Below are 114,298 nucleotides of genomic sequence, written 5' to 3' on the forward strand. Positions count from 1 at the left end.
GCCCCCATGCGCCTCACCCCCACCCTGCTGCTCACCGCCCTGCTGCCCCTGTTCGCCGGCTGCCAGCTCATGGCTGACGCCCCCAGCGATCCGAACATCGGCACCACGCGCATGCAGGGCGAGCTGCGTGCCGCCGGTGGCCAGCTGCTGTTCAAACCGTGCAGCGAAAACCGTACCTTCGTGATCAACGACATCGGCGCCACCGGCATCCTGCAGGAAGCCGCCAACCTCGCCAAGGACGCCAACGACAAGCTTTTCGCCGACGTCCGTGGCCGCCTCACCGGCAGCAAGCAGGCCAACAACGACGGCCAGCTGGAAGTACGTCGCCTGTACCGCCTGGAACCCTCGACCCGCGCCTGCGAAGACCCCAACTTCAGGCAGCTGACCCTGCGCGCCAATGGCCACGAGCCGGAGTGGGACATCAAGGCCAGCGGCAAAGGCATGGTACTCAACCGCGTCGGCCAGGCCCCCCTGCCCCTGCCCTTCCTGGAAGAAGAAGTGCCCGGCGGCGGCCTGACCCTGACCAGCGAAGCCAACGGCCAGCACGTGGAGCTGTGGGTCGCACCTCAGCGCTGCGTAGACACCGCCACCGGTGCCATCCACCACCTGCGCGCCGAATTGCGCATCGACGGCAAGACCCTGCAGGGCTGCGGTTACTACGGCGGTGCACGCGACAACTGATCGCCGGGCGCTTTTATCCTGCCAGTCGAGGCGGCGAACAGCTTATACTTGGCGGTTTGTGTAAAGCCGCCGGCCGCCCATGGCCGGGATACTGGACCCTGCCATGCTACGAATCACCGAACTGAAGCTGCCCCTGGACCATCCCGACGAAGCCCTGCGTGAAGCTATCGTCCAGCGCCTGGGCATCCGCGACGAGCAACTGCTCAGCTTCAACCTGTTCAAGCGCAGCTACGATGCGCGCAAGAAGAACAGCGAACTGCTGTTCATCTACACCATCGACCTGGAAGCCAGCAACGAAGCCGAACTGCTCAGCAAGTTCGCCGACGATCGCAACATCGGCCCGGCGCCAGACGTAACCTACAAGTTCGTCGGCCAGGCCCCGGCCGACCTGCAGGAGCGCCCGATCGTGGTCGGCTTCGGCCCGTGCGGCATTTTCGCTGGCCTGTTGCTGGCGCAGATGGGCTTCAAGCCGATCATTCTCGAACGTGGCAAGGAAGTACGTCAGCGCACCAAGGACACCTGGGCCCTGTGGCGCAAGAGCGTGCTCAACCCCGAGTCCAACGTGCAGTTCGGCGAAGGCGGCGCCGGCACCTTCTCCGACGGCAAGCTGTACAGCCAGATCAAGGACCCGCAGCATCACGGCCGCAAAGTGCTGGAAGAGTTCGTCAAGGCCGGAGCGCCGGACGAGATCCTGTACATCAACAAGCCGCACATCGGTACCTTCCGCCTCACCGGCATGGTCGAGCAGATGCGTCAGGACATGATCGCCCTGGGTGCCGAAGTGCGCTTCCAGCAGAAGGTCACCGACCTGCTGATCGAAGATGGCCAGCTGACCGGCGTGGTGCTGGAAAGCGGCGAACAGCTGCATTCGCGCCATGTGGTACTGGCCCTGGGCCACAGTGCCCGCGACACCTTCCGCATGCTGCACGCCAAGGGCGTGTACATGGAAGCCAAGCCGTTTTCGGTGGGCTTCCGTATCGAACACCCGCAAACACTGATCGACAAGGCGCGTCTGGGCAAGTACGCCGGCCACCCGAAACTCGGTGCCGCCGACTACAAGCTGGTGTACCACGCCAAAAACGGCCGATCGGTGTACAGCTTCTGCATGTGCCCGGGCGGCACCGTGGTAGCCGCCACCAGCGAACCGGGCCGGGTGGTTACCAATGGCATGAGCCAGTACTCGCGTAACGAGCGCAACGCCAACTCCGGCATCGTCGTCGGCATCGACCCCGAGCGCGATTACCCGGGCGGCCCGCTGGCCGGCATCGAGTTGCAGGAACGCCTGGAAGCCCACGCCTACGTGATGGGTGGCAGCAACTACCAGGCTCCGGCGCAGCTGGTGGGTGACTTCGTTGCCGGCCGGCCATCGACTGCGCTGGGCAGTGTCGAGCCGTCCTACAAGCCGGGCGTGACCCTGGGCGACCTGGCGCCGAGCCTGCCGGACTTCGCCATCGAGGCTATCCGCGAAGCGCTGCCGGCGTTCGACCGGCAGATCAAAGGCTACAACCTGCATGATGCGGTGCTGACCGGGATCGAGACGCGCACCTCGTCGCCGCTGCGCATTACCCGCGGTGAGGACTTCCAGAGCCTGAACCTGAAGGGGCTGTTCCCGGCGGGTGAAGGGGCCGGCTATGCGGGCGGGATCCTGTCGGCCGGTGTCGACGGGATTCGCATTGCCGAGGCAGTGGCGCGGGATATGCTCGGCCTCTGACTCGTTATCGCCTGCCAGGGCCCTTTCGCGGGCTCGCCCGCTCCCACAGGTGCCGCGCCAGATCTGAATGTGGCGCGGTACCTGTGGGAGCGGGCAAGCCCGCGAAGAGGCCCTGGCAAGCATCAGAAAAATCCGGCCCAAACCTCAGACTTCCCTTCCCCCTTCCTTCCCCATTTCCATCTAGGCTTCCCTCAGCCCAGCCAGCAACACCATATAACAAAAACGAATATGGTTTTTGTTTGAAAGCATATCGTCACAGGCTAGGGTGTACCCCCGTTCCATCGTTAACTGCTCATGGAGAGCCCATAGCCCGTGCGTAGCCTGTTAACCCGTTTCATCCAGCTCGAAGCCGCCAGCGGCCTGCTACTGATTGCTGCGGCCATCCTGGCCCTGGTCATCAACAATTCACCGCTGTCCTACCTGTACAGCGGCCTGCTCGACGTGCCCGTCGCCGTACAGGTCGGCGCTCTGCACATTGCCAAGCCGTTGCTGCTGTGGATCAACGACGGGCTGATGGCCCTGTTCTTCCTGCTCATCGGCCTTGAGGTCAAGCGCGAGGTGGTCGACGGCCACCTGTCCAAGCCCTCGCAGGTCATCCTGCCTGCCACCGCTGCCGTGGGCGGCATGGTAATACCTGCACTGATCTACTGGTTCATCAACCGTGACAACCCCGCGGCCGTGGCCGGCTGGGCGATCCCCACCGCCACCGATATCGCCTTTGCCCTCGGTGTGCTGGCCCTGCTGGGCAAGCGCGTGCCGGTGTCACTGAAACTGTTCCTGATGACCCTGGCGATCATTGACGACCTGGGTGCGATCATCGTCATTGCGCTCTTCTACTCGGGCACCCTGTCGAGCATGTCACTGCTGCTTGCCGCCATTTGCCTGATAGTGCTGGTGGCCATGAACCGGCTCGGCGTGGTCAAACTTGGCCCATACATGGTCGTTGGCCTGATCCTGTGGGTTTGCGTGCTCAAGAGCGGCGTGCATGCCACCCTGGCTGGTGTGGCCCTGGCCCTGTGTATCCCGCTGCGCACGCGCCATCCCGAACGCTCACCGTCGCTCGCCCTGGAACACGCCCTGCATCCCTGGGTCGCCTACGCCATCCTGCCGCTGTTCGCGTTCGCCAATGCCGGTGTATCGCTGGCAGGCATGACCGTGGAAAGCTTCACCCACCCGGTGCCGCTGGGTATCGCCGCCGGGCTGTTGCTGGGCAAGACCGTGGGTGTGTTCGGCCTGACCTGGGTCGCGGTCAAGCTGCGCCTGGCCGCACTGCCTGTCGGCGCCAGTTGGGGGCAATTGCTGGGTGTGGCGATACTCTGCGGTATCGGCTTCACCATGAGCCTGTTCGTTGGCTCGCTCGCGTTTGTGCCTGGCAGCAGTGAATACGCGGGGATGGACCGCATGGGAATCCTCACCGGTTCGTTCTTCGCCGCCGTTATCGGCTATGCGATAACCGCCATGGCCAGCCGCAAGCCCAGTATCGGCTGACTTGGCCACTGCATGAAAAAACCCCGACTGGCGAGCACCATGTCGGGGTTTTTTCTTGTTGCGCTACGGTCAGTGCGTGACGCGGCTGGTACCGTCGACGGTCATGATGCGCACACGGTCGCCAACGCGGAAGATCTCGTTCTGCTGCACAGCCTGCACATAGGCACGCATGCTGCCATCGTCCTCACGCACGGTGATTTCGACACCCTGGGTACGCGTCAGGCCTTCTTCGGCGGCAGACCCGGCCAAGCCACCGGCAACGGCACCGATCACGGCGGCGACGATGCTGCCACGACCACCGCCCACGGCGCTGCCGGCCACGCCACCGACGATGGCACCAGCACCACCGCCGATCGGGGTCTTGGTACCCTCGATCTTGACCGGACGCAGGGATTCGATAGTGCCCATACGCACGGTTTGCACACGGCGGGCCTCATCACGGGAGTAGCTGTCACCGGTCAGGCTCGAGGCACAGCCACCCAGCAACAGCGACATGGTGGTAAAGGTTGCCACCAGCAAAGCGGATTTACGCATGGGTAAGGTCTCCATAAGTCAGGTGCTCATTAGACGCTGCAGGTTGACGGCTGTCACGGTACAAACGTAATAAAATTGTTTTCATTCAGCCGAGGTACAGCCGGCGAGGCTGTATCGAGGCCTTTCAAGTGAGACCAAGGATAGCCATGGATTACTTCATCGTCGTGGTCACAACGGTTGCGGGGCTGTATTTCCACTGGTGGCTGTATGTGCGCATGCGCCGCTGGATGGACCGTGACCTGGCGTTGTCACTGGCTGGTTCGGACCCCGGAAAACGCGCGTACATGGTGCAAAGGCTGGAGCAAGCACGGCTGGAGAAGGTGGGGCGCAAGCAGTTGGCGGGGTGGTTGGAGCGGGAGGCTGCGGGATATCCGGGGTAGCGTTGTGTCATGAAAGGGCCGCAAAGCGGCCCCTACAATCTCAGGGCGCCAGCCGCTCCCGCAGCCATTGCCCATCCACCAGTCGGTAGTTCAGTCGGTCATGCAGGCGGCTGGCCCGTCCCTGCCAGAACTCGATGCGTTCAGGCAGCAACCGATACCCACCCCAATGCTCAGGGCAATGCGGCTGGGTGTCGGAGAAGCGCGCCTCGGTGGCCTTGACCAGCCCCTCCAGCTCCTCACGGCCAGCAATTACCCGGCTCTGTGGCGAAGCCCAGGCCCCTAGGCGACTGCCCAGCGGGCGCACCTGGTAGTAGGCGTCCGACTCTTCGGCCGTGACCTTTTCCACCCGCCCTTCGATGCGTACCTGGCGCTCCAGCGCTGGCCAGAAGAAGGTCATGGCGGCGAAGGGGTTAACCAGCAGTTGCTGGCCCTTGGCACTGTCATAGTTGGTGAAGAAGGTGAATCCACGCTCATCGAGCCCTTTCAGCAGCAAAACGCGGCAGTGAGGGCGGCCTTCACCATCGACAGTGGCCAAGGTCATGGCGTTGGCTTCCACCGGTACCTGCTCGGTTTTCACCGCATCGGCGAACCACTGGTGAAACAGGGCGAACGGCTCCCCCGGGGCCTGGGCTTCAGCCAGACCATCACGGGTGTAGTCGCGGCGCATATCGGCCAGGGATTGGGTCATTGCTGCGTTCCTTGACGATCAGTTGGTCTTCGCAGGGCTATTGGCAGCTACTTTCTTGTCAGCGGTAGCTTTCTTGGCGACGGGCTTGACCGGCGCGGCTTTTTTCTTGGCCGTGGTCTTGGCTGGCGCCTTGGCCTTGGCTTTGGTAGCAGGCTTCTTCGCCGCAGCCTTGGTGGCCGGCTTGCTGTCGGCAGCCTTGACGGCAGGCGCCTTGACGTCCTGTACCGCCACCATCGGGGCCCGCGCCGGGGCGGCTTGCTGGTACTTGGCCAGCAGGGCGACCATGGTGTTCTGCGGGGTCAACAGCATTTCCACACGGCGGTTCAGGGCACGGCCCTCGGCGCTGTCGTTGGCAGCGCGCGGCATTTCCGAACCCATGCCCTTGAGGTTCAGGCGGTCACGCTGCAGGCCGCTGAGGCGGAAGATCGCCGACACCGAAGCGGCGCGCTCCAGGCTGAGCTTCTGGTTGGCCGCAGCGACACCGCTGCTGTCGGCATGGCCAAGCACCAGTACTGCGGTCTTGGCATCGCCCTCGACAGTCTTGGCCACCCGGGTGATCGGGCCCAAGGTCATCGGCAGCAGCATGTTCGGACGATCAGGGTTGTACGAGCTGTCCACCGGGATGGTTACAGCCAGCACGTTGTCACGGCGCTCCAGCTCCAGCTTGCTGCCCTTGATAGCCTCACGCAGCTTGGGCTCGTACTCGTCCAGCCAGGCCTGGGTAGCCTTCTGGTCGATCTTCGGTACAACCGGCCCTTTGGCCTGCTTCTCTTCACCGCCGAACGGCCACCACCAACGGCTGGCATTCTCGGACTTGGCGTCGGCCTTGGCCACGTTTTCAGTGACGGCTTGCTTCACTTCCTGCTCGGCAACCTTGTCCGAACCGAAGGGCCACCAGCTCGAGGCGCTGTCCTTCGAGCCGTCCTGGGGGTGACTGGCGCAGCCGGTAACGGCGGTCAGGCACAGGGCGAGTGCTAAGGTTTTGTGTGAAGACATCAGCGATACACCATGAAATAGAAAGAAATTTTCGCTACGCCCTTAAGGCGTTGGCAATGAGGATAGTCAAAGGGCTGGGGCAACACCCGCATTACCCGATCAAAGGCAGCTGGCAAGGACACGTACCAGTTTCTGGGCGCGCGGGTCCATGAGCACATACGGGCCAAGGGTATTGACCACGAAACCGAAGGCGACATCGTATTCCGGGTCAGCGAAACCGACCGAACCACCAGCGCCTGGGTGGCCGAAAGCGCGGGCCCCGAGGCCAAAGGTGGCGTTGGCCACGTCGGGCTGGTCAAGCATGCAGCCCAGGCCAAAACGGGTCTGGGTGAGCAGGGTGCGATCCTGGCCGAGGCTGTGCTCACGGGTCAGTTCGTCGAGCAGCTCGGATTCGAGCAGGCTACCGTCCAGTAACCCGGCATAGAAGCCAGCCAGGCTGCGCGCATTGCCATGCCCATTGGCCGCTGGCTGCTGCATGCGCCGCCATTCCGGCTTGTTGGTGCTGGTCAGGATCGCCGGCGGGTTGGTGAAGGCACGGGTGGACAGGGCCTCAGGCTCGCGCAGGGTCACCTGCAGCAGGCGCTGGGCCGCAGCGTCGCCGGCGTTGCCCTTGCCACGGGCGATATGCGCCACGCGATGGAACTCGTCGTCCGCCAGGCCAATATGAAAATCCAGCCCCAACGGCGTCGCGGTACGGGCAACGATCGAGTCGCCGGGGCCCCGGCCATCGGCACGGCGGATCAGCTCGCCGATAAGCCAGCCGTAGGTGATGGCGGCATAGCCGTGCTCGGTCCCCGGTGTCCACCAGGGCGTTTCGGCAGCCAGCGCATCGACCATGGCCTGCCAGTCATACAGCGCCTCGGCCGGCAGCAGTTCACGGATGGCTGGCAAACCGGCACGGTGGCTGAGCAACTGGCGCAGAGTGATCGCCTGTTTGCCGGCCTGGGCAAACTCGGGCCAGTAATTGGCCACCGGGGCATCCAGAGACAGCTTGCCCTCGCCAACCAGTTGCAGGGCAGTGACAGCGGTGAAGGTCTTGGTGCAGGAGAACAGGTTGGCGATGGTGTCGCTGTGCCAGGCCTGCTGGCCGTCCTTGTCGGCGCTGCCGGCCCACAGGTCGACCACGGTCTCGCCACCGACCTGGATGCACAGCGCGGCGCCACGCTCCTGGGGATCATCGAACAGCGCGGTGAAGGCTTCGCGCACTGCTTCGAACTTCAGCTCATAGTGACCCTGGATCTGCACCCGCTGTTCTCCGTACGACCATTTCCGAAAATGGTGTGCATTGTTTCAGTAGTTTGGCGTTTTGCAAACTGGCTTGGGCTGGGTGGTCGCGACGAATGGTAGCCAAGCTGGACTTACTGTCTTGCTCAAAATCCCAAACCATGTGCCGCTCCCACAAGATATGTGCACTAGTCAGGGAATAAGCTTTTCCAGTTGGGCACGCAGCTGGCTCATTGCCTGCAAGTTGCTCTTGCGCACGGCATCGACAAACCCCGGGTATGGCATATCGGTGATCGCTACCAGCCCAAGGTGGCCGTTCTCACCATCGAGCAGGCGCCCGCTGGCCGGCTGGTCAAGGTACTGGAACCAGTGCGCACCAACGATCATCGGCTGCGCCAGCGCCGCCTTGAGGAAGTTGCCGTAGGCCGGGCCACGGTCTTCTTCCCGTGCCACTTCCAGCGGCCCCGGCCAGAACGGCCCGCGATCGCGGGAGCCAAACTGGAATTCGGACACCAGCACCGGCTTGTCCAGCTCGGCCAGGCGGGCGAAGTCGTAGCCGTCCTGCGGCTTGAGGGTATAGAAGTTGAAGCTGAGCACATCACAGAATTCGGCGCAGGCCTTGACCGCCTCCGGCGTGCTCACGGCATAGCGGCCGCCCAGCAACAAGTGATTGGGCGCATGCCACTTCAACGAGTCGGCAATGGTCCTGAAGTAGGTTTCGGCGAATACCTGCTGGAAGTGCTGGTAGTCACGCTCGATTTCCGGGTGCTCCGGGTCGGGCAACGGTGCCTCGAAGCCCGGGTCCTCCATCAGTTCCCAGGCGGTCAGCTCGATACCCCAGGCCCTGGACAGCCCTTCCTGGTTACGGTACTTGTCGCGCAACTGCTTGAGGAAGGCGCGCTTGGCCGGCACATCGGTGGTCAGGCGCAAGGTCCCATAGGCCAGACCGTAACGCGCCTTGGGGTCGCTACCAGGAGCGGCCCAGGCCAGTTCGTTGTCGGCGAAATAGCCGATCAGCCAGGGGTCGTCACGGTGATCGCGGGCAGCAATGGCCACGGCGCGCTCGGTAGCCATGGCGAAACGCGGGTCGAACGGGTCGGGCATGCGGCCCCACCAGTCCATGCCGGTGCTGATGCTGGCGTAATCGCCCACGATCGATAGCGGCAAGGTGTACGGCATGCGCCTGGCCTGGCCCAGGGCCGGCTCGCTCCAGTTGCCCAGCGTATTGAAACCCCAGGCCTGCAGGCGGTCGAGCGCATGCGCCTGCCAACGGGCGGCATCCAGCACCAACGGCGGGCAGTTGGCCGGTTGCCCCTCAACTGCCGGCGGGCAGGGTTTGCCATAGATACGCTGCAGGTTGGCGGCATAAAAGTCGAACCAGCGCCCCTGTTTGAAATTGCGCCCTTGCGACGACGCGTTGCCGTCGTCGTTATTGCCGTCGCCATAAAATGCCGCCAGTGCATCGCCCTCGCCCGGCAAGGCTTTGAACATCCCTTCCCGCCCGGCAACGTAGGTTCGCCCGCCGTCCGCGGCCACGGCATTTACCCCCAGGGAATAGAACGGGTGCCCCTCGGGCGTTACCAGATACCAGCGGCCATCACGTTTTTCCGTGCGGAAGAAACCTTTGGCCGCGAACGCCGGCCCGGCCAGCAGGCCACCGTACGTGTCCAGTTGCTGCTTGCCACGCTCCGCCAGCCAGCCTTTGAGCTGTTGCTGCTCCCGTACATCGGCCGCCTTGAGCTGCTCGTCACTGGCAACCTTCTCGGGCCAATGGCCGCGGGTGGACTGGCCATAGGCATCGATCAGCGCGTGGTAGGCCGCCTTGTAGGCCTGGTCGTCATCCTGGATGCCCACCCGCTCGATCAGCAGGTTCTGCGCCACCTTGGGGTTGGGAATGCTCAGGCTGAGGGAGGCCACCTGCCTGAGGTCGACTGCGCCGGTACTGCTGGTCAGCAGCAGGCGCTGGCCAGCATGGTTCCAGGGCATCGGCGGGCCAGCGCGCATGCCCTGGCTCAGCGGCGAGCTGGCCATCAGCGGTACCATCACGGTCTGTGCAGGACCGGCCGGCAAGTCAATGCGGCTGGTCAACATGCGGCCATCACTGCCCTGCACCACGACATCCACGGTCAGCGCCCAATCCATCGCGCTCTGCAGGCGCAGGGTCAGGAATTGCCCGCCGGACCAGTCCCACACGCCGTTTTGCGGGGTCAGCCGCAGGGTCGGCCGCTGGGCCGGGTTGAACACCACGCGCCGCAACACTTCGCCTTCGGCCGTCTGCTCCGCGTTGTACTGCGGCATGCCGGCATCCTCGGTCGCCACATTGACCACCGAGGCCGGGCGCACGAAACTGAACAGCGTCTGCTGCCCAGCCAGCAAGGGCGAACTGAACAACAGGGCGAAAACGGCGGGCAGGGTGCGGCGGACCATAAGGCTGGGGCTCTCCTTCAGGGCCCTCATGGCCCACGACTGAGTAATGGACAACGCGCCGGAGCAAGTGCTCCGGCGGTCAGGAAATCTCCCGCCGGAATGGCGGCAGCGCATTGAGAATAGCCTTGCCGTAGCGCTGGGTGACCAGGCGCCGGTCAAGCAAGGTGATGACACCGCGATCCTGTTCGGTTCGCAACAGGCGGCCGCATGCCTGGATCAGCCGCAGCGAGGCGTCGGGCACGGCAATTTCCATGAACGGGTTGCCGCCGCGAGCCTCGATCCACTCGGCCAACGCGGCTTCGACCGGGTCGTCGGGCACGGCAAAGGGAATCTTGGCTATCACCACATGCTCGCAGTAGGCACCCGGCAGGTCGACACCCTCGGCAAAGCTGGCCAGGCCGAACAGCACGCTGTGCTGGCCATCGTCGACGCGCGCCTTGTGCTTGTTCAGGGTTTCCTGCTTGGACAGGTTGCCCTGGATCAGCACCAACTTGCGCCAGTCACGGTCCAGGCCATCGAACACGTCCTGCATCTGCTTGCGCGAGGAGAACAGCACCAGCGCGCCGCGAGCATCTTCGACGATGTTCGGCAGTTCGCGAATGATCGCAGCGGTATGCGCCGCCGCATCGCGCGGGTCTGCCTTGAGGTCGGGGACTCGCAGCAGGCCGGCATCGCCATGCACGAACGGGCTGGGCACCACGCAGGTGACCGCGTCACGCGGCAACCCCGAGCGCATGCGGAAGCGGTCGAACTTGCCCAGCGCAGTCAGCGTCGCCGAGGTCACCAACGCGCCATGGGCCACGCTCCACAGGCTGCGGCGAAGCATTTCGGCGGCCAGGATGGGGCTGGCATTGACTTCGATGTCGAACAGCGCACCGCTCTCAGCCAGGGTAAGCCAGCGGGCCATGGGAGGGCTGTCTTCCGGGTCTTCGGCGGTAAAGGCCGTCCACAGTTCCCAGTTGCCCTGGGCACGGGTTACAAGACTGCCGAACAGCGGGTACCACTCCTCGGCCTGGTGGCTGGCAATGCCGATGTTGACCTCGCCATCCATGCCTTCCTTGAGCAGGTCGGCCAGACGGGTGAACAGGTCGTTAAGGCGGGCAAAGCCCTTTTTCAGCTCGATGCCCACCTCGCGAATCTGCTCCGGCACCACGCCGCCTTCGAAGCGGTAGCGGGGGCGCTCACGGCCTTCGTTGTCCTCGCTGGGGCGGAAATCGGCAACCTGCTCGCACAAGGTGAACATGAACTGCTGCTGGGTGCGCACTTCCCGCGCAAGCTCCGGCACCTGCTCGATGTACTTGCCCAGGTCACCGGGCAACGGGTGCTGGGCCAGCAGCTTGGTCAGGTTCTTGGCGGTCTGCTCCAGCCAGTCGGCGGTGGAGCGCAGGCGCGAATAATGGGCGAAATGACCAATGGCCTTGTCTGGCAGGTGGTGGCCTTCGTCGAACACGTACATGGTATCGCGCGGGTCGGGCAATACCGCGCCGCCGCCAAGGGCCAGGTCGGCCAGCACCATGTCGTGGTTGGTGACGATCACGTCGACCTTGCCCATGCCCTCGCGGGCCTTGTAGAACACGCACTGCTGGAAGTTCGGGCAGTGACGGCCTGTGCACTGGCTGTGGTCGGTGGTCAGGCGCGCCCAGTCCTGGTCTTCCAGGGCTTCGGGCCAGCTGTCGCGGTCACCGTCCCAGCGGTTGCCGGCAAGCTTCTCGATCATGCTGTTGAACAGCTTCTGGCTGCGCTCGTCGACTTCGATGCGGAAACCTTCTTCCTCGAACAGCTGGGCGGTAGCCGATTGGGCGTGCCCCTCCTGCAGCAGGATGTCGAGCTTGGACAGGCACAGGTAGCGGCCGCGGCCTTTGGCCAGGGCGAAGCTGAAGTTCAGCCCGCTGCTGCGCATCAGGTCCGGCAGGTCCTTGAAGACGATCTGCTCCTGCAGCGCCACGGTGGCGGTGGCGATCACCAGGCGCTTGCCGGCAGCCTTGGCGGCCGGAATGGCAGCCAGGCTGTAGGCTACCGTCTTGCCAGTACCGGTGCCCGCCTCCACTGCCACCACGGCAGGCTCGCCGGCACGGCGGCCTTCTTCGTCACAGGCAATGTCGCCGAGCACCTTGGCCACTTCGGCGATCATCAGGCGCTGGCCATAGCGTGGCTTGAGGCTCTTGGCTTCGAGAAAACGCGTATAGGCGCCCTGGATGGTGGCTTTGAGTTCGTTGCTGATCATGGTCTGCAGGCGCCCGGAGGGCTGGATATATTTTCAGTGTTTCGCATGGGGCGGCTATCATACCCCGCTATTGCCCTTTATGCCGCATGGAGATCCGGATGCTTGCCTTTGCCCTGCCCTACACACTGCATGTCCTGGCCGCCCTGGTGTGGGTCGGCGGCATGTTCTTCGCCTGGCTGGTGCTACGCCCGGCAACGGTTGCAGCCCTTGAAGGGCCTGCCCGGCTGCGCCTGTGGGTGGAAGTTTTCCGACGTTTCTTCGGCTGGGTCTGGCTGGCGGTGGCGATTTTGGCGATAAGTGGTATCGGCATGTTGCACATGCGTTTCAGCGGCTTCGAGACTGCACCGAAGTATGTGCACGTGATGATCGGTGGGGGCATCGCCATGTTTGCCCTGTTCATGCGCATCCAGGCGTTGCTGCTGCCGGAACTGAAGGCGGCGGTGCAGGCCGAGGACTGGCCGGCGGGTGCGGCAGTGCTGGGGCGGATTCGGCGGATGGTCGGGATCAACCTGCTGCTGGGCCTGGCCGTGGTAGCCGTGGCCAGTTCGCGCCTGGTGATCTGATGCTGCCTGCACCGGCCCTATCGCCGGCAAGCCGGCTCCCACAGGAATAGCGCATGGCTTGGTGTCAGTGCGGTCGAGGTGGGAGCCGGCTTGCCGGCGATAGGGCCAGTACAGGTTTTCACAGGCGCTGCAGGATCAGTTCGCCCGCTGCCCCCGCCAACCCGGGCTGGCCCGGCTGCCCCGGGCGGCCGTTAGCCCCGGCATCGGTGCGGTACACCAGGCAACCCTTGCTCGCCCCGCCTTTACCGGCCTTGCCTGCAGCCCCGGCCTTGCCCGGTGCGCCACCGTCCAGACGCACCACGATGCGTTCCTGCGGGAAGCCCTGCGGCACGCTCAGGCGGATACGCCCACCCGGCGCACCATCGTGCCCGTTGCCGCCGTCATCGCCATTGGCACCGCGGCTGGCCTGGCCCCAAGTGCAACCACCGGCCTGGCCGTTGGCGCCATCGAGCCCCACATAACCCGGTGCACCGGCACCACCACGGGCATCGATCGCCAGCCGCTCGGCATCCACTTCAGCCAGTTTCAAGTCCAGGCTGCGGCCCGATCGGGCTCCGCGTTGGTAACTGCCCGCGGCCCCCGGCGCACTGAATTCGCTGCCCTGCGCCAGCCGTGCGCTGCGCGCCTCGATCAGCAACGGGCTATCGGACGGTGCAATGGCGATACGCGCATCGCGCCCCAGCTCCAGCTGGTCGACCTTCAGTTCGGCGAGCGTGGCAGGCAGCAGCAGGGTTGCGGCATCGGCGACACGCAGGTGCGCAAGGTGCACGCTGGCCGACTTGTCGGGCAGGCGCAGCATGGAGTTGGCAGCGACCTCCAGGCTTTCGGCCTGGGCCAGGGGCGCGGCCAACATGGCCAGCAACATCAGATTACGCATTTCGCGGCGCCTCCTGCGCTCGAGGAATGGACATGACATGGAAGATACCCGTCAACAGGATCTGCAAGCGATCGAACCAGCGGTGGCTGCGCCCGCGCAGGCTGCCATTGAAGAACAGCACTTCAAGCAGGTGCAGCCCCAGCAAGGCGATGCCGGCGGCGTTGATCAGAAGGTTGAAGGGCAAGGGTTGTGGCATCAACTGATTGAACAACACCACACCCCAGAAAGCGACTGTCAGGACCTTGCCCAAGCCCAGGATGAACTTCATTTCCCGCCCCTATCAGGTTGTTGTTATGTCGAGACGGCCCGTTCGAGCGGGTCGCGCGGCAACATTAACTGCAATGCCAAGGCAGGCGCCAGCACCGCTCAGTTGAGGCGCAGCTCCACCCGTCGGTTACGGGCGCGGCCCTCCTCGCTTTCGTTATCGGCGAGCGGCTCACTCTCGCCACGTCCCTGGCTGGTGACCTTGCCCGGCGCCAGCCCGTGGGCGATCAGGTACCTCGCCACGCTACCGGCGCGGCGTTCGGAAAGTGCCTGGTTATAGCTGTCGGAACCCACATTGTCGGTGTGCCCGATCACACTGACCTTGGCCACCGTCGCCGAATCGAGTTTCGCCACCAGGCCTTGCAGGCGCTGTTGGGCCGCCGGGGTCAGCTCGGCGGAATCGAAGGCGAACATCACCGCGCCGTTGTCATCCAGGATGATCACCTCTGGCGAGGGTTCAGGTTCAGTGGCTGGCGGCGATGCGGGGTACACCTTCAACGGGCAACCCATGTGGTCGACCGCAGTGTTGGCGGGAGTATCGGGACAACGGTCGCGGCGGTCGAAAATGCCGTCGCCATCTTCGTCACCATCCTGGACGTAACAGATCAGGCCCCCGGCAATGGCACCCAGGGCACCGCCGCCAGCCGCCCAGCTTGAACTTTCGATGGCGCCCAGGCCACCCCCGACCAGGCCACCGAGCAGGCTGCAGATAGGCCAGGTCCTTTGGTTGAGAGGGGCGCGGCCATCGCTATGGGTGGCGCAGCCCGCGAGCAGGCTGGTAGCCACCAACAGCGGCAACGCCGCCTTCGACGTCACACTCATGCTGAATGCTCCTTTGTCATTGGCCACCAACGGCTGATTGCTTTGCAGGCACGCCCGTGCCACTGCTCAAGGCACGGGCGCACGCCGCTCTACCGCTGGATCTTGATCTCGGTACGGCGGTTCATGGCACGCCCGTCGGCCGTGGCGTTGTCCGCTACCGGTTGGGTTTCACCGGCCCCGACCACCGACACGAAGCTGCTACGCGGCACACCGCTCTCGACCAGGTAATCGGTTACCGAGTGGGCACGTCGCTCGGACAGTTTCTGGTTGTAGCTGTCGGAGCCGACACTGTCGGTATGGCCGGTGACGCTCAGGCGAGCGGACGGCGCTTCCTGTTTCAAACGCGTGGCAATGGTATTGAGGCGCTCTTTGTCGCTGGCGGTCAGGCGCGCAGAGTCGAACTCGAAGTGCACATCGCGGATGACGATGACTTCTTCCTTCTGCACCACCACTTCCTCGACTACCGCAGCCGGCTCCGGCGGGCAGCCGTTGGCATCGACCTGCACACCACGCGGGGTGCCAGGGCACTTGTCACGGCTGTCCGGCACGCCGTCACCATCCTCGTCGCCATCGCCATGAGACCAGCAATAGCCCGCCGCCAGGCCACCGCCCAGCAACGCGCCCCAGCCAGCCCAGCTGGAACTCTCGATGGCGCCCAAGGCAGCGCCGCCTACACCCCCGACGGCGGCACATTTCGGCCAGTCGGTCTTTTGCAAACCTGCACAACCAGTCAACACACTGGTGAGCAGGACCAGGGGTATCGCTGTGCGTACTATGCTCATTTCATTGCTTCTCCTAGGGGGAATCGGCATAAGGCCGATCTCTGGGAGTAAAGACGCAGCATTTGATCCCTGCCACCAATAAGCCACGACACGGTTACCTGCCTCTTTGCCCGCACGCTGCGGCCCGCTAGTCTTGGACGACTTCAACGAGGATTGCCAATGACCGACGGTTTTTCCCCGCGCACCCCGCAGCAGGCCCTGGCGGCCCTGCTGGAGCGCTTTACCCCGCAACGTCTGCTGCTGGTGGGCACGCGCTTCCCGGCGCTGGATGCTTTTGCCCAGGCGCACCCACAGGTAACCATCGCTACTGCCGCCCCGGGCCCGCTACCGGCCGAACTGGCAGCCCAGCGCTTTGACCTGGCAGTACTGGTGGACTGCCTGGAGCACCTGCCCAAACGCACCGGCCTGGAATTGCTCGGTGGCATTCGCAACCTCAATGCCAGCCGGGTTGCGGTGCTGGCCGACCTGGCTGCCTGTGGCTGGCAAGACACCGATTTCTTTGCCCTGGCGCTGTCGGCGAGCGAGAAATTTTGCCGGGACCAGCAGGTATTGAGCCTGTTCACCTATGATCTACATGACTACAAACAGGTACCGGACTGGCTCAACGCCAAGTTCTGGGCCAACCCCGAAAACTTTGGCAAGTACTGGTGGTGATGATGAGTGTCTCGGTCTGCCCTTGCGGCAGTGGCAACCTGCTCGACGCCTGCTGTGGGCATTACCATGCCGGCACCCCGGCACCGGACGCCCAGGCCCTGATGCGCTCGCGCTACAGTGCCTACGTGCTGGGCCTGGTCGACTACCTGGTGGCCACCACCCTGCCGGCGCAGCAAGCCAGCCTGGACCGCGCCGCCATGGCCGCCTGGAGCGCCCAGAGCACCTGGCTGGGCCTGGAGGTGGAAAGCGCAGAGGTGCTGGGCGGCCAGCCGGAGCATGGTTTTGTCACCTTCACCGCACGCTGGCACGACCAGGAAGGTGACCATCAGCACCGCGAGCGCTCGGCATTTGTCCAGCATGCCGGGCGCTGGTACTTCATCGATCCCACGGTCGGGCTCAAGGCCGGGCGCAACGACCCCTGCCCCTGCGCCAGCGGCCAGAAGTTCAAGAAATGCTGCGCCAGTTACGTCGGTAACTGAACATGATCGCCCGCACCCGCCCACTGCTGTTCGCCATCCAGATGACATGGCTGGCACTGCTGGCGGGCTGCGCCAGCTGGGGCGGTGACGAGTGGCGCGAACCAGAGGTGCACCTGGTCAAGGTGGAGACGGTCAAAGCCAGGTTGCTGGAACAGGAGTTCGAACTGCACCTGCGGGTCGACAACCCCAACGACAGCCGCCTGTTCATCCGCAATCTGTCGTATGCCATACGCCTCAATGACCTGTTGCTGGTGCAGGATGAAACCAGCCTGTGGCGCAGTGTCGGCGGGCATTCCCGGCGGACCTTCAAGATAACCGCACGGACCAACCTGTGGCAGCACCTGAAGCCACTGGCCAAGCTGCTGAAAAGCGGGCAACCGCTGCACTACAGCCTTCAGGGCGAGCTGGCGACAGGGTTGCTCATCCATCGGGACCTGCACTTGTCGCGCAGTGGTGAGATAATCCCCGGCGATTACAACCCGGAGTAACCCTGCAATGTCCCAACAACCCCACGTTCATGGCCCTGACTGCAACCACGACCATGACCACCACCACGATTATGGCCATGTACACGGCCCGCACTGCAACCACGGCCACCAAGAGCCGGTACGCAACGCCCTGAAAGACGTCGGCCGTAACGACCCGTGCCCGTGCGGTAGCCAGAAAAAGTTCAAGAAGTGCCACGGCGCCTGACCTGAACAGCACGTGCGCGCCCCTGCCGTGGGCCGCGCAGCGGCTAGCCGGGGCCTAGCTGGCCCTGGCAGGTCCTGCCAACTTGCGCTGCAGCACCCCGGCGGTGGCCAGGAGCAGCACGATGCACAGGGCCATGCAAATGGCATTGGTGCCGTCCCAGCCGGCCGCACCCAGCAACAACGACGGGCTGAATGCGCCAACGGTCGCAAACACCGCAATGGCCAGGTCGTTTTTGCCCTGCATCTGCATCGCTGCCGGGCTGTTCTGCAGCGTTTGCGCCAACAGCGCCCCTCCACCCACGTAGGTCAGGTTCCAGCCCAGACCGAGGGCGATCAGCGACAAGGTCATCATCGCGTAGCTGTGCGACCACATGTTCATGGCCGTACAACCAATCAACAGGCCCAGGCCGAGGCAGATGGTGGCCCTGATCCCCAGCTTGTGGATGATGGCGCCGGTGAAGAACGACGGGGCAAACATGGCAATTACATGCCATTGAATCGCCAGACGAACGTCGGAAAAGTCCTCATGCATGTGTTTCATATGCATCGACGCCTGGATCATCAGCAAATTCATGATCCCGTAGCCCAGCGCGGCCACTGCCATGGCCAAGGCGACCACCGGGCTCAGCAGCTCGGTGGCTGCACCCGCCGGTTTCGCTGCACGGTCGTTTCTGGTGATAGCGCTGTCGCCGGGCAGACAGGCTGCTATCAGCAAGGACATCACCGCCAGGCCGACAAAAGCGGCGTAACACAGCGAAAATAGCGGATACCCGCCAACGTCGCGCAGCCACTCGGTGAGCGCCGGCCCGACCACGGCAGCGATCACCCCGCCTGCCACGACCAGAGAAAGCGCTTTGGGCTTCAGGTTCTGGGCCAGATTGTCGGTGGCCGCGAAGCGGTTGAAGTTGGCAAACGCTATATATATGCCCAATGCCGAATGGCTGATGACCAGGGTCGGGAAGTGCTGGTATTGCACCGCCAGGTAACCACTGACGCCAGACACCGCCAAAGGGATCGAGCCCAACATGAAGGCGCGCTTGCGGCCAATGCGGCTCATCAGCCTGGAAACCGGATAGGTGGCCAGCATCAGGCAGAGAAACTGGAAACCATAGGGCACGGTAGACCACGTGGCGGCAGGCGCCAGCGCCGCCCCGACAATGGCCGCCATGGTCACGGACATGACAGCAGTCGTCAGGTTGATCGATTGCGCGGTGAAATACAGGTACGTGCGCCGCGGAAGTGTGCTCGACATAGCGTGTGCTCAGGGTAAGTGGACGGGGCAATTTTCGGCATGGGAAAGCGTCGACAGGTGCATGGTGGCATCTGTCGAACCCGCAGATGCGAACAGTCGACGCACTTTCCGGTTAACTGTTAGGCTGTTTTTTCTAACAGCTGCTGGACCTGCCATGCGCCCGCACAGCCTTCATGACCAGTTGAAACAACGCCTCGAAGCCGGCGAATGGCTGCCCGGCCAGCGCATGCCGTCCATACGCAAGCTCACGGCGGCAGTCGGCTGCAGTTACCACGATGTCGTCTCCAGCTACGCCCGGCTGGTCAGCGAAGGGGTGTTGACCGCACTGCCTGGCCGCGGTTACTTCGTCGCCAGCCACCCACGGCAAACCAGTGCGGTGGTCGCGCCTGCAGGCATGTCCGGCGACCCACTGTTCAAACTGCTGCAAGGGGGCAGGCACTACACCAAACTGGGCAGCGGCTGGCTGCCACCCGCCTGGCGTGACACCGAGCTGCTGGCCAGGGCGATTCGGCGCACGGCACGGCTGGAGCAGAGTTCGCTGGCGGAATATGGTGACATCCAGGGCTACCTGCCAATGCGCAAACAGTTGTGCGTGCACCTGAAACGCCTGACCCGTGTCGATGCCCAGCCAGCCCAGTTGCTGACTACGCTGGGCGCCACGCAAGCACTGGATCTGGTGGCGCGGCTGTTGATCAAGCCAGGCGATCACGTGTTCGTCGACGAGCCCGGCAATGGCAACCTGATCAAGCTGATACAACTGGCCGGTGGCCACGTGGTCGGGGTGCGGCGAACCCAGGACGGACCGAGTGTGGAAGACATGAAGGACCACCTGGCCAGGCACAAGGTCAAGGCATTCTTCTGCAACAGTACCTTCCACAACCCGACTGGCGGCAACATCAACCCGCACAATGCCTTCAGCGTCCTGCGCCTGGCGGTGGAGCACGACTTCTTCGTGGTCGAGGACGATGTCTACGGCGACTTAAGCCCGGGTGTTCGCCAGACCTTTGCCGAACTGGACAACCTTGAGCGGGTCATCTATATCGGCAGCTTCTCGAAATGCCTGTCCGCCTCATTGCGCGTGGGCTACATCGCCTGCTCGGCACAGCTTATAGAGCCGCTGACACGCCTGAAACTGCTGACCTGCGTCGCAGTGCCGGCGTTTTGCGAACGCTTCGTCAACACCATCTTGTCCGACGGCACCTATGCCCGACACATGCAAGACCTGCAGCAGCGCCTGATCCGCCAGCAGGCGCAGACCCAACAGTTGTTGCGGGCGCGTGGCTGGCAGTTCGATATAACACCGCAAGGCGGCATGTTCGTGTGGGTCTATCACCCCGAACTGGCCGACCTGCAGCCCTTCATGCATCGCCTGGAACAACGCAAGGTGCTATTGATGCCAGGCTCGGCCTTCGCTGTCAGCCGTGACTACCAACGCCATGCGCGCATCAATTGCACGCACTTTTCCGATGCCGTGGCCGAGCATTTCAAGGTTTGAGTGCCTGTCTGGAATTTTGAGGCGGCGCTCGATTGCACAGGCGCCACACAACCCACGGCAAGCACAAAAAATAAACCGCCCAGGGACCTTGCACGGCGCCTGCGCGCTCACTACCTTAGCGCCTTTCCATACCCGCCACGCCTTGCAGGAGCCCTTGTCATGGCCGCCCCCGCCTTTCCTCCATTCCGCCCGCGGTTCGCAACCGCTGCCACGCTGCTCGGCATGCTCGGGCTGGCCGGCTGCCAGACGGGCGGCTATCAGGACAGCGTGCCACCGACCAGCGGCGTGCAGCCGCTCAAGGGCCTCGCGCAGAACGTTTCGGTTCGGCGCAACGCGATGGGCGCACCACTGATCGAAAGCAGCAGCTTCCATGACGCCCTGTTCAGCCTGGGCTATGTGCACGCCGGCGACCGCATCGAGCAAATGGTCGCCATGCGCCTGCTGGCCCAGGGCCGCCTGGCAGAACTGGCCGGCAGCGACGCGCTGGACATCGACCGCCTGATGCGCGCGGCCAACCTCAAGCAGAGCGCCGCCCAGCAATACGCCGACGCCTCGCCACGGCTCAAGCGCTTCTTCGAAGTGTATGCACGCGGGGTCAACGCCTACCTCTTCCGCTACCGCGACAAGCTGCCAGCCAGCCTGGCCGGCAGTGGCTACCGTCCCGAATACTGGAAGCCCGAAGACTCGGCGCTGATCTTCAGCCTGTATGCCTTCAGCCAGTCGGTGAACCTGCAGGAAGAACTGACTGCCCTGACCCTGGCGCAGAAAGCCGGCAGCGACAAGCTGGCCTGGCTGCTGCCCGGAGCCCCGGACGAGCCGTTGGCCGAAGCCGAAGTGGACAAGCTCAAGGGCTTGAACCTGGCCAGCCAGTTGCCGGGGCTACCGGCGCTGGCAGCTGCCAGCCAGAAGCTGGCCGACCTCGACCTGCTGGGCAGCCCGGGCTCGGCCAACCTGGCCCTGGCGCCGCAGCGCAGCCGCAGCGGCAAGAGCCTGCTGGCCAGCGACAGCCGGGCCGCCTGGGCCCTGAGCCCGGTGCAGATCCACACCGGCAAGTACCAGGTCGCCGGCCTGTCGTTGCCCGGCCTGCCAATCGTACTGGCCGGCTATAACGGCAAGCTGGCCTGGAGCAGCAGCGCGGTCATGGCCGACAACCAGGACCTGTACCTGGAGCAACTGCGCCAGCAGGGCAGCCAGCTGAGCTACTTGGCCGACGGCAAATGGCTGCCCGCCCGTGCCCGTAGCGAAACCTTCTTCGTCCGCGGCCAGCGCCCGCTGCGCGAGGTGATGTACGACACCCGCCATGGCACCCTGCTGGCCCAGCCAGGCAATGCCAGCCTGGGCCTGGCGCTGAACCTGCCGCAGTTCAAGGGCGACCGCAGCCTGGATGCGCTGTTCGACCTGACCCGTGCCAAGAGCGTGGAGCGTGCCTTCGACAGCACCCGTGAAGTGACCGCTGCCGCCCTCAACTTCGTCTTCGCCGAGCCCGAACACATCGGCTGGCAAGTCAGTGGCCGCTACCCCAACCGCCGCGAAGGCCAGGGCCTGCTGCCCTCGCCGGGCTGGGACGGGCGCTACGACTGGGACGGCTATGCCGACCCGATGCTGCACCCTTACGACCAGGACCCGCCCGCCGGCTGGATCGGCCACGCCAACCAGCGCAGCCTGCCGCGCGGTTATGGCATGCAGCTGTCCAGCACCTGGTACTACCCCGAGCGCGCCGAACGCCTGGCCCAGCTGGCCGGCAATGGCCGCCACGACAGCCGCAGCCTGATGGCCCTGCAGAACGACCAGACCACCCTGCTGGCCGACAAGCTCAAGCAGATGTTCGACGCCCCGGGCATGGCCCAGCCGCTCAAGCAGGCGATCGATGCCCTGCCCGCCACACAGCGCGACAAGGCCCGCGACGCACTGGCCCGGCTCAAGGCCTTCGATGGCCGCCTGAGCCCGGTGTCGAGCGATGCCGCGCTGTACGAACTGTTCCTCCAGGAAGTGGCCCGGCAAACCTTCCTCGATGACCTGGGCCCGGAATCCGGCGCGGCCTGGCAGGCTTTCGTGAGCAATGCACGGTTGTCGTTCTCGGCGCAGGCCGACCACCTGCTGGGCCGCGACGACAGCCCGTTCTGGGATGACCGCAGCACCCCGCAGAAAGAAGACAAGCCGGCCATTCTGGCCCGCAGTCTGGCTGGGGCGGTGGATGCTGGCACCGCGCAACTGGGTGCCGACCGCCGCGCCTGGCAGTGGGGCAAGCTGCACCAGTACCGCTGGCCGGCACCGGCCTACCATGGCCTGGGCGATGCCCTCAACCGCTCGCCGCTGGCTGCCGGTGGTGACTTCACCACCCTGGCCCTGACGCCATACGCCTGGGGCAGCGACTTCGACACCCGCCTGCCGGCCTCGGCACGGATGATCGTCGACTTCAGCCAGGCCGAACCGTTGCAGGTGCTGACCAGCAGCGGCCAGTCCGGCAACCCGGCCAGCACGCATTACAGCGACGGGATGGATGCCTGGTTCAAAGGGCGCTTCATGAGCCTGCCACTGCAGCAGCAGAACTTCGGGCGGGCGTATGGCAACCAGCGTTTGACGTTGGTGCCTGGGCGATAGGAGATGTATCGGGGAGGCTGAGAGGTGCTTGATCGGACCTTTTCAGCGCCTGTGAGATCGAGCGCCGCGCGGGCGGCGCTCGATCTCACAGGCGCTGCCAGTTGCCAGCCCGGCACCTGCCAGCTCCAACCCGTCCGAACTTCTCTCCTCCGCCACGGCTCCTAACTGGTAACCCAATCAGTGCACAAAGCTCCATGGACCTCGTCATCGCCCGCCCCGAAGGCCTGTACTGCCCGCCCGGTGATTTCTACATCGACCCTTGGCGGCCAGTGGAGCGTGCCGTCATCACCCATGGTCACGGCGACCATGCCCGCATCGGCAACCGCCATTACCTCACCGCCGCCCCAGGAGCCGGCATCCTGCGCAGCCGCCTGGGTCAGGACATCGCCCTGCAAACCCTGCCGTATGGCGAACGCCTGCTGCACCATGGCGTAACCCTGAGCCTGCACCCGGCCGGGCATGTACTGGGCTCGGCGCAAGTGCGCCTGGAGTACCAGGGCGAGGTCTGGGTCGCCTCCGGCGATTACAAAGTGGAGCCCGACGGTACCTGCACGCCGTTCGAACCGGTGCGCTGCCACACCTTCATCAGCGAATCGACCTTCGGCCTGCCCATCTACCGTTGGCCCAGCCAGGGCGAGATCTTTACCGGCATCAATGCCTGGTGGCGCGCCAATTGCGAACAGGGCAAAGCCAGCGTGCTGTTCTGCTATGCCTTCGGCAAGGCCCAGCGAATCCTCCACGGGGTGGACGCCAACATTGGTCCTGTACTCGTGCATGGCGCTGTCGAACCACTCAACCGGGTGTACCGGGACGCTGGCATCTACCTTCCGCAAACCCGCTATGTCGGCGATATCCCACGCAACGACCCGCTGCTGCGCCAGGCGCTGGTGCTGGCACCGCCTTCGGCGGGTGGCAGCAGCTGGATGCGCCGTTTCGGCGACTACAGCGATGCCTTTGCCAGTGGCTGGATGCTGTTGCGCGGCACCCGCCGCCGGCGTGGGGTGGACCGCGGTTTCGTGCTTTCGGACCATGCCGATTGGCCGGGGTTGCTCTGGGCAATCGGCCAGACTGGCGCAGAGCGCGTGATGGTCACCCATGGCTCGGTCAATGTGCTGGTGCGCTACCTCATCGAACAAGGCCTCGATGCCCGCGCCTTCGTGACCGAGTACGGCGACGAAGATGACGTTGTAGCAGCGGAGCCAGACGCATGAAAGCATTCGCCGAGCTGTACCTGAGGCTGGATGCGACCACTTCCAGCACTGCAAAGCTCAAGGCGCTGCGCGACTACTTCAGCACCGCCCCGGCTGTGGATGCTGCCTGGGCGGTGTACTTCCTGGCCGGTGGCCGCCCTCGCCAACTGGTGCCTACCCGTGTGCTGCGGGAGCTGGCCGGTAGCCTGGCGGGGCTGCCTGACTGGCTGTTCGAGGAATGCTACCAGGCCGTTGGCGACCTGGCCGAAACCATTTCCCTGCTGGTACCGGAAAGCCACACCCCTGGCGACGAAGGCCTCGCCCGCTGGGTTGAAGCCCATCTACTGCCATTGCGGAGCCTGCCGGCCGAAGAGATCCAGCAACGCCTGCCGCCCCTTTGGGCACAGCTGGACCGCCCCAGCCTGATGCTCTGCCTGAAACTCATCACTGGCAGCTTTCGCGTGGGCGTATCGAAGCTGCTGGTCACTCGCGCCCTCGCGCAACTGGCCGGGCTGGATGCCAAACGCGTGGCCCAGCGCCTGGTTGGCTACACCGACATCAGCCACCGCCCGACGGCAGCCAGCTATCAGCGGCTGATAGCCCCGGAAACAGACGATGAACATAGCCAGCGTGGCGGCCAGCCCTACCCGTTTTTTCTGGCCCACCCCCTACAGGTGCCAACCGAGCAGCTAGATGCACTGCTCGGGCCGCCGAGCGAATGGCAAATCGAGTGGAAGTGGGACGGCATTCGCGCCCAGGTGGTCAAGCGCGAAGGCCAGCTGTGGGTCTGGTCGCGCGGTGAGGAACTGGTCACCGAGCGCTTTCCCGAACTGCACAGCCTGGCGCAGCTACTTCCCGACGGGGTCGTGCTCGATGGCGAGATCCTGGTGTGGAAACCGGGCAGTTCGGCGGATGAACTGGCGGTCCAGCCCTTTGCCCTGTTGCAGCAACGCCTGGGTCGCAAAACCCTGGGCAAGAAGCTGCTGAGCGATGCGCCAGTGGTCCTGCAAGCCTACGACCTGCTGGAATGGCAAGGCGAGGACTGGCGCAGCCGGCCGCAGCACGCGCGCCGTCGGCAGCTGGAACGTGTGCTTGAAGAACACCCATTGGCCCCGGTGCTGCTCTCGCCCCTGCTCGCAGGCCCGGACTGGTCCGACCTTGCCCGCCAGCGCGAACAGTCACGCGCCCTGGGGGTGGAAGGCTTGATGCTGAAGCAGCGCGAGGCCTTGTATGGCGTAGGCCGGACCAAAGACATGGGCACCTGGTGGAAGTGGAAGATCGACCCGTTCAGCGTCGATGCCGTACTGATCTATGCCCAGCGCGGCCACGGCCGCCGGGCCAGCCTGTACAGTGACTACACCTTTGCCGTATGGGACGCGCCAGCCGGTACCCCGGGGCGGGCACTGGTCCCCTTTGCCAAGGCCTATTCAGGGCTCAGTGACGAAGAGATGCGCAAGGTCGACGCCATCATCCGCAAGACCACGGTTGAAACCTTCGGGCCGGTACGCAGCGTGACGCCGACGCTGGTGTTCGAGCTTGGCTTCGAGGGCATCGCCCTGTCCAGGAGGCACAAGAGCGGGATTGCCGTGCGCTTTCCGCGGATGCTGCGCTGGCGGCTGGACAAGCCGGTGGAAGAAGCGGATGACCTGGCGACATTGCAGGCGCTGCTGGCCTGAAACCATTTCGATACCGCGTTGGCTTTTTCGCGGGCTCGCCCGCTCCCACAGGTTCGTCACAGGCCCCAAGGATTGTGAGGTTCCTTGTGGGAGCGGGCGCGCCCGCGAAGAAGCCGACGGGGTAATCGGAGCACAATGAAGGAGGCGCAAGCCCGAAAACTGTGCTTCCATCTTTGTGCCGACTGTGTCGCAGACCGTTTTCGCCACGCACCCAGGACCATCATGCACCACTCGACCCACGACCTGCTCTCCCCCGTTCCGGGCATCACCCGCCAGCTGCACAGCTTCCACTTCGGACCCCGCGGTGGCGGCAAAGTCTATATCCAGGCTTCGCTACATGCCGACGAACTGCCTGGGATGCTGGTGGCCTGGCACCTCAAGCGCCGCCTGGGTGAACTGGAACAGCAAGGCCGCCTGCAGCGCGAGGTCATCCTGGTGCCGGTGGCCAACCCCGTCGGCCTGGAACAGGTACTGCTGGACGCGCCGCTGGGGCGTTTCGAACTGCAAAGCGGCGAGAACTTCAACCGCAACTTCGTCGATCTTTCCGACAGTATCGGCGACCAGATCGAAGAACACCTGACCGAAGACCCGGCACACAACCTCGCGCTGATCCGCGAATACCTGCGTCGGGGGCTGGATGCCCACCCTGCGCGCACACCGCTGCAGGCCCAACGCCTGATCCTGCAGCGCCTGGCCTGCGATGCCGACATGGTGCTGGACCTGCACTGCGACTTCGAGGCGGTCGAGCACCTGTACACCACACCAGACGCCTGGCCGCAGATCGAACCGCTGGCCCGCTACCTGGGTGCCCAGGCCAGCCTGCTGGCCACCGATTCGGGCGGGCAGTCGTTCGATGAATGTTTCAGCCTGGTCTGGTGGCAGTTGCAGCAACGCTTCGGCAAACGGTTCCCGATTCCGCTGGGCTGCTGCTCGGTCACCGTCGAGCTGCGTGGCCAGGCAGATGTCAGCCACGACCTGGCCAGCAAGGACTGCCAGGCGATTCTCGACTTCCTGACCCATGCGGGGGTCATCGAAGGGGCCGCGACCACCTTGCCCGCCTTGCGCTGCCCCGCCACGCCGCTGGCCGCTGTCGAACCGGTGATAACACCACTGGGCGGGCTGCTGGTGTACCACGCCCGGCCAGGCCAGCACCTGGAGGCGGGCCAGTTGATCGCCGAAGTCATCGATCCGCTCAGCGACCGGGTGACGGCCATTCACAACAGCCAGCCAGGCCTGCTGTATGCACGCAACGTACGGCGCATGGCTACCGCAGGCATGGTCATCGCCCACGTTGCAGGCGAGCAGGTGTGCCGCAGCGGCTACCTGCTGGCCAACTGATCCGGTAAAACCATTGCAACTGGCGGGTTGTCTGTAGAAACACAGCCACCGAAGGACCCTATGCCCCATGCCCGCCGCCACCGACCTCGCCAAGGCCTGGTTCGCCAAGCGTGGCTGGAAGCCTTTCGCTTTCCAGCGCCGTGTCTGGGCCGCCGTGAAACGCGGCGAATCCGGCTTGCTGCATGCCAGTACCGGTGCCGGCAAGACCTACGCGGTGTGGCTCGCCGCGCTGCAGGCTTTCAAGGCCCAAGCCCAGGGTCGGCAGGCTGCACCTTTGCAGGTGGTGTGGGTCACCCCCATGCGTGCCTTGGCCGCCGACACTGCCCGCGCGCTGCAGATGCCGCTGGACGACCTGGGCCTGCCGTGGAGCGTGGGCGTTCGCAGCGGCGACACCGGCAGTGCCGAACGCGCCCGGCAAGCACGACGCCTGCCCAGCGTACTGGTCACTACCCCTGAAAGCCTGACGCTGCTGTTGACCCGTGCACAAGCCCGCGAAGACTTCGCCACGCTGCGCCTGGTAGTGGTGGACGAATGGCACGAACTGCTGGGCAACAAGCGCGGGGTACAACTGCAACTCGCCCTGGCCCGCCTGCGCCACTGGCACCCGGGCCTGCCGACCTGGGGCCTGTCCGCCACCCTCGGCAATCTTCAACATGCGCTGGACGTATTGCTGCCGCAAGGCGGCTTGCTGGTACAAGGCCGACAGGACAAGCCGCTGCTGGTCGATACCTTGCTGCCAACCGCCATCGAGCGCTTCCCCTGGGCCGGGCACATGGGCTTGAAGATGCTCGACCAGGTCAGCCGGGAGATCGATGCCAGCACCAGTTGCCTGGTATTCACCAACACTCGGGCGCAGGCTGAACTGTGGTATCAGGCCCTGCTCGAAGCACGCCCCGACTGGGCCGGGCTGATCGCCTTGCACCATGCCTCACTGGCCCGCGATACCCGCGACTGGGTCGAGCGCAGCCTCAAGCAAGGCAGCCTCAAGGCAGTGGTCTGCACCTCCAGCCTGGACCTGGGGGTGGACTTCCTGCCCGTGGAGCGCGTACTGCAAATCGGCTCCGCCAAGGGCATTGCCCGCCTCGTGCAACGGGCCGGGCGCTCCGGTCACGCGCCGGGACGGCGTTCCCGGGTGACCCTGGTGCCCACACACAGCCTGGAACTGGTGGAAGCCGCAGCCGCCAGGCAGGCCTTGGCAGCCGGGCGCATCGAGGCCCGTCATTCGCCGCGCTTGTGCATGGATGTGCTGGTGCAACACCTGGTCAGCATGGCCTTGGGCAGTGGCTTTTACCCTGAGCAGTTGCTGGCCGAAGTGCGCAGCACCTGGGCCTTTCGCGAATTGCGCGACAGCCAGTGGCAGTGGGCACTGGGCTTCGTCTGCCATGGCGGCAGCTCACTTAGCGCCTATCCGGATTACCAGCGCGTCGAGCGCCAGGCCGATGGCACTTACCGGGTTGCCAGCGAACGTCTGGCACGTCGCCACCGCATGAGTATCGGGACCATCGTCAGCGACGCCAGCCTGCAGCTCAAGTACTGGAGCAAGGGTGGTGGGGGCAAGGCGCTGGGCAGCATCGAAGAGGCGTTCATTGCCCGCTTGCGCCCCGGCGATACCCTGGTGTTCGCCGGGCGAGTGCTGGAACTGGTGCGCGTGGAAAACATGACCGCGTACGTACGCCGCAGCACCGCGCGCAAGGCCGCGGTTGCACGCTGGAATGGTGGCCGCATGCCGCTCTCCAGCGAACTGGCCGACGCACTGGTCGAACAGCTCGGCGCAGCATCCCAAGGGCAATTTCAAAGCCCGGAGATGCGTGCCGTACGCCCCCTGCTGACCTTGCAGGCGCAGTGGTCAGCGCTACCCACACCCGGCACGCTGCTGGCCGAAACCTTCAAGTCGCGTCAGGGTTGGCACCTGTTCCTGTATCCGTTCGCCGGGCGCATGGCGAACCTTGGCCTGGCCAACCTGATTGCCTGGCGAGTAAGCCGCGTACAGCCGCTCTCGGTTTCGATTGCCGTCAATGACTACGGGTTCGAACTGCTCAGCCCGGGCAATGTGGACTGGGCGACGCACCTGCCGCAAGCGCTGGGCACCGAGCATCTGCTGGACGATGTACTGGCCAGCCTCAATGCAGGAGAAATGGCATTGCGCCGTTTTCGCGAAATCGCGCAGATTGCCGGGCTGGTATTTGGCGGGTATCCGGCAGCGCAGAAAAGCCTGAGGCAGATCCAGGCCTCCAGCGGGCTGTTCTATGAGGTATTTCGCAAGCACGATACCGGCAACTTGCTGTTGGCCCAGGCGCGGGACGAAGTGCTGAATGAGGAACTGGAGATCGAGCGGCTGCACCGGCAGTTGCTGAAAATGCGCCAGTTACAGCTACAGCTGCGACAGCTTGAGCGGCCCGGGCCGTTGGCATTTGCCTTGCTGGTGGAAGGCATGCGCGAAACGTTGAGCACCGAGAAACTGGCGGACCGCATTGCCAGGATGGTCACGGAGCTGAACAGTGCGGCGGACGCAACGCAATGACCAACCTGCTATCCATCGAACACCATGGCCAGGTGCTCTGGCTGCTTTCGGACAAGGCCATCTACTGGCCAGCCCGCCGTGCCCTGCTGGTGGCCGACGTGCACATCGGCAAGGCCGCAAGCTATCGCGCCCTGCATCAACCGGTACCACGCGGGACCACCGAAGCGACACTCGCCCGCCTGGATGCCTTGCTGGCCAGGCATGATTGCGAGCAACTGATCATTCTTGGCGATTTCCTGCATGCGCGCGCAGCGCACGCACCGGCAACCCTGGCCAGGCTGCAGGCATGGCGGGCGCGTCACAGAGCACTGAACATCGTGCTGATCCGCGGTAATCACGACCGGAACGCCGGCGATCCACCCGTGTCGCTCGATATTGAAGTCATGAACGAACCTTGGCTGCTAGAGCCCTTCGCGCTCCAGCACGAACCCGAACCGCACCCCAGCCACCCAGTCCTGGCGGGCCATGTACACCCGGTCTTCGTGCTGCGCGGGAAAGCGCGGCAACGCCTGCGACTGCCCTGCTTCCTGATCGATGGCCAGGTCAGCCTGCTGCCGGCATTCGGTGAGTTTACCGGGGGTTGGGAAGTCGCGCCCACGGGCACCAGCCGGGTGTACCTGGCCGGGGCAGACCGCGTCTGGCCCGTGTAGCGACGCTCAGGCGACAGGCGCAGGAGGCGGCTCGTCAGGCAGGGTTGGCTCGCCTGGTTCCATGGGGGGCGTTTCGCCCGGTTCCGGCGGTTGCGGGGTGTCCGGGTCAGGCTGGTGGGGCACGCCCCCCGCCTGCATCGGCAGCGGGTGCGCCAGCAATGACCATGGTAGCAACCCGACGTGGTTAGGCTGCAGAACTGCCAGCTTGGCACTGATTGTGGGGTGGAGTTTCATTGGCTGCTCCTGGCAAGGCCGCCACGCATCATGCGTACCGGCGTTATCCAGTTGGAGTGCCAAAGGCGCGGGGAATTCCCCGCGCCTGTCGGCTCAGGTACGCGGCAGGGTGACGCCGCGCTGGCCCTGATACTTGCCGCCACGGTCCTTGTACGACACTTCGCATTCTTCGTCGGACTGCAGGAACAGCATCTGGGCCACGCCTTCGTTGGCGTAGATCTTTGCTGGCAGCGTGGTGGTGTTGGAGAACTCCAGCGTCACGTGGCCTTCCCACTCGGGCTCGAGCGGGGTGACGTTGACGATGATACCGCAACGGGCATAGGTGCTCTTGCCCAGGCAGATGGTCAGCACGTCACGCGGAATGCGGAAGTACTCTACGGTGCGCGCCAAGGCGAAGGAGTTCGGCGGGATGATGCACACGTCGCTCTTGATGTCGACAAAACTGCCGGCATCGAAGTTCTTCGGGTCGACGGTGGCCGAGTTGATGTTGGTGAACACCTTGAATTCGTCGGCGCAGCGCACGTCGTAACCGTAGCTGGAAACGCCGAAGGAGATCACCCGGCTGTCCTGTTCGCCGCGCACCTGGCGCTCGACGAACGGTTCGATCATGCCGTGTTCCTGCGCCATGCGGCGAATCCACTTGTCCGATTTGATGCTCATGGCGGGTTGTCCTGAAGAGTTGCGAGGTGAAAATTCGAGACGCGCATCTTACCGGTCCCGGCGCCCAGGTTAAAGTTCCATGCCTCATCCCGCGCCGGGCGGGGGCTGCAGCCGCCGTCGATCCGAATTTGCATAAAGCGGCTTCTGACCATTGGCAGGTTGCGGAAAGTGGGGTAAGGTGGCGCCACTGTGCTGCACGTGACACCGAGAATATCTAGTTTGATGCACGATCCTGATCGGCCCATCGCTGAATTTTCTGCTCTCTTTGCGCTCAGTCCCGGCCAGGGTTTTTCCTGACCGTTATCAAATTGTCCAAGGAGACAGAAAAATGTCCAACCGTCAATCCGGTGTTGTTAAGTGGTTCAACGATGAGAAAGGCTACGGCTTCATCACCCCTCAGTCGGGCGACGACCTGTTCGTGCACTTCAAAGCCATCCAAGCTGACGGCTTCAAAACCCTGAAAGAAGGCCAGGCTGTTACTTTCGTCGCTACCCGCGGCCAGAAAGGCATGCAGGCTGAAGAAGTTCAGATCGCCTAAGTCGATCGAAGCTTCCTAGCTTTCAAAAAAACCCGCCTTCCGGCGGGTTTTTTTATGCCTGACAGAAAGACCGAGTCGCCTGCTTCGCGGGCTTGCCCGCTCCCACAGGGACTGCACAGCGTTTGAAGCTTGTGTTGTACCTGTGGGAGCGGGCAAGCCCGCGAAGAGAGCGACGCGGTCTGACAGATCAGTCTTCGCTGATGGTAATGCTCGGCATCGCCGGCGCCGCCGCTTCCTGCAGCACGATGCGCGCGCCCACCTGACGGGCCAGCTCCTGATAGACCATGGCGATCTGGCTTTCCGGTTCGGCGATGGCGGTCGGCTTGCCATTGTCGGCCTGCTCGCGAATCAGCATCGACAGCGGCAGCGACGCCAGCAGGTCGACGCCATACTGGCTCGCCAGCTTCTCGCCACCGCCTTCGCCGAACAGGTGCTCGGCATGGCCGCAGTTCGAGCAGATGTGCACGGCCATGTTTTCCACCACGCCCAGCACCGGGATGTTGACCTTGCGGAACATCTCCACACCCTTCCTGGCGTCGAGCAGAGCCAGGTCCTGCGGGGTGGTGACGATCACCGAACCGGCCACCGGCACCTTCTGCGCCAGGGTCAGCTGGATGTCACCGGTGCCCGGCGGCATGTCGATCACCAGGTAATCCAGGTCGTCCCAGGCGGTCTGGGTCACCAGTTGCAACAGCGCGCCGGAAACCATCGGACCACGCCAGACCATCGGTGTGTTGTCGTCGGTGAGGAACGCCATGGACATGACTTCCACGCCATGGGCCTTGATCGGCACGAACCACTTCTGCTCGCGAATCTGCGGGCGCGTCCCCTCGGCGATACCGAACATCACGCCTTGGCTGGGGCCATAGATATCGGCATCGAGAATACCCACCCGCGCTCCCTCGCGGGCCAGCGCCAGGGCCAGGTTGGCCGCGGTGGTCGACTTGCCCACACCGCCCTTGCCCGAGGCCACGGCGATGATGTTCTTGACGTTGGCCATGGCCGGCACCTGAGCCTGAGCCTTGTGCGCGGCCACCACGCAGTCGATGGTCACCTGGGCACTGCTGACGCCCTCGAGGTTGCCGATGGCAGTCTGCAGCACCTGGGCCCAGCCGTTCCTGAACAACCCTGCGGCATAACCCAACTGCAACTGCACGTTGACCTGCCCACCCTGGATATCGATGGCGCGCACGCAGCCGGCGCTGACCGGATCCTGGTTCAGGTAGGGGTCGGTGTACTGGCGAAGCACGCCTTCGACGGCGGCACGGGTGACGACACTCATGGAGACTCCCATTGGCAAACTGGATGTAAAACAGACGCCTATCCTAACCCGTCAATCGTCAGCAGATGCGCATGCGGGATGAAATATCTTCGCCAGCCCTTTATAGTTACCGATCAACCTCATTTTTACCCCGTCGCCAGATAAGTAGCCGAGCCACCATGTCCGAGCCACGCCAGATTCTCGTCACCAGCGCCTTGCCCTATGCCAATGGTTCGATCCACCTTGGCCATATGCTCGAGTACATCCAGACAGACATGTGGGTCCGCTTCCAGAAGCTGCGCGGTAACCAGTGCATCTACGTCTGCGCCGACGACGCCCACGGCTCGGCCATCATGCTGCGCGCCGAGAAGGAAGGCATCACCCCGGAACAGCTGATCGCCAATGTCCAGGCCGAGCACAGCAGCGACTTCGCCGACTTCCTGGTGGATTTCGACAACTTCCACTCCACCCACAGCGAAGAAAACCGCGAGCTGTCGGGCCTGATCTACGCGCGCCTGCGTGATGCCGGGCACATCGCCACCCGTTCGGTCACCCAGTACTTCGACCCGGAAAAGGGCATGTTCCTTGCCGACCGCTTCATCAAGGGCACCTGCCCCAAGTGCGCGGCCGAAGACCAGTACGGCGACAACTGCGAAAAATGCGGCGCCACCTACGCGCCCACCGAGCTGAAGAACCCCAAGTCGGCCATCTCCGGTGCCACCCCGGTGCTGCGTGATTCCCAGCACTTCTTCTTCAAGCTGCCGGACTTCCAGGCCATGCTGCAGCAGTGGACCCGTAGCGGTACCCTGCAGGACGCAGTCGCCAACAAGCTGGCCGAATGGCTGGATTCGGGCCTGCAGGAATGGGACATCTCCCGCGACGCGCCGTACTTCGGCTTCGAGATTCCGGGCGAGCCAGGCAAGTACTTCTACGTGTGGCTGGATGCGCCGATCGGCTACATGGCCAGCTTCAAGAACCTCTGCGCACGCCGCCCGGAGCTGGACTTCGACGCGTTCTGGAGCGAAGGCTCCAAGGCCGAGCTGTACCACTTCATCGGCAAGGACATCGTCAACTTCCACGCCCTGTTCTGGCCGGCCATGCTCGAAGGCGCCGGCTTCCGCAAGCCGAGCGCGGTCAACGTGCACGGCTACCTGACCGTGAACGGTGCCAAGATGTCCAAGTCGCGCGGCACCTTCATCAAGGCCCGCACCTACCTGGACCACCTGCAACCGGAGTACCTGCGTTACTACTACGCGGCCAAGCTGGGCCGTGGCGTCGATGACCTGGACCTGAACCTGGAAGACTTCGTGCAGAAGGTGAACTCCGACCTGGTCGGCAAGGTGGTCAACATCGCCAGCCGCTGCGCCGGTTTCATCCACAAGGGCAACGAAGGCGTGATGGTAGCCGGCGATGCCGCACCGGAGCTGACCGAAGCCTTCCTGGCGGCCGCCCCGTCGATCGCCGACGCCTATGAAGGCCGCGACTTCGGCCGTGCCATGCGCGAAATCATGGCCCTGGCCGACCGCGCCAACGCCTGGATCGCCGACAAGGCCCCGTGGTCGCTGGCCAAGCAGGAAGGCAAGCAGGATGAAGTGCAGGCCATCTGCGCCCAGGGCATCAACCTGTTCCGCCAGCTGGTGATCTTCCTCAAGCCGGTGCTGCCGGTGCTGGCTGCCGACGCCGAGGCGTTCCTCAACGTGGCACCGCTGACCTGGAACGACCACCTGTCGCGCCTGGAAAACCACCAGCTGAACCCGTTCAAGGCGCTGATGAGCCGCATCGAACCGGCCAAGGTCGAAGCCATGGTCGCCGCCAGCAAGGAAGACCTGCTGGCAGCCGAAGCCAAGGCCCCTGCCGGCAACGGCGAGCTGGCCAAAGACCCGCTGTCGGCGGAAATCGAGTTCGACACCTTCGCTGCCGTCGACCTGCGCGTAGCGCTGATCGTCAAGGCCGAAGCCGTACCGGGTGCCGACAAGCTGCTGCAACTGACCCTGGACATCGGTGACGAGCGCCGCAACGTGTTCTCCGGCATCAAGTCGGCCTACCCCGACCCGTCCCTACTGGAAGGCCGCCTGACCATGATGGTCGCCAACCTCAAGCCACGGAAGATGCGCTTTGGCGTGTCCGAAGGCATGGTCATGGCGGCCGGCCCTGGCGGTGAAGAGATCTACCTGCTGAGCCCGGACAGCGGTGCCAAGCCAGGCCAGCGCATCAAGTAACACAACCTGCCGGACCTTGTGGGAGCGGGCGTGCCCGCTCCCACAATGACTGCAGCACCTTGATGCCAAACCCGGACAATCGCCCCGATTCCCGGCTATCGTCATCTCATGAACGATTACCTTCTGGTCCTGATCAGCGCCGCGCTGGTCAATCACTTGTGCCTGCAACAACAGCCACTCTCGAGGCTGCAACTACACGTGCACGGCCTGGCCTGCGCACTGTGCATTGCCTTGGGCATGATCGGCGCACAGGTGCTGATACGCGGAATACTTGCCCCGCTACAGCTCCAAGACCTTGCCCTGTTCCTGTTGCTGCCCTGGCTGGCACTGCTCAGCCGGGGCGTGCCCTGGCTGCTGGCCAAGTGGCGCCCGGCCTGGCCCCTGGTGGGGCTGCCGACACTACTATTGAGCAACGCGACAGTACTGGGGCTGGCCCTGCAACAGGCAAGCGACGACAGCACATGGCTCGCTACGCTGCTGCAAGCCCTGCTGGCCGGCGGTGGTTTCTGCCTGGCGCTGATCCTGCTCGCCGACCTGCGCCAACGCAGCGCCCATGCCGAGGTCCCCGAGGCACTGCGCGGCCTGCCTGTCGAACTGCTCGGCGTCGGGGTCATGGCCCTGGCATTTTCCGGCTTCAACGGGCTGTTCGCCCAATGACCGCCAAACCCGACCCGCGGCTACGCGCCAGCATGGGCCTGGTGTTGCTGGCCTGCGTGCCTGGCTTGCTGGCGCTGTTCTGGCTGCATGGCTGGAGCCTGCTACTGAACCTGTTGCTGTGCGCCTGTGCCGCGCTGTTGTGCGAGGCATTGCTACTCACCTTGCGAGCACAACCGCCGACCACGGCGCTGAACGACGGCAGTGCACTGGTGACAGCCGTGCTGCTGGCTGCCGCCCTGCCCACCCTGACGCCGTGGTGGTTGCCGGTGATCGCTACCAGCGTTGCCATCGGCATCGGCAAACAGGCCTTTGGCGGGGTCGGGCGCAACCTGTTCAACCCGGCCATGGTCGGCTACGCCTTCGTGCTGCTGAGCTTCCCGTTGCAGATGAACCATTGGCCAGGGCCGGCACCTGGCCTGCTCGACAGCCTTCAGCAGGTATTCGCCGATAGCGGGCAGATCGATGCCTGGGCCCGGCCGACACTGCTCGACGGCCTGCGTCACAACCGCAGCCTGACCCTCGATGAACTGTTCGCCAGCCACCCGGGTTTCGGCAGCATCGGTGGGCAAGGCAGCGAATGGGTCAACCTGGCATTCCTGCTGGGCGGCCTGTTCCTGTTGCAGCGCAAGGTCATCAGCTGGCATGCGCCGGTTGGTTTGCTGGCAGGGCTGTTCCTGTTCAGCCTGCTGGGCTGGAATGGCTCGGGTTCGGACTCCAACGGTTCCCCTCTGCTACACCTGTTCTCCGGCTCGACCATGATGGCGGCGTTCTTCATTGCCACCGAACCGGTGTCCGGCCCCCGGCAGGCGTGGGCGAAGCTGGGGTTCGGCCTGGGAACGGGCCTGCTGATCTACCTGATCCGCACCTGGGGCAGCTACCCGGACGGTTCGGCGTTCGCCATCCTGCTGATGAACCTCATGGCGCCGAGCCTTGAGCGCCTGGCCTTGCGGCGCCAACAGGTCGCCCGATGAAGCGCCTGGTACGTGATGTGGGCCTGCTGCTGCTGACCGGAGCACTGGCGCTTTCGGCTACCCTGGCCTGGCGGCACTGGACCAGCACGGCCATTGCCGACGCCGAGAAACAACTGAATGGCCGCCAGCGGCTGGCGGTGCTGCCAAAAGGCAGTTACGACAACCAGCCACTGGACAGCCCGCTGCCCGTGCCCGCCGCACAGCGGCCAAACAGCCTTATCCTGGCAGCTTACCGGGCGACGCTGGCGGGCAAGCCGGCCGCCATCATCCTGGTCACCCAGACCCAGGGCTATGCCGGGCCGATCGTGCTGAGCGTGGCCATCGCCACGGACGGCCGGCTGATCGGCAGCCAGCTGGTCGAGCAACAGGAAAGCCCCGGACTGGGCGCACGCCTGGGTGATGCTCAGTTGAACTGGCTGGGGCAATTTGCCAACCGCCAGCTGGGCGATCATTGGGCGCTGAAGCGCGACCAGGGCGACTTTGACCAGTTGGCCGGCGCGACCGTAACCTCACGGGCCGTGATCGGCGCCTTGCAGGAGGCGCTGAGCTACTTCGATGAGCAGCGCAGCGTGCTGCTGGGGGGCGCCACGCATGAATAGGTTCTACCTGCTAGGCGCAAGCCTTGTGCCCCTGCTGGGTGCCACCCGGACACTGGCCGAAGGCGCCACCATCGGTGTGTGCGCTGTGCTGATGAGCAGCCTTCACCAACTGTTGCTGGCCCCCCTGCGCCAGCGGCTCGCCACAGGCACCTGCCTGCTGGCCAGCCTGCTGCTGCTGGCGGCCCTGGCCAGTTGCCTGCAACTGGCCCTGCGTGCCTGGCTGCTGCCACTGGCTCTCGCCCTCGGCCACTATCCCGCACTGCTGTGCCTGCAATGCCTGGCCACCGACCACCTGCTGCCCGTTCAAGGGCGCTGGCGCCTGCTCGCCAGATACCTTTGCACACTGTTTGCCACCTGCCTGCTGCTCGGTGCCAGCCGCCAATGGCTGGCCGACGGTGCCGGCCTGCACCTGGCCAGCCAGGCCCCCGGCGCCTTGCTACTGCTCGGACTGCTGCTGGCCTTGTACAATTGCCTGCGTCCGGGCCCCGCCCAACCACGTCGTCAAGGAAAGCGCTGATTTCATGAATGCCGCCAAACGCCTGGAGATCTTTCGCAGGCTGCACGAAGACAATCCCGACCCGAAGACCGAACTGGCCTATACCACTCCGTTCGAACTGCTGGTCGCCGTGACATTGTCCGCGCAGTCCACCGATGTCGGCGTCAACAAGGCCACCGCCCGCCTGTTCCCGGTCGCCAATACCCCCGAGGCCATCTATGCCTTGGGCGTCGAAGGCCTGAGCGAATACATAAAGACCATTGGCTTGTATAACAGCAAGGCCAAGAATGTCATCGAGGCCTGTCGACTGCTGATCGAGCGCCATGGCAGCCAGGTACCGCAAACCCGCGAAGCCTTGGAAGCGCTGCCCGGCGTGGGCCGCAAGACCGCCAACGTGGTGCTCAACACGGCGTTCCGCCAACCGACGATGGCAGTGGATACCCATATCTACCGGGTCAGCAATCGCACCGGCATCGCGCCAGGCAAGACAGTGCTGGAAGTGGAGAAAAAGCTGATCAAGTTCGTACCGAAGGACTACCTGCTCGACGCACACCACTGGCTCATCCTGCATGGGCGCTATGTGTGCCAGGCACGCAAGCCGCGCTGCGGCAGTTGCCGGATAGAAGACTTGTGCGAGTACAAGCACAAGACCTGCGACGATTGAGTCGATAGCGGAAAACCACCTGCAACGATTGAAAAAATCTTTTTTACCAGCGTCTGCTTTCTGGTTATAAGGACGGCCAATGGCCCCTTGGCTTGGAGCGACTCATGAGTAGCGATAAAGACGACCTCTCGATCGAAGATGATTTTGTTGCCGCAGAGGATGAAGCGGAACCGCCGGTGGAAACCGCAAAAACCAACCTGAGCAAACGCCGCACCATCGACAACATGCTGGAAGAAAGGCGCCTGCAGAAGCAGTTGGCCGATTTCGACTACGATCTGTAGCCCGATCCTGCAGCCTTGGCAAAGCCTCCTGGCAGGAGGCTTTACGGCGTTGACGGTCAGTTCAACCCTTGCCGTTGCGCCAGCTCGATCAGGTCGACCAGCGACCGCGCGTTGAGCTTGAGCAACAGGCGCGACTTGTAAGTACTGACCGTCTTGTTGCTGAGAAACATGCTATCGGCAATCTCCTTGTTCGAGCGCCCTCGCGCCAATTGTTGCAGCACCGTCATCTCGCGCGCCGAGAGGCGGTTGACCATATCCGTCTCGCTCCCGCCTCCCCTGCCACGGGACGGATGCAGGGCCTGGTTGGGGAAGTAGCTGTAACCCGACAATACCGCCTTGATAGCGCTCAGCAGCTCGGTGAGCTCCTGTTGCTTGCACACATACCCTGCCGCCCCCGCCTGCATGCAGCGCATCGAAAAGTTGCCAGGAGGCTGCGATGTCAGCACCAGCACCTTGCTACCCGGGCTGAAGGCCGTCATGCGGGCGATCACCTCCAGGCCATCCAGTTTGGGGATACCGATATCGAGCACCACGATATCCGGCAGGTGTTGCCGCGTCAGCTGCAGCGCAGCCACCCCGTTGTCGGTCTCCGCCACGACGTCATACCCATGCCGCTCCATCAGCATGCGTACGGCCAAGCGTATGACCGGATGATCATCTACGATAAGCACTTTATTCATGCGATATCCATTCATTGTTTTTGCTTTGGTCCGCCAAGATAACCGACAGAACGCTTGCTGGCGCGGTGATTGACCGGCGAAATTCATGAGCAGATAAAACCTACGGCACTTACAGAAATTTCCTACACACAACTGCTGTAGTTGTAACAGTTAAATTCCCTGTTGCCGGAATAAACGGTATCACCCGTCTGCAAAGGCGCACTAGTTGAAAACCGGCCATTACCTGAGGAATTATCCAACTCGAACACGAGGAACAAACAAGGCTGTCAGGGTTACCGGCGATTATTCCCCACCCGGGAAACTGTCCAGTCTTTAGTTGAACATCGCCGTAAGGTAATGATGGGCAAATTCGCTGGAGACGGCCCATATGCCCCAAGCACAACCTGTCGCCCCGCTGACGATCATTGCCATCTTCGCGGGGATTATCGAAGCCTCTGCCCTGGCCACACTGCCGTTTCTCAGCGAGTCCAGCCAACATCTCTACACCTGGTTCCTGGTGGGCTTCCCGTTCTTTCTGACAGCGCTGTTCTTCCTCACGCTCAACTTCAATTACAAGTCCTTCTACAGCCCGTCGCCAAACAGATCGGCGAACGGCAACACACCGGCATTGAACGCTCAGGTCAAACCTGCAACGCCCGGTGATGGCGGCGAAGCGCTGCAGGGCGAGCCTGTCACGTTCATGTTTTCCGGCCCCGATGCCAATCGCATGATGGAGCAACAACTGCTGCTCGCCCTTGCCCAGCCACCTCTGCCAGCGCGCACCTGGCGCTTTTGCAACCTGGATAGACGCCAATGCGCGCAACTATCGATCAGCGCGCTTGAGGGGCAGATGGAAAACGACAGCCATTGATGCCCCGGGCTTTCCACAGGCAAAAAAAACCCCGGCCTGGGCCGGGGTTTTTATTGCACCTGCCAACGATCAGAGCAGCGAGCGCCCCTTGTTGGCAGCAATGCGCATACGCAGGGCGTTGAGCTTGATGAAGCCGGCAGCGTCCGCCTGGTTGTAGGCGCCGCCATCTTCCTCGAAGGTGGCGATGTTGGCATCGAACAGCGAATCGTCCGACTTGCGGCCAACCACGGTGACGTTGCCCTTGTACAGTTTCAGGCGTACCACGCCGTTCACGTTGACCTGCGAAGCATCGATCATCTGCTGCAGCATCAGACGCTCCGGGCTCCACCAGTAGCCGGTGTAGATCAGGCTGGCGTACTTCGGCATCAGCTCATCCTTCAGGTGAGCGACTTCGCGGTCCAGGGTGATCGACTCGATGGCACGGTGGGCCTTGAGCATGATGGTGCCACCAGGGGTCTCGTAGCAGCCACGCGACTTCATGCCGACGTAACGGTTCTCGACGATGTCCAGGCGGCCGATGCCGTTGGCACCACCGATACGGTTCAGGTCCGCCAGAACGGTGGCCGGGGTCTTCTCGACGCCGTCGATGGCAACGATGTCACCGTTGCGGTAGGTCAGCTCGATGTAGGTGGCCTGGTCCGGGGCGTTCTCGGGCGAGACGCTCCAGCGCCACATGTCTTCTTCGTGCTCGGTCCAGGTATCTTCCAGGACACCGCCTTCGTAGGAGATGTGCAGCAGGTTGGCGTCCATCGAGTACGGCGACTTCTTCTTGCCGTGGCGCTCAATCGGAATGCCGTGCTTCTCGGCGTAATCCATCAGCTTCTCGCGGGACAGCAGATCCCACTCGCGCCATGGAGCGATGACCTTGACGCCTGGCTTCAGGGCGTAGGCACCCAGTTCGAAACGCACCTGGTCGTTGCCTTTGCCGGTGGCACCGTGGGAAATGGCGTCGGCGCCTGTTTCGTTGGCGATTTCGATCAGGCGCTTGGCGATCAGCGGACGGGCGATGGAAGTACCCAGCAGGTACTCGCCCTCGTAGACGGTGTTGGCGCGGAACATCGGGAACACGAAATCACGCACGAATTCTTCGCGCAGGTCGTCGATGTAGATCTCTTTAACGCCCATTGCCTGGGCCTTGGCACGAGCAGGCTCGACCTCTTCGCCCTGACCCAGGTCAGCGGTGAAGGTCACCACTTCGCAGTTGTAGGTATCCTGCAGCCACTTGAGAATCACCGAAGTATCAAGGCCGCCGGAATACGCCAGTACGACCTTTTTTACGTCCGCCATGCCATCACTCCACGGGGTTGTACGGAAAGGGATCGATTCTAACGACGTTGCGGATAAATTTACAGTGGGGCGACAGCTTCTGACGACAAAGCGACAGGAACTTTCGGAAGGGCGACGGGAGAATTGTATCAGGGCCCCAAGGTGCATGCCTTGACCTGATCAGCGCCTATGAGATCGAGCGCCGCCCGCGCGGCGCATCGCCGGCAAGCCGGCTCCCACATCTGTTTCGGGCCAGTTACTCCTGCCTCCTGCGCACTCGCACCCTGGGTGCATGACTGAAGATTGCAGAAGAGCAGCAGCGCTACCTTCGATATCTTGTCGTACAAACAAGGGGGGCGCGCGCACCAGGCACAGAAGAGACTGGCCCGAAACAGATGTGGGAGCCGGCTTGCCGGCGATGCGCCGCGCGGGCGGCGCTCGGTCTCACAGGCGCAAAAAATGTTGTGGCGGACACCTGGCGGTCAACCCGACTCAGGGCGCCTTCACCCCCGGCGCGGCAGCAGGCGGACTGGCTGACGCTGCCGCCGGAGCAGCAGGCGCCGCTTGCTCAACCGGCTTCTCCACTGGCTTCTCGATCACCGCCACCCGATCCAGTTCGATGTTCACCCGCCGGTTACGCGCCCGGTTGGCTGCACTGTTGTTCTTCGCCAACGGATAACGCTCACCATGGAAGCGCACGGTAATCTGCTCTTCCGGCACGCCATGAGCCTTGAAGTAGTCGGCCACCGCCAGCGCCCGGCGGCGCGACATGTCGCGATTGGTCAAACGGTTGCCACTGTTGTCGGAGTGGCCGTTGAGCTCGACATGGTTCACCGTCGGGTCGGCCTTCATGTAATCGAGGATCACATCCAGCCGCGCCTTGGCCGCACCATCCAGCTCGAATCCCCCACCGGGAAAGCCAACCTGGGTCTGGCGCACCTGGTCGTAGTTCATCGGCAGCAGCTTGCCGGCACAGGCCTGGTAGTCGCTATAGGCCTTGGCGAAACTGACCGGCAGCACACGCACCTCCATCGGCCTGCCAGCTTCGCCGGCGTAATTGCGCACCACCGTGCTGCGCCCGTCGAGCAGGCCGTTGATCAACCGGCTGGCCTGGCCCTGGGACGAACTGAACAATACCCCGGTGCGGGCCATGCGCACGCTGCCCAGGTTGATGTCGCTGCGCCCGGGTTGCCACGGTGCAGCGGCTGCCAGCAACGTGGCCGTGCCCGCGCCCAGGACGTTGCTGGCCGAACGCAGCTGGAACACCGGCTGCTCGCCCGCGCGGCGCACGAACTCGCCACTGCCGAAACCGTCGATCGGCTGGATCAGCCGGCATTCGAACTGATCACCCTCGACCTTCCAGGCAATGTTCTCCATGCGCGTCTGGAAGGTCAGTGCACCGGCCGGCAGGCTGGCGAACAGGGTCAACAGGGCTAGGTAACGCTGGCGCACGGGTGGCTCCACAAATTCCGACGGCTTACCTGCAGGCTATCGGACGCCAGCCGGAAAACTTGATAGCCGTGCTCCACCCAGGGTTTTCCGGTAGCATTGGCGCTTGAGTTCGACCCGCCTGGAATCCCCAATGTCCGATCGCCTGACCCTCCTGCGTCCCGACGACTGGCACATCCATCTGCGCGATGGTGCCGTCCTGCCCCACACCGTTGGCGACGTGGCGCGTACTTTCGCCCGTGCCATCATCATGCCCAACCTGGTTCCGCCGGTGCGCAATGCCGCCGAGGCCGGCGCCTACCGTGAGCGCATCCTGGCCGCCCGCCCGGCTGGCAGCCGCTTCGAGCCGCTGATGGTGCTGTACCTCACCGACCGCACCAGCCCTGAGGACATCCGCGCGGCCAAGGCCAGCGGTTTCGTGTACGCCGCCAAGCTGTACCCGGCCGGCGCCACCACCAATTCCGACTCGGGCGTGACCAGCATCGACAACATCTTCCCGGCCATCGAGGCGCTCGCGGAAGTCGGCATGCCGCTACTGGTGCATGGCGAAGTGACCCGCAGCGAGATCGATGTGTTCGACCGCGAGAAGCGCTTCATCGACGAGCACATGCGCCGTGTGGTCGAGCGCTTCCCGACGCTGAAGGTGGTGTTCGAGCACATCACCACCAGCGATGCCGCGCAGTTCGTCACCGAGGCTCCGGCCAATGTCGGCGCGACCATCACCGCGCAGCACCTGCTGTACAACCGCAACCACATGCTGGTTGGCGGCATTCGCCCGCACTTCTACTGCCTGCCGATCCTCAAGCGCAACACCCATCAGGTGGCGCTGCTGGATGCGGCCACCAGCGGCAACCCGAAGTTCTTCCTGGGTACCGACTCGGCCCCGCACGCCCGTCACGCCAAGGAAGCCGCCTGCGGTTGCGCCGGTTGCTACACCGCCTACGCCGCCATCGAGATGTACGCCGAAGCGTTCGAGCAGCGTAACGCGCTGGACAAGCTGGAAGGCTTTGCCAGCCTGCACGGCCCGGCGTTCTACGGCCTGCCGGCAAATACCGACACCATTACCCTGGTCCGTGAAGAATGGACAGCCCCGGACAGCCTGCCGTTTGGCGAGCAGACCGTGGTCCCGCTGCGCGCCGGCGAAAAACTGCGCTGGCGCCTGCTGGAGGAAAACGCGTGAGCGAAGACCTCTACGAAGACGACCTCGACACCCAGGGCAGCAGCGGCTCGCGCCACCCGATGGCCGAGCGTTTCCGCGGCTACCTGCCAGTGGTGGTGGATGTGGAGACCGGTGGCTTCAACAGCGCCACCGATGCCCTGCTGGAAATTGCCGCGGTCACCATCGGCATGGACGAAAAGGGCTTCCTGTTTCCCGAGCACACTTACTTCCACCGGGTGGAGCCGTTCGAAGGCGCCAACATCGAGCCGGCTGCACTGGAGTTCACCGGGATCAAGCTGGACCATCCACTGCGCATGGCGGTAAGCGAGGAAAGCGCGCTGACCGACATCTTCCGTGGCGTACGCAAGGCACTCAAGGCCAATGGCTGCAAGCGGGCGATCCTGGTCGGCCACAACAGCAGCTTCGACCTGGGCTTCCTCAATGCCGCGGTGACGCGCAATGACCTGAAGCGCAACCCGTTCCACCCGTTCTCCAGCTTCGACACCGCTACCCTGGCGGGCCTGGCCTATGGCCAGACCGTGCTGGCGCGAGCCTGCCAGAGCGCCGACATCGACTTTGACGGGCGTGAAGCGCACTCGGCACGTTATGACACCGAGAAGACGGCCGAACTGTTCTGCGGCATCGTCAACCGCTGGAAAGAGATGGGCGGCTGGCGCGATTTCAACGACTGATCTGCAAAAGCCTTCGCGGGCATGCCCGCTCCCACAGGGATCGCACAATGGGCTGAGGCCAGCGGAGTACTTGTGGGAGCGGGCGCGCCCGCGAAGAGGCTGGCACAGGAACGCACAAAAAAAACCGGCCACATGGGCCGGTTTTTTCATGCACGCGGCAATTACAGCTTGCCAGCGTTCTCGCTCAGGTAGGCAGCAACGCCTTCCGGCGAAGCGTTCATGCCTTTGTCGCCTTTTTTCCAGTTGGCAGGGCAGACTTCACCGTGCTCTTCGTGGAACTGCAGGGCGTCGACCAGGCGCAGCAGCTCGTCCATGTTGCGGCCCAGTGGCAGGTCGTTGACGATCTGCGAACGGACAACACCGTTGGTGTCGATCAGGAAGGCGCCACGGAAGGCCACGCCGCCTTCGGACTCGACGTCGTAGGCCTTGCAGATTTCGTGGGTCATGTCGGCCGCCAGGGTGTACTTGACCTGGCCGATACCGCCGTTGTTTACCGGGGTGTTACGCCAGGCGTTGTGGGTGAAGTGCGAGTCGATAGACACGCCGATCACTTCCACGTTGCGCGCCTGGAAGTCAGGGATGCGGTTGTCCAGGGCGATCAGCTCGGACGGGCAGACGAAGGTGAAGTCCAGCGGGTAGAAGAACACCAGGCCGTACTTGCCCTTGATGGCCGAAGCCAGGTTGAAGCTGTCGACGATCTCGCCATTGCCCAGCACGGCCGGAACGGTGAAATCGGGGGCTTTCTTACCAACGAGTACGCTCATTGTAATCTCCTGATGAGGGTGAAAAACCGTTTGCCGGGCCAGACGGGCTTGCCCGACATCCAACAAAGGCTGACCATCATACACGGCTTCTGATGACAGGCCGACTCCAACGACGAAGCAACCGCCGGTCGCTCAAGCACGCCCCTTGCAGAAACCACTTTGACAAGCATTCTCATTAACATTAAGCTCCACCCCATCGAGCCCACCAACGATGGTCAGCCTTTATGTATGTGTGTCTTTGTGTCGGCGTTACCGACGGACAGATCCGCGATGCGATCTATGAAGGATGCTGCAGCTACAAGGAAGTGCGAGCCGCTACCAACGTCGCCAGCCAGTGTGGCAAATGTGCCTGCGTGGCGAAGCAGGTGGTCCGTGAGACCCTGACCGAGCTTCAGGTCAGCCAGGCAGCCCTGCCCTACCCTGTGGAATTTACCGCAGCCTGAAATCCGAAATTCAAAGAACCGGACCTTGCGTCCGGTTTTTTTATGCCCGAAATTCAATAAGTTAGCGCTTCAACGCGGTTCACAAACATTCTTATTTCCATTAATTTTCACTTATTATTCAAGAACTTAGGTTTGACACACCTAAGTATCGGGCTCAAACTTCGCTGTATTGGCACATTTCTACAGGGCAGGAACCCGACATGAAAGGCGACGTAAGCGTCATCCAGCATCTCAACAAGATCCTCGGAAACGAGCTGGTCGCGATCAACCAGTACTTCCTGCACGCACGCATGTACGAAGATTGGGGCCTGAACAAACTCGGCAAGCACGAGTACAAGGAATCGATCGACGAGATGAAGCACGCTGACAAACTGATCAAGCGTATTCTCTTCCTCGAAGGCATCCCCAACGTCCAGGACCTGGGCAAGCTGCTGATTGGCGAGCACACCAAGGAAATGCTCGAATGCGACCTGAAGATCGAACAGAAAGGCCTGGTCGACCTGAAAGCAGCCATCGCTCATTGCGAAACCGCGGGTGACTTCGGCTCGCGTGACATGCTGGAAGACATCCTCGAGTCCGAGGAAGAACATATCGACTGGCTGGAAACCCAGCTGGGGCTGATCGACAAGATCGGTATCGAAAACTACCTGCAGTCGCAGATGGGCGAAGAATAAATATTTCGCCCCATGAAAAAACCCGCGATCAGCGGGTTTTTTCATGCTTGCCGAAAATTCAGGCTTGGGAAGCCTTGGCCTTGGCCGCCGCGTCCTTGATCAGGGTCTGCAGCTCACCCTTCTCGAACATTTCCAGCATGATATCGCTGCCGCCGACCAGCTCACCGGCTACCCACAGCTGCGGGAAGGTCGGCCAGTTGGCGTATTTTGGCAGGTTCGCGCGGATTTCCGGGTTCTGCAGGATGTCGACGTAGGCGAACTTCTCGCCACAACCCATCACGGCCTGCGATGCACGCGCAGAGAAGCCACACTGCGGGGCATTCGGCGAGCCTTTCATGTAAAGCAGAATGGTGTTGTTGGCAATCTGCTCTTTGATCGTTTCGATGATATCCATGTAGCACCTCGGCTGAACTTTCCGACGCGGTCGTCGGCACGGTGACGCATTGTAACGGAAAGCCGAGCAGCATGCTCGGCCTTACCGTTCCTTACGCGGCCTCTACCTGCACAGGTACGCCATTGAGGGCGGCATTGCCGGAAACCTGGTCACGCAGGCGCTCATCGGTGAGGTCATTGGCGCTCACGCCAGGTTGCGCCTTGGCAATTTGCATGTGCACGCCCTGACGAGCGTGACCGAAGCCATGGGGCAGGCTGACCACACCCGGCATCATGTCTTCGCAGGCCTGTACCTCGACTTCAAGCTCCCCGGTACGCGAGCGGATACGAACCTGCTGGCCGTCCTGCAGCTGCCGCTGCTGAAGGTCCTGCGGGTGCATCAACAACTGATGTCGTGGTTTGCCTTTCACCAGCCGATGATAATTGTGCATCCACGAATTGTTGCTGCGTACATGGCGACGGCCGATCAGCAGCAGTTCGCCTGGCACCGGAGGGGCTTGTTGCGCCAGCCGCTCCAAGTCGTCCAGCAGCACCTGGGGCGCCGTTTCTACAGCCTTGCTGGCAGTTGTCAGGCGCGCAGCAAGGTTGGTGCGCAATGGCCCCAGGTCGAGGCCATGCGGGTGCTTGTCCAGGGCTGCCAGCGACAACTGCCAGGGAGTCGCCTCGCCATAGCGCCCCTTGCGCAGGGCCAGGTCGATCATCTGCGCCGGTGCCCAGGTCGGCTTCAGTTCCAGTTCGGCGCGCTTGGCGAACGCTTGTGCCAGCCCGACGAAAATCTCCCAGTCGTGCAATGCCCCTTCGGGCTTGGCCAGGATCGCCCGATTGAAGCGTGTCACGTTGCGCACGGCCAGCAGGTTGAACGTGCTGTCGTAATGATCGTTTTCCAGCGCCGAGGTGGAGGGCAGAATCAGATCGGCATGACGAGTGGTTTCGTTGATGTACAGGTCGATGCTGAGCATGAATTCCAACCCACCCAGCGCCACATCCAACTGGCGGCCGTTCGGGGTGGACAGTACCGGGTTGCCGGCCACCGTCACCAGCGCGCGCACCTGCCCTTCGCCGGGTGTCAGCATTTCCTCGGCCAAGGCCGCCACGGGCAGTTCGCCGCCGTACTCGGGCAAGCCCGACACCCGGCTCTGCCAGGCGTTGAAATGGCCACCCGAGGTGGTCGCCACCAGGTCGACGGCAGGCTCGGTGCACAGCGCGCCTCCCTCACGGTCAAGGTTGCCGGTCACCAGGTTGATCAGTTGCACCAGCCAGTGACAAAGGGTGCCGAAGGCCTGGGTAGAAACCCCCATGCGGCCGTAGCACACCGCCTTGTCGGCCGCAGCGAAGTCCCGCGCCAGCTGGCGAATGTCTGTTGCGGCAATGCCACAATGGGCACTCATGGCCTCTGCGCTGAACGGCGCAATTGCTTCGCGCACCTGCTGCAGGCCGGTGACCGGCAAGTGCGAGCCGCGCGCCAGGCCTTCAGCGAACAGGGTGTTGAGCACGCCACACAACAAGGCCGCATCCCCTCCAGGGCGAATGAACAGGTGACTGTCGGCCATCGCCGCCGTTTCGCTGCGCCGCGGGTCCACCACGACCAGGCGCCCACCCCGGGCCCGCAGGGCTTTCAGGCGCTTTTCCACATCCGGCACGGTCATGATGCTGCCATTGGAAGCCAGCGGGTTGCCGCCAAGAATCAGCATGAAACCGGTCTGGTCGATATCCGGGATCGGCAGCAGCAGGCCATGGCCGTACATCAGGTGGCTGACCAGGTGCTGCGGCAACTGGTCCACCGAGGTGGCAGAGAAGCGGTTGCGGGTTTTCAACAGGCCCAGGAAGTAGTTGCTGTGGGTCATCAGGCCGTAGTTGTGCACGCTCGGGTTGCCTTGGTACACCGCAACGGCATTGCGCCCATGGGCCTGCTGGATCGCCCACAACCTGTCGGCGGCCAGGGCAAAGGCTTCGTCCCAGCCGATAGCCTGCCAGTGCTCGCCCACCCGCTTGTGCGGTTGGCGCAGGCGGTCGGGGTCATTCTGGATGTCCTGCAAGGCCACGGCCTTTGGGCAGACATGGCCGCGGCTGAACGGGTCCTGCGGGTCGCCCTTGATCGAGCTGATCAGCGCCCGCCCGTGGTCGTCATGGCTGACTTCGATGTTCAGTCCGCAGATTGCTTCACACAGGTGACAGGCACGGTGGTGCAGGGTCTTGGTCATGGCCGCCTCTGCCTTGTTATCGTGGAGGATGTTGTAGAGGGTTGTCGAACATCGACTATGCGCTCACGCTCAACCACCGGCCAGCGCGCTTCGCGGCGTGAATCCACCGACATCAGGCACACGATTTGCGACAGCCATTTGCCAAATTGCCGACAAGCCGTGTACAACCCTCTGTAGCAAATAAAAAACAGCACTGCCTGTCGGGTGAAGACACCCTTTGCAACACCCTTTGATTCCGGGCAGCTGTTTCCCCTCTTGGCTTCAGGCGACATTTACTTATAGTATTGCGCCTTTCCCTATTTCGTCCGCCCCCGTGCGGCTTACGCCGCAGGTCACTCCCGTTGTCAAAAAAACCATACGGTCGACCTGCATACCGTTGCAGATAAGGTAGTCAATCATGAGCGCTAGGCACTTTCTCTCCCTGCTGGACTTCACCACCGACGAATTGCTCGGTGTGATCCGCCGCGGCATCGAGCTGAAGGACCTGCGCAAGCGAGGCGTGCTGTTCGAGCCTCTGAAGAACCGCGTGCTGGGCATGATCTTCGAAAAGTCCTCGACCCGTACCCGCGTGTCGTTCGAGGCGGGCATGATCCAGCTCGGCGGCCAGGCCATCTTCCTGTCCCCGCGCGACACCCAGCTGGGCCGTGGCGAGCCGATCAGCGACAGCGCCATCGTGCTGTCGAGCATGCTCGACGTGGTGATGATCCGTACCCACGCCCACACCACCCTGACCGAATTCGCCGCCAACTCGCGTGTGCCGGTGATCAACGCGCTGTCCGACGAGTCGCACCCATGCCAGTTGCTGGCCGACATGCAGACCTTCCTCGAACACCGCGGCTCGATCCAGGGCAAGACCGTCGCCTGGATCGGCGATGGCTTCAACATGTGCAACTCGTACATCGAGGCTGCCAGGCAGTTCGACTTCCAGCTGCGCATCGCCTGCCCGGAAGGCTACGAGCCGGACCCACGCTTCATGGCCATTGGTGGCGACCACGTGCAGATCGTGCGTGACCCGAAGGAAGCCGTGCGCGGCGCCCACCTGGTGACTACGGATGTCTGGACTTCCATGGGCCAGGAGGAGGAAACTGCTCGGCGCCTGGCGCATTTCGCGCCGTACCAGGTCACCCGCGAACTGCTCGACCTGGCGGCACCCGACGCCCTGTTCATGCACTGCCTGCCCGCCCACCGTGGTGAGGAAATCAGCCATGACCTGCTCGACGACCCACGTTCGGTCGCCTGGGACCAGGCTGAAAACCGCCTGCATGCACAGAAGGCCCTTCTCGAATTCCTTGTAGAACCGGCTTACCACCACGCATGAGTCAACCCCTACTGCTCAACCTGCGTAACCTCGCCTGCGGCTATGGCGACCAGCGCATCGTCCAGAACCTCAATCTGCACCTGAACGCAGGCGACATCGGTTGCCTGCTGGGTTCATCCGGTTGCGGCAAAACCACAACCCTGCGCGCCATCGCCGGTTTCGAGCCGGTGCACGACGGCGAGATCCAGCTGGCTGGCGAGGTCATTTCCCGGGCAGGCTTCACCCTGGCTCCGGAAAAACGCCGCATCGGCATGGTGTTCCAGGATTACGCGCTATTTCCGCACCTGACCGTGGCACAGAACGTTGCCTTCGGCATCGCCAAGCACCCGCGCCAGGCCGAGGTCATCGAAGAGATGCTCGAGCTGGTCAAGCTGGGTGGCCTGGGCGGGCGCTACCCGCATGAACTGTCCGGTGGCCAGCAGCAACGGGTCGCCCTGGCCCGTGCACTGGCACCGGAGCCGCAACTGCTGCTGCTCGACGAGCCCTTCTCCAACCTCGACGTGGAACTGCGCCGGCGCCTGAGCCATGAGGTTCGCGACATTCTCAAGAGCCGTGGCACCAGCGCCATCCTGGTGACCCATGACCAGGAAGAGGCCTTTGCCGTCAGCGACCAGGTCGGTGTGTTCAAGGAGGGCCGCCTGGAACAGTGGGACACGCCCTACAATCTTTACCACGAGCCGCAGACGCCGTTCGTGGCCAGCTTCATTGGCCAGGGGTATTTCATCCGTGGGCAGATGATCAGCCACGAGGCGGTCAATACCGAGCTGGGTGAGTTGCGCGGCAATCGTGCCTACATCATGGCGCCGGGCAGCTCGGTGGATGTGCTGTTGCGCCCTGACGATATCGTCCACGCACCGGGCAGTGCGCTGCAGGCGAACATCGTTGGCAAGAGCTTCCTTGGCGCATCGACTCTATACCGCCTGCAGTTGCCGACGGGTAGCCAGCTGGAGGCAATTTTCCCTAGCCATGACGATCATCAGGTCGGTGAGGATGTGGGGATTGCCGTGAAGGCCGACCATCTGGTGCTGTTCCCGGTCCCGGGCAGTGTGGCGGCGCAGTTGCCGCGACAGGAGAACGGGGTGCGCCGGTACAGTTCGGCGACCTGATTCGATATTCTGGGGCCGCTCTGCGGCCCATCGCGACACAAGGCCGCTTCTACAAGGGTACGTATTCCCCTGTAGGAGCGGCCTTGTGTCGCGATGGGCTGCAAAGCAGCCCCAAAATTCTCAGCCTCTACCGATCCCGGCAAACTTGCCCTGGGTATGCTCGGCCAATACCGCTGCCGCCAACTCCACCTCCAGCCCACGCCGCCCGGCACTGACATGGATAGTCGCAAAATTCTGCGCCGAGTCATCGATGAAGGTACGCAGGCGCTTCTTCTGTCCCAGCGGGCTGATCCCTCCCACCAGGTACCCCGTGGCCCGTTGCGCCACCGCCGGGTCGGCCATCTCGCACTTCTTCACCCCCGCAGCATGGGCCAGGGCCTTGAGGTCCAGCGTGCCCACCACAGGCACTACCGCTACCAGCAACTCCCCCTTCTCGCTGCTCGCCAGCAAGGTCTTGAACACCTGCTGCGGGTCGAGACCGAGCTTTTCCGAAGCCTCCAGGCCATACGACGCCGACTTCGGGTCATGTTCGTAACTGTGCACACGATGTTCGGCGCGGTGCTTCTTCAACAGGTCTAGGGCGGGGGTCATGCAGTTGCTCCGGTCAGGGACGGCTCGGCGGCTACTTTAGGACAATTCCCACAGCGCAGCCAGCGCACCGCAATCGCGCCCCTCTAGCACGCGGATACGCACCGGAAATCAGCAACCAGATCGTGACCGATCGTTCACTTTCGACCTTTGACATCAGCGTTTCTTGTCTATATTTTTTCGTTTGTGAATAAATGGTGCACTTTTAAGGTGCATTTCCTACATCTGCCTGGGGTCAATGGGGATAGACACCAGGCTTTGCTGTCGAGCGCCCAGTGCCTCACAACAAAAAAAACGAGGTCATACATGACGACTGCTCTACGCCAACCCACGCTGTCCAGCCAATGCCTGGCCGAGTTTCTCGGTACTGCACTGCTCATCTTCTTCGGTACCGGCTGCGTCGCCGCGCTCAAGGTCGCGGGCGCCAGCTTTGGCCTGTGGGAAATCAGTATCATCTGGGGCGTGGGCGTCAGCATGGCGATCTACCTCACCGCCGGTATTTCCGGCGCGCACCTGAACCCGGCAGTGAGCATCGCCCTTACCCTGTTCGCCGGTTTCGACAAGCGCAAGCTGCCCTTCTACATGCTGGCCCAGGTATGCGGTGCGTTCTGTGGTGCCGCATTGGTCTACACCCTGTACAGCAACCTGTTCTTCGATTTCGAACAGGCCCACGCCATGCTGCGCGGTAGCGAAGCCAGCCTGGAGCTGGCCTCGGTGTTCTCCACCTATCCACACCCGTCGCTGTCCACCGGCCAGGCGTTCCTGGTCGAGGTGATCATCACCGCGATCCTGATGGCGGTGATCATGGCCCTGACCGACGACAACAACGGCCTGCCGCGCGGTGCCATGGCCCCGCTGCTGATCGGCCTGCTGATCGCCGTGATCGGCAGCGCCATGGGCCCGTTGACCGGCTTTGCCATGAACCCGGCCCGCGATTTCGGGCCAAAACTCATGACCTTCCTGGCCGGTTGGGGCGAAATCGCCTTCACTGGCGGTCGGGACATGCCCTATTTCCTGGTTCCGGTGTTCGCACCGATCCTTGGCGCCTGCCTCGGTGCCGCGACCTATCGCGGCCTGATCGCCCGTAACCTGCCAATGGCAGCCGCCGGGAACCCTGAGACAAATGACAACCGCCAGGGCGATACTCAAGTCAATTGACGCCGGCGTCACACCCAGCCCTGAACCCCAATTTTCGCAAGGCCTACGACCATGACAGACACCCAGGATAAGAACTACATCATCGCCCTGGACCAGGGCACCACCAGTTCGCGGGCCATCATTTTCGACCGCGACGCCAATGTGGTGGGTACCTCCCAGCGCGAGTTCGCCCAGCACTACCCACAGGCGGGCTGGGTCGAGCACGACCCGATGGAAATCTTCGCCACGCAGAGCGCGACCATGGTCGAGGCCCTGGCCCAGGCCGGCATCAGCCACGCCCAGGTCGCCGCGCTGGGTATTACCAACCAGCGCGAAACCACCGTGGTATGGGACAAGGAAACCGGTCGCCCGGTATACAACGCCATCGTCTGGCAGTGCCGCCGCAGCACCGAGATCTGCGCGCAGCTCAAGCGCGACGGCCATGAAGACTACATTCGCGAAGCCACTGGCCTGGTCACCGACCCATACTTCTCCGGCACCAAGCTGAAGTGGATCCTCGACAATGTCGAGGGTGCCCGCGAACGCGCCGAGCGCGGCGAGCTGCTGTTCGGCACCATCGATACCTGGCTGATCTGGAAGTTCTCCGGCGGCAAGGTACATGTCACCGATTACACCAATGCCTCGCGCACGCTGATGTTCAACATCCACAGCCTGCAGTGGGACGAAAAGCTTCTGGAAATCCTCGGCATCCCACGGCAGATGCTGCCCGAAGTACGCCCATCTTCCGAGGTCTACGGCCACACCAAGAGCGGCATCGCCATTGCCGGTATCGCCGGCGACCAGCAGTCGGCGCTGTTCGGCCAGATGTGCGTGGAGCCGGGCCAGGCCAAGAATACCTACGGTACCGGCTGCTTCCTGCTGATGAACACCGGCGACCAGGCGGTGAAGTCTTCCCATGGCCTGCTCACCACCATTGCATGCGGCCCGCGAGGCGAAGTGGCCTACGCGCTGGAAGGCGCGGTGTTCAACGGTGGTTCCACCGTGCAGTGGCTGCGTGATGAACTGAAGATCGTCAACGACGCGCTGGATACCGAATACTTCGCCAGCAAGGTCAAGGACAGCAACGGCGTATACCTGGTGCCCGCCTTCACTGGCCTGGGTGCACCGTACTGGGATCCGTATGCCCGTGGCGCACTGTTCGGCCTGACCCGTGGCGTGAAGGTGGACCACATCATCCGCGCCGCGCTGGAGTCGATCGCCTACCAGACCCGCGACGTGCTTGACGCCATGCAGCAGGATTGCGGCCAGCGCCTTTCCGAGCTGCGCGTGGATGGCGGCGCAGTGGCCAACAACTTCCTCATGCAATTCCAGGCCGACATCCTGGGCACTTGCGTGGAACGCCCGAAAATGCGCGAAACCACTGCGTTGGGGGCGGCCTACCTGGCGGGCCTGGCCTGTGGCTTCTGGAGCGGCCTGGACGAGTTGCGCGACAAGGCCATCATCGAGCGCGAATTCAGCCCGCAACTGGATGAAGCGCAGAAAGAGAAGCTGTATGCCGGCTGGAAGAAGGCGGTCGAGCGTACTCGTGACTGGGAAGATCACGAGGCCTGATGCCCGGCGCGAAAGCTTGCCCAAATCCTGTGGGAGCGGGTTTACCCGCGAAGATGGCACCGGCTGCGCCGGTGTTCGCGGCTGAAGCCGCTCCCACAGGGACCAGTACAGCTTTCGGGTTTTGTGCATGACGAGCGCCGCAGCAGGGACCGCGTGAAGCAACGGGCCCGTTAGTCTACTGGTCGTAGTCCCCGTCCTACGGCATCATTGCAGCATTTGTCCGGCAGCCCCAAAGGACCGCCCATGAATCTGCCCCCTCGCCAACAACAAATTCTCGAACTGGTACGCGAACGCGGTTACGTCAGTATCGAGGAAATGGCGCAGCTGTTCGTCGTCACTCCGCAGACTATCCGCCGTGATATCAACCAGCTTGCAGAACTCAACCTGCTACGCCGTTACCACGGCGGCGCAGCCTATGATTCGAGCATCGAGAACACCGCCTACGCCATGCGCGCCGACCAGATGCGTGACGAAAAGCAACGCATCGCCGAAGCCGTGGCTCGGCAGATTCCCGACCATGCCTCGCTGTTCATCAACATCGGCACCACCACCGAATCCATCGCCCGCGCACTGCTCAACCACAACCACCTGAAAGTCATCACCAACAATCTGCATGTCGCCGCGATCCTTGCCGCCAAGGATGATTTCGAAGTACTGGTGGCCGGGGGCACGGTGCGTCGCGATGGCGGGGTTGTCGGCCAGGCCAGTGTCGACTTCATCAACCAGTTCAAGGTCGACTTCGCCCTGGTGGGCATCAGCGGCATCGACGAAGACGGCAGCCTGCTCGATTTCGATTACCAGGAAGTGCGGGTGTCCCAGGCAATCATCGCCAATGCCCGACAAGTGATTCTTGCCGCCGACTCCAGCAAGTTCGGGCGCAACGCCATGGTGCGCATGGGCTCGATCAGCCTGGTCGACTGCCTGGTGACCGACCAGGCGCCAACGCCCGCCCTTACCCAGTTGCTCAACCAGTACAAGATACGCCTCGAAGTAGTCTGAGCCGCCAGTGGGCTGCGAAGCGGCCCGCCGTTTTCGTAAATGTTCACTTTGTTGTCATCTGATCAGTTTTTTCTATAACTACTGACTGGCGACCGGCTTTCTGTTGCGCTAGTATTTTCGAAAACGAACATCAATGTTCATATTCGATGTGAACAGCCTCAGGAGGCCTTGCCGTGTCCCAGCCCGTTTCGTCCCAGCCCCCACTCGCCGACTGCTATGACCTCGCCGTGATCGGCGGCGGCATCAATGGCGTGGGCATCGCTGCCGACGCCGCCGGGCGCGGCCTGAAGGTGTTCCTCTGCGAAAAGGACGATCTGGCCCGGCACACCTCGTCGGCCAGCAGCAAACTGATCCATGGCGGCCTGCGCTACCTGGAGCACTACGAGTTTCGCCTGGTGCGTGAAGCGCTGGCCGAGCGTGAAGTACTGCTGGCCAAGGCCCCGCATATCGTCAAGCCCATGCGTTTCGTGCTGCCGCACCGCCCGCACCTGCGCCCGGCCTGGATGATCCGCGCCGGCCTGTTCCTGTATGACCATCTGGGCAAGCGCAAGCGCCTGGGTGCCTCGCGCAGCCTGCGCTTCGGCCCGGGCTACCCGCTCAAGCCAGCGATCACCCGTGGCTTCGAATACGCCGACTGCGCGGTGGACGACGCCCGCCTGGTGGTACTCAACGCCATGGCCGCCCGCGAGCACGGCGCGCACATCCACACCCGCACCCGCTGCCTGCGCGCCGAGCGTGTCGATGGCCTGTGGCAGGTGGAACTGCAGCACGCCGACGGCAGCCTGCAGAGCATTCGCGCCCGCGCCCTGGTCAATGCAGCAGGCCCGTGGGTTGCAAGCTTCATCAAGGACGACCTCAAGCTCGATGCGCCGTACGGCATCCGCCTGATCCAGGGTAGCCACCTCATCGTGCCGCGCCTGTACGAAGGTGAACACGCCTATATCCTGCAGAACGAAGACCAGCGTATCGTCTTCTGCATTCCATATCTGGACCGCTTTACCCTGATCGGCACTACCGACCGCGAATACAGCGGCGACCCGGCCAAGGTGGCAATCACCGAACAGGAAACCGAATACCTGCTGAAAGTGGTCAACGAGCACTTCAACCACCAGCTTGGTCGCAACGATATCGTGCACACCTACTCCGGGGTTCGCCCGCTGTGCAATGACGAATCGGACAACCCTTCGGCGGTGACCCGCGACTACACCCTGGCATTGTCCGCCAGCGAAGGTCAGGCACCGCTGCTGTCGGTGTTCGGCGGCAAGCTGACCACCTACCGCAAGCTGGCCGAATCGGCCATGGCCGAGCTTAAGCCGCATTTCCCGCAGATGCGTGGTAGCTGGACGGCCAGTGCGCCGCTGCCAGGTGGCGAGAACATGACGAGCGTACAAGACCTGGTGGATGCCGTACTGGCGCGCTGCGGCTGGCTGCCGGTCGACATCGCCAAACGCTGGGCGCTCACCTATGGCTACCGCGTGTGGCAGTTGCTCGACGGCGTGCACGGGCCGGAAGACCTGGGCCAGCCACTGGGCGGGGGGCTGTTCGGCCGCGAGGTGGAATACCTGTGCGATCAGGAATGGGCGTGCGACGCCGACGATATCCTCTGGCGCCGCACCAAGCTGGGGCTGTTCACCAGCGCCAGTGAACAGCGATTGCTGAAGGATTACCTGCAACAGCGCGCGCAGAAACAGGCCCGCGTCCAGGCAGCCTGACCCTGCATGCCTCGCCTGGTGTCGCTCAGGTTCGCGGTGATCGGTCGTCGCTAACAGAACGCGCCCAGGCCTCGGTGGTCAAGGTGCGCATCAGTACCCGCTCGTCAACCTCGTGCTCGCGCATCAATGCCCGGGCACGCCCGCCGTAGTCGCTTTCCTGGCCATTTCTGGCCTGCTGTTCAAGCGATTCAAGGCGTTCATGGAAGGGCGCAGCCAACGCATCGAAACGCTCTGGGTAGGTTTCACGCAGGTAATTCTGCCAAAAAGGGCGCTCAGCCAACGTATCGAGGATGGCCACCGACGTATTGGCCGCCAGTACTTCCAGTTGCGCATGGCTCAGGTCGGCATTGCTTACGTGGGCAAACGAAGCGTAATGCATCTGGTCTGGTGTTACCGGCAGATCCAGGGCACTTGCCAGACGTGAGCGGTAGTACAGCCGCGTTTCAATTTCGTCGACCTCGACCACTGCCTCTGCGCGCATTCTTTGCACATGCCGTGCAGCAATGGCATCCAGCAGGTCCAGACGGTGCAATTGCCGGCCCAGACGCAGAAAACGGGCCTCCCGTACCGCCACTGGGACGTCTTCGATACCTTGGTAGGCGAGGATGGCCACTTCCATCTGGTTGAGTATCAACAGCAAGCGGTCTTCGCAACTACGGGGAGCGTCAGCCTCGCGGAACAATCGCTCGCGCAATGCTTCGTCGTGTTCGCAGGCATCGAGGATATGCCAGATACGGCGACGATAATGACGGGGGTGTGTTTCAAAATCTTCGCTTTCGGCGAAGTCTGCGAGGAAACGAAACAAGCCTGCCGAGCCGGGCTCCTCCTGCAAGCGGTCCCAGCTGGCTTCGCGGCTGGTACGCAGCGCTTCGTTTCGGCTGGCCACCCATTCTGCGCGGGTCTGGTCGTTCACTGCCGCATGGGCGTGGGATGCGCCGCCCCTGGCCCGGGAGTCGCTGACGCCGCGGGCCTCGTCAAGCAACTGGACGCTGGCTTCGTTCAGCGGATTCTCATGCAGATTGAGCCTTCGCAGCCGCAGGCGCAGGCCGCGCATATCCCTTTGCAGCTCGCTGATCCGGTTGTCGCGCAGGTCGACGTGCGCGCGCAACGCAACCCGCTCATGAAGCAGATTCACATCAACCTGCCCGGTTGCACGCAGGCGCACGTCACGCACGTGCGGCAAGGCAGAGAGATCAGGCACGCCGTTGAGCGGGTTGTAGCTCAGAGTCAAGGTATTGAGCCGCTGCAAACCCGCCAGACGGCGGCTCCCGGTTTCATCCAGGACAATCTGGTTATTACCCAGATTGACCTGTCTTAGCTGGGTAAGGCCCTCGATACCCTCTGGCACACGGCTTAGCCGGTTGCCGCTGAGATCAAGATCGACAACATTCGGGAATAGCCTGAGAAACGAGGCATCGATATCTTGTAGTTGCATGTTACGCAACGTTAGCCTGCGTACATGCACATAGTCGACCCCGCGCGGCAGGACAGGCAGCGCACTGACCGGCTCACCGTCGATGGTCAGCTCATACTGGTCATTACTGTCTACCAGTTTGCGCCGCCAGCTCCGGCGTAACGTATCGGCGACGCGGCGGCGGCGGATGGCGTCGATGGGGTTCTGCCAGTCGGCCTGCCACTGGCGCAGCACGGCGCGTAGCCCGGCAAGCTGGCGCTGCAGCATCTGGTAATGGTCCCACAGGTTTTCGCCTCGCTGGCGGACCGCATCCATATAAGCTTCAAGCTGCATTTCACTGAGCGTCGGGAATATCTGGTGGATGCCGCGCCGGATCGCCTGCCGGCTACTCTCCCCACCGCCGCTCAGGCGGTAAGCCAGGCGGCCGTCGCCAAAGCGTCTGGGTGGCCGTACGCCAGTACCCTTAGGGGCCAGGCCGATCAGCCTGGCGGCCTGTTCGCGCTCCTGTGCAGCGATTTCGAGCACCTTGTCCCGTAGTTGTGTCACTTGCTGCCCGACATTACCCAAGACCAGCTTCTGCTTGTCGTCCAGGCACTGCAGCACGGCATGTAGTAAAGAAGCATCGCGGCCAGCAGCCTCGCCGTCCAACGCATACCCCTGCGCCCCTTTGATGATGACCCGGACTTCGCGGGCCTCGTGGTTTTGGCTGGCAAACAGCACTCGGCCCTCACGATTGCCAGCACGTAATTCAACCCGCACCGAAGCAGGCCATGGGGCCTTGCGCTCGACCAGCCCCAATAGCAGCTTTTCACCGTCGGCATTGAGCAGCTGCGGTAGGCGAATACCCAGGCAGGCAACATCTACGCGGCTGTCGCGCAGGTACCAACGGGCACGCTCTGCCATACCCAGCGGCACTCGCCCGCCGGCCAATGGCGACGGCAACTGTGAGGAACTGCTCTGATCGATGATTTCCTGTGCGCCTCGGGACGATAATCCATTGAAAGCATTCATCAGCCAGGTTTGCTCGGGGGTCGCAGGCGGATGCAAGTCCCGCAGCGCACGCTCCAATGCCAAGCCACGCAGCCCTGGGCGTCTTGCGCACAGATCCAGGCGCTCATGCAGGTCGATCAGCCGCGCTGGCGGCGCCGCGTGCTCCACGTGCAAGCGCCGTAACTGGTCCACTTGCAGGCCCGCCGCATCAAGCAGCACCTTGGCCCTGGGCTCCAGAAGGTCGGCAAAATGTTCGCCGGGCAAGCCTTGCAGCAATACCAGCGGGTTGTTCTCCGCGGCGGGGTAATGGGAATTTCGCAGCAACCTGACCTTGCCACCCGTCATTACCTGGGGTTCCAGCGCGTCCACCCAAGGTACCCGCTTGAGCAGATGAAGCGCTGCGGCGCTCGCCCCCGTCAACACCACCCCCTGGGCAACGGAAAACAAATGCTCCAGCGCGCCCTGGCGATCGCCCAACCGCCAGTCCTGATAACCTTCATATACTTCGTCCAGCAGCTGCGCGGCGCTCACTACCAACAACAATTCACCCAGGACAGGCACGACAAAGGCGGCCAAGCCAAGCAGGTCCAGCCCGGCATACAGCAGCCCTTGCAAACGCTTGTGCCTGCTCAACCGATCCTCTTCATCGGTCGGAACGGCAATGAAGCGGGCATCATCATAGATCTTCGCCACGACCTGAGTACGCACATGGCTGAAAACCGAAGCCTCGACCGGCAGGTTGCGCCCGTCCAGTTCCAGCGGTCGGCGGGAACCCGCGGACGCCAGGGCGCGTGCAAGGGCCATTTCGAAACCTTTACGGTCCTCGGCCTTGAGAAAGCGCCGCATGAACGCGAGGAAAGGCTCGTGCCTGAGCCGTAGCGCCAGATCGCCATACACGTCATCCCACGCATCGTAATGCCGCAGGCTTTTTTCGGGGTCGCCAGGTATCCAGACGATGATTTCATCCACTGCGGCCCCCGGCGCTGGCCGCCATTCCAGGGTGACAATGCCCACCATGCACTTGCCCAACAGGTATAACTGCCGCGGCGTCAGCGTACCGCCTGCGTACGCTGGTAGCGCTGGCCGCTCAAGTATCGGCAACAAACGGCGCAGATCGCGCTCGTCCAGCGCTCCCTTGATTCTGCCTTCATACAGCTCTGCCTTCATCCGGGTACGCAAACTGTCCTGAAACAGCTGTTCGATGGTATGGCGCGCCTGGTCGACAGGCTGGCCCCGGCCTGCCTTGGGCTGTAGTACCGTCGTCAACAGCGCCTGGTAACGGCCACCGACATCCAGCGTGCGGCACAGGCTGACAAAATGCTCAAACCTCATGCCCAGCCGCCCCCCTTCGCCGTCGACCAGGTACGCCTTGCGCAACAGCCAGGGCACGCTCTCTTCTACATCGAAATTGTGCAGGGCCGCCGCGAGCAGGGATTGCCGGGTGGTATAGGTGATCATCGGCTTGTGGATCTTCTCTGCAGCCGAAGGCAGTGGAAACTCCTCGCTGACCACTACGAAAGCGCGGCGAGGGTCGACATGCCCAAGCCCTGCTTCCGCCAAGGCCCTTTCCAGCAACGGCGCTGCGAATTCGTCAACCGCCGGGATGCGACTCAGCAGATGCTGCAGCTGATCGGCAACCTGCTGCTGCGCGATCAAAGCCTGTCGATAGGGCTCGACATGTCGCGCCTCGGCAGCGGCCAACCAAGGGGGGAGCTGGCGGGCGATCAACTGATCAACCGACCCGGACGGAAGACTATCGGCAGATGGCATGGTGGTTTCTCCTGGTCTGAAAAGACGCAGGACACCACACGCAATATTGATAAACGCGGTACTTATAGCAGGACTACAGCGCTCGCCCATCTATTCGGATTTCCGAACATGATAAATGCATTCGTTCGGAAATCCGGAAACTTCCAGTTACGCAGAAATCGTCAAGAAAGGTTCATACCCTGAGATTTCGCGGGTTTATGATCGATATCAGAGCTTGGCACGACTCATGCTCTACACTTGGTAGCCGAATGCACCCCGCTTCATGCTGTATTCGTTGAACGAAAGAGTCCGCCAACGGCTCCATAAAAAAAACAAACACGTCGAGGAAAATTTGATGCGCATCGTTCGTCAATTGCTGGGCGCCGCCATCGCGGCCGCTGTGATCGCTTCGCCGGCCATGGCCGAAGAACTGACCGGCACCCTGAAGAAGATCAAGGATTCGGGCACCATCACCCTGGGCCACCGCGACTCCTCCATCCCGTTTTCCTACCTGGCCGGCAAGCCCGAGCCCGTGGGCTACTCGCACGACATCCAGCTGGCTGTCGTCGAGGCCCTGAAGAAGCAACTGGGCACGGACATCAAAGTCCGCTACAACCTGGTCACCTCCCAGACCCGCATCCCGCTGGTGCAAAACGGCACCGTAGACCTCGAGTGCGGCTCCACCACCAACAACGTCGAGCGCCAGCAGCAAGTCGGCTTCTCGGTCGGTATCTTCGAAGTCGGTACCCGCCTGCTGACCAAGGTCAAGGATGGTCAGCCGGCATACAAGGACTTCCCGGACCTGGCCGGCAAGAACGTGGTAACCACCGCCGGTACCACCTCCGAGCGCATCCTCAAGGCGATGAACGCCGACAAGCAGATGAAGATGAACGTGATTTCCGCCAAGGACCACGGTGAAGCCTTCAACATGCTCGAAAGCGGCCGCGCCGTGGCCTTCATGATGGACGACGCCTTGCTCGCCGGCGAAATGGCCAAGGCGCGCAAACCGTCGGACTGGGTCATTACCGGTACCCCACAGTCGTACGAAATCTATGGCTGCATGGTGCGCAAGGATGACGCGGCCTTCAAGAAAGCCGTCGATGATGCCATCGTCGGTTACTTCAAGTCGGGCGAGGTCAACAAGAGCTACGACAAGTGGTTCCAGCAGCCGATTCCGCCAAAGGGCCTGAACCTGCAGTTCCCGATGAGCGAAGAGCTGAAGAAACTGATCGCCGAGCCGACCGACAAGGCCGCGGACGAGAAGAAGTCCTGACTCTCAGATAGTGGCCCGGTGCTCAACAGCACCAATCAACTCTGCAGGCCACCCATTAGTGTCTAACCTTTCATCCGAGGGCGCTCGCCGCCCTCGGATGGTCGAAGGTGCCCGTGAAACAATCGTCTGAGGGGAAATCCCGATGAATTACAACTGGGACTGGGGCGTGTTCTTCAAGTCCACCGGCGTGGGCAGCGAAACCTATCTGGACTGGTACGTCACCGGCCTGGGCTGGACCATCGCCATCGCCATCTCCGCCTGGATCATCGCCTTGTTGCTGGGTTCGATCCTCGGTGTCATGCGTACCGTGCCGAACCGGCTGGTTTCAGGCATCGCCACCGCCTACGTGGAACTGTTCCGCAACGTACCGCTGCTGGTGCAATTGTTCATCTGGTACTTCCTGGTACCGGATCTGCTGCCCGAAGGCCTGCAGGAATGGTTCAAGCAGGACCTCAACCCGACCACTTCGGCGCTGATCAGCGTGGTCATCTGCCTGGGCCTGTTCACCGCCGCCCGCGTTTGTGAGCAAGTGCGCACCGGTATCCAGGCATTGCCGCGTGGCCAGGAAGCCGCTGCCCGCGCCATGGGTTTCAGCCTGTCGCAGATCTACACCAACGTGCTGCTGCCGCAAGCCTACCGGATCATCATTCCGCCGCTCACTTCGGAATTCCTGAACGTGTTCAAGAACTCCTCGGTGGCTTCGCTGATCGGCCTGATGGAACTGCTGGCGCAGACCAAGCAGACCGCCGAATTCTCGGCCAACCTGTTCGAGGCCTTCACCCTGGCCACGCTGATCTACTTCACCCTGAACATGGGCCTGATGCTGCTCATGCGCATGGTCGAGAAGAAGGTCTCGGTGCCCGGCCTGATTTCCGTAGGGGGCAAATAAATGGAAATGGATTTCAGCGAAATCATCCCGGCCCTGCCAGCCCTGTGGGAAGGCATGGTCATGACCCTGCAACTGATGGTCATGGGCGTGGTCGGCGGCATCGTGCTGGGGACCATCCTGGCCCTGATGCGCCTGTCGTCGAGCAAGCTGATGTCGAACCTGGCCGGCGCCTACGTCAACTACTTCCGCTCGATCCCGCTGCTGCTGGTCATCACCTGGTTCTACCTGGCGGTACCGTTCGTGCTGCGCTGGATCACCGGCGAAGACACCCCGGTGGGTGCCTTCACCTCGTGCGTGGTGGCGTTCATGATGTTCGAGGCCGCGTACTTCTGCGAAATCGTTCGCGCTGGTGTGCAGTCGATCTCCAAGGGCCAGATGGGCGCCGCCCAGGCCCTGGGCATGACCTACGGCCAGACCATGCGCCTGATCATCCTGCCCCAGGCCTTCCGCAAGATGACCCCGCTGCTGTTGCAGCAGAGCATCATCCTGTTCCAGGACACCTCGCTGGTATACACCGTGGGCCTGGTGGACTTCCTCAACTCGGCACGCTCCAACGGCGATATCATCGGGCGCTCCCATGAGTTCCTGATCTTCGCCGGTGTCGTGTACTTCCTCATCAGCTTCTCCGCTTCGTGGCTGGTCAAGCGCCTGCAAAAAAGGATCACCGTATGATTTCCATCAAGAACGTCAACAAGTGGTACGGGGACTTCCAGGTACTGACCGACTGCAGCACCGAGGTCAAAAAAGGTGAAGTGGTGGTGGTGTGCGGCCCGTCGGGCTCGGGCAAGTCCACCCTGATCAAGTGTGTCAACGCCCTGGAGCCGTTCCAGAAAGGTGACATCGTGGTCGACGGCACCTCGATCGCCGACCCCAAGACCAACCTGCCCAAACTGCGTTCGCGCGTTGGCATGGTGTTCCAGCATTTCGAGCTGTTCCCGCACCTGTCCATCACCGAGAACCTGACCATTGCCCAACGCAAGGTGCTTGGCCGTAGCGAAGCGGAAGCGACCAAGAAGGGCCTGGCCCTGCTCGATCGCGTCGGCCTCGGTGCCCACGCCAAGAAGCACCCCGGTCAGCTGTCCGGCGGACAGCAGCAGCGCGTGGCCATCGCCCGCGCCCTGTCGATGGACCCGATCGTGATGCTGTTCGACGAACCGACCTCGGCGCTGGACCCGGAAATGGTCAACGAAGTACTGGACGTGATGGTTGAACTGGCCCACGAAGGCATGACCATGATGTGCGTGACCCACGAAATGGGCTTCGCCCGCAAAGTGGCCAACCGCGTGATCTTCATGGACAAGGGCAACATCATCGAGGATTGCCAGAAGGAAGACTTCTTCGGTAACCCGAGCGCCCGCCACGAGCGTACCCAGCACTTCCTCAGCAAGATCCTGCAACACTGATTTTGCTTCACTGAAGCGCTCGGTGCCGCCGCCCTTTCGGGCGGCGGCGCTGGTCGTGACAAGGCCACTGTGATGAAATGCGATCCTTCGCTTCTTCTCCCTGCCAAGCCTGCCGTGAAATCCCGCCTGCTCCGCCAATTGCTGTTGCCGCCACTGATCATCCTGCTGATGGTCGGCCTGGGCATGGCTGGCTACCTGATCAGCGAGAGCAACGGCATCCGCACCCTCAGCGAAAACGGCGAGCGCCAGCTTGAGCTGCACGCACGCACGGTCGAGAGCGAAATCAGCAAGTACACCTACCTGCCGAGCCTGCTGGAGCTGGAAGACAGTGTCTCGCACCTGCTCACCGACCCTGACGGTGGCTCGCGGCAGGCCGTCAACGAATACCTCGAAGGCCTGAACCGACGCAGCCGCAGCCGGGCCATCTTCGTCCTCGACACCAATGGCCGGGTCCAGGCCACCAGCAACTGGCGCGATGCCGACTCGTTCCTCGGCGAGGACCTGTCGTTCCGGGCCTACTTCCAGACCGCCGTGCGCGGCGAGCCCGGGCGTTTCTACGGCATCGGCAGCACCACCGGCGAGGCCGGCTATTACCTGGCCCATGGCCTGGAAGAGCACGGCAAGATCATTGGCGTGGCGGTGATCAAGGTGCGCCTGGACACCCTTGAGGAGCGCTGGCAACGTGCCCGCCTGGAAGCGTTCGTCAGCGACGAGAACGGCATCATCATCCTCTCCAGCGACCCGGCCCGGCGCCTGAAGTCGGTACGCCCGCTGACGCCGCAGATCAAGGAGCGTCTGGCCCGCAGCCTGCAGTACTACTGGTGGCCGCTGAACGAGCTGCAGCCCCTCGCCCGGGAAACCCTGGCCGATGGTGTGGAAAAGCTGACCTTCCCGGCCAACAGCGAAACCGCACAGGGCAAGGCCCGCGAAATGGCCTACCTGGCCCAGACCCGGCGCCTGGCCGACACGCCCTGGCATTTCACCCTGCTGACCCCACTGCAGGACCTGCGTCGCGAATCCATGGTGCAAGGCATCCTGGTGGGCGTGGCCTTCGCCTTGCTGGCGATTCTCGGCATCGCCTGGAACGAACGGCGCAAGGTCATCGCCACTCGACTGGCAGCCCGAGAGGCCCTGCAGGAAGCCAACAGCCAGCTGGAGCGACGGATTGCCGAACGCACAGCCGACCTGCGCGCCAGCAACGAACGCCTGAAGGGCCAGATTCGCGAGCGCCGGCATGCCGAACAGACCCTGCGCCACGCCCAGGATGAACTGGTACAGGCCGGCAAGCTGGCCGCCATCGGGCAGATGTCCACCAGCATTGCCCACGAACTGAACCAGCCGCTGGCCGCGCTGCGCACGTTGTCCGGCAACACCGTGCGCTTCCTCGAACGCGGGGCGCTGGAAACCGCCAGTACCAACCTGCGCACCATGAACGACCTGATCGACCGCATGGGCCGCATCACCGCCAGCCTGCGCTCCTTCGCCCGGCGCGGTGACGACAGCGGCCAGGCCTCGCTGGCCAAGGCGGTGGACGCTACCCTGCAGGTGCTGGCCAACCGCATCAGCGCCTGCCACCTGCAGTTGCACAATCAGTTCGAAGACCAGCAACTGGCCATCGACCAGACGCGACTGGAGCAGATCCTGGTCAACCTGATCGGCAACGCTCTGGATGCCATGGCTGCCCAGCCACGGCCGCAACTGTGGCTGGAAGGCGAGCTGCAGGGCGACAAGTACCGTTTGCAGGTGCGCGACAATGGCCATGGCATCGACGCCGAGGCGCGCAAGCACCTGTTCGAACCTTTCTTCACCACCAAACCGGGCGAACATGGCCTGGGCCTGGGCCTGACCCTGTCGGCGAGCCTTGCCGCCGCCGCCAAGGGCAGCCTCAACGTCGAGCACCCCGCCAATGGCGGTACGGCCTTCGTCCTCGCCCTGCCCCTGGCCTCAACCCCTAGCGAATCGGCAGAGCACCCATGAACCAAGCGCCTCTTACCGTCCTGATCGTCGAAGACGACCCGCATGTGCTGCTCGGCTGCCAACAGGCGCTGGCCCTGGAAGACATCGCCTGTGAAGGCGTGGGCAGCGCCGAGCAGGCGCTGGAACGCATCGGCGACGACTTCGCCGGTATCGTCGTCAGCGATATACGCCTGCCGGGTATCGATGGCCTGGAGCTGCTCAACCGTCTCAAGGCCCGTGACCGCAGCCTGCCGGTGGTGCTGATCACCGGCCACGGCGATATCGACATGGCGGTGGGCGCCATGCGCAATGGCGCCTACGACTTCATGGAAAAGCCCTTCTCCCCGGAGCGCCTGGTCGATGTGGTGCGCCGAGCCCTTGAACAACGTGGGCTGTCGCGCGAAGTGGTGGCCCTGCGCCGCCAGTTGGCCGAGCAGAGCAGCCTTGAGGGCCGCATCATTGGCCGTTCACCGGCCATGGAGCACCTGCGCGAACTGATCGCCAACGTCGCCGATACCTCAGCCAACGTGTTGATCGAAGGCGAAACCGGTACCGGCAAGGAACTGGTCGCCCGCTGCCTGCACGACTTCAGCCGCCGCCAGGGCCAGCCCTTCGTGGCCCTGAACTGCGGCGGCCTGCCGGAAAACCTGTTCGAAAGCGAGATTTTCGGCCACGAGGCCAACGCCTTCACCGGTGCCGGCAAACGCCGCATCGGCAAGATCGAACACGCCAACGGCGGCACGCTGTTCCTCGACGAAGTGGAAAGCATGCCGATCAACCTGCAGATCAAGCTGCTGCGCGTGCTGCAGGAGCGCACCCTGGAGCGGCTGGGCTCGAACCAGAGCATTGCGGTGGACTGCCGAGTGATCGCCGCGACCAAATCCGACCTGGATGCCATGGGCCAGAGCGGCCAGTTCCGCAGCGACCTGTATTACCGGCTGAACGTGGTAACCCTGGAGTTGCCACCGCTGCGCGAGCGCCGCGAAGACATCCTGCAGCTGTTCGAACACTTCCTGCAGCAGTCGGCCCTGCGCTTCGACCGTGAAACACCCGTGCTGGACAGCCAGACCCTGTCGCGCCTGATGGCTCACGACTGGCCAGGCAACGTGCGTGAGCTACGCAACGTCGCCGAACGCTATGCCCTTGGCCTGCCGGCGTTCAAGAAAGGCCCCAGCGGCGGTGCCAGCCAGGGGCTGGGCTTTGCCGAGGCGGTGGAAGCGTTCGAGCGCAACCTGCTCAGCGACGCTCTGCAACGCACTGGCGGCAACCTGAGCCAGGCCAGCCAGGAGCTGGGCATGGCCAAGACCACGCTGTTCGACAAAGTGAAAAAATACGGCCTCGGCTGACCTCAACCCCAACCTGGAAAGATAACGTGGACCTGGTTTTCAAAGCGGCCCTTGGCGCTGGGGTGGTGCTGCTGGTGCCGCTGTCGAGGCGTCGCTGACGTTGGCCTCTTCGCGGGCACGCCCGCTCCCACAGGGAATGCACCACCTTTCAATCATGTGCAAAACCTGTGGGAGCGGGCGTGCCCGCGAAGAGGCCAACGCCGATTCAGAGCCCTGCGATATGCGTGACATCCTGCCGATGCGCCTGCAGGTAGGGCAACACCGCCCCCAGCAACGGCGCCTTGAATTCTTCCTGAAAGCGGTGCGCCAACCCAGGGATCAGCCGTAGCTGGCTACCCTGGATATGCGCCGCCAGGTGCACGCCGTGCATCACCGGCAGCAACGGATCGGCCGTGCCATGCACCACCAGGGTCGGCACTCGCAACTGGTTCAGCAATTCGACCCGGCTCGGCTCGGCCAGTATCGCCATGATCTGGCGCTTGGCCCCATCCGGGTTGAACGCGCGGTCGTAGGCCACGGCCGCCTGCTGCAGCAACACCGCACGATCGTCACGCACCTCGGGGCTGCCCAGCGCCGCCAGCAGGTCGGCCTGCTGTTCGATGGCCACTTCGCGGTTCGGCGCGCTGCGCCGGGCCAGCAGTTGCACCAGCGCCGGATCCGGCGCTGGCAACCCCGCGGCCCCTGAACTGGACATGACCAACGTGAGGCTGCGCACGCGCTCGGGCGCCATGGCCGCCAAATGCTGGGCAATCATGCCGCCCATGCTCACCCCCAGCACGTGGAATTGGCGCACGCCCAGCGCATCCATCAAGCGCAAGCCATCATCTGCCATGTCGGTCAGCGTATAAGGCGCAGCCACCGGCAAGCCCAGCTTGTAGCGCAGCAGTTCGACCGTCAGGTTGGCCGACGGCGGCACCTGGTTCCAGCGCGACAGGCCGACATCGCGGTTGTCATAGCGGATCACCCGAAAGCCCTGGCGGCACAACGCCTCTACCACGTCGTCCGGCCAATGGATCAACTGCCCGCCCAGCCCCATCACCAGCAACAAGGCCGGGTCGCGTGGCGCACCGACGCTCTGGTACACCAGGCTGACCGCACCCAGTTCGGCCCGCTGCACCGGCACGTGGGCGTCACAACGCTGTTCAGCGAAAGCCGCAGGTACGCCGAATACAAAGAAAAGAAAAAGCCAAAAAGCCCGCATGAAAGAAACACCAGAATGCAGATCCCCAGTAGAGCGCGAGTCTGATGAATTCTGTTCGGGCGCGCTGCCACAGTTCAGTGACAGTTTGATGACTCCCGCCAGGCGGTGCGGCCGTCTGCCCAGTCGACAGGCGTGGCAACATGAGGGAAACTCAACTCAGTCCGTGTTTCCTCAAATCCACACCCCGGAGTCAGCTGTGCTGGAGATCCGTCACCTGAAAACCCTTCATGCCCTGCGCGAGGCCGACAGCCTGGTGGAGGCCGCCGAGCGCCTGCACCTGACCCAGTCGGCACTGTCGCACCAGTTCAAGGAGCTGGAAGAGCGCCTGGGCCTGCCGCTGTTCGTACGCAAGACCAAGCCGATTCGCTTCACCAGCGCCGGGCTGCGCCTGCTGCAACTGGCCGATGCCACCCTGCCGCTGCTGCGCGGCGCCGAACGTGATATCGCGCGCCTGGCCGGTGGCACCGCCGGGCGGCTGCACATGGCCATCGAATGCCACAGCTGTTTCCAGTGGCTGATGCCGACCATCGACCAGTTCCGTGACGCCTGGCCGGAGGTGGAGCTGGACCTGGCCTCCGGCTTTGCCTTCGCCCCGCTGCCGGCCCTGGCCCGCGGCGACCTCGACCTGGTGGTAACCTCCGACCCTCTGGACCTGGCAGGCATCACCTATGTGCCGCTGTTCACCTACGAGGCAATGCTGGCGGTGGCCAACCAGCATCCGTTGGCCAGCAAGCCGTACATCGTGCCGCAGGACCTGCTCGACCAGACCCTCATCACCTACCCGGTGGAACGCGATCGCCTGGACATCTTCACCCGCTTTCTGGAGCCGGCCGACATCGAGCCCGCCGCCGTGCGCACATCAGAGCTGACGGTGATGATGATGCAACTGGTGGCCAGCGGCCGTGGCGTGTGCGGTATGCCGCACTGGGCATTGCACGAGTACAGCTCGCGCGGGTATGTGAAGGGCAAGCGCCTGGGTGAAAAAGGCCTGTTCGCCACGCTTTATGCCGCCGTGCGCACCGACATGCTCGATGCACCCTACATGCGCGACTTCCTGCTGACCGCCAAGGACACCTCGTTCGCCACCCTCGATGGCGTCAGCGCGGTGCGCTGACGGCCTGGCGGTACAGCGGGAGGATCAGGTCACGGGTCAGGGGGGCCAGGTGCAAGGTGGGGGCCTGGTCAGCGGCCAGCCAGGCCACCTCTTCGATTTCCGCGGCCGGCAGCACGGCGGCGGCACTGTCGACACGGAACAGTTCGGCCTGTACCTCAAAGCCCGGCTCGTTGGCGGCCGGGGCGCTGAACTGGCCCAGGTGCACGGCCTGGGCCGGGTCGATGTGCAGGCCCAGTTCCTCACGCAACTCGCGCACCAGCGCCTGCAATGGGGTTTCGTCAGCATCAATCTTGCCGCCGGGCTGCATGAAGGCCTGGGTGCCGCGCTTGCGTACCAGCAGGGTGCGGCCCTGGGGATCGATCAGCAGGGCGGCGGCGATGCGGATGGTCTTGGGCATGGGCTGCGCTCACTTGCAACAATGGCCCGGGAGGATCCCATGGGGGTCATTGGCCTGACAAGGCCCGTGTTTCCTGTGCTGGCCTCTTCGCGGGCGCGCCCGCTCCCACAGGTCCTCCACAGGTCTTGAGAGCGGCGCAGTACCTGTGGGAGCGGGCATGCCCGCGAAAGGGCCGGCACAGGGTGTAGCCGACCGGCCAGACGAACGGCCCCTTGCCAACCCGCCCCACGCCCTCCATAACCAACACATGAATCTGCCCGCCAAACAGCACCCGGTGCTCGAGCTGTTCCACCCTGCCGTGCGCACCTGGTTCCGCCGCCAGTTCGCCACGGTCACCGGCGCCCAAGCCCAGGCCTGGCCGTTGATCCACGCGGGCCAGTCAATGCTGCTGGCCGCGCCGACCGGCTCGGGCAAGACCCTCAGCGCGTTCCTGGCCGTGATCGACGAACTGTTCCGCCAGGGCCTGGAGCACCAGGGCGAGCTGCCCGCGCAAACCCTGGTGGTCTACGTTTCACCGCTCAAGGCTTTGTCCAACGACATCCGCCTGAACCTGCAGGCACCGCTCGAAGGCATCACCCAGGCCCTCGCGGACCAGGGCCTGAATGCCCCGCGCATCACCACAGCCGTGCGCACCGGCGACACCCCGCAGAAAGAGCGTGCCGCCATGCGCAAACTGGCACCGCACATCCTGGTGACCACACCCGAATCGCTCTACGTGCTGATGGGCTCGGCTTCGGGCCGCGAAGGCCTGGCCAGCGTGCATACGGTCATCGTCGACGAAATCCATGCCTTGGCCGGCAACAAGCGCGGCGCCCACCTGGCACTTACCCTGGAGCGCCTGCAGGCCTTGTGCAACCGACCATTGCGGCGTATCGGCCTGTCGGCCACGCAACGCCCGGTAGAGCGGGTGGCGCAGTTTCTGGTCGGCAACGGCCGCAGCTGCGCCATCGTCGATGTCGGCCATGCCCGGCAGCGCGACCTGGCCATCGAAGTACCGCCAGTGCCATTGGGGGCAGTGATGGCCACTGATGTGTGGGGGCTGGTCTATGACCGCCTGGCCAGCCTGGCGCGCGAACATCGCACCACCCTGGTGTTCGTCAATACCCGGCGCCTGGCCGAGCGCATCACCCGCCACCTCGGCGACCGCCTGGGCAAGGAGGCGGTTGCCGCGCACCACGGCAGCCTGGCCAAGGAACTACGCCTGGATGCCGAACAACGCCTGAAAAACGGCCAGCTGCAGGTGCTGGTGGCCACTGCTTCGCTGGAGCTGGGCATCGATATCGGCGACATCGAACTGGTCTGCCAGATCGCTTCGCCAGGTTCGATCGCGGCCTTGCTGCAACGGGTCGGCCGCGCTGGCCACCAGGTCGATGGCGTGCCCAAGGGGCGCCTGTTCCCTACTTCGCGCGATGACCTGATCGAATGCGTCGCCCTGCTCGACTGCGTACGCCGGGGCGAGCTGGACGAACTGCACATTCCCCGGGCGCCGCTGGACGTGCTGGCCCAGCAGATCGTCGCCGAAGCCAGCAACCAGCCCTGGCACGAACAGGCCCTGTTCGACTGCCTGCGCCAGGCCACGCCCTACGCCGAACTCGACCAGCACCATTACCAGGCGCTGCTGCGCATGCTCGCCGAGGGCCACAACGGCCGCCAGGGCGTGCGCAGTGCCTACCTGCACCGCGATGCGGTGAGCGGCACCCTGCGGGGCCGTCGTGGCAGCCAGCTGACCGCCCTGACCAGCGGCGGCACCATCCCCGACAACGCCGACTACGCCGTGCTGCTCGAACCGCAGGCCCTGAACATTGGCAGCGTCAACGAAGACTTTGCCGTGGAGAGCATCGCCGGGGATATCTTCCAGCTGGGCAATGCCTCCTATCGCATCCTGCGGGTCGAGCCGGGCCGTGTGCGGGTGGAAGATGCCCATGGCCTGCCACCGACCATTCCGTTCTGGCTGGGCGAGGCGCCGGGGCGCAGCGACGAGCTGTCTGCCGCGGTGGCCCGGCTGCAGGCGCAGATCGACCAACAGCTGGCTGGCAACGACCAGGCCGAGGTACTGGCATGGTTGAAGTGTGCCTTCGAACTCGGCGAAGACGCCGCCGGCCAGTTGCTCGATTACCTGGCCCGCACCCGCGAAGTGCTCGGCGCCCTGCCCTCCCAGGACACGCTGGTGATGGAGCGCTTCTTCGATGAGTCCGGCGGTACCCAGCTGATCATCCATTCGCCCTACGGCAGCCGCATCAACCGCGCCTGGGGGCTGGCCCTGCGCAAGCGCTTCTGCCGCACCTTCAACTTCGAGTTGCAGGCGGCGGCCAGCGAGGACGCCATCGTGCTATCGCTGTCCTCCAGCCACAGTTTCGAACTGGACGACGTGTGGCGTTACCTCAATAGCCGCAGCGCCGAACCGATCCTTGTCCAGGCGCTGCTCGATGCGCCGCTGTTCGGCGTGCGCTGGCGCTGGAACGCCAGTGTGACCATGGCACTGCCGCGCTTCGTCGGCGGACGCAAGGTGGCGCCACAGATCCAGCGGATGAAGAGCGAAGACCTGATCGCCGCTGTGTTCCCCGACCAGATCGCCTGCCTGGAGAACATCGTCGGCGAACGGCAGATTCCCGATCATCCGCTGGTCGAGCAAACCCTCGACGACTGCCTGCATGAGGCAATGGACAGCGAAGGCTGGCTGGCGCTGTTGCGGCGTATGGAAAGCGGCACGGTGCGCCTGCTGTGCCGCGACCTGCCCGCCCCTTCGCCACTGGCTTCGGCCATCCTCAACGCTCGGCCCTATGCCTTCCTGGATGACGCACCACTGGAAGAACGGCGCACGCAGGCAGTGCTCAATCGGCGCTGGAGCGAGGTGCAGCACGGCGACGACCTGGGCGCGCTGGACGCCGATGCCATTGCCGTCGTCGCGGCCGAGGCCTGGCCGCAACCGGGCAATGCCGACGAAATGCATGAAGCGTTGATGGGCCTGGGTGCCATCAGCCAGGACGAAGTGCAGGGCAATGCCGGCTGGGAGCTGCTGCTCAGGCAGTTGGCCAAGGCTGGCCGGGCATTGCGCCTGGTGGATGAAAAACTGTGGCTGGCGCGCGAGCGGTTGAGCCTGCTGCAGGTGCTGTACCCCGGCTCCCGGCTGGAACCTGCGTTGCAGGTACTGCCAGGCTTCGATCAGGCCATCGAACCGGACGTTGCGCTGGTCGAACTGTTGCGAGCCCGCCTGAGCGGCCATGGCCCGCTGACCCGCGCGCAGATTGCAGCGGCGCTTGGCAAACCGCCACAGGCCATCGAACAGGCCCTGGCCCGCCTGGAAGCCGAAGGCTATGTGCTGCGTGGGCATTTCAGCCCTGGCGCAAGCGAACTGCAGTGGTGCGAGCGCCATTTGCTGGCGCGCATCCACCGCTACACGGTCAAACGCCTGCGCCGGGAGATCGAGCCGGTCAGCCTGCAGGACTTCATGCGTTTTCTGTTCGACTGGCAGCACCTGGCCAACGACACGCACCTGCGTGGCCCGCAAGCCGTGGCCGAGGTACTTGGCCAGTTGCAAGGGTTCCCGAGTGCCGCCGGCGCCTGGGAAGCCGAACTGCTGCCGGCCCGTATCAAGGACTACAGCCCGCACTGGCTCGACGATGCCTGCCGTAGCGGGCAGTTCGCCTGGAGCCGGCTGGCGGCGACCGTGTCGAGCAATACCCTGTCGAGCACACCGCTGGTGCTGCTGCCGCGGGAGCACCTTGGCCTGTGGCGCAGCCTTGCCCCTGTGCCTGCCGTGGATAGCCTCGGCGCACGGGCGCAACGCGTCCACGCGGTGCTGAACGCGCATGGTGCGCTGTTCTTCGATGAGTTGGCACACGATGCCCACCTGCTGCCCAGCGAACTGGAGACGGCCTTGCAGGAGCTGGTCGGTGCAGGCCTGGTGGGGGCCGACAGCTTCATCGGCCTGCGCAGCCTGATCACCCCGGCGGCGAAACGCACAGCGCGCAGTAGCCGACGCGGGCACCCGCCGCTGTCCAGCAGCATGTCCCATGCCGGGCGCTGGGCCTTGCTGCGCAGGGGCACTGTAGACGATAGCCAGCGCCTGGAGCACATCGCCAGGGCCCTGCTACGGCGCTATGGCGTGGTGTGCTGGCGCCTGCTGGAGCGCGAAAGCGATGTCTTGCCGCCCTGGCGCGAATTGCTGCGCTGCTATCACCGGCTGGAGGCGCGTGGCGAAATTCGTGGCGGACGCTTCATTGCCGGACTGGCCGGCGAGCAGTTCGCCTTGCCGGAGGCAGTGGGGCTGCTGCGGCAGGTTAGACGGCGTGAACTGGACGGGGCACTGGTGGTGGTGAGTGCCAGTGACCCGCTGAACCTGGTCGGGTCGTTGCTGCCGGGGGCGAAAGTGCCGGCGGTGAGTGGCAACCGCCTGTTGTATCGCGATGGAGTGCCGGTGGCGGTGCGGGTGGGCGGGCGCTATTCGTTCCTGGTCGAGGCGCCAGCCCAGGAGCAGGAAAGCTGGCGGCAGAAGCTGCTGCGCGACACTACCTGAATCCCTTGTTGTTGACTTCAGGGCAAAGACAGGCCCTACAGGAGCAGCCTTGTGCTGCGAAGAGGCCATAATTGCCGAAGACAATCTGTTTCCCTACTGGCCTCTTCGCAGCACAAGGCTGCTCCTACAACAGTCAGTGTTGGCCTGAAGACTGTTGCCAGGCTCTGCGAGAATGATTTTCGCTACCCCGATTTTCATTTTCAGCACCGCCCAAACCGGGCTATGGTCGGCGTTTGCCCAGGCCCTGAGCCTGACCGCGCCATTCGCAAGGACCCTGTATGAGCCTGTCACTTCTCAGTCGCTATGCCTTCTTTGCCGCCTGTGTGCTGTTTACCTTGGCGAGCCTGCCCTTCACCCACCACGAATGGTTGTGGCCTTTCACCCTGAGCACCGCCATCCTCAGCCTGATCGGCCTTTTCGACCTGCTGCAGCAACGCCACGCAGTACGTCGCAACTACCCGATCCTGGGCAACATCCGCTATCTGGTCGAGGCCATTCGCCCGGAAATCCGCCAGTACCTGCTGGAAGCCGACAGCGACGCCCTGCCGTTCTCCCGCGCGCAGCGCTCGCTGGTGTATGCACGGGCGAAGAACGAAGCTTCGGACAAACCTTTCGGCACCCTGATCGACGTGTACGAGTCCGGCTTCGAGTTCATCGGCCACTCCATGCGCCCAGCACCATTGGCCGACCCGGCAAGCTTCCGGGTCATCATCGGCGGGCCGCAGTGCAGCCAGCCCTACTCGGCATCGATCTTCAACATATCGGCAATGAGCTTTGGCTCGCTCAGCGCCAATGCCATCCGTGCCCTCAACCAGGGCGCCAAGCTGGGCAATTTCCACCATGACACCGGCGAGGGCAGCATCAGCCCCTATCATCGCGAGCATGGCGGCGACCTGGTCTGGGAACTGGGCAGTGGCTACTTTGGCTGCCGCACGCCGGACGGGCGCTTCGACCCCGAACGCTTCGCCGCCCAGGCGCGCAGCCCGCAGGTGCGGATGATCGAAATCAAGATGAGCCAGGGCGCCAAACCCGGCCATGGCGGCATCCTGCCCAAGCACAAGGTGACCCGGGAAATTGCCGAAACCCGTGGCGTGCTGATGGGCGAAGACTGCATCTCGCCGTCGCGCCACAGCGCCTTCTCCACCCCCATCGAGATGATGCAGTTCATTGCCCGGTTGCGTGAACTGTCTGGCGGCAAACCGGTAGGCTTCAAGTTCTGCCTGGGCCACCCGTGGGAGTTCATGGGCATCGCCAAGGCCATGCTGGAAACCGGCATCCTGCCCGACTTCATCGTCGTCGACGGCAAGGAAGGCGGCACGGGTGCGGCGCCGGTGGAGTTCACCGACCACATTGGCGTACCGCTACGCGAAGGGCTGCTGTTCGTGCACAACACCTTGGTCGGCCTGAACCTGCGCGACAAGATCAAGCTGGGCGCCAGCGGCAAGATCGTCAGCGCCTTCGACATTGCCAGCGTGCTGGCCATTGGCGCTGATTGGGCCAACTCGGCGCGCGGCTTCATGTTCGCCATTGGCTGCATCCAGTCGCAGAGCTGTCACACCAACAAGTGCCCGACCGGTGTGGCCACGCAGGACCCGCTGCGCCAGCGTGCGCTGGTGGTGCCAGACAAAGCCCAGCGGGTGATGAACTTCCACCACAACACCTTGCGTGCCCTGGCCGAAATGCTTGCGGCAGCAGGCCTGGAGCACCCGGCGCAGCTGGAAGCCAAGCACTTGGTACGGCGCATCTCGGCCACCGAGATCAAGCTGTTCTCGCAGATGCATGTGTTCTTGAAGCCGGGTGAGCTGCTGACTGGCGAGGTGAACGGGCAGTTTTATTCGCGCATGTGGCAATTGGCACGGGCCGACAGCTTCGAGCCGCACAACGAGGTGGCAGCCTGATAGAACCCCTGGGGCTGCTACGCAGCCCATCGCGACACAAGGCCGCTCCTACAGGAGATCGCGGCCCATGCAGCTGGCGCGGTCGCCTGTAGGAGCGGCCTTGTGTCGCGAAAGGGCCGCGCAGCGGCCCCGGCCATTTCAGATCAGGAAGCAGTACTGGCCACACCCTGCGCGTCTTTCGGCGCCAGGCGGAGCGCGTAATACAGCACCGTCAGCAACACCAGGAAGGCCGGGCCGATGTACAGCGCCACACGGGTATCCTCGAAGTACGCCATCAGCCCGACCACCAGCACCAGGAAGGCCAACGCCAAGTACGAGCTCAGCGGCCACAGCCACATGCGGTACTTAAGTGCCTTGCGCTCGGCAGTGGTGAGGCCGGCGCGGAACTTCAACTGCGCCATCAGAATCATCACCCAGGTCCAGATGGCGCCGAAGGTGGCGATCGAAGTAACCCAGACGAAGACCTTCTCCGGCACCAGGTAGTTGGCCAGCACGCCCAGCAGCAGCGCGCCGATCGACAGCAGCAGCGCATTGCGCGGCACGCCGTTTTTCGAGGTGCGGGCGAAGGCTGCCGGGGCCTGGCCGTTCTGCGCCAGGCTGTAGAGCATGCGCCCGGTGCTGAAGATGCCGCCGTTGCACGACGACAGCGCTGCAGTGATGACCACGAAGTTGATGATGCCGGCGGCAGTCTTGATGCCCAGGCGCTCGAAGGTCATGACGAACGGGCTGCCCTGGCTGCCGATTTCGTTCCATGGATAGATCGACAGGATTACGAACAGTGCACCGACATAGAACAGCAGGATGCGCCAGAACACCGAGCCGATGGCTTGCGGAATGGTCTTTTGCGGGTTACGTGCTTCACCAGCGGTCAGGCCGATCATTTCCACGCCCAGGTAGGCGAACATCACCATCTGCAGTGACATCAGCACGCCGGTCACGCCATTGGGCATGAAGCCGCCGTTGCTCCAGAGGTTGGAGATGCCCACTGCCACGCCGTCATTGCCGAAGCCAAAGGCAATGATGCCGATGCCGCCAAGGACCATGGCGATGATGGTGACAATCTTGATCAGGGCGAACCAGAACTCGAACTCACCAAAGGCCTTGACGGCCACCAGGTTGACCGCACCCATGCTGCCCAGCGCCGCCAGGGCCCAGATCCAGCGCGGTACGTCGGGGAACCAGATGCCCATGTAGATGGCCACTGCGGTGATTTCGGCAACACAGGTCACCAGCCACAGGAACCAGTAGTTCCAGCCGGTGAGGAAGCCCGCCAGCGGGCCGAGATAGTCCTGGGCATAACGGCTGAACGAGCCGGCGACAGGGTTGTGCACGGCCATTTCACCAAGGGCGCGCATGATCACCAGAATGGCCAGGCCACCGATGATATAGGACAACATGATGGCGGGGCCGGCCATTTCGATGGCCTTGGCCGAACCGAGGAAAAGACCGACACCGATACAGGCGCCCAGCGCCATCAGGCGGATGTGCCGTTCGCCCAGTTCACGCTTGAGCGGGCCGCCTTCAGTGGCCTGGCCGTGGGCAGAGTGGTTGCCGACTGGCATAGCAATACAACCTCATTTTGTTATTGGAGTTGACCTTCGTGCAGCACCGGCCAGGCCGATAGGCGTGGCGTTGGCTTACCGGGCTGGCCTCGTGGGCCGGCCCGAGTGCCGGAATAGAGCGCCCGGCAAGGCGAAGGGGGCGAGCAGTATAGGAAGACCGTTGTAGGGTTTTTCGCTGTATAAACAGGAAAATTCAGCTAGATTTCTGGGCCGCTTCGCGACCCATTCGCAGCACAAGGCTGCTCCTACAGTGGATACGCATTCCCTTTTAGGAGCAGCCTTGTGCTGCGAATGGGGCGCGAAGCACCCAAAATCGCCCGGCCACCATAGCAATATCGTCTTACGAGCCAACCCACACCAAAGCCGCATAGCCCTACGCCACTTTTCTCCGCCTCTTACAATTTTTTCACCTGACCCGCGCAACGTCTAAGCTTCAGACAAGCAAGACGAAAATACCTGGCCGGATAGAAGACTATGGGCGCACTGTGGCAATCGGAACCAAGCAGAACGGAAGCACCCGAGAGACCTCCGGTCGAGACGCCACACCCTAACTCCCCCCGCCAGCGTCGGCTATGGTGGCGGCTGATCATCCTCATCCTGCTGGTGGCGCTGGTGGCTATCGGCTTCGCTGCGTATGACGAATTCCGCACCTCCAACCTGCAGTCGCGGGAATTCAGCAAACTGGCCAGCACCCTCACTTATTCGCTGCAACCAGGCCCCAGCGATGCCATCGTCTACCCCGGTGAAGGGCCGTTCGACAAACGGCTGGGCTACAGCGCCCTGGGCGAATTCCTGCCGCGCCTGCTCAAGCGCGACTACCTGATCAGCGAACAGGTGAGGTTCTCGCCGGCGTTGATGAACTACGTCGATCATGGGCTGTTCGCCCCCTATATCGAGAAAATCCAGGCCGGCCTGTCGATCACCGACTGCCGCGGTGACGTGCTGTACCAGTACAACTACCCGCAACACCTGTACCCGGACTTTGCGGCGATCCCGCCGGTAATCGTCAACAGCTTGCTGTTCATCGAGAACCGCGACCTGCTCGACCCCAAGGACCCGCGCAACAACCCGGCCGTGGACTGGCCGCGCTTTGCCAAGGCCGCCTACAGCCAGGTGGCCAAGTACCTGGCCCTGCCCGGCCAGTCCGCCGGCGGCAGCACCCTGGCCACGCAGCTGGAAAAGTACCGCCACTCACCGGACGGCCTGACAGTGTCTGGCGCCGAGAAGATCCGTCAGATGATTTCCGCCAGTGTGCGCGCCTACCAGGGCGGCCCGGATACCACCGAGGCGCGCCAGCGCATCGTGCGTGACTACCTCAACAGCGTGCCGCTGTCGGCAGTGCCTGGGCATGGCGAAGTGCATGGCATGGCCGAAGGCCTGCGGGTGTGGTACGGCGCCGATTTCGACCAGGTCAACCAGGCCCTGAACGCCACCACCAGCGACCCCGAAAGCATGGCCGCACGCGGCCTGGCCCTGCGCCAGGTGCTGTCGTTGATGATTGCCCAGCGCCGGCCGTCGCACTACCTGTCCAAGGGGCGGGTCGAACTGGCCGAACTGACCGACGCGCATATCCGTGTACTGGCCGCCAACAAGGTCATCGAGCAGCCACTGGCCGACGCTGCACTGGCCAGCAAGGCGGTATACCGCGATTGGGTAGCGCAACCGACCATCGTGCCAATCGTTACCAACAAGGGCATCAGCCTGGCACGCAACCGCCTGGCGGCCATGCTCAACCGCCCACTGTACGACCTCGACCGGCTCGACGTGTCGGCAACCAGTACGTTGCAGTCCGACCTGCAGCTGCAGGTCAGCCAGTACCTGAAAAACCTTGCCGACCCTGAATTCGCGGCGCAGATCGGCCTGATCGGCGAACGCCTGCTCACCGCCAAGACCACCGACCAGGTGAGCTACAGCTTCACCTTGTTCGAGCGCACCGCGGACGGCTCGCGGGTACGGGTGCAGACCGACAGCACCGACCAGCCGTTCGACATCAACGAAGGCAGCAAGCTGGAGCTGGGTTCCACCGCCAAGCTGCGGGTGCTCACCACTTACCTGGAGATCATCGCCGAGCTGCACGACAAGTACGCCGGCAAGCCTGCCGCCGAGTTGAAGAAAGTCGAAGTCGCCGAACTCGACCGGATTACCCAATGGTCACTGGAATGGCTGGCCCAGAACAGCAAGAACCAGAGCCTGGACGCCATGCTCGATGCGGCGCTGGAGCGCAAGTATTCGGCCAACACCGGCGAGGCCTTCTTCACCGGCGGCGGCATGCACGTGTTCAACAACTTCCGCAAGGAAGACAACAGCCGCAACCCGACACTGAAGGATGCCTTGCGCGAGTCGATCAACCTGCCGTTCATCCGCCTGATGCGTGACCTGGTGCGCTATGTGACCTACCAACAGCCGTACAACCGCGTGCCGTTGCTCAAGGACGATTCCGACCCGCGCCGCCAGGAATACCTGGCCCGTTTTGCCGACAAGGAAGGCACCAACTACCTGATGCGCTTCTGGAAGAAATACCAGCGCAAGACCTCGCAGCAGCGCCTGGACACCTTCCTCGACAGCATGCGCGTGACACCGCAACGGTTGGCGGCCGTGCACCGCTACCTGTTCCCCGAGGCCGGTCAGGAAACCTTCAATGCCTTCGTGCGCGCCCACCTCAAGGGGGACAAGATCGCCCTCGGCAAACTGACCGACGGCCGCCTGTCGGAGATGTATGAAGCTTACGGCCCAGGCAAGTACGACCTGCCCGACCAGGGCTACATCGCCAAGGTTCACCCGCTGGACCTGTGGCTGCTCGGTTATCTGCTGAAGAACCCTGGTTCGACCTTGACCGAGATGGTCAACGCCAGCCGCTTCGAGCGCCAGGAGGTGTACGGCTGGCTGTTCAAGAGCCGCCATCAGGGCGCCCGTGACAGCCGCATTCGCACCATGGTCGAGATCGAAGCGTTCCTCGACATCCACCAGCGCTGGAAGCGCGTGGGCTATCCGTTCGACCACCTGGTGCCGTCGCTGGCCACCGCCATCGGCAGCTCGGGCGACCGCCCCGCCGCCCTCTCCGAACTGGTTGGCATCATCCAGAACGACGGCGTGCGCCTGCCGACCTTGCGCATCGACACCCTGCACTTCGCGGCCAACACGCCCTACGAGACCAAGCTGGTCACTGACCCGGACCGGGGTGTGCGCATTCTGCCGGTCGAAGTGGCGCGCGCCCTCAAGGGCGCCATGTCGCAGGTGGTAGATGCGGGCACCGCGCGGCGCATTTCCGGCAGCTTCAAGCTGCAGGACGGCACGCCACTGGTAATGGGTGGCAAAACCGGTACCGGTGACAACCGCATCGAAAGCTTTGGGGCTGGCGGCCGGCTGATCGGCTCGCGCTCGCTGAACCGTACCGCCACCTTCGTGTTCTTCCTCGGTGACAACCACTTCGGCACCCTGACCGCATTCGTGCCGGGGCGCTCGGCAGAGGCCTTCAAGTTCACCTCGGCACTGCCGGTGCAGGTACTCAAGGGCATGGCTCCGATCCTCATGCCGTACCTGCAACCGGGCAATCCGAATGAATGCAAACCGCCGCAGGTGGCCGTGCACACAGCCACCTCGCAAGGGGGTACATCGAACAACTAGATGATAATCATCAGCATTACAGGCCTTGTCTTTAGATATATCTTGAGTAATATCTTACGATATATCGCAAACGACGGAGCCCTGCCCCCATGCGCGAACACACCCCTCACGACCCCTTCGAGCGGCGCCCCGGCCGTGGCGAGCGCGGCCCGCGCGTCTTCGCCCCCGGCGACCTCAAGCTGCTGATGCTCGACCTGCTCGCCGAGCAGCCAGGCCACGGCTACGACCTGATCCGCCAGATCGAAAACCTGTTCGACGGCAGCTACAGCCCAAGCCCCGGGGTGATCTACCCCACCCTCAACTTCCTCGAGGAGGCCGAGCTGATCAGCGGCCAGGTAAAAGGCAGCAAACGCCTTTATGCCATCACCGAAGCCGGCCGCACCGCGCTGGCCGAACAGGCTGTCGCCCTGGACGGCGTGCGCATGCGCATCGAAGTCAGCAAGCGCGCCCTGCGCGGCCACGACCGCCCGCCAGAGATTCATGAAGCGGTCGGGAACCTGCGGCACGCACTGCACATGCATAGCGGCCACTGGACACCGGAAGAAATCGAGCGGGTTCGCGACTTGCTCAACCATACCGCCAAGGCCATCGCCTCCGGGCCGGCCGAACCTGTCAGGGAGACACCCCATGAGTGACACCATTCACCGCGTCAACCACGAGATCCGCCAGCGCCGCCTGCAGGTGCTGCGGGTCACCGAACTGACCCCACGCATGCGCCGCATCACCCTTGCTGGCGCCGAGCTGCAAGGCTTCACCAGCGTGGGTAGCGACGACCACATCAAGCTGCTGTTCGCCGAAACGCCAGAGCAACAGCAAGCCATCGAGGCTCGCAACCTGGGCCGCCAAGGTGGTGCACGGCCGACCATGCGCGAGTACACGCCACGGCGCATCGACCTGGTGGCCAATGAGCTGGACATCGACTTCGTGCTGCACGGCGATGGCCCTGCCTCCACCTGGGCCGCCCAGGCGGCACCCGGGCAAACGCTGGACATCGCCGGGCCGCGGGCTTCGACGGTAGTGCCGGACATCTTCGACAGCTACCTGCTGATTGGCGACGAGACCGCCATTCCGGCCATTGGCCGGCGGTTGGAGGAGTTGCCCGCAGGCCGCCAGGTGCTGGCGGTTATCCAGATCGAAGACGAGCAGGAACGCCAGCCCCTGCCGAGCAAGGCGCAGGTGGAGGTGATCTGGGTACGTCGCCATCAGGAAGACTTGCTGGCACTGGTGAACAACCTGGCATTACCGCAAGGCCGGTTGTATGGGTGGGTGGCGCTGGAAAAAGCCCTGAGCCGGCAGGCCAAGGCGGTTTTGCTGGAGAAAGGTGTGCCTGAGGATGCGCTGAAGGCGGTGGCCTACTGGCGTGCCGACGGGACTGCGGACGACGAATGAATGTTATCGCCTGCTCCGGCCTTTTCGCGGGCACGCCCGCTCCCACAGTGAACTGCAAACGCCGTACATTGTGGGAGCGGGCGTGCCCGCGAAGAGGCCGGCACAGGCTAAGCAAGCTTATGTACCCCACGCCACCGATCCAGCCCCAGCAACACCAGCCCGATCCCCCAGAACCCCGCCAACACTCCCAGGGCGTTGAGCATCACCTGCCCATACCCCAGGCTCGCCACATCGATGAACGGGTAGGCATATACGCCAATCTCGCTCCCCCGCCACAACGCATAGGCAAAATACGCCGCCGGGTACGCCGCCCAGACCAGCAGGTGCCATAGCCGTAACCTGCCCTTGGGCGCTTCGCACCACCAATACAAGGCATAGAGCACGGGCATCACATCGTGCAGCAACTCGTCCGCCAGCCATTGCCAGCCCTGCGGTTGCCACAAGTGACGCAACAGTACGCTGTAGGCCAGTGCCACCAGCACGATGCTGGCGGCCACCGCGGAGCTCACCGAAGGCGACAGGAAAAAGCGCTTCGCACGGCCCTCCCGGCCGAACGCCGCATAACTGAGCACGGTTGCCACCAGGGTATTGGTCAAAACGGTGAAATAGCCGAACACATTGATCAGGCCACCAACCAGGCTGGCCTGTTCCTGCCAGCGCGCCAACAGCACCAGGTACACCTGTACGGTCAGGCCGAACCAACCCAGCACGGCCATGCCGGTCAGCCAGCGATGACGCGGCATGTCAGGCCTGGCGCTGCAGCTTCACGTACAGCTGCTCGACCTTTTCCCGTGCCCACGGTGTCTTGCGCAGGAAGGTCAGGCTCGACTTTATGGTCGGGTTGCTCTTGAAGCAGCGCACATCGATGCGTTCGGCCAGGCCCTGCCACTGGTAGTGCGCCACCAGCTCCGTGAGGATCTGTTCGAGGGTCTTGCCGTGCAGCGCGTTGTGTTGGGCCGTGCTCATGCCAGTGCTCCGTAGGAAAGATGCGCACCTTACACGAGTGTAGTGGTGAGTGGGATCAGGCGAGTCGGCAGAAAAACCGCTGGCCAGGCGCAAAACCTCTGTGCTGAAATAGAGATGTTATATTGTAACAATACAAACGCATCTGCCAAGGAACGCCCCATCCCCATGCTGTACACACCGCTTCGCCTCTCTCCCCTCGCCGTCGCGCTTTGGCTGGCCGCAGCACCCAGCCACGCGGTGGAACTCGAACCCCAGGTCATCACCGCCAACCCTTTGGGCAACCGCCAGCTGGCCGCCCCCAGCACCGTGCTCGAAGGCGACAACCTGCTGCAACAGCAGCACGGCAGCCTCGGTGAAACCCTGAACAAGCAGCCCGGGGTCGCCTCCACCTGGTTCGGCCCTGGCGCCAGCCGCCCGGTAATTCGTGGCCTGGATGGCGACCGCATTCGCATCCTGCGCAATGGCGTCGGCGCCCTGGATGCTTCATCGCTGTCCTACGACCACGCCGTGCCGCTGGACCCGGTGACCGTCGACCGAGTCGAGATCGTCCGTGGCCCGGCAGCCCTGCTCTACGGCGGTAACGCAATCGGCGGCGTGGTCAATACCTTCGACAACCGCATCCCGGATGCCCCTATCGAGGGTATCCAGGGTGCGGGTGAACTGCGCTACGGCGGCGCCGACACCACCCGCAGCAGCGCTGGCAAGCTGGAGGCCGGCAACGGTGCCTTCGCCTTGCACCTGGATGCCAACAGCCGCCAGTTCAACGACCTGCGCATCCCCGGTTACGCGCGCAGTTCCAAGGTGCGTGATGCCGACGAGCCCGGCAGCAAGCACCGCCTGGAAAACAGCGACGGCCGCCAGGACGGTGGTGCCGTGGGTGGCGCCTACCACTGGGAACATGGCTATGCCGGCCTGTCATACAGCCGCTACGACAGCAACTATGGTTCGGTGGCCGAACCAGGTGTGCGCCTGGACATGAAGCAGGACCATTACGCCTTCGCTTCCGAGTTGCGTGACCTGGAAGGCCCGTTCACTTCGGTCAAGGTCGATGCCGGCTACACCGACTACGAGCACCGTGAAATCGAAGAAGGCGAGGTTCACACCACCTTCAGGAACAAGGGCTATGAAGCACGCATCGAAGCACGCCACCAACCGCTCGGGCCGGTGGAAGGCGTGATCGGCGCCCAGGTCAGCCGCAACGAATTCTCCGCCTTGGGCGAGGAAGCCTTCGTCCCGCACACCGACACCGACAGCCTGGCGCTGTTCATGCTGGAGCAGTGGCAAGCCAGCGAGCGCTTGAACCTGAGCCTGGGCGCACGCCTGGAGCACACACGGGTCGACCCGGATGCCAAAGGCAACGAAAACTTCGTCGGCGCCGACAGCGCCAGCAGTTTCAACGCCTTCAGCCTGTCCTCCGGGGCGGTGTACCAGCTCGACCCGATCTGGGCGCTGGCCGCCAACCTTGGCTACACCGAGCGCGCCCCGACCTTCTACGAGCTGTATGCCAACGGTGCCCACGTGGCCACTGGGGCCTTTGAGGTCGGCGACGCCAACCTGAACAAGGAAAAAGCCATTTCCGCCGACCTGGCGCTGCGCTTCGACAACGGCACCCACAAGGGCAGTGTCGGGGTGTTCTACAGCCACTTCCGCAACTACATCGGCCTGATCGGCACCGGCAACCTGCGCGAGGGGCACGACCACGACCATGGCGAGGATGACCACGACCACGATCACGACCATGACGGTTTCCCGGAGTACCAGTACCAGGGCGTGCGGGCGCGATTCTATGGCATCGAGGCCCAGGACCGCTGGCAACTGGCCGAGAACCGCTATGGCAGCTTCGCCCTGGAGCTCTCTGGTGACTACACCCGGGCGAAGAACCTCGACAGTGGCGAGCCGCTGCCGCGCATCGCCCCACTGCGCCTGAACAGCGGCCTGGTCTGGGAGCTGGACCGCTGGCAGGCGCGGGTCGATGTGCAGCACGCTGCGTCGCAGCATCGCAAACCGGCCAACGAAACCAGCACTGACGGCTATACCACACTGGGGGCCAGCGTTGGCTACCGCTTCGAAGTTGGCCAGAGCCAGTGGCTGGCGTTTGTGCGCGGTGAGAACCTGACTGACCAGACCGTGCGCTATGCCAGCTCGATCCTGCGCGATATCGCGCCGGCGCCGGGGCGCAGCGTGGAAGTGGGCCTGCGTACCACCTTCTGAGCAATCCGATATCTGTGGGAGCGGGCGTGCCCGCGAAGAAGCCGACGCGGTGGATGGCACCGGCTTCGCCGGTGTTCGCGGGCACGCCCGCTCCCACAAAGAGCACGCAAGCCCTGGACTGTTGCCATATGGGCAACAATCCACTGCGACAATTTGTCTTTTTTTCTTACAACTTCCGCTATATCCTCCCCGCCGAAAGCTGAATCGCTTCATCGAAACCATCTTGTGCCATATCCATTGAAGGGCCCGCCCTTCGATGCGCTTGCCGTTTATTCAATAATCAAAAGATAGCGCTATCTCATGCTCCAACTGCCCAAAACCTGTTACATCGGCCTTGCCCTCAGTGCCTTGGCGACCCACGCCGGCGCCAGCGAGATGTTCGCCAGCGACTCGCCCTGGATGCTCGGCGACTGGGGTGGCACCCGCAGCGAACTGCTGGAAAAAGGTTACGACTTCACTCTCGGCTACACCGGCGAGATGGGCAGCAACCTGCACGGTGGCCACGACCACGACCGCACCGCGCGCTACAGCGACCAGTTCACCTTCGGCAGCCACCTGGACCTGGAGAAGATCCTTGGCTGGCACGACACCGAATTCCAGCTGACCATCACCGAGCGCCATGGCGACAACATCAGCAACGACCGCATCAACGACCCGCGAGTCGGCGGTTTCACCTCGGCCCAGGAAGTCTGGGGCCGTGGCGAAACCTGGCGGCTGACGCAGCTGTGGGTCAAGCAGAAGTACTTCGACGGCGCGCTGGACGTGAAACTCGGCCGTTTCGGCGAGGGCGAAGACTTCAACAGCTTCCCCTGCGACTTCCAGAACCTGGCCTTCTGCGGTTCGCAGGTAGGCAACTGGGTGGGTGGCATCTGGTACAACTGGCCGGTCAGCCAGTGGGCCCTGCGCGTGCGCTACAACCTCAATGATGCGCTCTATGCCCAGGTTGGCGTGTTCGAGCAGAACCCCTCCAACCTGGAATCGGGCAACGGCTTCAAGCTCAGCGGCAGTGGCACCCAAGGGGCGGTAATGCCGATAGAACTGGTATGGAGCCCACGGGTCAATGGTCTGAAAGGGGAATATCGCGCCGGCTACTACTACAGTAATGCCAAGGCACAGGATGTTCTCAAGGACAGCAACGGCCAGCCGGCAGCCCTCAGCGGCGCCGCCTACCGCAGCAGTTCGAGCAAGCACGGCTTGTGGCTCGGCGCCCAGCAGCAGGTGACTTCGCTGGCGTCCGACCAGTCGCGTGGCCTGAGCCTGTTCGCCAACGCCACGGTGCACGACAAGAAGACCAATGCCATCGACAACTATGTTCAGGCAGGACTGGTATACAAAGGGCCATTCGACGCCCGCGCCAAGGACGACATCGGTTTCGCCCTCGCCCGCGTGCACGTCAACCCTGCCTACCGCAAGAACGCGCGCCTGGCCAACCAGGCCAGCGGCATCGACGACTACGACAACCCCGGTTTCCTGCCGGTGCAGGACACCGAGTACAGCGCCGAGCTGTATTACGGCATCCACTTGGCCGACTGGCTCACGGTACGCCCCAACCTGCAGTACATCCGCCACCCGGGCGGGGTGTCGCAGGTCGATGACGCCCTGATCGGCGGCCTGAAGATCCAGAGCAGTTTCTAACCCCTTTTTGACCTGACGGAGAACCTACGATGAGCACTGAAGGTGCCAACAATGGAAGCCGCTGGCTACCGCGTCTGATCGGCGCGCTGCTGTTGCTGATGGGCTTGGCCCTGCTGGCCGGTGGCATCAAGCTGAGCCAGCTGGGCGGATCGCTGTACTACCTGATCGCCGGTATCGGCTTTGCCCTGGCGGGCATCCTGCTGCTGGCCCAGCGCCGCATCGCCTTGGGCCTTTACGGCCTGGTTCTGCTGGGCAGCACCGTATGGGCACTGCTCGAAGTGGGCCTGGACTGGTGGCAACTGGTACCGCGCCTGGCCATCTGGTTTGCCATCGGCGTGGTCCTGCTGTTGCCTTGGGCGCGTCGCCCGCTGATCGGCCCGGCCAGCAAGGCCAACACTGCACTGCTCAGCGTTGCAGTGGTCGCTTCGGGCGCTTGCGCCCTGGGCAGCCAGTTCACCCACCCCGGTGAGGTGTTCGGCGAACTGGGCCGCGACAGCAGCGAAATGGCCAGCGCCGCCCCGGCCATGCCCGACGGCGAGTGGCAGGCCTACGGCCGCACCGAGCACGGCGACCGCTATTCGCCGCTGCGCCAGATTACCCCGCAGAACGCCTACCGTCTTGAAGAGGCCTGGCGCATCCGCACCGGTGACCTGCCGACCGAAAACGACCCGGTGGAGCTGACCAACCAGAACACCCCGCTGAAGGTCAACGGCATGCTCTATGCCTGCACCGCGCACAGCCGCCTGCTGGCCCTGGACCCGGACACCGGCGCGGAAATCTGGCGCTACGACCCGCAGGTCAAGAGCCCGGTCGGCACCTTCAAGGGCTTTGCCCACATGACCTGCCGTGGCGTTTCGTACTATGACGAAAACCGCTACGTCAGCCGCGACGGCCGCCCGGCACCGAAAATTACCGACGCCGGCCAGGCCGTGGCCCAGGCCTGCCCTCGCCGCCTCTACCTGCCGACTGCGGACGCCCGCCTGATCGCCATCAACGCCGACAACGGCAAGGTCTGCGAAGGCTTCGCCAACCAGGGCGTGATCGACCTTACCACCGGTATCGGCCCGTTCACCGCTGGCGGCTACTACTCCACCTCGCCAGCCGCAGTCACCCGTGACCTGGTGATCATCGGTGGCCACGTCACCGACAACGAGTCGACCAACGAGCCGTCCGGCGTGATCCGCGCCTACGACGTGCACGACGGCCACCTGGTGTGGAACTGGGACAGCAACAACCCGGACGACACCCAGCCACTGGCCCCCGGCAAGATGTACAGCCGCAACTCGGCCAACATGTGGTCGATCGCCAGCGTCGACGAAGACCTCGGCATGATCTACCTGCCACTGGGCAACCAGACCCCGGACCAGTGGGGCGCCGACCGTACCCCAGGTGCCGAGAAGTACAGTGCCGGCGTGGTCGCTTTGGACCTTGCCACCGGCAAGGCCCGCTGGAACTACCAGTTCACCCACCACGACCTGTGGGACATGGACGTGGGTAGCCAGCCGACCCTGGTCCACCTGAAGACCGACGACGGCGTGAAGCCGGCAATCATCGTGCCGACCAAGCAAGGCAGCCTGTACGTGCTTGACCGCCGCGACGGTACGCCGATCGTGCCGATCCGCGAAATCCCCACCCCGCAAGGTGCGGTGAAAGGCGATCACACTTCGCCGACCCAGGCCCGCTCCGACCTCAACCTGCTGGGCCCTGAGCTGACCGAACAGGCCATGTGGGGCGCCACGCCGTTCGACCAGATGCTGTGCCGCATCCAGTTCCGCGAGCTGCGTTACGAAGGCCAGTACACCCCGCCGTCCGAGCAAGGCTCGCTGGTCTACCCGGGTAACGTTGGTGTGTTCAACTGGGGCAGCGTGTCGGTCGACCCGGTGCGCCAGCTGCTGTTCACCTCGCCCAACTACATGGCCTTCGTCTCGAAGATGATCCCGCGTGAGCAGGTGGCCGAGGGCAGCAAGCGCGAAAGCGAAACCAGCGGCGTGCAGCCGAACACCGGTGCGCCGTACGCAGTGACCATGCATCCGTTCATGTCGCCACTGGGCGTACCGTGCCAGGCCCCGGCCTGGGGCTATGTCGCCGCCATCGACCTGTTCACCAACAAGGTGGTGTGGAAGCACAAGAACGGCACCACCCGCGACAGCACCCCGGTGCCGATCGGCCTGCCGGTTGGCGTGCCGAGCATGGGTGGCTCGATCGTCACCGCCGGTGGCGTCGGCTTCCTCAGCGGCACCCTGGACCAGTACCTGCGCGCCTATGACGTGAACAACGGCAAGGAGCTGTGGAAAGCCCGCCTGCCAGCGGGTGGCCAGGCCACGCCGATGACCTACAGCGGCAAGGATGGCAAGCAGTACGTGCTGGTGACCGCCGGCGGGCATGGCTCGCTGGGGACCAGGATGGGCGATTACATCATCGCTTACAAACTGGCTGAGTAATGCTGAGGGGCGGCAGTGGACCTGCTGCCGCATTCGCGGGTAAACCCGCTCCCACAGGTACGGCGCTATACCCAGGGTCGGCGCCGTACCTGTGGGAGCGGGTTTACCCGCGAAGAGGCCGGTACAGGCATCACTCCCCTCTGGCCCCTTCATCTACCATTGAAACCCATCCCCCCGCGCCCCATCTAAGCACCATAGTCATTCACGCAGGTGCCCCATGAGCGACCAGCAGGATTTCCCGGAACATCCCGACGAACACAGCGAAGTCGAACACACCACTCCCCAGGCCGAAACCGGCCACGCCCTCGCCCTGCCCGGCCAGCAGCTGCCGGACAAGGTCTACGTGATCCCGATCCACAACCGTCCGTTCTTCCCGGCCCAGGTGCTGCCGGTCATCGTCAATGAAGAGCCTTGGGCAGAAACCCTCGACCTGGTAGCAAAGACGCCAGACCACACGCTGGCCCTGTTCTTCATGGACACCCCGCCTGAAGATCACCGTCACTTCGACACCTCGGCGCTGCCGGAGTACGGAACGCTGGTGAAGGTGCACCACGCCAGCCGCGAAAACGGCAAGCTGCAGTTCGTCGCCCAGGGCCTGACCCGGGTACGCATCCGCACCTGGCTCAAGCACCACCGCCCACCGTACCTGGTAGAGGTCGAATACCCGCGCCAGCCCGCCGAGCCGACCGACGAGGTCAAGGCCTACGGCATGGCGCTGATCAATGCGATCAAGGAGCTGCTGCCACTCAACCCGCTATACAGCGAAGAGCTTAAAAACTACCTCAACCGCTTCAGCCCCAACGACCCGTCGCCGCTCACCGACTTCGCCGCTGCCCTGACCTCGGCCACCGGCAACCAGCTGCAGGAAGTGCTCGACTGCGTACCCATGCTCAAGCGCATGGAAAAGGTCCTGCCGATGCTGCGCAAGGAAGTCGAGGTAGCCCGCCTGCAGAACGAGATCTCGGCCGAGGTCAACCGCCAGATCGGCGAGCACCAGCGCGAGTTCTTCCTCAAGGAGCAGCTCAAGGTCATCCAGCAGGAACTGGGCCTGACCAAAGACGACCGCAGCGCCGACCTCGAGCAGTTCGAGCAGCGTCTCGAAGGCAAGACCCTGCCGGACCAGGCGCGCAAGCGCATCAATGAGGAGATGGGCAAGCTGGCCATTCTCGAAACCGGCTCGCCCGAGTACGCCGTCACCCGCAACTACCTGGACTGGGCCACCGCCTTGCCCTGGGGCGTGTACGGCAAGGACAAGCTCGACCTCAAACACGCGCGCAAAGTCCTCGACCAGCACCATGCCGGTCTCGATGACATCAAGGAACGCATTCTCGAATTCCTCGCCGTAGGCGCCTGGAAAGGCGAGATCAGTGGCTCGATCGTGCTGCTGGTGGGCCCGCCGGGGGTGGGCAAGACCAGCATCGGCAAGTCCATCGCCGAATCGCTCGGCCGGCCGTTCTACCGCTTCAGTGTCGGCGGCATGCGTGACGAGGCAGAGATCAAGGGCCACCGCCGTACCTACATTGGCGCCCAGCCCGGCAAGCTGGTGCAGGCCCTGAAGGACGTCGAAGTGATGAACCCGGTGATCATGCTCGACGAGATCGACAAGATGGGCCAGAGCTACCAGGGCGATCCGGCTTCGGCGCTGCTGGAAACCCTCGACCCGGAGCAGAACGTCGACTTCCTCGACCACTACCTCGACCTGCGTCTGGACCTGTCCAAGGTGCTGTTCGTGTGCACCGCCAACACCCTGGACTCGATCCCCGGGCCATTGCTCGACCGCATGGAAGTGATCCGCCTGTCCGGCTACATCACCGAAGAGAAACTGGCCATCGCCAAGCGCCACCTGTGGCCCAAGCAGCTGGAAAAGGCCGGCGTGACCAAGACCAGCCTGGCCATCAGTGACAGCGCCCTGCGCGCGGTGATCGAAGGCTATGCCCGCGAAGCCGGGGTGCGCCAGCTGGAGAAACAACTGGGCAAGCTGGTGCGCAAGGCAGTGGTCAAGCTGCTGGATGCCCCCCAGGCCAAGCTTAAGATAGGCACCAAGGACCTGGAAGCCGCGCTTGGCATGCCGGTGTTCCGCAGCGAGCAGGTGCTGGCCGGCAAAGGCGTGATCACCGGCCTGGCCTGGACCAGCATGGGTGGCGCCACGCTGCCGATCGAGGCCACCCGTATCCACACCCTCAACCGCGGCTTCAAGCTGACCGGCAAGCTGGGTGACGTGATGAAAGAGTCGGCCGAAATCGCCTACAGCTACGTCAGTTCCAACCTCAAGCAGTTTGGTGGCGACCCTGGTTTCTTCAACGAAGCGTTCATTCATCTGCACGTGCCCGAAGGCGCCACGCCCAAGGACGGCCCGAGTGCCGGCATCACCATGGCCAGCGCCCTGCTGTCGCTGGCCCGTGACCAGGCGCCGAAGAAGGGCGTGGCCATGACTGGCGAGCTGACCCTGACCGGGCAAGTACTGCCGATTGGTGGTGTGCGCGAGAAGGTGATCGCGGCGCGGCGGCAGAAGATCTTCGAGCTGATCTTGCCGGAGCCTAACCGCGGGGACTACGAAGAGCTGCCGGACTACCTGCGCGAAGGCCTGACGGTGCATTTCGCCAAGCGCTTTGCCGACGTGGCCAAAGTCCTGTTCTGAGCTGCTCCGGCCCCTTCGCGGGCTTGCCCGCTCCCACAGGGAAATCACAGTTTTCAAATACTGTGCAATACCTGTGGGAGCGGGCAAGCCCGCGAAGAGGCCGGCAAAGACAACACAAATCTCCTCGATCATCGGTTATCCTCAGGCCATCGCCAGCCTACGGAGCCAACATGACCGCCCCTCGTCTGCTCGTTCCCCTGAGCTTCGCCTTGCTTTCTGCCTGCGCCCAACAGCCCACGCAACCCGTCGCACTGGACGCCGAGAGCGAATGCCCAACGCGCCTGCAGGTTGGCCAGGCACTGACCCTGACCCTGCCGAGCAACCCGTCCACCGGTTACCGCTGGCGGGTCGAAAACCCGGCCGCGAACGTGCTGCAAAGCCTCGGCCCGGAGGTGTATAGCGCCCCGGAAGAAGAAAATGTGGTCGGCAGCGCCGGTGTCTCGACCTGGCGCTACCAGGCCAGCAGCACCGGCGATGGCCAGTTGGTGCTGGTGTACCAGCAGCCCTGGGCGGCAGATGTTGCCCCGGTACAGACTTTCGATTGCCGGATCGTCGTCCGCTGACCGCAGCGGCTGCGGTATGAACGCCCTGAGCCTGAAGCGCTGACATGGCAAGAATCGCGGCCTTTGGCTAAAATGCGCCTCCGTTTCACCCTGTATCGAGCCCGCCGTGAGCAAACAACCCGACCGCCTTTTCGCCCAGCCCCTGGAGCAGGTGCCCGACTTCGTCTTCAACGAGGATGTGGTGCGTGTGTTCCCGGACATGATCAAGCGCTCGGTGCCGGGCTACCCGACTATCGTCGAGAACCTCGGCGTGCTGGCCGCGCGCTTCGCCCAGCCGCACACCGCGCTGTACGACCTGGGTGCGTCGCTGGGCGCCGTCACCCAGTCGCTGCGCCGCCATGTGCGCAGTGACGGCTGCCGGGTAATTGCCGTGGACAACTCCGCGGCGATGGTCGAGCGTTGCCGCCAGTACCTCACTGCCCAGGACTCGATGTTCCAGGAACTGCTACCGGTGCAGGTGCTGGAAGCCGACATCCTGGCCCTGCCCTTCGAGCCCGCCTCGGTGGTGGCGATGAACTTCACCCTGCAGTTCATCGCCCCCGACCAGCGCCTGGAGCTGCTCGGCCGCATCCGCCAGGCGCTGCTGCCCGGCGGCGCACTGATCCTCTCGGAAAAACTGCGCTTCGCCGATGACGAAGAGCAGGACCTGCTCAATGAACTGCACCTGGACTTCAAGCGTGCCAATGGCTACAGCGAGCTGGAAATTGCCCAGAAGCGCAGCGCCATTGAAAACGTGATGAGGCCTGATACCCTCGAAGCCCACAAGGAACGCCTGCGCGCTGCCGGTTTCTCGAAAGTGGTGCCCTGGTTCCAATGCCTTAACTTCGCCTCTTTGATAGCCCTGCCATGATCGATCTGTCCCCTCTCGTCCGCCGCCTGGCGGGCACGCCCCTGGCTTCCTGGTCGCAAGGCCTGCAAGCGCAACTGGAAGCCAAGCTGGAAAAGGGCCACGGTGACCTCGATCGCTGGCGCGGTGCACTGGAGGCCCTGCCCGCCCTGCAGCCAAGCGAAATCGACCTGGTCAACGGGCTGCGCCTGGATTGCGACTGCGACGACGCGACCCGCGCGCAGATGCGCCAGGCACTGATGGGCCTGTCACCCTGGCGCAAAGGGCCGTTCGACCTGTTCGGTGTACATGTGGACACCGAATGGCGTTCAGACTGGAAATGGTCCCGGGTTGGCCCGCACCTGGACCTCAAGGGCAAGCGCGTGCTCGACGTAGGCTGCGGCAACGGCTATTACCAGTGGCGCATGCTCGGTGCCGGCGCCGACATGGTGATAGGCGTCGATCCCAACTGGCTGTTCTTCTGCCAGTTCCAGGCCGTCCAGCAATACCTGCCCGAACTGCCCGCCTGGCACCTGCCGTTCGCTCTCGAAGACCTGCCGGCCAACCTCGAAGGTTTCGACACGGTGTTTTCCATGGGCGTGTTCTACCACCGCCGCTCGCCCATCGAGCACCTGCTGGCGCTCAAGGACTGCCTGGTCAAAGGCGGTGAGCTGGTGCTGGAAACCTTGGTGATCGAGGGTGACGAAAACCAGGTGCTGGTACCTGAGGACCGCTATGCACAGATGCGCAACGTCTGGTATCTGCCGTCTGTGCCGGCTCTGGCGCGGTGGTTGCGCCGTGCCGGTTTCAGCGATGTGCGGTGCGTCGACGTCAGCGTAACCAGCGTCGAGGAACAGCGCAGCACCGAGTGGATGCGCTACCAGTCACTGGGCGACTTCCTTGACCCGAACGACCACAGCAAAACCCTCGAAGGCCTGCCGGCACCACGCCGCGCCACCCTGCTGGCGCGCAAATAAAAAAAGCGCCCGGAGTGGGCGCCTGAATACACCTGCGCCGAGGAGCTGTCGCGGCGCAGGTGCTGTTACCTCAGTCCTTGGCCAACTCGCGGGCCTTTTCCTGCGCCTTGCGCTCACGCTCGGCAATGGCCTGTTGCTTGTCACCGTGCAGGCGCTGCTGGTCTTCGCGGAACGCTTGCCAGAATTGTTTCGAACGTTCAGCACCGCCCTCGGCGTAAACACTGGCGCTGCCAAGGGCAAGCGTGACCAGCAGCAGGTATTTGGTCAGGTTCATCGTGGTTGCCTCGTGATAACCGATCAGACACGGCCATCCTAGCGAGGGCTAGCTAACGGCAAGGTGAGGCGGGGATTACAGTCTTGCAATGTGGCCTTGTTTTGCCTGATCCGGCCTCTTCGCGGGCACGCCCGCTCCCACAGGTACACCACAGTTGTCGAAATCTGTGGTGTACCTGTGGGAGCGGGCGTGCCCGCGAAGAGGCCGGATCAGACAGCTAGATAACAGCAGCATTACAAATCCGTTATCTGCACCGCAGGCCCTTTCTCATGCCGTAACATCCTGCGCCTTGACCCTGATGTCACTACAGGGTCGAGAATCGCCCCCCCGTCATCACACCGAGCCCACCCATGCGCCTACTGATCATCGAGGACGAGTTGCGTACCGCGGACTACCTGCAGCAGGGCCTGCGCGAGAACGGCTACGTGGTCGATTGCGCCCACACCGGCACCGATGGCTTGCACCTGGCCCGCCAGCAGCCCTACGACCTGGTCATTCTCGATGTCAACCTGCCCGAGCTCGATGGCTGGACCGTGCTGCAGCGGCTGCGCGCCGAATCGGCCACGCGCATCATGATGCTCACCGCTCACGGTCGCCTGGCCGACCGGGTCAAGGGCCTGGACCTGGGGGCCGACGATTACCTGCTCAAACCCTTCGAGTTTCCCGAACTGCTGGCGCGCATCCGCAGCCTGCTGCGCCGCAACGACCAGCAACTGCAGCCCAGCACCTTGCGCGTCGCCGATCTGGAACTGGACCCCGGCCGCCACCGCGCTTACCGCGCCGGGCAGCGTATCGACCTGACCGCCAAGGAATTCGCCCTGCTGCACCTGCTGATGCGCCAGACCGGCGAAGTGCTGTCGCGCACCCAGATCATCTCGCTGGTGTGGGACATGAACTTCGACTGCGACACCAATGTGGTCGAGGTTTCGATCCGGCGCCTGCGGGCAAAGATCGACGACCCGTTCGACGACAAGCTGATCCATACCCTGCGTGGCGTCGGCTACGTGCTCGAGGCACGCTTTTGAACAACGCCAGCCTGTCACTGCGGCTGGGGCTGAGCATGACGCTGATGGGCGCCGCCCTGGTGCTGCTACTGGCCTGCCTGGCCGTGTTCGCCCTCGATCACGAACTGGACAGCCGCGCACGCAAGGACCTGGCGCGCAAGATGCTGCAGGTCGAGCACAACCTGCGCGTCGACCTGCGTAGCGAAGACCTGGGCAGTCGCGCCCATCCCTTGCTCGATCTGGTGATGGGGCACGACAACCTAAGCCTCACCGTACTGGCTCTCGAAGGCCGCCACCCGCATCTGCTCAGCCTCGGGCCAGCGCTGGAATCGCAGGTCGGCGAGCTGCGCACCGATGCCAGCCTGACCTTCCATGCCTGGCGCGACAGCGGTGGCACCCAGATACTCACCGTGACCCGGCTGATGCGCCTGCGCGACGACACCCCGGTAAAGGTGATGATGTCGCTCAACCGCGCCGACGATAACGCCCTGCTGCAAGCCTACCTGCATTCCACCCTGCTCGCGCTGCCGCTGCTGTTACTGCTGATTGGCGCCGGCGCCTGGTGGCTGATGCAGCGCGGCCTGAAGCCACTGCGGCACTTCCGGCGCATTGCCGGGCGGGTATCGGCCCAGGACCTGCAACATCGCCTGCCCGCTACCGGCCTGCCGCTGGAACTGGCAGAACTGGCCAGCAGCATCAATGTGATGCTGGACCGCCTCGACCAGGGCGTCAGCCAGCTGTCGCAGTTTTCCGATGACCTGGCCCACGAGTTGCGTACGCCGTTGAGCAACCTGATGGGCAAGGCCCAGGTGACCCTGGCCCGTGAGCGGGATAACGCCAACTACCGGGAAGTGCTGGAAGACAGCATCGAAGAACTGACCCGGCTCAACCGCATCATCAACGACATGCTGTTTCTCGCCCAGGTCAGCCAGCCTCAAGCCCAGGTAGTGCTGAAACCCATGGCAATGGCCGACGAGACTGCTCGGGTTGTCGAACTGTTCGCGTTCAGCGCCGAACTTAAAGACGTTGAGCTGCGTGTTCAGGGCTGGGGGACGGCATTGGGGGATCGGCTGATGTTTCAACGGGCGTTGTCGAACCTGTTGAGCAATGCCATTCGGCACTGTCCCGATGGCAAGCCTGTGGAGTTGCGCATCGAGCGCCTGGGTAGCGAAATTCGGCTTTCGGTAGAGAACCAGGGGCCTGGTATTGCTGAAGAGCACCAGTCGCGCTTGTTCGAGCGGTTTTACCGGGTGGGCTCGGGGCGCTCGCGGCTGGAGGGCGGGACCGGGTTGGGGCTGGCAATCGTGAAATCGATCATGCTGTTGCATGGCGGGCGGGTCGAAGTCAGCAGCAGCCCCTTGGGGCCTACCCGGTTTACCCTGGTGTTTCCTGCCGAGTAATCCACCGCCTGTGCTGGCCTCTTCGCGGGCTTGCCCGCTCCCACAGGTCTTGAAGCTTGTGCAATCCCTGTGGGAGCGGGCAAGCCCGCGAAGAGGCCGGTACAGGCGACCAACGATTAGCGCGAAGCCGCCACGATCAGCGCCTTCATTTCGGCCACGGCCGCCTTGAAGCCGACAAACAACGCATGCGCCACCAGCGCATGGCCGATGTTCAGCTCGTTGATGCCCTTGATCGCCGCCACCGCCTCGACGTTGTGGTAATGCAGCCCATGGCCGGCATTGACGATCAACCCCTGCCCCACGCCAAACGCCACGCCATCGACGATACGCTTGAGCTCTTCAGCGACCTCGGTCGGGGTTTCGGCATCGGCGTAACGCCCGGTGTGCAGCTCGATAGCCGGCGCACCAACCCGACGCGAGGCCTCGATCTGCCGCTCGTCGGCATCGATGAACAGCGACACTTCCGCACCGGTACGGGACAGCCGCTCAACCGCCGCCTTGATCCGCGCCTCCTGGCCTGCGACGTCCAGCCCACCTTCGGTGGTCAGTTCCTGACGGGTTTCCGGTACCAGGCAGATGTGCGCCGGGCGAATCTTCTCGGCAAAGGCCATCATCTCTTCGGTGACGCCCATCTCGAAGTTCATGCGGGTCTGCAGCACATCCTTGAGCAGCACCACGTCACGCTCCTGAATGTGCCGGCGGTCTTCACGCAGGTGCACGGTGATGCCATCGGCGCCTGCTTCCTCGGCATCCAGGGCAGCCTTGACCGGATCAGGGTAACGCGTGCCCCGGGCCTGGCGCAGGGTCGCCACGTGGTCGATGTTTACGCCAAGAAGCATGCGGTTGCTGTGAGTCACGAAAGGCTCTCCTGAAGATTGAGCCCCACAGCATACGTCGTGATCAGCGCTTGCGAAACAGTTCCCGGCTGACCAGCGGCTTTGCCCCCAGGTGAACCGCCAGTGCCTGGCGCATCAGGCGCTTGGCGGCGAGCAAGGCACCAGGGGCATCCCAGTCGGCTTCGGCCAGGGCCAGCAGCTCGGTACCGCGAAACAGCCCGGGTTGCACCAGTTCGATCCGCTCCAGGCCGGCATCCACACGCAAGCGGTACAGGCCGTCGACCGCGATCGGCTGGTCATTGACGTCGTGGCGCAACGAAAACGCGTAACCGAGCTCGTCCAGCAGCCGCCATTCGAAGGAGCGCAGCAGCGGCTCCAGCGGGCGACCAGCGGCCAAGGCCTGCAAGGTCAGGGTGTAGTGCTCGAACAGCGCCGGGAAAGGCGCTTCGGCGGGCAGCAGGCGCATGAGCAGTTCGTTGAGGTACAGCCCGCTGAACAGGGCATCGCCGTGCAGCCAGGCGGCGATGCCGGCGCTGTCCATGCGGCCTACATTCTTCAGCTCGCCACGCCCGCGCAGCTCCAGCTCCAGTGGCACGAACGGCCGCACCAGGCTGCCACCCTTGCCGCGCGCACGGCGCAGCACGGCACGCACACGGCCCTGCGGGGTGAAGAAGTCCACCAGCGCGCTGGTTTCCTTGTAGGCACGGCTGTGCAGGACGTAGGCCGGTTGGCCGACTGGCTGTTCCATCAAAGATCACTCGTTACCTGCGCCCCGGCAATACTGCTAATTGGGGCTGCTCTGCAGCCCATCGAAGCGGTTCGTCGCCACGACAAGCCAGCTCCCACAGGTACTGCACATGACTTGAAGTCGACGCTGTCGGTGTGGGAGCTGGCTTGTCGTGGCGACGAACCGCTTCGATGGGCCGCACAGCGGCCCCAACAGTATTGCTTAGAGGTCGCCGTAGCCCAGCGAACGCAGGGCGCGCTCGTCATCGGACCAGCCGCCTTTAACCTTGACCCACAGGTTGAGCATGACCTTGGAGTCGAACAGCACTTCCATGTCCTTGCGCGCCTCGGAGCCGATGCGCTTGATGCGCTCGCCCTTGTCGCCAATGATGATCTTCTTCTGGCCGTCACGCTCGACCAGGATCAGCGCGTGAATGTGCAGCACATGGCCCTGCTGCTTGAATTCTTCGATCTCCACGGTGATCTGGTACGGCAGCTCGGCACCCAGCTGGCGCATGATCTTCTCGCGCACCAGCTCGGCAGCCAGGAAGCGGCTGCTGCGGTCAGTGATCTGGTCTTCCGGGAAGAAGTGATCGTTTTCGGGCAAGTGCTTGGCGATCTGGGCTTCCAGCGCTTCGAGGTTGTGCCCCTGCTGCGCGGAAATCGGCATGACCTCGGCGTTCGGCAATTGCTCCTGCAGCCACTGCAAGTGCGGGATCAGCTCGGCCTTCTCTTCCATGCGGTCGGTCTTGTTGACCGCAATGATCAGCGGGCCGGTCACATACTGCACACGCTCCAGCACCAGTTGGTCTTCGTCGGTCCACTTGGTGCGGTCGACCACGAAGATCACCACGTCGACGTCTTTCAGGGCCGCCGAGGCGTTGCGGTTCATGTAGCGGTTCAAGGCCTTGTCGTTGGCCTTGTGCATACCGGGGGTATCGACGTAGATCGCCTGCACGTCACCCTCGGTCTTGATGCCGAGCATGTTGTGGCGGGTTGTCTGCGGCTTGCGCGAGGTGATCGCCAGTTTCTGGCCGAGGATGTGGTTGAGCAGGGTCGACTTGCCCACGTTCGGGCGGCCGACAATGGCCACGTAGCCGCAGCGGGTCGGGTTGCTATCAGTCATTGCCATTCTCCACGCCCAGGGCGATCAGTGCAGACGCGGCGGCGACTTGCTCGGCGATACGCCGGCTAACGCCCTGGCCACGGCTCTTGTTGTTCAGCAGCACCACTTCGCATTCGACGAAGAAGGTGCGGCAGTGCGGTTCGCCCTGGATATCCACCACTTCGTAACGCGGCAGCTCACAGCTGCGCGACTGCAGGAACTCCTGCAGGCGGGTCTTCGGGTCCTTGTTGGTATCGACCAGGGTCAGGCCTTCGAACTCATCGGCCAGCCACGCCAGCACGCGCTCCCGGGCCGTTTCCATGTCGGCGTCCAGGTAGATGGCGCCAATCAGCGCCTCCAGTGCATCAGCCAGGATCGACTCGCGGCGGAAGCCACCGCTCTTGAGCTCACCCGACCCCAGCCGCAGGTGGTCGCCCAGGTCGAAACCACGGGCCAGTCGGGCCAGGGTTTCACCCTTGACCAAGCGCGCGCGCAGGCGCGACAGCTGGCCTTCGCGGGCCTGCGGGAAGCGCTCGAACAGCGCTTCGCCGGCGACGAAGTTGAGAATGGCGTCACCGAGAAACTCCAGGCGCTCGTTGTTGCGCCCGGCGTAGCTGCGATGGGTCAGTGCCAGGAGCATCTGGTCCTGGTTCTTGAAGGTATAACCGAGCTTTCGCTCCAGACGGGCAAGGGGAGCACTCATGCAGCCACCCGTTCGTTGTTCAACGCGTTGTTCAAATCAACATCCTGAAAGACTGTTTGGCTGTGGCCCGCCGCAACGTGCGACGAATCTCCCGATCCCTGAGAACACAGCCTATGTCAGAAATGCATTCGGCGCTGCCTGCTGGCCAGCGCCGATGGGTATCAATGGATCAGACCGACCCGCGACAGGTTGGGCAGGTGGCTGAGCTTGGGTTCTGGCCAGCTCATCCACACCGCGAAGGCCTTGCCGACAATGTTCCGGTCCGGAACCATGCCGTGCAGTTCCTTCGGGATGTTCGGGTCATCCCAGTAACGGCTGTCGTTGGAGTTGTCGCGGTTGTCGCCCATCATGAAGTAATGGCCTGCCGGCACGGTCCATTGCTGGTCCGGCGGCATGCGGTAACGGCTCATTTCCTTGCGGATCAGGTGTTCGGCCTCGCCGAGCTTTTCCTTGTACAGCTCGGCGCTGCCCAATGTGCCCGGCTCGGTGCCCACCAGTTGTTCGGCAATCGGCTGGCCGTTGACGAACAGCCGCTTGTCGTTGGTGTAACGCACCACGTCGCCTGGCAGGCCGACCACCCGCTTGATGTAGTTGACGTTCGGGTCGCTCGGGTAGCGGAACACCATCACATCACCGCGTTGCGGGTCACCCACCTCGATGACCTTCTTGTCGATCACCGGCAGGCGAATGCCGTACGAGAACTTGTTCACCAGGATGAAATCGCCCACTTCCAGGGTCGGCTTCATCGACCCCGAAGGGATCTGGAACGGCTCGACCAAGAACGAACGCAGCACCAGCACGATGAACAGCACCGGGAAGAACGACTTGCCGTACTCGACCAGCAACGGCTCCTTGCCCAGGCGTTCGACCACAGCCATTTCGGGCTGGCTGACGCTGCCCTGGTAGTTGGCGATTGCCGCACGCCGGCGCGGGGCCAGGAACAGCAAGTCGATCAAGCCCAGCAGGCCGCAGACGAAGACGGCGATGACTAGCAACAGCGGGAAATTTAGCGACATAGGACCTAGCTATCCAACCTGAGCACGGCGAGGAAGGCTTCCTGTGGAATCTCCACGTTGCCCACCTGTTTCATGCGTTTCTTACCGGCCTTCTGCTTCTCCAGCAGTTTCTTCTTACGGCTGACGTCACCACCGTAGCACTTGGCCAGTACGTTCTTTCTGAGCGCCTTGACGGTTGTCCGCGCGATGATCTGGCCGCCGATAGCTGCCTGGATCGCCACATCGAACATCTGCCGAGGGATCAGCTCCTTCATCTTCTCGGTCAACGCACGGCCTTTGTAGGCCGCGTTGTCGCGGTGCACGATCAATGCCAGGGCATCGACCTTGTCGCCGTTGATCAGTACGTCCAGCTTGACCAGGTTGGCCGACTGGTAGCGATCGAAATGATAGTCCAGCGAAGCATAGCCGCGGCTGGTGGACTTGAGGCGGTCGAAGAAGTCCAGCACCACTTCGTTCATCGGCAGGTCGTAGCGCACCTGCACCTGGCTGCCGAGGAACTGCATGTCGCGCTGCACGCCACGCTTCTCGATACACAGGGTGATGACGTTGCCCAGGTGCTCCTGCGGCACCAGAATGGTTGCAGTGACGATCGGCTCGCGGAAATCGGCGACCGCCGAGACGTCAGGCAGCTTCGACGGGTTGTCTACGGTGATGGTCTCGCCGGTTTTCAGTTCCAGCTCGTAGATCACGCTTGGCGCGGTGGTGATCAGGTCCAGGTCGTATTCGCGCTCCAGGCGCTCCTGGATGATCTCCATGTGCAGCATGCCGAGGAAGCCGCAACGGAAGCCGAAGCCCAGGGCGTCGGAGCTTTCCGGCATGTATTGCAGCGACGAGTCGTTCAGGGTCAGCTTCTGCAGCGCATCGCGGAAGTCCTCGAAATCGTCGGAGCTGACCGGGAACAGGCCGGCGTAAACCTGCGGCTGGATCTTCTTGAAGCCTGGCAGCACCTCCACCTCAGGCGTGGTGGACAGGGTCAGGGTGTCACCGACCGGCGCACCGTGAATGTCCTTGATGCTGGCGATGATGAAGCCTACTTCGCCGGCCTTCAGGTCGGCCGTCTGGGAGTGTTTCGGGGTGAACACACCCACGCTGTCGACCAGGTGCACCTTGCCGGTGGACTTGACCAGGATCTTGTCGCCTTTCTTGACGCGGCCGTGGCGCACACGCACCAGCGAGACCACGCCCAGGTAGTTGTCGAACCAGGAGTCGATGATCAGCGCCTGCAGCGGCGCCTCGATATCGCCTTCCGGAGCAGGGATGGTCTGCACCAGGCGCTCGAGCACCTCGTCCACGCCCATGCCGCTCTTGGCGCTGCAGGCCACGGCGTCGGTGGCGTCGATGCCGATGATCTTCTCGATCTCGTCCTTGACGCGGTCCGGGTCGGCCTGGGGCAGGTCCATCTTGTTCAGTACCGGCATGACCTCCAGGCCCTGCTCAATGGCGGTGTAGCAGTTGGCCACGGACTGGGCCTCGACGCCCTGGCCGGCGTCCACCACCAGCAGCGCGCCTTCACAGGCCGCCAGCGAGCGCGAAACTTCGTAAGTGAAGTCGACGTGGCCGGGGGTATCGATGAAGTTCAGCTGGTAGACCTTGCCGTCCTGCGCCTTGTAGTTGAGCGTGACGCTGTGGGCCTTGATGGTGATACCGCGCTCACGCTCCAGGTCCATGGAATCGAGCACCTGGGCTTCCATCTCGCGTGCCGACAGGCCACCGCACATCTGGATGAAACGGTCGGCCAGCGTCGACTTGCCATGGTCGATGTGGGCGATGATGGAGAAATTGCGGATATGACTCAAATCACTCACGGGTCAACACTCGAAAAGGCTGCGAGCCGGACGCCCGCCGAAAAATAGCCGGGAATTGTACCTTAAGCTGCCGGGATATGGGAGATTCCTCTATCGGGCTGTACACGGCATTGGCCGTGGAATTGTGAACTTTCATGAAAAAAGGGCAGCCGAAGCTGCCCTTTTGCCTTGCAAAGCCGCTTATTCAGCCAGCTTGAAGGTGATGAAGCTGGCGCGCCCCTGACGCAGCACGCGCATCGACACCGAGCGGTTCTTCGGCAGTTCCTTGGCGATCTCGGTGAATTCCTTGGCCGAACCGATGGCCTGGTTGTTCAGGTGGCTGATGACGTCACCCGGACGCAGGCCGATCATCGCGGCCGGGCCATCCTGGACTTCCTTGATCACAACGCCACCCTTGAGCTCCAGGGCCTTCTTCTGTTCGGCAGTCAGGTCGGCCACCGATACACCCAGGCGGTTGCTGCTGCGTTCGGCGCTGCCTTCGGCACCGGTACCGATGTCGGCATCATCGTCCGGCAAGGCACCAACGCTTATGTCGAGATTCTGGCGTTTGCCGTTGCGGATGATCTCCAGTTTGGCCTTTTCGCCATCCTTCAGGCTGCCGACCAGGTGCGGCAAGTCGGCCGACATGATGATCGGTTGGCCGTTCATGCTCAGGATCACGTCACCCACCTGCAGGCCGCCCTTGGCTGCCGGACCGTTTTCCAGCACCTGCGCTACCAGGGCGCCGGCCGGTTTGTCCAGGCCGAACGATTCAGCCAGGTCCTTGTTGACCTCCTGGATCACCACGCCCAGCCAGCCGCGGCTGACCTTGCCGTCTTTCTTCAGCTGGTTGGAAACGTCGATCGCCACATCGATCGGAATGGCGAACGACAGGCCCATGAATCCGCCGGAACGGGTGAAGATCTGCGAGTTGATCCCCACCACTTCGCCATTCATGTTGAACAGCGGGCCACCCGAGTTGCCCGGGTTGATTGCCACGTCGGTCTGGATGAACGGTACGTAGGTGTCGTTGGGCAGGGTACGACCCTTGGCGCTGACGATACCTTTGGTCACCGAATGGTCGAAGCCGAACGGCGAACCGATGGCCAGCACCCACTCGCCCACTTTGAGTTTCTCGGAATCACCCAGCTTGACGGTCGGCAGGTTCTTGCCCTCGACCTTGAGCAGGGCCACGTCGGTACGCGGGTCGGTGCCGACCAGTTTGGCCTGCAGCTCGCTGCGGTCCGACAGGCGGACGATGATCTCGTCGGCATCGGCTACCACGTGGTTGTTGGTCAGCACGTAACCATCGCTGGAGATGATGAAGCCCGAACCCAGCGACTGGGCCTCGCGCTGGCGGTCGCCACGCGGCGAGCGCGGCTGCTGCGGCATGTTGCGCTCGAAGAACTCGCGGAACATTGGCGGCAGACCTTCCAGGTCGGGCATCTGCCCGGCGGCCATGCGGCGGTCCGGCAGCTTTTGCTTGGTACTGATGTTGACCACGGCTGGCGAGGCCTGCTCGACCAGGGTAGTGAAGTCCGGCAGGGCTTCCTCGGCCTGGGCGCTGAGCACCTGGCCGAGCATCAGCACGGCGGCGAACATCGATAGGTAGGATTTCAAGCGTGGTATTGACATACGGCTCCCGTCACAACGAGCGGTAGTTTAGAAAAGCCCCTGCACAAAGCAGGAAAGGCCAGGCTCCAAGAAGCCTGACCTATAGAAAATTTGCCGATGGATTGCAAATGACAATGCTTTAATTTCATTTCAGCGGCATGTCCACGCGCCTTGGCATGGCCCACACGCCAGCCTCGCAAAAGCGCGCCATTACTGGCGTGCCGGACCATCCAGAGGGCGCATCGACAACGCCACGCGCTCTGCGGTACCCAACGGGATTTCGCCGACCACGGTGACCATTACCCTGCCTTTTGGCGTGTTCAGCCGACGCGAAACCGCCGACGTCGGGCCAAGCTGGGTACGCATGTCGGTACCGCCTTCATCCTTGACCGGCTCGAGGAATACCGAGAAGCGCGCCAGACCATCGTCGTACATCAGGCTGCTGACCGTGCTGTCATGTTTCGGATCGCGGCGTACCGAGCTGTTGACCAGTTCGAAGCCTGGCGGCAGCCAGTCTGAACGCCAGCCGACGACCTTGTCATTACTGGCAGCGGCCACCTGCTGCACCGGCTTGCATGCAGCGCTGGCACGCAGGTCTTCATCACTGGGGACTTCAGTATCGAGACGGGTCATCTGGAAGCGCTCCAGCAACTGCCCCTTGTCATTGATCATCAATGAGCGCAGTGGCAAGCCGGTGGCACGGTCCAGGTGCAATTCGAAGGCATAGCGGTGCTGGTCGCGCGGCGTGAGCGTCACGATCACGGCATCGCGCCCGGCGACCCGTGACTTGCCCGCCACGCTCAAGTCATACCAGCCCATCAGTTTCAGCGGATCAAGAACACGTTGCGCGGCGTCCGGGGGAGCCGTAACACCACTGACCAAGGCCCCGCTGACACACTCTACCTTGCCATCTACGCGCACGATTTCCTGGGCAGTGCCATCGAGCTGCAACAGCCGCTCGCTGACCTTGCCGCCGTCGACCCTGTGCCAGATCTCATGGGAGGAGAAGCTGCCGTTGCGTTCGTAAACAAAAGAGCCCTGGTAGCTCTGCTTTTGCTCGGCCTGTGCCAGCTTGTTCAGCCACTCGCTCGCCTCGGGCGAAGAATTGGCCGCCAACGCTGGCACCGTCATGCAGCTGCCTATCAGCAGCGACAGGAGAGGTAGCGCGCGCATGATCCTCCTTACTTAACGGTTTTCCAGGCTGGCGGCGCGGGCATACGGCAATGCGGTTTCAGTGCCCTTGAGCGCAGATTCCTGGGCATGCTGGCGCAGGTAGCCTGGCAAACGCTGATCCCAGCCGGCCTGGTTCTGCAGCACGCCGTTGGCCATCGGCCCGGTCGGTTGCTCACTGCTCTCACTATAGCCTGCCAAAACGGCTGGGCCCTGGGCTTGTGGCACAGTCAGGCCTTGTTGGGCAGGTTGTTGGGCAGCCAGCTCGGCGCCAGTGATCTCGTCCTGGTTGTACATGCGTACACCCGCCAGCACCGCTACGGTAACCGAGGCAGCTACCGCCAGGCGGCCAATGCTGCGCCATGGGCCTTGCTTGACCTTGGCCGGCACGGCTTCGTCAGCCAGCGCGGCAGACACCGCCGAGGCGATATCCAGGTTTGGCAGCAGCAGCTCCTTGTGCATGGCTGCGCGTGCCACCTGGTAACGCGACCAGGTGGCACGGGTTTCAGCATCGTCTACGGCGTTCAACACACGACGCAGTTCAAGCTCGTCCGCTTCGTTATCCATCACCGCGGACAGCGATTCCTGCAAAGCTTCACGACTCATGGCGGTTCCTCTCTTGGCTGTCGCCGCTGTCTCAGGTTTCCTGCAGCAAAGGTTGCAGGGCTTTATCTATGGCCTCCCGAGCGCGGAAGATTCGAGAGCGCACGGTACCCACCGGACATTGCATGACACTGGCAATGTCTTCGTAACTCAGCCCGTCGAACTCGCGCAGGGTCAGTGCCGTGCGCAGGTCTTCAGGCAGTTGCTGGATGGTGCGATGGACGGTGCCTTCGATTTCATCCCGCAACAACGAGCGTTCTGGGGACTCGAGATCCTTGAGGCCATGATCGCCGTCGTAAAACTCCGCATCCTCGGAGCTCACATCGCTGTCTGGCGGCCGTCTTCCACGGGACACCAGGTAGTTCTTCGCCGTGTTGATGGCGATGCGGTACAGCCACGTATAGAACGCACTGTCTCCGCGGAAGTTGCCAAGCGCACGGTACGCCTTGATGAAGGCTTCCTGTGCTACATCCTGGGCCTCGTGGGTATCGTGAACGAACCGCACGATCAACCCGAGAATCTTGTGCTGATACTTCAGCACCAACAGATCGAACGCTCGCCTGTCACCACGCTGAACGCGCTCGACAAGCTGCTGATCCTCTTCCTGGGTTAGCATGAACACTCCTCAATGAACTCGAAGGAGCGTTGCATCCGCCATCGTTCAGGCTTGCAACCATAGACTCGGGCTTTGCGCAAAAGTTCTCCCCTCCAAGCAAGTTTCCTGCAGCCCTTGGTCGGCTTGCACGGAAGACGCGGCACGGTCACGGCCGGCTACGTCGATAATCAGGTTTCGAGTACGCAGGGACAGCCCGGACAGGCCTGCCGCCCTGCGTCGCCGCGGCAAGTTGTGGCGCGTGGGCAGCCTTCATAGGATTTCCGGCCATGTCGGAAAGTTCCCATAAAGGTTGTCGCGACCAGGCAAGTGGCATGGAAATTGGCCACCCGGGGCTGCTATAAAGGCAACCCGGCCAGCCTTAACGATAGTTTCACAATGCCATCGGCGCGTGACTATTGTGCCGCGCCCCTTCCAAAGAATACTAGTGTCCCGACATGAGCCAACAATTCCAACATGATGTCCTGGTGATCGGCAGCGGCGCCGCCGGTCTCAGCCTGGCACTGAACCTCCCCAGCCACCTGCGCGTCGCCGTGCTCAGCAAGGGCGACCTGGCCAACGGCTCGACCTTCTGGGCCCAGGGCGGTGTCGCGGCGGTGCTGGACAATACCGATACCGTGCAGTCGCATGTCGAGGATACCCTCAATGCCGGCGGCGGCCTGTGCCATGAAGAGGCAGTGCGCTTCACCGTCGAGCACAGCCGCGAAGCCATCGAATGGCTGATCGAGCAAGGCGTGCCCTTTACCCGTGACGAGCACTACAGCGTCGACGACGGCGGTTTCGAGTTCCACCTGACCCGCGAGGGCGGCCATAGCCACAGGCGTATCATCCACGCTGCCGACGCCACCGGTGCCGCGATCTTCACCACGCTGCTGCAGCAGGCTCGGCGGCGCCCGAATATCCAGCTGCTTGAACAGCGCGTGGCGGTCGACCTGATCACCGAACGCCGCCTCGGCCTGCCCGGCGAGCGCTGCCTGGGCGCCTATGTGCTCGACCGCAACACCGGTGAGGTAGACACCTTCGGCGCGCGTTTCACCGTGCTGGCCACTGGCGGTGCGGCCAAGGTCTACCTGTATACCAGCAACCCCGATGGCGCCTGCGGTGACGGCATCGCCATGGCCTGGCGAGCCGGTTGCCGGGTGGCGAACCTGGAGTTCAACCAGTTTCACCCGACCTGCCTGTACCATCCACAGGCCAAGAGCTTCCTGATCACCGAAGCCCTGCGCGGCGAAGGCGCACTGCTGCGCTTGCCCAATGGCGAGCGGTTCATGCCACGCTTCGACCCGCGGGAAGAACTGGCCCCTCGCGACATCGTAGCCCGCGCCATCGACCACGAGATGAAGCGCCTGGGCGTGGACTGCGTGTACCTGGACATCACCCACAAGCCGGCCGACTTCATCAAGAGCCACTTCCCCACCGTGTACGAGCGCTGCCTGGCCTTTGGCATCGACATCACCCGCCAGCCGATTCCGGTGGTACCGGCGGCGCACTACACCTGCGGCGGGGTAATGGTCGACGACCGCGGCCACACCGATGTGCCGGGCCTGTACGCCATTGGCGAAACCAGCTTCACCGGCCTGCACGGCGCCAACCGCATGGCCAGCAACTCGCTGCTGGAATGCTTCGTCTATGGCCGTGCCGCAGCGGCCGACATCCAGGCGCACCTGGACGAAGTGACCATGCCCAAGGCCCTGCCCGGCTGGGACGCCAGCCAGGTCACCGACTCGGACGAGGATGTGATCATCGCGCACAACTGGGACGAACTGCGGCGCTTCATGTGGGACTACGTCGGCATCGTGCGCACCAGCAAGCGCCTGCAGCGGGCCCAGCACCGCATTCGTCTGTTGTTGGACGAAATCGATGAGTTCTACAGCAACTACAAGGTAAGCCGCGACCTGATCGAGCTGCGCAACCTGGCGCAGGTGGCCGAGCTGATGATCCGCTCGGCCATGCAGCGCAAGGAAAGCCGTGGGCTGCATTACACGCTGGACTACCCGGGGATGCTGGACGAGGCCAGGGACACCATCCTCAGCCCGATTTGAATCGGCGTCGCGGGCACGCCCGCTCCCACAGAGATCCCGCTGCCTTGCAGCCTTGCGCAGTACCTGTGGGAGCGGGCAAGCCCGCGAAGAAGCCAACTCGGTATGGCTTTATGCCCGGCTCACCCCTGCCCACCTGCGCCGGCTGAACTTCAACCGCACCCGCAAGCGCCGGTGCTCATCCGCCCCCAGCGCATCCCCCGGCACACATTGGCTTTCCCCCACCCATCGCCCCGCCCGCTCGAAACGCAACACCACCAGCGCCGGCAACGCCACGCTGTCGCGGCACAAGCGCACCGGCTGCCAGCCGAGGGCACGGCTGAACACGTGCCAGCCGCGCGCATCACGGCGCAGGCCAGTCACGGCATGCTCATGGGTCAGCAGAATACGTCGGGGGATGGCCCAGCCAGCGTGGGCGATACAGACGGCGGCAACGGCAAGGGCCTGCCAGCCGGACAGCGGGCTCGCCCCTATGGCGAGCCACGCCAGCACCTGGCACACCAGGTAGGCCGCCAGCAGCAGGCGCGAGCCTTGCCAGCGGCACTCGAAGCACTCACTTGGGCTGGACACGGTCCAGGATGATGCGGACCATGCGCTGCAGCTCCGGGTCTTCGGACTCGGTGCGCTCCATGAACCAGCCGAACATGTCCTGATCCTCGCAGCTCAACAGACGCACGTAGAGTTCGCGGTCGGTCTCGTTGAGCGTGGGGTAGACTTCCTGGGTGAAAGGCACCAGCAGTACGTCCAGTTCCAGCATACCGCGGCGGCTGTGCCAGAAAAGCCGGTTGAGTTCAGTTTGTTCGACCATGGGGCCCTCCTCGAATGGCCCGCCAGTATACAGCCAGGCGAACGAAGCGACACCGGGCATTGGTCTAGTCAACTACCTATTTTGTTACCGGCGTTCTATGATGGCCGCCAGTCTTTAGCCACCGCGATGACCCATGGCCGATTCCGCTTTCTTCTGCCCCCTGTCCCACGAGGGCATCCTCGCCGTCCGCGGCTCCGATGCAGGCAAGTTCCTGCAGGGCCAGCTGACCTGCAACATCAACTACCTCAGCCAGCAATACGCCAGTCTCGGCGCCCGCTGCATGGTCAAGGGGCGCATGCAGTCGAGTTTCCGCATCCTGCCCGAAGGCAACGGCTACCTGCTGGCCATGGCCAGCGAACTGCTTGACGCCCAGTTGGCCGACCTGAAGAAGTACGCCGTATTCTCCAAGGCCACGCTGACCGATGAGAGCGCGGCATGGGCACGCTTCGGCCTGCAAGGCGGCGATGCGGCGCTGCAGGCGCTGGGGATCGATGTGCCCGCGGCAGCCGGCAGCACCGTGCGCCACGACGGCTTGATCGCCATCGCCGCGTCCGCCGGCCGCGTGGAACTGTGGGTAGCCGCGGGCAACGCCGACAGCGTTCGCCAGGCACTGGCTGCCGCGTTGCCCGAAGGCAGCCTCAACGACTGGCTGCTGGGGCAGATTCGCGCCGGGATCGGCCAGGTCATGGGGCCGACCCGCGAGCTGTTCATCCCGCAGATGATCAACCTGCAGGCCGTCGACGGCGTCAGCTTCAAGAAAGGCTGCTACACCGGCCAGGAAATCGTTGCCCGCATGCAGTACCTGGGCAAGCTCAAGCGCCGCCAGTACCGCCTGGCACTGGACCAGCAGGCCATCCCGGCCCCGGGCGCCGAGATTTTCTCGCCCATCCACGGTTCGTCGGTCGGTGAAGTGGTCATGGCTGCCAGCAACGGCACAGGCTGCGAACTGCTTGCGGTGCTCAGCGCCGAAGCGGTGGAAGACGACAACCTGCACCTGGGCAGCCTCGAAGGCCCGCGCCTGCAGGTGCTGACCCTGCCTTACGAACTGGACCGCGACCGGGAAATCCAGCGCTGACCAGCCTGCCCCGCCTACGAGGCGGGGCCGCACCACCACTGCGGTAGACACGCCCATGAACAAGCTGGCCGAGATGGTTCAAGCACAGTTGCTCGATGCCATCGAAAAGGATGACCTGGTCCTGCCGACCCTGCCCGAGGTTGCCTTGAGCATCCGCGAGGCAGCGGAAGACAGCGAGATCAGCGTAGCGGCCCTGAGCAAGGTGATCGGTCGCGATGCGGCCCTTTCAGCACGCCTGATCAAGGTCGTCAACAGCCCGCTGCTGCGCGCGGCGGTCGAGGTCACCGACCTGCATACCGCCATCACGCGGCTGGGCATCAACTACAGCTGCAACCTGGCCATTGGCCTGGTGATCGAGCAGATATTCCACGCCCGCGCGCCGGCGGTCGAGCAAAAGCTACGCGACATATGGGCCAACAGCCTGGATGTGGCGGGTATCAGCTACGAACTCTGCCGCCGCTACACGCAACTCAAGCCCGACCAGGCTACTCTCGGCGGGCTGGTCAACCAGATTGGCGCGCTACCGGTGCTGATCTATGCCGAAGAGCACAATGAACTGCTGTCCGACCCGGTGTGCCTGCACTATGTGATCGAGCAGATCCAGCCGGTGCTGGGCGACAAGATCCTCAAGGCCTGGGAGTTTCCGGAGCAACTGGTCAACCTGCCCAGCCAGGTGCAGGACCTGGACCGGCAGACCGACAAGATCGACTACATCGACATCGTGCAGATCGCCCGCTGCATCAGCCAGCGCGGGCGCC

At 63.5% G+C, this 114,298-nt stretch carries 99 protein-coding genes (1 of these 99 cut by a window edge); 59 read left to right on the top strand and 40 right to left on the bottom strand.

Annotated features, from left to right (window positions below; all coding sequences use genetic code 11):
• Positions 1-6: 6 nt before the first annotated feature.
• From CAF70_RS15965 to nhaA, 3 genes are all read left to right on the top strand, one after another.
• Complete coding sequence (locus tag CAF70_RS15965; RefSeq protein ID WP_085625943.1) at positions 7-681, top strand: COG3650 family protein; 675 nt, start codon at positions 7-9, stop codon at positions 679-681.
• A 103-nt stretch (positions 682-784) separates the two neighbouring features.
• Positions 785-2,392 carry an NAD(P)/FAD-dependent oxidoreductase gene (locus tag CAF70_RS15970; protein ID WP_085625942.1) on the top strand — a complete coding sequence of 536 codons (1,608 nt, stop codon included), beginning with the start codon at positions 785-787 and terminating at the stop codon, positions 2,390-2,392.
• A gap of 312 nt (positions 2,393-2,704) precedes the next feature.
• On the top strand, positions 2,705-3,880 hold the full coding sequence (gene nhaA / locus CAF70_RS15975; protein WP_085625941.1) for a Na+/H+ antiporter NhaA: 1,176 nt from the start codon (positions 2,705-2,707) through the stop codon (positions 3,878-3,880).
• A gap of 69 nt (positions 3,881-3,949) precedes the next feature.
• On the opposite strand, the gene CAF70_RS15980 is transcribed toward nhaA, so the two are convergent.
• Complete coding sequence (locus CAF70_RS15980) at positions 3,950-4,414, bottom strand: glycine zipper 2TM domain-containing protein (RefSeq protein ID WP_013973925.1); 465 nt, start codon at positions 4,412-4,414, stop codon at positions 3,950-3,952.
• Between the two features lie 146 nt (positions 4,415-4,560).
• Between CAF70_RS15980 and CAF70_RS15985 the strand changes: the two genes are divergently transcribed.
• The gene (locus CAF70_RS15985) at positions 4,561-4,794 is read left to right on the top strand and encodes a hypothetical protein (RefSeq protein WP_085625940.1); all 234 of its coding nucleotides are present in this window, start codon (positions 4,561-4,563) and stop codon (positions 4,792-4,794) included.
• Positions 4,795-4,834: 40 nt separating this feature from the next.
• Here CAF70_RS15985 and pdxH read toward each other — a convergent pair whose 3' ends face one another.
• The 5 genes from pdxH to dinG all read right to left on the bottom strand — a co-directional run bounded on the left by pdxH (position 4,835) and on the right by dinG (position 12,353).
• Positions 4,835-5,482, bottom strand: a complete 648-nt coding sequence (gene pdxH / locus CAF70_RS15990; RefSeq protein ID WP_085625939.1) for a pyridoxamine 5'-phosphate oxidase — start codon at positions 5,480-5,482, stop codon at positions 4,835-4,837.
• A gap of 18 nt (positions 5,483-5,500) precedes the next feature.
• A complete protein-coding gene (locus CAF70_RS15995) occupies positions 5,501-6,478 on the bottom strand; it encodes an OmpA family protein (protein ID WP_085625938.1) in 978 nt (325 codons plus the stop codon).
• Positions 6,479-6,577: 99 nt separating this feature from the next.
• Positions 6,578-7,723 carry a serine hydrolase domain-containing protein gene (locus CAF70_RS16000; RefSeq protein WP_085625937.1) on the bottom strand — a complete coding sequence of 382 codons (1,146 nt, stop codon included), beginning with the start codon at positions 7,721-7,723 and terminating at the stop codon, positions 6,578-6,580.
• A 171-nt stretch (positions 7,724-7,894) separates the two neighbouring features.
• Positions 7,895-10,129 carry a beta-galactosidase gene (locus CAF70_RS16005; protein WP_085625936.1) on the bottom strand — a complete coding sequence of 745 codons (2,235 nt, stop codon included), beginning with the start codon at positions 10,127-10,129 and terminating at the stop codon, positions 7,895-7,897.
• Between the two features lie 79 nt (positions 10,130-10,208).
• Positions 10,209-12,353 carry an ATP-dependent DNA helicase DinG gene (gene dinG / locus CAF70_RS16010; protein ID WP_085625935.1) on the bottom strand — a complete coding sequence of 715 codons (2,145 nt, stop codon included), beginning with the start codon at positions 12,351-12,353 and terminating at the stop codon, positions 10,209-10,211.
• Positions 12,354-12,451: 98 nt separating this feature from the next.
• Here dinG and CAF70_RS16015 point away from each other — a divergent pair, with 98 nt between their 5' ends.
• Positions 12,452-12,916, top strand: coding sequence for a CopD family protein (locus CAF70_RS16015; RefSeq protein ID WP_085625934.1), 465 nt, complete (start codon positions 12,452-12,454; stop codon positions 12,914-12,916).
• Between the two features lie 118 nt (positions 12,917-13,034).
• Here the strand turns inward: CAF70_RS16015 and CAF70_RS16020 are convergent, their stop codons facing one another.
• The 4 genes from CAF70_RS16020 to CAF70_RS16035 form a co-directional block, all read right to left on the bottom strand.
• Complete coding sequence (locus CAF70_RS16020; RefSeq protein WP_085625933.1) at positions 13,035-13,793, bottom strand: collagen pro alpha-chain precursor; 759 nt, start codon at positions 13,791-13,793, stop codon at positions 13,035-13,037.
• Positions 13,786-14,061 (bottom strand): DUF1145 domain-containing protein, encoded by a 276-nt coding sequence (locus tag CAF70_RS16025; protein ID WP_051100302.1) that lies wholly within the window; start codon positions 14,059-14,061, stop codon positions 13,786-13,788. The genes CAF70_RS16020 and CAF70_RS16025 overlap by 8 nt, the downstream gene beginning before the upstream one ends.
• Positions 14,062-14,159: 98 nt before the next feature.
• Positions 14,160-14,879: an OmpA family protein gene (locus tag CAF70_RS16030; RefSeq protein WP_085625932.1), complete on the bottom strand. Its 720-nt coding sequence runs from the start codon at positions 14,877-14,879 to the stop codon at positions 14,160-14,162.
• A gap of 89 nt (positions 14,880-14,968) precedes the next feature.
• Positions 14,969-15,661: an OmpA family protein gene (locus CAF70_RS16035; RefSeq protein ID WP_085625931.1), complete on the bottom strand. Its 693-nt coding sequence runs from the start codon at positions 15,659-15,661 to the stop codon at positions 14,969-14,971.
• A gap of 159 nt (positions 15,662-15,820) precedes the next feature.
• Here CAF70_RS16035 and CAF70_RS16040 point away from each other — a divergent pair, with 159 nt between their 5' ends.
• Genes CAF70_RS16040 through CAF70_RS16055 form a run of 4 tightly spaced genes read left to right on the top strand, consistent with a single transcriptional unit; the run spans position 15,821 to position 17,487 of the window.
• Positions 15,821-16,315 carry a DUF6231 family protein gene (locus tag CAF70_RS16040; protein WP_085625930.1) on the top strand — a complete coding sequence of 165 codons (495 nt, stop codon included), beginning with the start codon at positions 15,821-15,823 and terminating at the stop codon, positions 16,313-16,315.
• 2 nt (positions 16,316-16,317) lie between these two features.
• The gene (locus CAF70_RS16045; protein ID WP_085625929.1) at positions 16,318-16,794 is read left to right on the top strand and encodes a YchJ family protein; all 477 of its coding nucleotides are present in this window, start codon (positions 16,318-16,320) and stop codon (positions 16,792-16,794) included.
• 2 nt (positions 16,795-16,796) lie between these two features.
• On the top strand, positions 16,797-17,282 hold the full coding sequence (locus tag CAF70_RS16050; RefSeq protein ID WP_085625928.1) for an LEA type 2 family protein: 486 nt from the start codon (positions 16,797-16,799) through the stop codon (positions 17,280-17,282).
• A 7-nt stretch (positions 17,283-17,289) separates the two neighbouring features.
• Positions 17,290-17,487: an SEC-C metal-binding domain-containing protein gene (locus tag CAF70_RS16055; RefSeq protein WP_085625927.1), complete on the top strand. Its 198-nt coding sequence runs from the start codon at positions 17,290-17,292 to the stop codon at positions 17,485-17,487.
• A gap of 54 nt (positions 17,488-17,541) precedes the next feature.
• On the opposite strand, the gene CAF70_RS16060 is transcribed toward CAF70_RS16055, so the two are convergent.
• Positions 17,542-18,738: an MFS transporter gene (locus CAF70_RS16060; RefSeq protein ID WP_085625926.1), complete on the bottom strand. Its 1,197-nt coding sequence runs from the start codon at positions 18,736-18,738 to the stop codon at positions 17,542-17,544.
• Between the two features lie 154 nt (positions 18,739-18,892).
• On the opposite strand from CAF70_RS16060, the gene CAF70_RS16065 reads away from it, so the two are divergent.
• The 7 genes from CAF70_RS16065 to pdeM all read left to right on the top strand — a co-directional run bounded on the left by CAF70_RS16065 (position 18,893) and on the right by pdeM (position 30,209).
• Positions 18,893-20,233: a PLP-dependent aminotransferase family protein gene (locus CAF70_RS16065; RefSeq protein ID WP_085625925.1), complete on the top strand. Its 1,341-nt coding sequence runs from the start codon at positions 18,893-18,895 to the stop codon at positions 20,231-20,233.
• A gap of 159 nt (positions 20,234-20,392) precedes the next feature.
• Complete coding sequence (locus CAF70_RS16070; protein ID WP_085625924.1) at positions 20,393-22,834, top strand: penicillin acylase family protein; 2,442 nt, start codon at positions 20,393-20,395, stop codon at positions 22,832-22,834.
• A gap of 194 nt (positions 22,835-23,028) precedes the next feature.
• A complete protein-coding gene (locus CAF70_RS16075) occupies positions 23,029-24,045 on the top strand; it encodes a ligase-associated DNA damage response exonuclease (RefSeq protein ID WP_085625923.1) in 1,017 nt (338 codons plus the stop codon).
• The gene (locus tag CAF70_RS16080; RefSeq protein ID WP_085625922.1) at positions 24,042-25,700 is read left to right on the top strand and encodes an ATP-dependent DNA ligase; all 1,659 of its coding nucleotides are present in this window, start codon (positions 24,042-24,044) and stop codon (positions 25,698-25,700) included. Before CAF70_RS16075 ends, CAF70_RS16080 begins: the two co-directional genes overlap by 4 nt.
• 222 nt (positions 25,701-25,922) lie before the next feature.
• Positions 25,923-27,038, top strand: a complete 1,116-nt coding sequence (locus tag CAF70_RS16085) for a succinylglutamate desuccinylase/aspartoacylase family protein (RefSeq protein WP_085625921.1) — start codon at positions 25,923-25,925, stop codon at positions 27,036-27,038.
• A 67-nt stretch (positions 27,039-27,105) separates the two neighbouring features.
• Positions 27,106-29,559, top strand: coding sequence for a ligase-associated DNA damage response DEXH box helicase (locus tag CAF70_RS16090; protein ID WP_085625920.1), 2,454 nt, complete (start codon positions 27,106-27,108; stop codon positions 29,557-29,559).
• Positions 29,556-30,209 (top strand): ligase-associated DNA damage response endonuclease PdeM, encoded by a 654-nt coding sequence (gene pdeM / locus CAF70_RS16095; protein WP_085625919.1) that lies wholly within the window; start codon positions 29,556-29,558, stop codon positions 30,207-30,209. Before CAF70_RS16090 ends, pdeM begins: the two co-directional genes overlap by 4 nt.
• Positions 30,210-30,215: 6 nt before the next feature.
• On the opposite strand, the gene CAF70_RS16100 is transcribed toward pdeM, so the two are convergent.
• On the bottom strand, positions 30,216-30,443 hold the full coding sequence (locus CAF70_RS16100) for a hypothetical protein (RefSeq protein ID WP_085625918.1): 228 nt from the start codon (positions 30,441-30,443) through the stop codon (positions 30,216-30,218).
• A gap of 93 nt (positions 30,444-30,536) precedes the next feature.
• Entirely contained in the window at positions 30,537-31,103 is a 567-nt protein-coding gene (gene dcd / locus CAF70_RS16105; protein ID WP_003258001.1) for a dCTP deaminase, read from the bottom strand.
• Positions 31,104-31,431: 328 nt separating this feature from the next.
• On the opposite strand from dcd, the gene CAF70_RS16110 reads away from it, so the two are divergent.
• On the top strand, positions 31,432-31,641 hold the full coding sequence (locus tag CAF70_RS16110) for a cold-shock protein (RefSeq protein WP_003254922.1): 210 nt from the start codon (positions 31,432-31,434) through the stop codon (positions 31,639-31,641).
• A gap of 187 nt (positions 31,642-31,828) precedes the next feature.
• On the opposite strand, the gene apbC is transcribed toward CAF70_RS16110, so the two are convergent.
• Complete coding sequence (gene apbC, locus CAF70_RS16115; RefSeq protein WP_085625917.1) at positions 31,829-32,923, bottom strand: iron-sulfur cluster carrier protein ApbC; 1,095 nt, start codon at positions 32,921-32,923, stop codon at positions 31,829-31,831.
• Positions 32,924-33,081: 158 nt separating this feature from the next.
• On the opposite strand from apbC, the gene metG reads away from it, so the two are divergent.
• The 7 genes from metG to CAF70_RS27715 all read left to right on the top strand — a co-directional run bounded on the left by metG (position 33,082) and on the right by CAF70_RS27715 (position 38,789).
• Positions 33,082-35,121: a methionine--tRNA ligase gene (gene metG / locus CAF70_RS16120; RefSeq protein WP_085625916.1), complete on the top strand. Its 2,040-nt coding sequence runs from the start codon at positions 33,082-33,084 to the stop codon at positions 35,119-35,121.
• Positions 35,122-35,229: 108 nt separating this feature from the next.
• Positions 35,230-35,778 carry an Rnf-Nqr domain containing protein gene (locus CAF70_RS16125; RefSeq protein WP_085625915.1) on the top strand — a complete coding sequence of 183 codons (549 nt, stop codon included), beginning with the start codon at positions 35,230-35,232 and terminating at the stop codon, positions 35,776-35,778.
• On the top strand, positions 35,775-36,749 hold the full coding sequence (locus CAF70_RS16130) for an RnfABCDGE type electron transport complex subunit D (RefSeq protein ID WP_085625914.1): 975 nt from the start codon (positions 35,775-35,777) through the stop codon (positions 36,747-36,749). The genes CAF70_RS16125 and CAF70_RS16130 overlap by 4 nt, the downstream gene beginning before the upstream one ends.
• A complete protein-coding gene (locus tag CAF70_RS16135; RefSeq protein ID WP_085625913.1) occupies positions 36,746-37,348 on the top strand; it encodes an RnfABCDGE type electron transport complex subunit G in 603 nt (200 codons plus the stop codon). The genes CAF70_RS16130 and CAF70_RS16135 overlap by 4 nt, the downstream gene beginning before the upstream one ends.
• Positions 37,341-37,865: an NADH:quinone oxidoreductase gene (locus CAF70_RS16140; RefSeq protein WP_085625912.1), complete on the top strand. Its 525-nt coding sequence runs from the start codon at positions 37,341-37,343 to the stop codon at positions 37,863-37,865. Before CAF70_RS16135 ends, CAF70_RS16140 begins: the two co-directional genes overlap by 8 nt.
• Positions 37,866-37,869: 4 nt before the next feature.
• The gene (gene nth / locus CAF70_RS16145) at positions 37,870-38,508 is read left to right on the top strand and encodes an endonuclease III (protein WP_085625911.1); all 639 of its coding nucleotides are present in this window, start codon (positions 37,870-37,872) and stop codon (positions 38,506-38,508) included.
• A gap of 104 nt (positions 38,509-38,612) precedes the next feature.
• Positions 38,613-38,789, top strand: coding sequence for a PA3496 family putative envelope integrity protein (locus CAF70_RS27715; RefSeq protein ID WP_178076394.1), 177 nt, complete (start codon positions 38,613-38,615; stop codon positions 38,787-38,789).
• Positions 38,790-38,845: 56 nt separating this feature from the next.
• Here the strand turns inward: CAF70_RS27715 and CAF70_RS16150 are convergent, their stop codons facing one another.
• Entirely contained in the window at positions 38,846-39,469 is a 624-nt protein-coding gene (locus CAF70_RS16150) for a response regulator transcription factor (RefSeq protein WP_085625910.1), read from the bottom strand.
• A 367-nt stretch (positions 39,470-39,836) separates the two neighbouring features.
• Between CAF70_RS16150 and CAF70_RS16155 the strand changes: the two genes are divergently transcribed.
• Complete coding sequence (locus tag CAF70_RS16155; RefSeq protein WP_085625909.1) at positions 39,837-40,319, top strand: hypothetical protein; 483 nt, start codon at positions 39,837-39,839, stop codon at positions 40,317-40,319.
• Positions 40,320-40,388: 69 nt separating this feature from the next.
• Here CAF70_RS16155 and CAF70_RS16160 read toward each other — a convergent pair whose 3' ends face one another.
• Both CAF70_RS16160 and CAF70_RS16165 read right to left on the bottom strand, forming a co-directional pair.
• Positions 40,389-41,606 (bottom strand): argininosuccinate synthase, encoded by a 1,218-nt coding sequence (locus CAF70_RS16160; RefSeq protein ID WP_013973956.1) that lies wholly within the window; start codon positions 41,604-41,606, stop codon positions 40,389-40,391.
• 471 nt (positions 41,607-42,077) lie between these two features.
• Positions 42,078-43,037, bottom strand: coding sequence for an OmpA family protein (locus tag CAF70_RS16165; protein ID WP_085625908.1), 960 nt, complete (start codon positions 43,035-43,037; stop codon positions 42,078-42,080).
• A gap of 130 nt (positions 43,038-43,167) precedes the next feature.
• On the opposite strand from CAF70_RS16165, the gene pyrC reads away from it, so the two are divergent.
• A complete protein-coding gene (pyrC, locus tag CAF70_RS16170) occupies positions 43,168-44,214 on the top strand; it encodes a dihydroorotase (protein ID WP_046614753.1) in 1,047 nt (348 codons plus the stop codon).
• 59 nt (positions 44,215-44,273) lie between these two features.
• Positions 44,274-44,885 (top strand): ribonuclease T, encoded by a 612-nt coding sequence (rnt, locus tag CAF70_RS16175; protein ID WP_243434194.1) that lies wholly within the window; start codon positions 44,274-44,276, stop codon positions 44,883-44,885.
• Between the two features lie 161 nt (positions 44,886-45,046).
• On the opposite strand, the gene CAF70_RS16180 is transcribed toward rnt, so the two are convergent.
• Positions 45,047-45,649: a peroxiredoxin gene (locus CAF70_RS16180; protein WP_003254945.1), complete on the bottom strand. Its 603-nt coding sequence runs from the start codon at positions 45,647-45,649 to the stop codon at positions 45,047-45,049.
• 224 nt (positions 45,650-45,873) lie between these two features.
• On the opposite strand from CAF70_RS16180, the gene CAF70_RS16190 reads away from it, so the two are divergent.
• Together CAF70_RS16190 and bfr are read left to right on the top strand one after the other, a co-directional pair.
• Positions 45,874-46,092: a bacterioferritin-associated ferredoxin gene (locus CAF70_RS16190; RefSeq protein ID WP_003254947.1), complete on the top strand. Its 219-nt coding sequence runs from the start codon at positions 45,874-45,876 to the stop codon at positions 46,090-46,092.
• 200 nt (positions 46,093-46,292) lie between these two features.
• On the top strand, positions 46,293-46,766 hold the full coding sequence (bfr, locus tag CAF70_RS16195) for a bacterioferritin (RefSeq protein ID WP_003258014.1): 474 nt from the start codon (positions 46,293-46,295) through the stop codon (positions 46,764-46,766).
• Between the two features lie 58 nt (positions 46,767-46,824).
• On the opposite strand, the gene grxD is transcribed toward bfr, so the two are convergent.
• Together grxD and CAF70_RS16205 are read right to left on the bottom strand one after the other, a co-directional pair.
• Positions 46,825-47,160 carry a Grx4 family monothiol glutaredoxin gene (gene grxD, locus CAF70_RS16200; RefSeq protein WP_085625907.1) on the bottom strand — a complete coding sequence of 112 codons (336 nt, stop codon included), beginning with the start codon at positions 47,158-47,160 and terminating at the stop codon, positions 46,825-46,827.
• A 91-nt stretch (positions 47,161-47,251) separates the two neighbouring features.
• Complete coding sequence (locus CAF70_RS16205; RefSeq protein ID WP_085625906.1) at positions 47,252-49,360, bottom strand: molybdopterin-dependent oxidoreductase; 2,109 nt, start codon at positions 49,358-49,360, stop codon at positions 47,252-47,254.
• 397 nt (positions 49,361-49,757) lie between these two features.
• Between CAF70_RS16205 and argF the strand changes: the two genes are divergently transcribed.
• Together argF and CAF70_RS16215 are read left to right on the top strand one after the other, a co-directional pair.
• Positions 49,758-50,678: an ornithine carbamoyltransferase gene (gene argF / locus CAF70_RS16210; RefSeq protein ID WP_085625905.1), complete on the top strand. Its 921-nt coding sequence runs from the start codon at positions 49,758-49,760 to the stop codon at positions 50,676-50,678.
• Positions 50,675-51,784 carry an ABC transporter ATP-binding protein gene (locus CAF70_RS16215; protein ID WP_085601561.1) on the top strand — a complete coding sequence of 370 codons (1,110 nt, stop codon included), beginning with the start codon at positions 50,675-50,677 and terminating at the stop codon, positions 51,782-51,784. The genes argF and CAF70_RS16215 overlap by 4 nt, the downstream gene beginning before the upstream one ends.
• 120 nt (positions 51,785-51,904) lie before the next feature.
• Here CAF70_RS16215 and ybaK read toward each other — a convergent pair whose 3' ends face one another.
• On the bottom strand, positions 51,905-52,375 hold the full coding sequence (gene ybaK, locus CAF70_RS16220; RefSeq protein WP_085625904.1) for a Cys-tRNA(Pro) deacylase: 471 nt from the start codon (positions 52,373-52,375) through the stop codon (positions 51,905-51,907).
• Positions 52,376-52,678: 303 nt separating this feature from the next.
• Here ybaK and CAF70_RS16225 point away from each other — a divergent pair, with 303 nt between their 5' ends.
• From CAF70_RS16225 to glpD, 4 genes are all read left to right on the top strand, one after another.
• The gene (locus tag CAF70_RS16225) at positions 52,679-53,530 is read left to right on the top strand and encodes an MIP/aquaporin family protein (RefSeq protein WP_085625903.1); all 852 of its coding nucleotides are present in this window, start codon (positions 52,679-52,681) and stop codon (positions 53,528-53,530) included.
• A 51-nt stretch (positions 53,531-53,581) separates the two neighbouring features.
• Positions 53,582-55,081: a glycerol kinase GlpK gene (gene glpK, locus CAF70_RS16230; protein WP_085625902.1), complete on the top strand. Its 1,500-nt coding sequence runs from the start codon at positions 53,582-53,584 to the stop codon at positions 55,079-55,081.
• 243 nt (positions 55,082-55,324) lie between these two features.
• The gene (glpR, locus tag CAF70_RS16235; protein WP_046614760.1) at positions 55,325-56,080 is read left to right on the top strand and encodes a DNA-binding transcriptional repressor GlpR; all 756 of its coding nucleotides are present in this window, start codon (positions 55,325-55,327) and stop codon (positions 56,078-56,080) included.
• 173 nt (positions 56,081-56,253) lie between these two features.
• Positions 56,254-57,792 (top strand): glycerol-3-phosphate dehydrogenase, encoded by a 1,539-nt coding sequence (glpD, locus tag CAF70_RS16240; protein WP_085625901.1) that lies wholly within the window; start codon positions 56,254-56,256, stop codon positions 57,790-57,792.
• 25 nt (positions 57,793-57,817) lie between these two features.
• On the opposite strand, the gene CAF70_RS16245 is transcribed toward glpD, so the two are convergent.
• Positions 57,818-61,966, bottom strand: coding sequence for an NEL-type E3 ubiquitin ligase domain-containing protein (locus CAF70_RS16245; RefSeq protein WP_085625900.1), 4,149 nt, complete (start codon positions 61,964-61,966; stop codon positions 57,818-57,820).
• A 334-nt stretch (positions 61,967-62,300) separates the two neighbouring features.
• Between CAF70_RS16245 and CAF70_RS16250 the strand changes: the two genes are divergently transcribed.
• The 6 genes from CAF70_RS16250 to CAF70_RS16275 all read left to right on the top strand — a co-directional run bounded on the left by CAF70_RS16250 (position 62,301) and on the right by CAF70_RS16275 (position 68,812).
• The gene (locus tag CAF70_RS16250; RefSeq protein WP_085625899.1) at positions 62,301-63,218 is read left to right on the top strand and encodes a glutamate/aspartate ABC transporter substrate-binding protein; all 918 of its coding nucleotides are present in this window, start codon (positions 62,301-62,303) and stop codon (positions 63,216-63,218) included.
• Positions 63,219-63,360: 142 nt separating this feature from the next.
• Positions 63,361-64,107 (top strand): amino acid ABC transporter permease, encoded by a 747-nt coding sequence (locus CAF70_RS16255; RefSeq protein WP_085625898.1) that lies wholly within the window; start codon positions 63,361-63,363, stop codon positions 64,105-64,107.
• Positions 64,108-64,779: an amino acid ABC transporter permease gene (locus tag CAF70_RS16260; protein WP_085625897.1), complete on the top strand. Its 672-nt coding sequence runs from the start codon at positions 64,108-64,110 to the stop codon at positions 64,777-64,779. It abuts the gene before it with no gap.
• Entirely contained in the window at positions 64,776-65,510 is a 735-nt protein-coding gene (locus tag CAF70_RS16265; RefSeq protein ID WP_003258023.1) for an amino acid ABC transporter ATP-binding protein, read from the top strand. Before CAF70_RS16260 ends, CAF70_RS16265 begins: the two co-directional genes overlap by 4 nt.
• A 72-nt stretch (positions 65,511-65,582) precedes the next feature.
• The gene (locus CAF70_RS16270) at positions 65,583-67,487 is read left to right on the top strand and encodes an ATP-binding protein (RefSeq protein WP_085625896.1); all 1,905 of its coding nucleotides are present in this window, start codon (positions 65,583-65,585) and stop codon (positions 67,485-67,487) included.
• Positions 67,484-68,812 (top strand): sigma-54 dependent transcriptional regulator, encoded by a 1,329-nt coding sequence (locus CAF70_RS16275; RefSeq protein ID WP_085625895.1) that lies wholly within the window; start codon positions 67,484-67,486, stop codon positions 68,810-68,812. Before CAF70_RS16270 ends, CAF70_RS16275 begins: the two co-directional genes overlap by 4 nt.
• Before the next feature lie 205 nt (positions 68,813-69,017).
• On the opposite strand, the gene CAF70_RS16280 is transcribed toward CAF70_RS16275, so the two are convergent.
• Complete coding sequence (locus CAF70_RS16280; RefSeq protein ID WP_085625894.1) at positions 69,018-70,013, bottom strand: alpha/beta fold hydrolase; 996 nt, start codon at positions 70,011-70,013, stop codon at positions 69,018-69,020.
• A 196-nt stretch (positions 70,014-70,209) separates the two neighbouring features.
• Here CAF70_RS16280 and metR point away from each other — a divergent pair, with 196 nt between their 5' ends.
• Positions 70,210-71,127 carry a transcriptional regulator MetR gene (metR, locus tag CAF70_RS16285; protein WP_003258025.1) on the top strand — a complete coding sequence of 306 codons (918 nt, stop codon included), beginning with the start codon at positions 70,210-70,212 and terminating at the stop codon, positions 71,125-71,127.
• On the opposite strand, the gene CAF70_RS16290 is transcribed toward metR, so the two are convergent.
• Positions 71,111-71,524, bottom strand: a complete 414-nt coding sequence (locus CAF70_RS16290; protein WP_085625893.1) for an NUDIX domain-containing protein — start codon at positions 71,522-71,524, stop codon at positions 71,111-71,113. The genes metR and CAF70_RS16290 overlap by 17 nt on opposite strands.
• Positions 71,525-71,771: 247 nt before the next feature.
• Between CAF70_RS16290 and CAF70_RS16295 the strand changes: the two genes are divergently transcribed.
• Positions 71,772-76,040 carry a DEAD/DEAH box helicase gene (locus tag CAF70_RS16295; protein WP_085625892.1) on the top strand — a complete coding sequence of 1,423 codons (4,269 nt, stop codon included), beginning with the start codon at positions 71,772-71,774 and terminating at the stop codon, positions 76,038-76,040.
• A gap of 278 nt (positions 76,041-76,318) precedes the next feature.
• A complete protein-coding gene (locus tag CAF70_RS16300) occupies positions 76,319-77,938 on the top strand; it encodes an FMN-binding glutamate synthase family protein (protein ID WP_085625891.1) in 1,620 nt (539 codons plus the stop codon).
• A 143-nt stretch (positions 77,939-78,081) separates the two neighbouring features.
• Here the strand turns inward: CAF70_RS16300 and CAF70_RS16305 are convergent, their stop codons facing one another.
• Positions 78,082-79,500 (bottom strand): amino acid permease, encoded by a 1,419-nt coding sequence (locus tag CAF70_RS16305; protein ID WP_085625890.1) that lies wholly within the window; start codon positions 79,498-79,500, stop codon positions 78,082-78,084.
• Positions 79,501-79,974: 474 nt separating this feature from the next.
• Here CAF70_RS16305 and CAF70_RS16310 point away from each other — a divergent pair, with 474 nt between their 5' ends.
• The 3 genes from CAF70_RS16310 (at position 79,975) to CAF70_RS16320 (ending at position 84,513) form a co-directional block, all read left to right on the top strand.
• A complete protein-coding gene (locus tag CAF70_RS16310; RefSeq protein WP_085625889.1) occupies positions 79,975-83,124 on the top strand; it encodes a transglycosylase domain-containing protein in 3,150 nt (1,049 codons plus the stop codon).
• An 89-nt stretch (positions 83,125-83,213) separates the two neighbouring features.
• Entirely contained in the window at positions 83,214-83,759 is a 546-nt protein-coding gene (locus CAF70_RS16315; protein WP_085625888.1) for a PadR family transcriptional regulator, read from the top strand.
• The gene (locus CAF70_RS16320) at positions 83,752-84,513 is read left to right on the top strand and encodes a siderophore-interacting protein (protein WP_085625887.1); all 762 of its coding nucleotides are present in this window, start codon (positions 83,752-83,754) and stop codon (positions 84,511-84,513) included. Before CAF70_RS16315 ends, CAF70_RS16320 begins: the two co-directional genes overlap by 8 nt.
• Before the next feature lie 107 nt (positions 84,514-84,620).
• Here CAF70_RS16320 and CAF70_RS16325 read toward each other — a convergent pair whose 3' ends face one another.
• Positions 84,621-85,256 (bottom strand): Pr6Pr family membrane protein, encoded by a 636-nt coding sequence (locus tag CAF70_RS16325; protein WP_085625886.1) that lies wholly within the window; start codon positions 85,254-85,256, stop codon positions 84,621-84,623.
• A gap of 1 nt (position 85,257) precedes the next feature.
• Positions 85,258-85,479 (bottom strand): VF530 family DNA-binding protein, encoded by a 222-nt coding sequence (locus tag CAF70_RS16330; protein ID WP_003252112.1) that lies wholly within the window; start codon positions 85,477-85,479, stop codon positions 85,258-85,260.
• 165 nt (positions 85,480-85,644) lie between these two features.
• Here CAF70_RS16330 and CAF70_RS16335 point away from each other — a divergent pair, with 165 nt between their 5' ends.
• The 7 genes from CAF70_RS16335 (at position 85,645) to cmoB (ending at position 96,770) form a co-directional block, all read left to right on the top strand.
• Positions 85,645-87,690, top strand: coding sequence for a TonB-dependent receptor (locus CAF70_RS16335; RefSeq protein WP_085625885.1), 2,046 nt, complete (start codon positions 85,645-85,647; stop codon positions 87,688-87,690).
• A gap of 300 nt (positions 87,691-87,990) precedes the next feature.
• Positions 87,991-89,325 (top strand): carbohydrate porin, encoded by a 1,335-nt coding sequence (locus tag CAF70_RS16345; protein ID WP_085625884.1) that lies wholly within the window; start codon positions 87,991-87,993, stop codon positions 89,323-89,325.
• Positions 89,326-89,354: 29 nt separating this feature from the next.
• Positions 89,355-91,766, top strand: coding sequence for a glucose/quinate/shikimate family membrane-bound PQQ-dependent dehydrogenase (locus CAF70_RS16350; RefSeq protein WP_085625883.1), 2,412 nt, complete (start codon positions 89,355-89,357; stop codon positions 91,764-91,766).
• 217 nt (positions 91,767-91,983) lie between these two features.
• Positions 91,984-94,404, top strand: coding sequence for an endopeptidase La (gene lon, locus CAF70_RS16355; RefSeq protein WP_085625882.1), 2,421 nt, complete (start codon positions 91,984-91,986; stop codon positions 94,402-94,404).
• A 170-nt stretch (positions 94,405-94,574) separates the two neighbouring features.
• The gene (locus tag CAF70_RS16365) at positions 94,575-94,967 is read left to right on the top strand and encodes a protease inhibitor I42 family protein (protein ID WP_085625880.1); all 393 of its coding nucleotides are present in this window, start codon (positions 94,575-94,577) and stop codon (positions 94,965-94,967) included.
• Between the two features lie 106 nt (positions 94,968-95,073).
• Positions 95,074-95,817: a carboxy-S-adenosyl-L-methionine synthase CmoA gene (gene cmoA, locus CAF70_RS16370; protein ID WP_085625879.1), complete on the top strand. Its 744-nt coding sequence runs from the start codon at positions 95,074-95,076 to the stop codon at positions 95,815-95,817.
• Positions 95,814-96,770, top strand: a complete 957-nt coding sequence (gene cmoB, locus CAF70_RS16375; RefSeq protein WP_085625878.1) for a tRNA 5-methoxyuridine(34)/uridine 5-oxyacetic acid(34) synthase CmoB — start codon at positions 95,814-95,816, stop codon at positions 96,768-96,770. The genes cmoA and cmoB overlap by 4 nt, the downstream gene beginning before the upstream one ends.
• A 70-nt stretch (positions 96,771-96,840) precedes the next feature.
• Here the strand turns inward: cmoB and CAF70_RS16380 are convergent, their stop codons facing one another.
• The gene (locus CAF70_RS16380) at positions 96,841-97,044 is read right to left on the bottom strand and encodes a hypothetical protein (RefSeq protein WP_085625877.1); all 204 of its coding nucleotides are present in this window, start codon (positions 97,042-97,044) and stop codon (positions 96,841-96,843) included.
• 350 nt (positions 97,045-97,394) lie between these two features.
• Between CAF70_RS16380 and CAF70_RS16385 the strand changes: the two genes are divergently transcribed.
• Positions 97,395-98,069 carry a heavy metal response regulator transcription factor gene (locus CAF70_RS16385; protein ID WP_085625876.1) on the top strand — a complete coding sequence of 225 codons (675 nt, stop codon included), beginning with the start codon at positions 97,395-97,397 and terminating at the stop codon, positions 98,067-98,069.
• The gene (locus CAF70_RS16390; RefSeq protein ID WP_085625875.1) at positions 98,066-99,448 is read left to right on the top strand and encodes a heavy metal sensor histidine kinase; all 1,383 of its coding nucleotides are present in this window, start codon (positions 98,066-98,068) and stop codon (positions 99,446-99,448) included. The genes CAF70_RS16385 and CAF70_RS16390 overlap by 4 nt, the downstream gene beginning before the upstream one ends.
• Before the next feature lie 116 nt (positions 99,449-99,564).
• On the opposite strand, the gene pdxJ is transcribed toward CAF70_RS16390, so the two are convergent.
• The 10 genes from pdxJ to rpoE all read right to left on the bottom strand — a co-directional run bounded on the left by pdxJ (position 99,565) and on the right by rpoE (position 109,621).
• Positions 99,565-100,287: a pyridoxine 5'-phosphate synthase gene (pdxJ, locus tag CAF70_RS16395; RefSeq protein ID WP_153670549.1), complete on the bottom strand. Its 723-nt coding sequence runs from the start codon at positions 100,285-100,287 to the stop codon at positions 99,565-99,567.
• A 61-nt stretch (positions 100,288-100,348) separates the two neighbouring features.
• The gene (recO, locus tag CAF70_RS16400; protein WP_085625874.1) at positions 100,349-101,032 is read right to left on the bottom strand and encodes a DNA repair protein RecO; all 684 of its coding nucleotides are present in this window, start codon (positions 101,030-101,032) and stop codon (positions 100,349-100,351) included.
• A gap of 201 nt (positions 101,033-101,233) precedes the next feature.
• A complete protein-coding gene (era, locus tag CAF70_RS16405; protein WP_003252061.1) occupies positions 101,234-102,136 on the bottom strand; it encodes a GTPase Era in 903 nt (300 codons plus the stop codon).
• On the bottom strand, positions 102,129-102,818 hold the full coding sequence (rnc, locus tag CAF70_RS16410; RefSeq protein ID WP_003258487.1) for a ribonuclease III: 690 nt from the start codon (positions 102,816-102,818) through the stop codon (positions 102,129-102,131). The genes era and rnc overlap by 8 nt, the downstream gene beginning before the upstream one ends.
• 161 nt (positions 102,819-102,979) lie before the next feature.
• Complete coding sequence (gene lepB / locus CAF70_RS16415) at positions 102,980-103,834, bottom strand: signal peptidase I (protein ID WP_063913173.1); 855 nt, start codon at positions 103,832-103,834, stop codon at positions 102,980-102,982.
• 5 nt (positions 103,835-103,839) lie between these two features.
• Positions 103,840-105,639 (bottom strand): translation elongation factor 4, encoded by a 1,800-nt coding sequence (gene lepA, locus CAF70_RS16420; RefSeq protein WP_085625873.1) that lies wholly within the window; start codon positions 105,637-105,639, stop codon positions 103,840-103,842.
• Between the two features lie 180 nt (positions 105,640-105,819).
• Entirely contained in the window at positions 105,820-107,220 is a 1,401-nt protein-coding gene (locus CAF70_RS16425; protein WP_371915957.1) for a DegQ family serine endoprotease, read from the bottom strand.
• 222 nt (positions 107,221-107,442) lie between these two features.
• Positions 107,443-108,405, bottom strand: coding sequence for a MucB/RseB C-terminal domain-containing protein (locus tag CAF70_RS16430; RefSeq protein WP_085625871.1), 963 nt, complete (start codon positions 108,403-108,405; stop codon positions 107,443-107,445).
• Between the two features lie 12 nt (positions 108,406-108,417).
• A complete protein-coding gene (locus tag CAF70_RS16435; protein ID WP_085625870.1) occupies positions 108,418-109,008 on the bottom strand; it encodes a sigma-E factor negative regulatory protein in 591 nt (196 codons plus the stop codon).
• A gap of 31 nt (positions 109,009-109,039) precedes the next feature.
• Positions 109,040-109,621, bottom strand: coding sequence for an RNA polymerase sigma factor RpoE (rpoE, locus tag CAF70_RS16440; RefSeq protein ID WP_003252049.1), 582 nt, complete (start codon positions 109,619-109,621; stop codon positions 109,040-109,042).
• Between the two features lie 434 nt (positions 109,622-110,055).
• On the opposite strand from rpoE, the gene nadB reads away from it, so the two are divergent.
• The gene (nadB, locus tag CAF70_RS16445; RefSeq protein ID WP_085625869.1) at positions 110,056-111,660 is read left to right on the top strand and encodes an L-aspartate oxidase; all 1,605 of its coding nucleotides are present in this window, start codon (positions 110,056-110,058) and stop codon (positions 111,658-111,660) included.
• A 108-nt stretch (positions 111,661-111,768) separates the two neighbouring features.
• Here the strand turns inward: nadB and CAF70_RS16450 are convergent, their stop codons facing one another.
• Both CAF70_RS16450 and CAF70_RS16455 read right to left on the bottom strand, forming a co-directional pair.
• Positions 111,769-112,227, bottom strand: a complete 459-nt coding sequence (locus CAF70_RS16450; protein WP_085625868.1) for a protein YgfX — start codon at positions 112,225-112,227, stop codon at positions 111,769-111,771.
• Complete coding sequence (locus tag CAF70_RS16455; protein WP_003252043.1) at positions 112,211-112,465, bottom strand: succinate dehydrogenase assembly factor 2; 255 nt, start codon at positions 112,463-112,465, stop codon at positions 112,211-112,213. Before CAF70_RS16455 ends, CAF70_RS16450 begins: the two co-directional genes overlap by 17 nt.
• 133 nt (positions 112,466-112,598) lie before the next feature.
• Here CAF70_RS16455 and CAF70_RS16460 point away from each other — a divergent pair, with 133 nt between their 5' ends.
• Together CAF70_RS16460 and CAF70_RS16465 are read left to right on the top strand one after the other, a co-directional pair.
• Complete coding sequence (locus CAF70_RS16460; protein ID WP_085625867.1) at positions 112,599-113,540, top strand: folate-binding protein YgfZ; 942 nt, start codon at positions 112,599-112,601, stop codon at positions 113,538-113,540.
• A gap of 55 nt (positions 113,541-113,595) precedes the next feature.
• Positions 113,596-114,298: the 5' portion of an HDOD domain-containing protein gene (locus tag CAF70_RS16465; RefSeq protein WP_085625866.1), read on the top strand. Its footprint extends 104 nt past the window's final position; the window shows 703 of its 807 coding nt (coding positions 1-703); the start codon lies at positions 113,596-113,598; its stop codon lies off the right edge, out of view.

Origin of the sequence: Pseudomonas sp. B19(2017) (genome assembly GCF_002113165.1) — a bacterium.
Lineage (GTDB): Bacteria > Pseudomonadota > Gammaproteobacteria > Pseudomonadales > Pseudomonadaceae > Aquipseudomonas.

What these genes read in the sequence shown, in the direction of transcription:
- CAF70_RS16070 (WP_085625924.1), top strand. Translation starts at nt 20,393, where the DNA reads ATGGCCGCCCCCGCCTTTCCTCCATTCCGCCCGCGGTTCGCAACCGCT.
- cmoB (WP_085625878.1), top strand. Translation starts at nt 95,814, where the DNA reads ATGATCGATCTGTCCCCTCTCGTCCGCCGCCTGGCGGGCACGCCCCTG.
- CAF70_RS16430 (WP_085625871.1), bottom strand. Translation starts at nt 108,405, where the DNA reads ATGCGCGCGCTACCTCTCCTGTCGCTGCTGATAGGCAGCTGCATGACG.
- CAF70_RS27715 (WP_178076394.1), top strand. Translation starts at nt 38,613, where the DNA reads ATGAGTAGCGATAAAGACGACCTCTCGATCGAAGATGATTTTGTTGCC.
- CAF70_RS16045 (WP_085625929.1), top strand. Translation starts at nt 16,318, where the DNA reads ATGAGTGTCTCGGTCTGCCCTTGCGGCAGTGGCAACCTGCTCGACGCC.
- CAF70_RS16100 (WP_085625918.1), bottom strand. Translation starts at nt 30,443, where the DNA reads ATGAAACTCCACCCCACAATCAGTGCCAAGCTGGCAGTTCTGCAGCCT.
- CAF70_RS16080 (WP_085625922.1), top strand. Translation starts at nt 24,042, where the DNA reads ATGAAAGCATTCGCCGAGCTGTACCTGAGGCTGGATGCGACCACTTCC.
- CAF70_RS15995 (WP_085625938.1), bottom strand. Translation starts at nt 6,478, where the DNA reads ATGTCTTCACACAAAACCTTAGCACTCGCCCTGTGCCTGACCGCCGTT.
- ybaK (WP_085625904.1), bottom strand. Translation starts at nt 52,375, where the DNA reads ATGACCCCCGCCCTAGACCTGTTGAAGAAGCACCGCGCCGAACATCGT.
- CAF70_RS16425 (WP_371915957.1), bottom strand. Translation starts at nt 107,220, where the DNA reads ATGTTCGCCGCCGTGCTGATGCTCGGCCAGGTGCTCAGCGCCCAGGCC.
- CAF70_RS16345 (WP_085625884.1), top strand. Translation starts at nt 87,991, where the DNA reads ATGCTCCAACTGCCCAAAACCTGTTACATCGGCCTTGCCCTCAGTGCC.
- CAF70_RS16320 (WP_085625887.1), top strand. Translation starts at nt 83,752, where the DNA reads ATGAGTGACACCATTCACCGCGTCAACCACGAGATCCGCCAGCGCCGC.
- rnt (WP_243434194.1), top strand. Translation starts at nt 44,274, where the DNA reads ATGGCCGAGCGTTTCCGCGGCTACCTGCCAGTGGTGGTGGATGTGGAG.
- CAF70_RS16460 (WP_085625867.1), top strand. Translation starts at nt 112,599, where the DNA reads ATGGCCGATTCCGCTTTCTTCTGCCCCCTGTCCCACGAGGGCATCCTC.
- CAF70_RS16055 (WP_085625927.1), top strand. Translation starts at nt 17,290, where the DNA reads ATGTCCCAACAACCCCACGTTCATGGCCCTGACTGCAACCACGACCAT.
- CAF70_RS16140 (WP_085625912.1), top strand. Translation starts at nt 37,341, where the DNA reads ATGAATAGGTTCTACCTGCTAGGCGCAAGCCTTGTGCCCCTGCTGGGT.
- CAF70_RS16040 (WP_085625930.1), top strand. Translation starts at nt 15,821, where the DNA reads ATGACCGACGGTTTTTCCCCGCGCACCCCGCAGCAGGCCCTGGCGGCC.
- pdeM (WP_085625919.1), top strand. Translation starts at nt 29,556, where the DNA reads ATGACCAACCTGCTATCCATCGAACACCATGGCCAGGTGCTCTGGCTG.
- nadB (WP_085625869.1), top strand. Translation starts at nt 110,056, where the DNA reads ATGAGCCAACAATTCCAACATGATGTCCTGGTGATCGGCAGCGGCGCC.
- CAF70_RS16190 (WP_003254947.1), top strand. Translation starts at nt 45,874, where the DNA reads ATGTATGTGTGTCTTTGTGTCGGCGTTACCGACGGACAGATCCGCGAT.
- glpR (WP_046614760.1), top strand. Translation starts at nt 55,325, where the DNA reads ATGAATCTGCCCCCTCGCCAACAACAAATTCTCGAACTGGTACGCGAA.
- bfr (WP_003258014.1), top strand. Translation starts at nt 46,293, where the DNA reads ATGAAAGGCGACGTAAGCGTCATCCAGCATCTCAACAAGATCCTCGGA.
- CAF70_RS16305 (WP_085625890.1), bottom strand. Translation starts at nt 79,500, where the DNA reads ATGCCAGTCGGCAACCACTCTGCCCACGGCCAGGCCACTGAAGGCGGC.
- glpK (WP_085625902.1), top strand. Translation starts at nt 53,582, where the DNA reads ATGACAGACACCCAGGATAAGAACTACATCATCGCCCTGGACCAGGGC.
- rpoE (WP_003252049.1), bottom strand. Translation starts at nt 109,621, where the DNA reads ATGCTAACCCAGGAAGAGGATCAGCAGCTTGTCGAGCGCGTTCAGCGT.
- CAF70_RS16020 (WP_085625933.1), bottom strand. Translation starts at nt 13,793, where the DNA reads ATGCGTAATCTGATGTTGCTGGCCATGTTGGCCGCGCCCCTGGCCCAG.
- CAF70_RS16125 (WP_085625915.1), top strand. Translation starts at nt 35,230, where the DNA reads ATGAACGATTACCTTCTGGTCCTGATCAGCGCCGCGCTGGTCAATCAC.
- rnc (WP_003258487.1), bottom strand. Translation starts at nt 102,818, where the DNA reads ATGAGTGCTCCCCTTGCCCGTCTGGAGCGAAAGCTCGGTTATACCTTC.
- CAF70_RS16435 (WP_085625870.1), bottom strand. Translation starts at nt 109,008, where the DNA reads ATGAGTCGTGAAGCTTTGCAGGAATCGCTGTCCGCGGTGATGGATAAC.
- dcd (WP_003258001.1), bottom strand. Translation starts at nt 31,103, where the DNA reads ATGAGCATCAAATCGGACAAGTGGATTCGCCGCATGGCGCAGGAACAC.
- CAF70_RS16205 (WP_085625906.1), bottom strand. Translation starts at nt 49,360, where the DNA reads ATGACCAAGACCCTGCACCACCGTGCCTGTCACCTGTGTGAAGCAATC.
- apbC (WP_085625917.1), bottom strand. Translation starts at nt 32,923, where the DNA reads ATGAGTGTCGTCACCCGTGCCGCCGTCGAAGGCGTGCTTCGCCAGTAC.
- CAF70_RS16300 (WP_085625891.1), top strand. Translation starts at nt 76,319, where the DNA reads ATGAGCCTGTCACTTCTCAGTCGCTATGCCTTCTTTGCCGCCTGTGTG.
- CAF70_RS16065 (WP_085625925.1), top strand. Translation starts at nt 18,893, where the DNA reads ATGCGCCCGCACAGCCTTCATGACCAGTTGAAACAACGCCTCGAAGCC.
- CAF70_RS16225 (WP_085625903.1), top strand. Translation starts at nt 52,679, where the DNA reads ATGACGACTGCTCTACGCCAACCCACGCTGTCCAGCCAATGCCTGGCC.
- CAF70_RS16290 (WP_085625893.1), bottom strand. Translation starts at nt 71,524, where the DNA reads ATGCCCAAGACCATCCGCATCGCCGCCGCCCTGCTGATCGATCCCCAG.
- CAF70_RS16135 (WP_085625913.1), top strand. Translation starts at nt 36,746, where the DNA reads ATGAAGCGCCTGGTACGTGATGTGGGCCTGCTGCTGCTGACCGGAGCA.
- nth (WP_085625911.1), top strand. Translation starts at nt 37,870, where the DNA reads ATGAATGCCGCCAAACGCCTGGAGATCTTTCGCAGGCTGCACGAAGAC.
- grxD (WP_085625907.1), bottom strand. Translation starts at nt 47,160, where the DNA reads ATGGATATCATCGAAACGATCAAAGAGCAGATTGCCAACAACACCATT.
- CAF70_RS16385 (WP_085625876.1), top strand. Translation starts at nt 97,395, where the DNA reads ATGCGCCTACTGATCATCGAGGACGAGTTGCGTACCGCGGACTACCTG.
- CAF70_RS16025 (WP_051100302.1), bottom strand. Translation starts at nt 14,061, where the DNA reads ATGAAGTTCATCCTGGGCTTGGGCAAGGTCCTGACAGTCGCTTTCTGG.
- CAF70_RS15985 (WP_085625940.1), top strand. Translation starts at nt 4,561, where the DNA reads ATGGATTACTTCATCGTCGTGGTCACAACGGTTGCGGGGCTGTATTTC.
- metG (WP_085625916.1), top strand. Translation starts at nt 33,082, where the DNA reads ATGTCCGAGCCACGCCAGATTCTCGTCACCAGCGCCTTGCCCTATGCC.
- CAF70_RS16335 (WP_085625885.1), top strand. Translation starts at nt 85,645, where the DNA reads ATGCTGTACACACCGCTTCGCCTCTCTCCCCTCGCCGTCGCGCTTTGG.
- CAF70_RS16015 (WP_085625934.1), top strand. Translation starts at nt 12,452, where the DNA reads ATGCTTGCCTTTGCCCTGCCCTACACACTGCATGTCCTGGCCGCCCTG.
- CAF70_RS16150 (WP_085625910.1), bottom strand. Translation starts at nt 39,469, where the DNA reads ATGAATAAAGTGCTTATCGTAGATGATCATCCGGTCATACGCTTGGCC.
- CAF70_RS16075 (WP_085625923.1), top strand. Translation starts at nt 23,029, where the DNA reads ATGGACCTCGTCATCGCCCGCCCCGAAGGCCTGTACTGCCCGCCCGGT.
- CAF70_RS16130 (WP_085625914.1), top strand. Translation starts at nt 35,775, where the DNA reads ATGACCGCCAAACCCGACCCGCGGCTACGCGCCAGCATGGGCCTGGTG.
- CAF70_RS16160 (WP_013973956.1), bottom strand. Translation starts at nt 41,606, where the DNA reads ATGGCGGACGTAAAAAAGGTCGTACTGGCGTATTCCGGCGGCCTTGAT.
- era (WP_003252061.1), bottom strand. Translation starts at nt 102,136, where the DNA reads ATGACTGATAGCAACCCGACCCGCTGCGGCTACGTGGCCATTGTCGGC.
- CAF70_RS16315 (WP_085625888.1), top strand. Translation starts at nt 83,214, where the DNA reads ATGCGCGAACACACCCCTCACGACCCCTTCGAGCGGCGCCCCGGCCGT.
- CAF70_RS16245 (WP_085625900.1), bottom strand. Translation starts at nt 61,966, where the DNA reads ATGCCATCTGCCGATAGTCTTCCGTCCGGGTCGGTTGATCAGTTGATC.
- CAF70_RS16060 (WP_085625926.1), bottom strand. Translation starts at nt 18,738, where the DNA reads ATGTCGAGCACACTTCCGCGGCGCACGTACCTGTATTTCACCGCGCAA.
- CAF70_RS16005 (WP_085625936.1), bottom strand. Translation starts at nt 10,129, where the DNA reads ATGGTCCGCCGCACCCTGCCCGCCGTTTTCGCCCTGTTGTTCAGTTCG.
- CAF70_RS16255 (WP_085625898.1), top strand. Translation starts at nt 63,361, where the DNA reads ATGAATTACAACTGGGACTGGGGCGTGTTCTTCAAGTCCACCGGCGTG.
- CAF70_RS16350 (WP_085625883.1), top strand. Translation starts at nt 89,355, where the DNA reads ATGAGCACTGAAGGTGCCAACAATGGAAGCCGCTGGCTACCGCGTCTG.
- argF (WP_085625905.1), top strand. Translation starts at nt 49,758, where the DNA reads ATGAGCGCTAGGCACTTTCTCTCCCTGCTGGACTTCACCACCGACGAA.
- CAF70_RS16035 (WP_085625931.1), bottom strand. Translation starts at nt 15,661, where the DNA reads ATGAGCATAGTACGCACAGCGATACCCCTGGTCCTGCTCACCAGTGTG.
- dinG (WP_085625935.1), bottom strand. Translation starts at nt 12,353, where the DNA reads ATGATCAGCAACGAACTCAAAGCCACCATCCAGGGCGCCTATACGCGT.
- CAF70_RS15965 (WP_085625943.1), top strand. Translation starts at nt 7, where the DNA reads ATGCGCCTCACCCCCACCCTGCTGCTCACCGCCCTGCTGCCCCTGTTC.
- CAF70_RS16250 (WP_085625899.1), top strand. Translation starts at nt 62,301, where the DNA reads ATGCGCATCGTTCGTCAATTGCTGGGCGCCGCCATCGCGGCCGCTGTG.
- pdxH (WP_085625939.1), bottom strand. Translation starts at nt 5,482, where the DNA reads ATGACCCAATCCCTGGCCGATATGCGCCGCGACTACACCCGTGATGGT.
- CAF70_RS16455 (WP_003252043.1), bottom strand. Translation starts at nt 112,465, where the DNA reads ATGGTCGAACAAACTGAACTCAACCGGCTTTTCTGGCACAGCCGCCGC.
- CAF70_RS16050 (WP_085625928.1), top strand. Translation starts at nt 16,797, where the DNA reads ATGATCGCCCGCACCCGCCCACTGCTGTTCGCCATCCAGATGACATGG.
- pdxJ (WP_153670549.1), bottom strand. Translation starts at nt 100,287, where the DNA reads ATGCTTCTTGGCGTAAACATCGACCACGTGGCGACCCTGCGCCAGGCC.
- CAF70_RS16085 (WP_085625921.1), top strand. Translation starts at nt 25,923, where the DNA reads ATGCACCACTCGACCCACGACCTGCTCTCCCCCGTTCCGGGCATCACC.
- CAF70_RS16215 (WP_085601561.1), top strand. Translation starts at nt 50,675, where the DNA reads ATGAGTCAACCCCTACTGCTCAACCTGCGTAACCTCGCCTGCGGCTAT.
- recO (WP_085625874.1), bottom strand. Translation starts at nt 101,032, where the DNA reads ATGGAACAGCCAGTCGGCCAACCGGCCTACGTCCTGCACAGCCGTGCC.
- CAF70_RS16180 (WP_003254945.1), bottom strand. Translation starts at nt 45,649, where the DNA reads ATGAGCGTACTCGTTGGTAAGAAAGCCCCCGATTTCACCGTTCCGGCC.
- CAF70_RS16090 (WP_085625920.1), top strand. Translation starts at nt 27,106, where the DNA reads ATGCCCGCCGCCACCGACCTCGCCAAGGCCTGGTTCGCCAAGCGTGGC.
- CAF70_RS15980 (WP_013973925.1), bottom strand. Translation starts at nt 4,414, where the DNA reads ATGCGTAAATCCGCTTTGCTGGTGGCAACCTTTACCACCATGTCGCTG.
- CAF70_RS16330 (WP_003252112.1), bottom strand. Translation starts at nt 85,479, where the DNA reads ATGAGCACGGCCCAACACAACGCGCTGCACGGCAAGACCCTCGAACAG.
- CAF70_RS16280 (WP_085625894.1), bottom strand. Translation starts at nt 70,013, where the DNA reads ATGCGGGCTTTTTGGCTTTTTCTTTTCTTTGTATTCGGCGTACCTGCG.
- CAF70_RS16030 (WP_085625932.1), bottom strand. Translation starts at nt 14,879, where the DNA reads ATGAGTGTGACGTCGAAGGCGGCGTTGCCGCTGTTGGTGGCTACCAGC.
- lepB (WP_063913173.1), bottom strand. Translation starts at nt 103,834, where the DNA reads ATGTCGCTAAATTTCCCGCTGTTGCTAGTCATCGCCGTCTTCGTCTGC.
- CAF70_RS16260 (WP_085625897.1), top strand. Translation starts at nt 64,108, where the DNA reads ATGGAAATGGATTTCAGCGAAATCATCCCGGCCCTGCCAGCCCTGTGG.
- CAF70_RS16110 (WP_003254922.1), top strand. Translation starts at nt 31,432, where the DNA reads ATGTCCAACCGTCAATCCGGTGTTGTTAAGTGGTTCAACGATGAGAAA.
- CAF70_RS16275 (WP_085625895.1), top strand. Translation starts at nt 67,484, where the DNA reads ATGAACCAAGCGCCTCTTACCGTCCTGATCGTCGAAGACGACCCGCAT.
- CAF70_RS16310 (WP_085625889.1), top strand. Translation starts at nt 79,975, where the DNA reads ATGGGCGCACTGTGGCAATCGGAACCAAGCAGAACGGAAGCACCCGAG.
- CAF70_RS16325 (WP_085625886.1), bottom strand. Translation starts at nt 85,256, where the DNA reads ATGCCGCGTCATCGCTGGCTGACCGGCATGGCCGTGCTGGGTTGGTTC.
- CAF70_RS16380 (WP_085625877.1), bottom strand. Translation starts at nt 97,044, where the DNA reads ATGAACCTGACCAAATACCTGCTGCTGGTCACGCTTGCCCTTGGCAGC.
- CAF70_RS16295 (WP_085625892.1), top strand. Translation starts at nt 71,772, where the DNA reads ATGAATCTGCCCGCCAAACAGCACCCGGTGCTCGAGCTGTTCCACCCT.
- CAF70_RS16270 (WP_085625896.1), top strand. Translation starts at nt 65,583, where the DNA reads ATGAAATGCGATCCTTCGCTTCTTCTCCCTGCCAAGCCTGCCGTGAAA.
- CAF70_RS16365 (WP_085625880.1), top strand. Translation starts at nt 94,575, where the DNA reads ATGACCGCCCCTCGTCTGCTCGTTCCCCTGAGCTTCGCCTTGCTTTCT.
- pyrC (WP_046614753.1), top strand. Translation starts at nt 43,168, where the DNA reads ATGTCCGATCGCCTGACCCTCCTGCGTCCCGACGACTGGCACATCCAT.
- CAF70_RS15970 (WP_085625942.1), top strand. Translation starts at nt 785, where the DNA reads ATGCTACGAATCACCGAACTGAAGCTGCCCCTGGACCATCCCGACGAA.
- CAF70_RS16155 (WP_085625909.1), top strand. Translation starts at nt 39,837, where the DNA reads ATGCCCCAAGCACAACCTGTCGCCCCGCTGACGATCATTGCCATCTTC.
- CAF70_RS16265 (WP_003258023.1), top strand. Translation starts at nt 64,776, where the DNA reads ATGATTTCCATCAAGAACGTCAACAAGTGGTACGGGGACTTCCAGGTA.
- lon (WP_085625882.1), top strand. Translation starts at nt 91,984, where the DNA reads ATGAGCGACCAGCAGGATTTCCCGGAACATCCCGACGAACACAGCGAA.